The organism is Micromonospora sp. NPDC049048, assembly GCF_043197615.1.
GTDB lineage: Bacteria > Actinomycetota > Actinomycetes > Mycobacteriales > Micromonosporaceae > Micromonospora.
In genome coordinates this window covers 224043-339385 of sequence record NZ_JBICTM010000007.1, presented here as the reverse complement: position 1 = coordinate 339385, position 115343 = coordinate 224043, and the positions used below count along the sequence as shown (strand labels likewise).

The 115343-nt window shown below is 73.9% G+C and carries 99 protein-coding genes (2 of these 99 cut by a window edge); 47 read left to right on the top strand and 52 right to left on the bottom strand.

What is annotated here, in order from left to right:
- Both ACGFIG_RS23505 and ACGFIG_RS23500 read left to right on the top strand, forming a co-directional pair.
- Nucleotides 1–746, top strand: the 3' portion of a protein-coding gene (locus ACGFIG_RS23505; protein ID WP_393006159.1) for a nucleotide sugar dehydrogenase. The gene continues 538 nt to the left of window position 1, outside the view; only the last 746 of its 1284 coding nucleotides appear in the window; its start codon lies beyond the left edge, outside the window; its stop codon occupies nt 744–746.
- Nucleotides 747–943: 197 nt separating this feature from the next.
- A complete protein-coding gene (locus tag ACGFIG_RS23500) occupies nt 944–2686 on the top strand; it encodes a CDP-glycerol glycerophosphotransferase family protein (RefSeq protein ID WP_393006157.1) in 1743 nt (580 codons plus the stop codon).
- A gap of 55 nt (nt 2687–2741) precedes the next feature.
- Here the strand turns inward: ACGFIG_RS23500 and ACGFIG_RS23495 are convergent, their stop codons facing one another.
- Nucleotides 2742–3284, bottom strand: coding sequence for an acyltransferase (locus ACGFIG_RS23495; RefSeq protein ID WP_393006155.1), 543 nt, complete (start codon nt 3282–3284; stop codon nt 2742–2744).
- 57 nt (nt 3285–3341) lie between these two features.
- Nucleotides 3342–3680 (bottom strand): DUF952 domain-containing protein, encoded by a 339-nt coding sequence (locus tag ACGFIG_RS23490; RefSeq protein WP_393006153.1) that lies wholly within the window; start codon nt 3678–3680, stop codon nt 3342–3344.
- Between the two features lie 107 nt (nt 3681–3787).
- Between ACGFIG_RS23490 and ACGFIG_RS23485 the strand changes: the two genes are divergently transcribed.
- The gene (locus ACGFIG_RS23485; RefSeq protein ID WP_393006151.1) at nt 3788–4444 is read left to right on the top strand and encodes a response regulator transcription factor; all 657 of its coding nucleotides are present in this window, start codon (nt 3788–3790) and stop codon (nt 4442–4444) included.
- A gap of 10 nt (nt 4445–4454) precedes the next feature.
- Nucleotides 4455–5948, top strand: coding sequence for a sensor histidine kinase (locus tag ACGFIG_RS23480; protein ID WP_393006149.1), 1494 nt, complete (start codon nt 4455–4457; stop codon nt 5946–5948).
- Between the two features lie 42 nt (nt 5949–5990).
- Here the strand turns inward: ACGFIG_RS23480 and ACGFIG_RS23475 are convergent, their stop codons facing one another.
- From ACGFIG_RS23475 to ACGFIG_RS23460, 4 genes are all read right to left on the bottom strand, one after another.
- Nucleotides 5991–6965, bottom strand: a complete 975-nt coding sequence (locus ACGFIG_RS23475) for a TAXI family TRAP transporter solute-binding subunit (protein ID WP_393006147.1) — start codon at nt 6963–6965, stop codon at nt 5991–5993.
- Nucleotides 6966–7084: 119 nt separating this feature from the next.
- Complete coding sequence (locus ACGFIG_RS23470; RefSeq protein ID WP_393006145.1) at nt 7085–7753, bottom strand: hypothetical protein; 669 nt, start codon at nt 7751–7753, stop codon at nt 7085–7087.
- A 102-nt stretch (nt 7754–7855) separates the two neighbouring features.
- Nucleotides 7856–8653 (bottom strand): peroxide stress protein YaaA, encoded by a 798-nt coding sequence (gene yaaA / locus ACGFIG_RS23465; protein WP_393006143.1) that lies wholly within the window; start codon nt 8651–8653, stop codon nt 7856–7858.
- Nucleotides 8654–8714: 61 nt separating this feature from the next.
- A complete protein-coding gene (locus ACGFIG_RS23460; protein WP_393006141.1) occupies nt 8715–10340 on the bottom strand; it encodes a hypothetical protein in 1626 nt (541 codons plus the stop codon).
- Between the two features lie 135 nt (nt 10341–10475).
- Between ACGFIG_RS23460 and ACGFIG_RS23455 the strand changes: the two genes are divergently transcribed.
- Nucleotides 10476–11516 carry an App1 family protein gene (locus ACGFIG_RS23455; RefSeq protein ID WP_393006139.1) on the top strand — a complete coding sequence of 347 codons (1041 nt, stop codon included), beginning with the start codon at nt 10476–10478 and terminating at the stop codon, nt 11514–11516.
- Nucleotides 11517–11529: 13 nt separating this feature from the next.
- Here ACGFIG_RS23455 and ACGFIG_RS23450 read toward each other — a convergent pair whose 3' ends face one another.
- Nucleotides 11530–12027, bottom strand: a complete 498-nt coding sequence (locus ACGFIG_RS23450) for a YcxB family protein (protein ID WP_393006137.1) — start codon at nt 12025–12027, stop codon at nt 11530–11532.
- 199 nt (nt 12028–12226) lie between these two features.
- On the opposite strand from ACGFIG_RS23450, the gene ACGFIG_RS23445 reads away from it, so the two are divergent.
- Entirely contained in the window at nt 12227–12715 is a 489-nt protein-coding gene (locus tag ACGFIG_RS23445; RefSeq protein ID WP_393006135.1) for a sugar O-acetyltransferase, read from the top strand.
- Nucleotides 12716–12899: 184 nt separating this feature from the next.
- The gene (locus tag ACGFIG_RS23440; protein WP_393006133.1) at nt 12900–14924 is read left to right on the top strand and encodes a family 10 glycosylhydrolase; all 2025 of its coding nucleotides are present in this window, start codon (nt 12900–12902) and stop codon (nt 14922–14924) included.
- Nucleotides 14925–15002: 78 nt separating this feature from the next.
- On the opposite strand, the gene glgB is transcribed toward ACGFIG_RS23440, so the two are convergent.
- The 7 genes from glgB to ACGFIG_RS23405 form a co-directional block, all read right to left on the bottom strand.
- The gene (gene glgB, locus ACGFIG_RS23435) at nt 15003–17111 is read right to left on the bottom strand and encodes a 1,4-alpha-glucan branching protein GlgB (RefSeq protein ID WP_393006131.1); all 2109 of its coding nucleotides are present in this window, start codon (nt 17109–17111) and stop codon (nt 15003–15005) included.
- Complete coding sequence (locus ACGFIG_RS23430) at nt 17099–19198, bottom strand: maltotransferase domain-containing protein (protein WP_393006129.1); 2100 nt, start codon at nt 19196–19198, stop codon at nt 17099–17101. The genes glgB and ACGFIG_RS23430 overlap by 13 nt, the downstream gene beginning before the upstream one ends.
- 129 nt (nt 19199–19327) lie before the next feature.
- Entirely contained in the window at nt 19328–20173 is an 846-nt protein-coding gene (locus ACGFIG_RS23425) for an SDR family oxidoreductase (RefSeq protein ID WP_393006127.1), read from the bottom strand.
- A gap of 103 nt (nt 20174–20276) precedes the next feature.
- Complete coding sequence (locus ACGFIG_RS23420; protein ID WP_393006125.1) at nt 20277–21980, bottom strand: 3-ketosteroid-delta-1-dehydrogenase; 1704 nt, start codon at nt 21978–21980, stop codon at nt 20277–20279.
- A gap of 12 nt (nt 21981–21992) precedes the next feature.
- Nucleotides 21993–23231: an NADH:flavin oxidoreductase gene (locus ACGFIG_RS23415; RefSeq protein WP_393006123.1), complete on the bottom strand. Its 1239-nt coding sequence runs from the start codon at nt 23229–23231 to the stop codon at nt 21993–21995.
- Complete coding sequence (locus ACGFIG_RS23410) at nt 23228–23797, bottom strand: helix-turn-helix domain-containing protein (protein WP_393006121.1); 570 nt, start codon at nt 23795–23797, stop codon at nt 23228–23230. The genes ACGFIG_RS23415 and ACGFIG_RS23410 overlap by 4 nt, the downstream gene beginning before the upstream one ends.
- Nucleotides 23798–24354: 557 nt before the next feature.
- Entirely contained in the window at nt 24355–24582 is a 228-nt protein-coding gene (locus tag ACGFIG_RS23405) for a winged helix-turn-helix domain-containing protein (protein WP_393006119.1), read from the bottom strand.
- 203 nt (nt 24583–24785) lie between these two features.
- Here ACGFIG_RS23405 and ACGFIG_RS23400 point away from each other — a divergent pair, with 203 nt between their 5' ends.
- The 4 genes from ACGFIG_RS23400 (at nt 24786) to ACGFIG_RS23385 (ending at nt 27045) form a co-directional block, all read left to right on the top strand.
- Entirely contained in the window at nt 24786–24983 is a 198-nt protein-coding gene (locus ACGFIG_RS23400; RefSeq protein WP_393006117.1) for a hypothetical protein, read from the top strand.
- Between the two features lie 16 nt (nt 24984–24999).
- Nucleotides 25000–26289: a helix-turn-helix domain-containing protein gene (locus ACGFIG_RS23395; protein WP_393006115.1), complete on the top strand. Its 1290-nt coding sequence runs from the start codon at nt 25000–25002 to the stop codon at nt 26287–26289.
- A gap of 71 nt (nt 26290–26360) precedes the next feature.
- A complete protein-coding gene (locus ACGFIG_RS23390) occupies nt 26361–26600 on the top strand; it encodes an AbrB/MazE/SpoVT family DNA-binding domain-containing protein (RefSeq protein ID WP_327027552.1) in 240 nt (79 codons plus the stop codon).
- A complete protein-coding gene (locus tag ACGFIG_RS23385; RefSeq protein WP_393006113.1) occupies nt 26590–27045 on the top strand; it encodes a type II toxin-antitoxin system VapC family toxin in 456 nt (151 codons plus the stop codon). The genes ACGFIG_RS23390 and ACGFIG_RS23385 overlap by 11 nt, the downstream gene beginning before the upstream one ends.
- Before the next feature lie 68 nt (nt 27046–27113).
- Here ACGFIG_RS23385 and ACGFIG_RS23380 read toward each other — a convergent pair whose 3' ends face one another.
- Entirely contained in the window at nt 27114–27323 is a 210-nt protein-coding gene (locus ACGFIG_RS23380; RefSeq protein WP_393006111.1) for a hypothetical protein, read from the bottom strand.
- 22 nt (nt 27324–27345) lie between these two features.
- Nucleotides 27346–28548 (bottom strand): glycogen synthase, encoded by a 1203-nt coding sequence (gene glgA, locus ACGFIG_RS23375; RefSeq protein ID WP_393006109.1) that lies wholly within the window; start codon nt 28546–28548, stop codon nt 27346–27348.
- Nucleotides 28549–28619: 71 nt separating this feature from the next.
- Between glgA and glgC the strand changes: the two genes are divergently transcribed.
- Both glgC and pgm read left to right on the top strand, forming a co-directional pair.
- Nucleotides 28620–29852 (top strand): glucose-1-phosphate adenylyltransferase, encoded by a 1233-nt coding sequence (gene glgC / locus ACGFIG_RS23370; protein ID WP_393006107.1) that lies wholly within the window; start codon nt 28620–28622, stop codon nt 29850–29852.
- Nucleotides 29849–31495 (top strand): phosphoglucomutase (alpha-D-glucose-1,6-bisphosphate-dependent), encoded by a 1647-nt coding sequence (pgm, locus tag ACGFIG_RS23365; RefSeq protein ID WP_393006105.1) that lies wholly within the window; start codon nt 29849–29851, stop codon nt 31493–31495. Before glgC ends, pgm begins: the two co-directional genes overlap by 4 nt.
- Before the next feature lie 27 nt (nt 31496–31522).
- Here pgm and ACGFIG_RS23360 read toward each other — a convergent pair whose 3' ends face one another.
- A complete protein-coding gene (locus tag ACGFIG_RS23360; protein WP_393006103.1) occupies nt 31523–32452 on the bottom strand; it encodes an NAD(+)/NADH kinase in 930 nt (309 codons plus the stop codon).
- A gap of 212 nt (nt 32453–32664) precedes the next feature.
- On the opposite strand from ACGFIG_RS23360, the gene ACGFIG_RS23355 reads away from it, so the two are divergent.
- From ACGFIG_RS23355 to ACGFIG_RS23340, 4 genes are read left to right on the top strand one after another with little or no spacing between them, the layout of a single operon-like run.
- A complete protein-coding gene (locus tag ACGFIG_RS23355) occupies nt 32665–33609 on the top strand; it encodes an NAD-dependent epimerase/dehydratase family protein (RefSeq protein ID WP_393006101.1) in 945 nt (314 codons plus the stop codon).
- Nucleotides 33609–35138, top strand: coding sequence for a lipopolysaccharide biosynthesis protein (locus ACGFIG_RS23350; RefSeq protein WP_393006099.1), 1530 nt, complete (start codon nt 33609–33611; stop codon nt 35136–35138). Before ACGFIG_RS23355 ends, ACGFIG_RS23350 begins: the two co-directional genes overlap by 1 nt.
- Nucleotides 35077–35616: a DapH/DapD/GlmU-related protein gene (locus tag ACGFIG_RS23345; protein WP_393006097.1), complete on the top strand. Its 540-nt coding sequence runs from the start codon at nt 35077–35079 to the stop codon at nt 35614–35616. The genes ACGFIG_RS23350 and ACGFIG_RS23345 overlap by 62 nt, the downstream gene beginning before the upstream one ends.
- A gap of 54 nt (nt 35617–35670) precedes the next feature.
- Entirely contained in the window at nt 35671–36369 is a 699-nt protein-coding gene (locus ACGFIG_RS23340; RefSeq protein WP_393006095.1) for an acyltransferase, read from the top strand.
- Here the strand turns inward: ACGFIG_RS23340 and ACGFIG_RS23335 are convergent.
- Nucleotides 36261–37445, bottom strand: a complete 1185-nt coding sequence (locus tag ACGFIG_RS23335; protein ID WP_393006093.1) for a glycosyltransferase — start codon at nt 37443–37445, stop codon at nt 36261–36263. The genes ACGFIG_RS23340 and ACGFIG_RS23335 overlap by 109 nt on opposite strands.
- A 238-nt stretch (nt 37446–37683) precedes the next feature.
- Here ACGFIG_RS23335 and ACGFIG_RS23330 point away from each other — a divergent pair, with 238 nt between their 5' ends.
- Nucleotides 37684–38814 carry a glycosyltransferase family 4 protein gene (locus ACGFIG_RS23330; protein ID WP_393006091.1) on the top strand — a complete coding sequence of 377 codons (1131 nt, stop codon included), beginning with the start codon at nt 37684–37686 and terminating at the stop codon, nt 38812–38814.
- Nucleotides 38811–40106: a glycosyltransferase family 4 protein gene (locus tag ACGFIG_RS23325; protein ID WP_393006089.1), complete on the top strand. Its 1296-nt coding sequence runs from the start codon at nt 38811–38813 to the stop codon at nt 40104–40106. The genes ACGFIG_RS23330 and ACGFIG_RS23325 overlap by 4 nt, the downstream gene beginning before the upstream one ends.
- A gap of 76 nt (nt 40107–40182) precedes the next feature.
- Here the strand turns inward: ACGFIG_RS23325 and ACGFIG_RS23320 are convergent, their stop codons facing one another.
- The gene (locus tag ACGFIG_RS23320; protein WP_393006087.1) at nt 40183–41514 is read right to left on the bottom strand and encodes an O-antigen ligase family protein; all 1332 of its coding nucleotides are present in this window, start codon (nt 41512–41514) and stop codon (nt 40183–40185) included.
- A 293-nt stretch (nt 41515–41807) separates the two neighbouring features.
- Here ACGFIG_RS23320 and ACGFIG_RS23315 point away from each other — a divergent pair, with 293 nt between their 5' ends.
- From ACGFIG_RS23315 to ACGFIG_RS23295, 5 genes are all read left to right on the top strand, one after another.
- Nucleotides 41808–42746 carry an NAD-dependent epimerase/dehydratase family protein gene (locus tag ACGFIG_RS23315; protein WP_393006324.1) on the top strand — a complete coding sequence of 313 codons (939 nt, stop codon included), beginning with the start codon at nt 41808–41810 and terminating at the stop codon, nt 42744–42746.
- Between the two features lie 97 nt (nt 42747–42843).
- A complete protein-coding gene (locus ACGFIG_RS23310) occupies nt 42844–44202 on the top strand; it encodes a lipopolysaccharide biosynthesis protein (RefSeq protein ID WP_393006085.1) in 1359 nt (452 codons plus the stop codon).
- Nucleotides 44199–45536 carry a glycosyl transferase family 1 gene (locus tag ACGFIG_RS23305; protein ID WP_393006083.1) on the top strand — a complete coding sequence of 446 codons (1338 nt, stop codon included), beginning with the start codon at nt 44199–44201 and terminating at the stop codon, nt 45534–45536. Before ACGFIG_RS23310 ends, ACGFIG_RS23305 begins: the two co-directional genes overlap by 4 nt.
- Nucleotides 45533–46750: a glycosyltransferase gene (locus tag ACGFIG_RS23300; protein ID WP_393006081.1), complete on the top strand. Its 1218-nt coding sequence runs from the start codon at nt 45533–45535 to the stop codon at nt 46748–46750. Before ACGFIG_RS23305 ends, ACGFIG_RS23300 begins: the two co-directional genes overlap by 4 nt.
- Before the next feature lies 1 nt (nt 46751).
- A complete protein-coding gene (locus ACGFIG_RS23295) occupies nt 46752–47906 on the top strand; it encodes a glycosyltransferase family 4 protein (protein ID WP_393006079.1) in 1155 nt (384 codons plus the stop codon).
- On the opposite strand, the gene ACGFIG_RS23290 is transcribed toward ACGFIG_RS23295, so the two are convergent.
- Nucleotides 47793–49196, bottom strand: a complete 1404-nt coding sequence (locus ACGFIG_RS23290; RefSeq protein ID WP_393006077.1) for an O-antigen ligase family protein — start codon at nt 49194–49196, stop codon at nt 47793–47795. The genes ACGFIG_RS23295 and ACGFIG_RS23290 overlap by 114 nt on opposite strands.
- A 132-nt stretch (nt 49197–49328) precedes the next feature.
- Between ACGFIG_RS23290 and ACGFIG_RS23285 the strand changes: the two genes are divergently transcribed.
- The 4 genes from ACGFIG_RS23285 to wecB are packed head-to-tail and all read left to right on the top strand — an operon-like array spanning nt 49329 to nt 53846.
- Complete coding sequence (locus tag ACGFIG_RS23285) at nt 49329–50369, top strand: polysaccharide biosynthesis protein (protein WP_393006075.1); 1041 nt, start codon at nt 49329–49331, stop codon at nt 50367–50369.
- The gene (locus ACGFIG_RS23280) at nt 50363–51490 is read left to right on the top strand and encodes an NAD-dependent epimerase/dehydratase family protein (protein ID WP_393006073.1); all 1128 of its coding nucleotides are present in this window, start codon (nt 50363–50365) and stop codon (nt 51488–51490) included. Before ACGFIG_RS23285 ends, ACGFIG_RS23280 begins: the two co-directional genes overlap by 7 nt.
- Nucleotides 51487–52725 (top strand): glycosyltransferase family 4 protein, encoded by a 1239-nt coding sequence (locus ACGFIG_RS23275; protein ID WP_393006071.1) that lies wholly within the window; start codon nt 51487–51489, stop codon nt 52723–52725. The genes ACGFIG_RS23280 and ACGFIG_RS23275 overlap by 4 nt, the downstream gene beginning before the upstream one ends.
- Complete coding sequence (gene wecB, locus ACGFIG_RS23270; RefSeq protein WP_393006069.1) at nt 52722–53846, top strand: non-hydrolyzing UDP-N-acetylglucosamine 2-epimerase; 1125 nt, start codon at nt 52722–52724, stop codon at nt 53844–53846. Before ACGFIG_RS23275 ends, wecB begins: the two co-directional genes overlap by 4 nt.
- A 264-nt stretch (nt 53847–54110) precedes the next feature.
- Here wecB and ACGFIG_RS23265 read toward each other — a convergent pair whose 3' ends face one another.
- The 6 genes from ACGFIG_RS23265 to ACGFIG_RS23240 form a co-directional block, all read right to left on the bottom strand.
- Nucleotides 54111–55982, bottom strand: a complete 1872-nt coding sequence (locus ACGFIG_RS23265; RefSeq protein ID WP_393006067.1) for a polysaccharide biosynthesis protein — start codon at nt 55980–55982, stop codon at nt 54111–54113.
- Nucleotides 55983–56130: 148 nt separating this feature from the next.
- The gene (locus ACGFIG_RS23260) at nt 56131–56772 is read right to left on the bottom strand and encodes an acetyltransferase (RefSeq protein WP_393006065.1); all 642 of its coding nucleotides are present in this window, start codon (nt 56770–56772) and stop codon (nt 56131–56133) included.
- Nucleotides 56769–57917 (bottom strand): DegT/DnrJ/EryC1/StrS family aminotransferase, encoded by a 1149-nt coding sequence (locus ACGFIG_RS23255; RefSeq protein ID WP_393006064.1) that lies wholly within the window; start codon nt 57915–57917, stop codon nt 56769–56771. The genes ACGFIG_RS23260 and ACGFIG_RS23255 overlap by 4 nt, the downstream gene beginning before the upstream one ends.
- Entirely contained in the window at nt 57914–58666 is a 753-nt protein-coding gene (locus tag ACGFIG_RS23250) for a sugar transferase (protein ID WP_393006062.1), read from the bottom strand. The genes ACGFIG_RS23255 and ACGFIG_RS23250 overlap by 4 nt, the downstream gene beginning before the upstream one ends.
- 306 nt (nt 58667–58972) lie before the next feature.
- Nucleotides 58973–59407 (bottom strand): hypothetical protein, encoded by a 435-nt coding sequence (locus ACGFIG_RS23245; RefSeq protein WP_393006322.1) that lies wholly within the window; start codon nt 59405–59407, stop codon nt 58973–58975.
- 792 nt (nt 59408–60199) lie between these two features.
- On the bottom strand, nt 60200–62677 hold the full coding sequence (locus tag ACGFIG_RS23240; RefSeq protein WP_393006060.1) for a Tex family protein: 2478 nt from the start codon (nt 62675–62677) through the stop codon (nt 60200–60202).
- Nucleotides 62678–62824: 147 nt separating this feature from the next.
- On the opposite strand from ACGFIG_RS23240, the gene ACGFIG_RS23235 reads away from it, so the two are divergent.
- On the top strand, nt 62825–64336 hold the full coding sequence (locus ACGFIG_RS23235) for a deoxyguanosinetriphosphate triphosphohydrolase family protein (protein ID WP_393006058.1): 1512 nt from the start codon (nt 62825–62827) through the stop codon (nt 64334–64336).
- A gap of 6 nt (nt 64337–64342) precedes the next feature.
- On the opposite strand, the gene ACGFIG_RS23230 is transcribed toward ACGFIG_RS23235, so the two are convergent.
- From ACGFIG_RS23230 to ACGFIG_RS23200, 7 genes are all read right to left on the bottom strand, one after another.
- Nucleotides 64343–65488 (bottom strand): MBL fold metallo-hydrolase, encoded by a 1146-nt coding sequence (locus ACGFIG_RS23230; RefSeq protein WP_393006056.1) that lies wholly within the window; start codon nt 65486–65488, stop codon nt 64343–64345.
- Between the two features lie 109 nt (nt 65489–65597).
- The gene (locus ACGFIG_RS23225) at nt 65598–66611 is read right to left on the bottom strand and encodes a serine hydrolase (protein WP_393006054.1); all 1014 of its coding nucleotides are present in this window, start codon (nt 66609–66611) and stop codon (nt 65598–65600) included.
- Between the two features lie 74 nt (nt 66612–66685).
- Nucleotides 66686–67630: an SDR family NAD(P)-dependent oxidoreductase gene (locus ACGFIG_RS23220; protein WP_393006052.1), complete on the bottom strand. Its 945-nt coding sequence runs from the start codon at nt 67628–67630 to the stop codon at nt 66686–66688.
- Entirely contained in the window at nt 67627–68811 is a 1185-nt protein-coding gene (locus tag ACGFIG_RS23215) for a zinc-dependent alcohol dehydrogenase (protein ID WP_393006050.1), read from the bottom strand. Before ACGFIG_RS23215 ends, ACGFIG_RS23220 begins: the two co-directional genes overlap by 4 nt.
- Before the next feature lie 508 nt (nt 68812–69319).
- Nucleotides 69320–70084: a succinate dehydrogenase/fumarate reductase iron-sulfur subunit gene (locus ACGFIG_RS23210; RefSeq protein WP_393006048.1), complete on the bottom strand. Its 765-nt coding sequence runs from the start codon at nt 70082–70084 to the stop codon at nt 69320–69322.
- Complete coding sequence (locus ACGFIG_RS23205) at nt 70081–72018, bottom strand: fumarate reductase/succinate dehydrogenase flavoprotein subunit (RefSeq protein WP_393006046.1); 1938 nt, start codon at nt 72016–72018, stop codon at nt 70081–70083. The genes ACGFIG_RS23210 and ACGFIG_RS23205 overlap by 4 nt, the downstream gene beginning before the upstream one ends.
- Nucleotide 72019: 1 nt before the next feature.
- The gene (locus ACGFIG_RS23200) at nt 72020–72751 is read right to left on the bottom strand and encodes a succinate dehydrogenase cytochrome b subunit (protein ID WP_393006044.1); all 732 of its coding nucleotides are present in this window, start codon (nt 72749–72751) and stop codon (nt 72020–72022) included.
- Between the two features lie 35 nt (nt 72752–72786).
- Between ACGFIG_RS23200 and ACGFIG_RS23195 the strand changes: the two genes are divergently transcribed.
- Both ACGFIG_RS23195 and ACGFIG_RS23190 read left to right on the top strand, forming a co-directional pair.
- Nucleotides 72787–73716, top strand: a complete 930-nt coding sequence (locus ACGFIG_RS23195) for a LysR family transcriptional regulator (RefSeq protein WP_393006042.1) — start codon at nt 72787–72789, stop codon at nt 73714–73716.
- Between the two features lie 99 nt (nt 73717–73815).
- Complete coding sequence (locus tag ACGFIG_RS23190; protein WP_393006040.1) at nt 73816–75138, top strand: FAD-dependent oxidoreductase; 1323 nt, start codon at nt 73816–73818, stop codon at nt 75136–75138.
- Between the two features lie 46 nt (nt 75139–75184).
- Here ACGFIG_RS23190 and hrpA read toward each other — a convergent pair whose 3' ends face one another.
- Complete coding sequence (gene hrpA / locus ACGFIG_RS23185) at nt 75185–79219, bottom strand: ATP-dependent RNA helicase HrpA (RefSeq protein WP_393006038.1); 4035 nt, start codon at nt 79217–79219, stop codon at nt 75185–75187.
- Nucleotides 79220–79390: 171 nt separating this feature from the next.
- On the opposite strand from hrpA, the gene ACGFIG_RS23180 reads away from it, so the two are divergent.
- On the top strand, nt 79391–79831 hold the full coding sequence (locus ACGFIG_RS23180) for a cytidine deaminase (RefSeq protein ID WP_393006036.1): 441 nt from the start codon (nt 79391–79393) through the stop codon (nt 79829–79831).
- Between the two features lie 91 nt (nt 79832–79922).
- Here ACGFIG_RS23180 and ACGFIG_RS23175 read toward each other — a convergent pair whose 3' ends face one another.
- Nucleotides 79923–80282, bottom strand: coding sequence for a YciI family protein (locus ACGFIG_RS23175; protein WP_393006034.1), 360 nt, complete (start codon nt 80280–80282; stop codon nt 79923–79925).
- 154 nt (nt 80283–80436) lie between these two features.
- On the opposite strand from ACGFIG_RS23175, the gene ACGFIG_RS23170 reads away from it, so the two are divergent.
- The 4 genes from ACGFIG_RS23170 to ACGFIG_RS23155 are packed head-to-tail and all read left to right on the top strand — an operon-like array spanning nt 80437 to nt 84389.
- A complete protein-coding gene (locus ACGFIG_RS23170; protein ID WP_393006032.1) occupies nt 80437–81483 on the top strand; it encodes a FecCD family ABC transporter permease in 1047 nt (348 codons plus the stop codon).
- The gene (locus ACGFIG_RS23165; RefSeq protein ID WP_393006030.1) at nt 81480–82571 is read left to right on the top strand and encodes a FecCD family ABC transporter permease; all 1092 of its coding nucleotides are present in this window, start codon (nt 81480–81482) and stop codon (nt 82569–82571) included. The genes ACGFIG_RS23170 and ACGFIG_RS23165 overlap by 4 nt, the downstream gene beginning before the upstream one ends.
- Before the next feature lie 25 nt (nt 82572–82596).
- Nucleotides 82597–83445 carry an ABC transporter ATP-binding protein gene (locus tag ACGFIG_RS23160; protein WP_393006028.1) on the top strand — a complete coding sequence of 283 codons (849 nt, stop codon included), beginning with the start codon at nt 82597–82599 and terminating at the stop codon, nt 83443–83445.
- Nucleotides 83445–84389 carry an ABC transporter substrate-binding protein gene (locus tag ACGFIG_RS23155; protein WP_393006026.1) on the top strand — a complete coding sequence of 315 codons (945 nt, stop codon included), beginning with the start codon at nt 83445–83447 and terminating at the stop codon, nt 84387–84389. Before ACGFIG_RS23160 ends, ACGFIG_RS23155 begins: the two co-directional genes overlap by 1 nt.
- A gap of 21 nt (nt 84390–84410) precedes the next feature.
- Here the strand turns inward: ACGFIG_RS23155 and ACGFIG_RS23150 are convergent, their stop codons facing one another.
- The 3 genes from ACGFIG_RS23150 to ACGFIG_RS23140 all read right to left on the bottom strand — a co-directional run bounded on the left by ACGFIG_RS23150 (nt 84411) and on the right by ACGFIG_RS23140 (nt 88293).
- A complete protein-coding gene (locus ACGFIG_RS23150) occupies nt 84411–85502 on the bottom strand; it encodes a glycosyltransferase family 2 protein (protein WP_393006320.1) in 1092 nt (363 codons plus the stop codon).
- 81 nt (nt 85503–85583) lie between these two features.
- Complete coding sequence (locus ACGFIG_RS23145) at nt 85584–87374, bottom strand: hypothetical protein (RefSeq protein ID WP_393006024.1); 1791 nt, start codon at nt 87372–87374, stop codon at nt 85584–85586.
- Between the two features lie 274 nt (nt 87375–87648).
- Complete coding sequence (locus ACGFIG_RS23140; RefSeq protein WP_393006022.1) at nt 87649–88293, bottom strand: hypothetical protein; 645 nt, start codon at nt 88291–88293, stop codon at nt 87649–87651.
- Nucleotides 88294–88868: 575 nt separating this feature from the next.
- Here ACGFIG_RS23140 and helR point away from each other — a divergent pair.
- On the top strand, nt 88869–91013 hold the full coding sequence (gene helR, locus ACGFIG_RS23135; RefSeq protein WP_393006020.1) for an RNA polymerase recycling motor ATPase HelR: 2145 nt from the start codon (nt 88869–88871) through the stop codon (nt 91011–91013).
- Between the two features lie 16 nt (nt 91014–91029).
- Here helR and ACGFIG_RS23130 read toward each other — a convergent pair whose 3' ends face one another.
- Together ACGFIG_RS23130 and trmB are read right to left on the bottom strand one after the other, a co-directional pair.
- Nucleotides 91030–93534: a DEAD/DEAH box helicase gene (locus ACGFIG_RS23130; protein WP_393006018.1), complete on the bottom strand. Its 2505-nt coding sequence runs from the start codon at nt 93532–93534 to the stop codon at nt 91030–91032.
- 178 nt (nt 93535–93712) lie between these two features.
- Nucleotides 93713–94342, bottom strand: coding sequence for a tRNA (guanosine(46)-N7)-methyltransferase TrmB (gene trmB, locus ACGFIG_RS23125; protein WP_393006318.1), 630 nt, complete (start codon nt 94340–94342; stop codon nt 93713–93715).
- 217 nt (nt 94343–94559) lie between these two features.
- On the opposite strand from trmB, the gene ACGFIG_RS23120 reads away from it, so the two are divergent.
- Both ACGFIG_RS23120 and ACGFIG_RS23115 read left to right on the top strand, forming a co-directional pair.
- Nucleotides 94560–95165: a hypothetical protein gene (locus ACGFIG_RS23120; RefSeq protein ID WP_393006016.1), complete on the top strand. Its 606-nt coding sequence runs from the start codon at nt 94560–94562 to the stop codon at nt 95163–95165.
- Between the two features lie 8 nt (nt 95166–95173).
- Nucleotides 95174–95842, top strand: a complete 669-nt coding sequence (locus tag ACGFIG_RS23115; protein ID WP_393006014.1) for a class F sortase — start codon at nt 95174–95176, stop codon at nt 95840–95842.
- A gap of 113 nt (nt 95843–95955) precedes the next feature.
- Here the strand turns inward: ACGFIG_RS23115 and ACGFIG_RS23110 are convergent, their stop codons facing one another.
- The 3 genes from ACGFIG_RS23110 to ACGFIG_RS23100 are packed head-to-tail and all read right to left on the bottom strand — an operon-like array spanning nt 95956 to nt 98055.
- The gene (locus ACGFIG_RS23110; protein ID WP_393006012.1) at nt 95956–96270 is read right to left on the bottom strand and encodes an antibiotic biosynthesis monooxygenase family protein; all 315 of its coding nucleotides are present in this window, start codon (nt 96268–96270) and stop codon (nt 95956–95958) included.
- A gap of 29 nt (nt 96271–96299) precedes the next feature.
- Complete coding sequence (locus ACGFIG_RS23105; protein ID WP_393006010.1) at nt 96300–97097, bottom strand: exodeoxyribonuclease III; 798 nt, start codon at nt 97095–97097, stop codon at nt 96300–96302.
- A gap of 37 nt (nt 97098–97134) precedes the next feature.
- Nucleotides 97135–98055 (bottom strand): proteasome assembly chaperone family protein, encoded by a 921-nt coding sequence (locus ACGFIG_RS23100; RefSeq protein WP_393006008.1) that lies wholly within the window; start codon nt 98053–98055, stop codon nt 97135–97137.
- A gap of 373 nt (nt 98056–98428) precedes the next feature.
- On the opposite strand from ACGFIG_RS23100, the gene ACGFIG_RS23095 reads away from it, so the two are divergent.
- Together ACGFIG_RS23095 and ACGFIG_RS23090 are read left to right on the top strand one after the other, a co-directional pair.
- Nucleotides 98429–98572 carry a hypothetical protein gene (locus tag ACGFIG_RS23095; RefSeq protein ID WP_393006006.1) on the top strand — a complete coding sequence of 48 codons (144 nt, stop codon included), beginning with the start codon at nt 98429–98431 and terminating at the stop codon, nt 98570–98572.
- Nucleotides 98573–98611: 39 nt separating this feature from the next.
- On the top strand, nt 98612–99370 hold the full coding sequence (locus ACGFIG_RS23090) for an EcsC family protein (RefSeq protein ID WP_393006004.1): 759 nt from the start codon (nt 98612–98614) through the stop codon (nt 99368–99370).
- Between the two features lie 63 nt (nt 99371–99433).
- On the opposite strand, the gene ACGFIG_RS23085 is transcribed toward ACGFIG_RS23090, so the two are convergent.
- A complete protein-coding gene (locus ACGFIG_RS23085) occupies nt 99434–100285 on the bottom strand; it encodes a GDSL-type esterase/lipase family protein (protein WP_393006002.1) in 852 nt (283 codons plus the stop codon).
- A gap of 190 nt (nt 100286–100475) precedes the next feature.
- On the opposite strand from ACGFIG_RS23085, the gene ACGFIG_RS23080 reads away from it, so the two are divergent.
- From ACGFIG_RS23080 to ACGFIG_RS23070, 3 genes are read left to right on the top strand one after another with little or no spacing between them, the layout of a single operon-like run.
- The gene (locus ACGFIG_RS23080; protein WP_393006000.1) at nt 100476–100739 is read left to right on the top strand and encodes a DUF6343 family protein; all 264 of its coding nucleotides are present in this window, start codon (nt 100476–100478) and stop codon (nt 100737–100739) included.
- A gap of 12 nt (nt 100740–100751) precedes the next feature.
- The gene (locus tag ACGFIG_RS23075; protein ID WP_393005998.1) at nt 100752–102164 is read left to right on the top strand and encodes an NADP-dependent succinic semialdehyde dehydrogenase; all 1413 of its coding nucleotides are present in this window, start codon (nt 100752–100754) and stop codon (nt 102162–102164) included.
- 56 nt (nt 102165–102220) lie between these two features.
- The gene (locus tag ACGFIG_RS23070) at nt 102221–103186 is read left to right on the top strand and encodes a TIGR03885 family FMN-dependent LLM class oxidoreductase (protein WP_393005996.1); all 966 of its coding nucleotides are present in this window, start codon (nt 102221–102223) and stop codon (nt 103184–103186) included.
- A gap of 31 nt (nt 103187–103217) precedes the next feature.
- On the opposite strand, the gene ACGFIG_RS23065 is transcribed toward ACGFIG_RS23070, so the two are convergent.
- From ACGFIG_RS23065 to ACGFIG_RS23050, 4 genes are all read right to left on the bottom strand, one after another.
- Nucleotides 103218–103751 (bottom strand): GNAT family N-acetyltransferase, encoded by a 534-nt coding sequence (locus tag ACGFIG_RS23065; RefSeq protein ID WP_393005994.1) that lies wholly within the window; start codon nt 103749–103751, stop codon nt 103218–103220.
- A gap of 159 nt (nt 103752–103910) precedes the next feature.
- The gene (locus ACGFIG_RS23060; RefSeq protein WP_393005992.1) at nt 103911–104171 is read right to left on the bottom strand and encodes a hypothetical protein; all 261 of its coding nucleotides are present in this window, start codon (nt 104169–104171) and stop codon (nt 103911–103913) included.
- 101 nt (nt 104172–104272) lie between these two features.
- Nucleotides 104273–104803: a hypothetical protein gene (locus ACGFIG_RS23055; RefSeq protein ID WP_393005990.1), complete on the bottom strand. Its 531-nt coding sequence runs from the start codon at nt 104801–104803 to the stop codon at nt 104273–104275.
- Between the two features lie 132 nt (nt 104804–104935).
- The gene (locus ACGFIG_RS23050) at nt 104936–107548 is read right to left on the bottom strand and encodes a glycoside hydrolase family 9 protein (protein ID WP_393005988.1); all 2613 of its coding nucleotides are present in this window, start codon (nt 107546–107548) and stop codon (nt 104936–104938) included.
- Nucleotides 107549–107775: 227 nt separating this feature from the next.
- Here ACGFIG_RS23050 and ACGFIG_RS23045 point away from each other — a divergent pair, with 227 nt between their 5' ends.
- Entirely contained in the window at nt 107776–108501 is a 726-nt protein-coding gene (locus tag ACGFIG_RS23045) for a PP2C family protein-serine/threonine phosphatase (protein WP_393005986.1), read from the top strand.
- Nucleotides 108502–108558: 57 nt separating this feature from the next.
- On the opposite strand, the gene ACGFIG_RS23040 is transcribed toward ACGFIG_RS23045, so the two are convergent.
- Both ACGFIG_RS23040 and ACGFIG_RS23035 read right to left on the bottom strand, forming a co-directional pair.
- Nucleotides 108559–111234 (bottom strand): ATP-dependent RNA helicase, encoded by a 2676-nt coding sequence (locus tag ACGFIG_RS23040; protein ID WP_393006316.1) that lies wholly within the window; start codon nt 111232–111234, stop codon nt 108559–108561.
- A gap of 167 nt (nt 111235–111401) precedes the next feature.
- The gene (locus ACGFIG_RS23035) at nt 111402–112229 is read right to left on the bottom strand and encodes a SigB/SigF/SigG family RNA polymerase sigma factor (protein WP_393005984.1); all 828 of its coding nucleotides are present in this window, start codon (nt 112227–112229) and stop codon (nt 111402–111404) included.
- A 376-nt stretch (nt 112230–112605) separates the two neighbouring features.
- Between ACGFIG_RS23035 and ACGFIG_RS23030 the strand changes: the two genes are divergently transcribed.
- Nucleotides 112606–113343, top strand: a complete 738-nt coding sequence (locus ACGFIG_RS23030; protein ID WP_393005982.1) for a hypothetical protein — start codon at nt 112606–112608, stop codon at nt 113341–113343.
- 13 nt (nt 113344–113356) lie between these two features.
- Here the strand turns inward: ACGFIG_RS23030 and ACGFIG_RS23025 are convergent, their stop codons facing one another.
- Nucleotides 113357–114946 (bottom strand): phospholipase D family protein, encoded by a 1590-nt coding sequence (locus ACGFIG_RS23025; protein WP_393005980.1) that lies wholly within the window; start codon nt 114944–114946, stop codon nt 113357–113359.
- A gap of 142 nt (nt 114947–115088) precedes the next feature.
- Between ACGFIG_RS23025 and ACGFIG_RS23020 the strand changes: the two genes are divergently transcribed.
- Nucleotides 115089–115217: a hypothetical protein gene (locus tag ACGFIG_RS23020; RefSeq protein ID WP_393005978.1), complete on the top strand. Its 129-nt coding sequence runs from the start codon at nt 115089–115091 to the stop codon at nt 115215–115217.
- A 58-nt stretch (nt 115218–115275) separates the two neighbouring features.
- Here the strand turns inward: ACGFIG_RS23020 and ACGFIG_RS23015 are convergent, their stop codons facing one another.
- On the bottom strand, nt 115276–115343 hold the 3' end of the coding sequence (locus tag ACGFIG_RS23015) for a pirin family protein (RefSeq protein ID WP_393005976.1). The gene runs 919 nt beyond the window's last position; only the last 68 of its 987 coding nucleotides appear in the window; the start codon falls outside the window, past its right edge — the gene reads right to left on this strand; its stop codon occupies nt 115276–115278.

Genomic DNA, 115343 nt, shown 5'->3' with positions numbered 1-115343 from the left:
CGGCGGCGCACGGCGTGCGCTTCTACGAGGCGGTGCTGGACTTCGACGAGCGGCCCGACCTCGACCGTCCCAACGGCGTCTGGGACCTCGGCTCCGCCGAGGCGTCCGAGCTGGCCAAGCTGGCCGAGACGACCTACCGGGACGTCAACATCGGGCTGGCCAACCAGTTCGCCCGGTTCGCCGACACCGTCGGCGTGGACGTCACCAAGGTCATCGCGGCGTGCAACACCCAGCCGTACAGCCACATCCACCAGCCGGGCATCGCCGTCGGCGGGCACTGCATCCCGATCTACCCCCGGATGTACCTGTGGAACGACCCGGCGGCCACCGTCGTCCGCTCCGCCCGGGAGGCCAACGCGGCCATGCCGGAGTACGCGGTGGACCTGCTCGCCGCCGCGTACGGCGACCTGACCGACGTCGGGGTGCTGGTGCTGGGCGCCGCCTACCGGGGCGGGGTCAAGGAGACCGCCTTCTCCGGTGTCTTCCCGACGGTGGAGGCGCTGCGGCGGCGGGGCGCCCGGCCCTACGTCTCGGACCCGATGTACACGGCCGAGGAACTCGCCGCGCACGGCCTGCCGCCGTACGACGGTGAGCCGCTCGGCGCGGCCGTGGTGCAGGCGGACCACGCGGAGTACCGCACCCTCAGCCCGGCCGACCTGCCCGGCGTGACCGTCCTGGTGGACGGCCGGCGGGTCACCGACCCGGCCCGCTGGACCGGCGTGCGGCGGGTGGTCATCGGCGGCTGACCCGCCGTCGCGTGTCACGGGGCTCCGGTCGACAACGGCCGGGGCCCCGTCGCGTCGGGCGGTACGGCTCCCGTGGCTGAACGCGCCGCCCGCCGCCTGACTGTGGGCTGCGCGACACCCCGGCAATACTCGAAGGACATGCCACGTTAAGGTCGCACCTGCCCGGATTCGCCGGTGATCGATAGGGGAGTGTGTCTTTGTTCAGCAAACTGCGCAGGCAGCCGGACGTCGGACTCATCGGCGCGCTACTGCTGTCGTACGCCGTCATGGTGCTGGCCGGGGCCCTCGGCTGGACGATCCCCTTCGCGGTCGCCGGCCTGGCCGTCGCCGCCGGTGAACTCACCCTGCTGCGCCGCCCGGCCGGCGCGGAGCTGCTGGAGAAGGCCGGTGTCGGGCAGCTCTACCGGCACCTGGCCCGGGACCTGGCGGTCGTCCTGCTGATCGTCACGGTGGTCCGTCCCGGCCCGACGGGCCTGGTCCTGGTCCTGCTGCTGCCCGCGGCGCTGCTGGCGCTCGCCCTCGGCACGGGGGTGCTGGCGCGGCTCGGCGAGCGCCGCGGCGCCGTCGCCTTCGTCCGCAACATCGACCTCAAGCGGTCCTCCGGGGCGCCGCGACCGCCGGCCTGGGCCGTCGCCGTCGAGGGCGACCGGCTGCCCCTGCTCAACCTGCTGCTGGTGCCCGCGGCCGTGGTCGCCGCGCTGATCGACGAGGTGATGCCGGTGGTGCTCACCGCGGCGCTCACCCTGCTGGCGGGCGCGGTCGTCGCCGCCGTGCTCGCGCTGACCTGGCTGCGCGGGCGTGGCCGGGCCACCTCGGCGCTGCCGGTGGTGCAGAGCTGGCTGGCCCGGGAGCAGCCGGACCTCGCGCTCTACTTCGCCGGCCCGGTCAAGGACGTCTACCAGGCCAACATGTGGCTCGCCCCGGTCGAGGCGACCGGCCGCCGGGCCGTGGTGCTGATGCGCCAGGAGGAGGCGTTCCGGGCGCTCGCCGACACCCGCCTGCCGGTGATCTGCGTACCCGCCGGCACCGACTTCATGAACCTCGAACTGGGCAGCCTCCGGGCCGCCCTCTACGTGGCGAACGTGGGCGCCAACATCCACCTGCTGCGCGAGCCGGGCGTGAAGCACGTCTTCGTCGGCCACGGCGACAGCGACAAGCAGGCCAGCGTCAACCCCTACAGCAAGGTGTACGACGAGGTCTGGGTGGCCGGTCCGGCGGGGCGGGAACGCTACGCCCTGAGCGGCGTCGGCGTGCTCGACCGCGACATCGTCGAGGTCGGCCGGCCGCAGCTGGCCGGCGTGCACACCTTCGGCGCCGAGGCCACCGGCCGGCCGTTCACCGTGCTGTACGCCCCGACCTGGGAGGGCTGGCTGGAGGAGGAGGTCTACCACACCTCCGTGGTGCTGATGGGCGAGCGGATCGTCGCCGGTCTGCTGGCCACCCCCGGGGTGCGGGTGATCTACAAGCCGCACCCGCTCACCGGCAGCCGGTCGGCCAAGGCGCGGGCGGCCAACGACCGGATCGTCCGCCGGATCCGCGCCGCCGGCGGGCACACCGACGCGACCTCGCTGACCGGCGACGCGCACCTCGTGGTCACCGGCCGCGCGCCGGGGCTGTTCGACTGCTTCAACCAGACCGACCTGCTGGTCAGCGACATCTCCAGCGTGGTCTCGGACTTCATGCAGAGCCAGCGGCCGTACGTCGTGGCCAACCCGGCCGGGCTGCCCGAGGACGAGTTCCGCCACCGGTACCCGACCGCCCGGGCCGCGTACCTGCTCGGTGTCGACTGCGGCGAGCTGGCGAAGATCGTCGCGGTCACCCGGGCCGGTGGCGACCCGATGACCGAGGCACGTCGGGAGCTGAAGACGTACCTGCTGGGCCCGGACGAGCCGAACCCGATGGACCGGTTCCGGGCGGAGATCGACCGGCTCTGCGGCTGAGGCGTCGGGGCGGGGGCGGTGTCCGGTCGGTGCCGGGCGCCGCCCCCGCGTGCGTTCAGCCCCGCTGCGGCGGGTTGTCGACGTCCCGCGAGACGACCTCGCCGCGCTCGTCGACCCAGCCCTTCGGGCGCGCCGGGTTGCCGGCGACGAGCTGGTACGGCGCCACGTCCCGGGTCACCACGGAACCGGCGGCGATCATCGCGTACTCGCCGACCTCGATGCCGCAGACCAGGGTGGCGTTGGCGCCGATCGAGGCCCCCCGGCGGACCAGGGTCGGGGTGATCGTCCAGTCCGGATTCTGCGCCCGGGGCCGGAAGTCGTTGGTGAAGACCGCACACGGGCCGACGAAGACCTCGTCCTCGATGGTGACGCCCTGGTAGACCGAGACGTTGTTCTGGATCTTGACCAGGTCACCGACCGTCACGCCGGCGTCGACGTACACGTTGCGGCCGATGACGCAGCCGGCGCCGATCTGCGCCGAGGACCGGACGTGGGCCAGGTGCCAGACCTTGGTGCCGTCGCCGACGCGGGCACCCTCCTCGACGTCGGCCGTCGGGTGGACGAAGACGGAGGCGGGCGTGGAACTGCTGTCAGTCATGTGTCAACTCGTTCGGTTCGGGGAGGGATGGGCTCGGCGGGTAGCATAGCCAGCCGCTCAGTCGAGCAACGCCGCCACCGCGTCGGCGGCCGGCACGTCCGCCGGCAGCGCGTGGGCGGCCACCACGGCCGGCACCGGCAGCGGCCCGTACAGGTGCGGGAAGAGCGCCCCGTCGCGCGACGGTTCCCAGCGCAGCGCGTCGCCCAGCCGCTGCGGGTCCACAGTCAGCAGGGTCAGCCCGGTGGCGCCGGCGAAGTACCGCCGGGCCGTCTCGACCACCTGGTCGGCGCCGGAGAGGTGGACGAACCCGGACTGCCGGTCCATCGCCGTGCCGTCGAAGTGGCCGGCGGCCAGCGCGTCGTCCCACTCGACGGTGGCGAGCAGCTTGTAGATCACTCCGGCAGCCTACGCGCGGTGACGGCCGGTCGGCGCGGGACGGGCCTCCCGCTGCGGGCGTACTTCTGCCACGATTCTGGTCGACACACGACGAACGGGGGGCCAGGGTGCGCATCCTGCTGGTCGAGGACGACCGCCGGGTGGCCGCCGCGCTCTCCTCCGCCCTCACCCGGCGGGGGTACGACGTGGAGCACGCCGCGACGGTCGCCGCCGCCCTCAGCGCCGCCCCCTGCGATCTGGTGCTGCTGGACCTGACCCTGCCCGACGGGGACGGCACCGACCTGTGCCGGGAGCTGCGGCGGCGCAGCAGCCAGCTCGGCATCATCGCGGTGACCGCCCGTGGCGAGGAACGCGACCGGGTGCTCGGCCTGCGGCTCGGCGCGGACGACTACGTGGTCAAGCCCTTCTCGATGACCGAGCTCCAGGCGCGCATCGAGGCGGTGCTGCGCCGGGCGGCGCACACGGCGCCGGAGCGCAGCCTGATCGAGGTGGGGCCCGTACGCGTCGACGTGACCGCGCGGACGGTCACCGTCGACGGCCGGCCGGTGGCGCTGACCCGCAAGGAGTTCGACGTCCTGCTCTCCCTGGCCCGGCAGCCCGGCGTGGCGGTCGCCCGGGAGCGGATCCTGCTCGACGCCTGGGGTACCACCTGGGGAGACGGGCACATGGTCGAGGTGCACGTCGGATCGCTGCGTGGCAAGCTGGGCGACTCCGGTCTGGTGGAGACCGTACGCGGGGTCGGCTACCGGCTGCGCGGCGAGTGAGAGGGACGCCGTGCGACGTCGGTTGGTGATCAGTTACCTGCTGCTGATGGTGCTGGTCCTGATGGCGCTGGAGACCCCGCTGGCGATCACCCTGGCCACCCGCGAGACCGACCGGGTACGCGCCGACCGGCTCGCCGACGCCACCCGGTTCGCCTCGCTGGCCGGCCCGGCGCTGCGCGGCGGTCCCCCCGGCCCGCTCGCCAACGAGCTGCGCAGCTACGACGCCCTGTACGGCATCGGCGCGGCGGTGGTCGACCGTGAGCGGGGGACGGTGGCGGCCTCCGGGACCTGGCGCCTGGCCCCGGGCTCCCGGGAGGCGTTGGACATGGCGCTCTCCGGCCAGCAGGCCAGCGGGCCGGACTCGGTCTGGCCGTGGGTCGACGGGCCGATCGTGGTGGCGGTGCCCATCAACGACGGCGGCGAGGTGCTCGGCGCGGTGGTCATCACCACCCCCGCGGATTCGGTCCGGCGGACCGTGACCGTGTGGTGGCTGGTGCTGGCCGGCACGGGCCTGCTCGCCGTACTGGCCTGCGTGCTGACCGCGTTCGGGCTGGCCGGCTGGGTGCTGCGCCCGGTCACCGAGCTGGACGCGGTCACCCACGAGATCGCCGAGGGGGACCGTGGCGCGCGGGTGCAGCACCGCCTCGGCCCGCCGGAGCTGCGCCGCCTGGCGACGAGCTTCAACCACATGGCCGACGTCGTCTCCGACGTGATGGACCGGCAGCGGGCGTTCGTCGCGCACGCCAGCCACCAGCTGCGCAATCCGCTGACCGCGCTGCGGCTGCGGGTGGAGGAGCTGGGACCGAGCCTGACCGACGCCGACGGGCGGGCCGAGCACCAGCTGGCCCTGGAGGAGACCGACCGGCTGGCCCTCGTGCTGGACGCGTTGCTGACCCTGGCCCGCGCCGAGCGGCGGGAGAACCAGCGGGTCACCGTCGACGCGGCGGCCGTCGCCATGTCCCGGGTCGCCGCCTGGGAGCCGCTCGCCCGGCACCACCGGATCACTCTCCGGCTCGTGACCGAGGCCGCCCCGGCGTACGCGCGGACCGTGCCCACCGCCATCGACCAGGCACTCGACGCGCTGATCGACAACGCGGTGAAGTTCAGCGACGCCGGTGGGGTGGTGACGGTGACCGTCCGGCGTCACGACGACGGGATCGCGCTGGAGGTCCGCGACACCGGCCCGGGCATGACGGCGAGCCAGCTCGGGCAGGCGACCGAGCGGTTCTGGCGGGCGCCGGAGGTGCAGAACGTCGACGGGGCCGGCCTGGGCCTCACCATCGTCGCCGTGCTGGTGGACGCCTCGGACGGGCGGCTCACCATGCACGGGGGCGAGCCGCGCGGCCTCGTCGCGGGCCTCTGGTTCCCCGCTCCCGCCGACGCCGCTCCCGCCGACCCCGGTGCCGACGGCCCGGACCGCGCCGATCCGGCTCCCGGAGCCCCCGCTCCCGGCGACCCGGCTCTCGCCGACGTCGGTTCCGGCGACTCCACTTCGGCGAGTTGAGGGCCGGGCGGGACGCCGGCCGGTGACGCCGGAGACCTGCGGTCAGGGTTTGGCGGCGCGGTACCAGTCGGCGGCGCCCGGGTGCAACGGCAACGGGGCGGTGGCGATCGCCGACCGGGGACTCATCCGCCCGGCGGCCGGATGCGCGGCGGCCAACTCCTGGCGGCGCTCCATGAGCAGCCGGGTCACCTCCCGGATCAGCGGCGCCGGCAGGTCGGCCCGGACGATCAGGAAGTTCGGGTTGGCCACCGTGGTCACCGGGTCCGTGCCGTAGACGGAGCGGGGGATGTCCCGGGAGACGTAGACCTCCGGGTTGCTCTCGCGCAGCGGCCCGGTCCATTCGCCGAGGTCGACGATCCGCGTCGCGCTGACGTCGGTGAGCTGCTCCACCGCCCGGACCGGCAGCCCGCCGGAGAAGAAGAAGGCGTCGATCGTGCCGGCCCGCAGCGCCGCGACCGAGTCGTCGAGGCCGAGCCGCTCCTGGTGCACCCGGTCACCGCCCAGCCGCGCCACCTCAAGCAGCCGGACGGCGGTGATCTCGGTGCCGGACCCGGGCGCCCCCACGGACACCCGCCGGCCGCGCAGGTCGGCCAGGGTGCGGATGGAACCACCGGCGGTCGTGATCAGGTGCAGCAGGTCGTCGTAGACCCGGGCGACCGCGACCACGGACGGGTGCGCCGCGGGCGCCGCCGGCAGCACGTCGGCCTGGGTGAAGCCCAGCTCGGCCTTGCCGGCACCGACCAGCTGGACGTTCTCCGCCGACGCGGCGGTCACCACCACACTGGCCCGGACGTCCGGCAGCTCCCGGTTGAGCAGGGCGGCCAGCGACTGCCCGAAGGCGTGGTAGACGGCCGTCGGGCTGCCGGTCGCGATCCGGATCTGCACCGGTGGATCGGGGGCGTTCCGGCAGCCGACCAGGCCGGGCGACGTGACCAGCAGCAGCAGCGCCAACAGCGCCGGCGGGCGGAGCGGGCGCAGGCGGGCACGGCGGAACCTGGTGGTACTCACGCGCTGCACTCTGCGCCGTGCGGGCCGTGGCCGCAACCCTCCGTCCACCGCTCGGGCAGGCACCGGACGGTGCCCCCACGGTGGCCGTCGATGTGCCGCGTGTCGCGCGGACCGTGCCCGCCGGGCGGTCAGGACCGGGCGGAAACGGGATCCAGCGCCGTGCGGTGCAGGATCCGCTCGCGGTGCGGGCCGTCGGCGACACACACCAGGTAACACCCGGTGCCGGGGCGCAGCAGCGCCGGAACGTCCAGCAGGGCGGCCCCGCGCACCAGGACGGCGGCCAGCTCCCGGTCGGTGATGCGGACGCCGAGGATGTGCCGGCGGACGTGGCGACCCCCGGCGAGCAGGGCCGCCCGCCAGGCCGCCGCGGCCAGCCGGGGCCGCCACGCCCGCCGTACGGTCGACGCGCCCGGGACCGGCCCGCCCAGCAGTTCGCGCCGGCCCTGCCGCCAGCCGGCCTCCAGCACCCGCGCGTACGCGGGCCGGTGCTGGCGTGGCACGGAGAGCCGGTGCAGCTCGTAGCGGCGGCGCAGACCGCCGACGGTCACCTCGTGCTCGATGGGGACGTCCAGCCGGCCGAGCAGCTGCCCCATCCGGTGCGCCGCCTCCTCCCGGTTGAACTCCACGGACGGGGGGCGGTGCTCCGCCACCGGCCGACGGGTGCCGGCGACCGTCGGCGGGGGCGTGCAGCGCAGCAGGCAGGCGGCCTCGAACGCGTCGGCCAGGGTCGACCAGTCCAGCGGCGGCGGGCTCGAGGGCAGGCGCGGCCGATCGAGCACGATCTGTTCAAGAGCCAACTCAGGCACTCCTTGTCGGCGTCGGGGTCCCTCCTACCGTGGTCCCTCGACGCCGACGGGGAAACCGATCGGCCCCAGCCTTGAGGAAATCTTGCGACTGATTTACAGCTCGGTGACGATCACGTCGACCTGGCGTGACCGGTTCGGCGGGCCGGGCTGCTCCCGCACCTGGTACTTCAGGTCGCGCAACGCGGTCAGCAGCCCGTCGACCGTACGCGGCCGGGCACCCGCGGTCAGCAGGTCACGGACCAGCCGTCCCTTGGTCGCCTTGTTGAAGTGGCTCACCACCGTCTGGACGGGCACGCCGTCGACCTCCCGCTCGTGCAGCACCCGGACGGTCACCGTGCGCTCGGCCACCTCGCCGCGCGGCGCCCAGGTGGCCGCGTACGCGCCGGAGCGCAGGTCGAGCACGGGCCCGTCGCCGGCCGCCTCGGCCATCGCGGGCGCGAGCGCCCGCCGCCAGTACGCCGACAGCGCGCCGGGCCCCGGCAGCCGCGCCCCGATCGGGCACCGGTAGGGCGGGATGCGGTCGGTGAGGCGTACCGCGCCCCAGAGTCCCGAGCTGATCAGCACCGACCGGCGGGCCGCCCGCTGCGCGGTCGCCGGCAGCGTGGCGAGGTCGAGCGCCTCGTAGAGCACCCCGGTGTAGACGCGGCCGGCGGGCGCGGTGGCCGCCGCCCGCAGCCGGGCGTTGCGGCGCAGCTCGCCGCGTTGGCCCTCGCTGAGCCCCAGCGCCGCCCGGGCCGCCTCCTCGTCGCCGTCGGCGCAGAGCGCGACCAGCGCCGTCAGCACCTCCTCCCGGGCGCCGGTCAGCTCCGGCAGGGAGAGCCGGGCGAGGTCCAGCCGCCGGCCGGTGCCGGCGTCGGCCTTTCCCTCGGAGGGCGGCAACAGGATGAGCATCGGTGGACTCCTCGTCCGGCGCGGCGTGCGCGCACCGGTGCGGCCAGCGTACGGGCCGGTCCTACCGCCACGGTCGTACCGGCGTCTGCGGGTGGTACACGCGATACCCGCCCACCTCGGCCACCAGCGCGGCGTCGGCCCGGTCGCCCAACAGACCGCGCAGCCGCCGCTCCGCCGCCGATCCTGCCTCCAGCACGTACCCGGGCCGGTCGGCTCGTCCCACCTGCCGCCAGTACGGCCGGTAGCGGTTCTGCCCGGGGGTGAGCTCGCCGTCGAGCACCGCGCACACCACCCCCTCGGCCGTGTTGAAGATCAGCCGGTTGCAGGTCCAGTAGTCCCCGTACACCTCGCGGGGGCCGCTGGCGCGCAGCCGGTCGGCCAGCTCGCGGGCCTGCCGCTCCTCGACGCGGGACGCCGCGACGCCGGCGCCGGCGAACAGCACGGTGACCACCAGCATGGTCGCGGCCAGCGCGGCGAGCGCGGCGGTGGCCAGCGCCCCGGCCAGCCGGCCGAGCGCCCCGACCGTGCCCCGCCAGCAGGCGACCGCCGCCACCCAGAGCGGCCAGAGCACCGCCGGCAGGGAGAGTTGCAGCACCGACAGGTACCGGGCGTTGTCCAGCGGGCTGGTGGCGGCCAGCGGGCTGCGCACGTACGACAGCAGGGTCAGCGCCGCGCCGACGACCAGCGCGAGGTGCACCACCGGGGCGACCCGCCCGCCGCGCGACGCACCCGCGGCCCGGCGGTACGCGAGGACGGCGAACCCGGCGGCGACCGCCAGCAGCACCGGGTAGAGCAGCCCGAACCACCCCTGCCAGCGCGCGCAGCCGTCCACGGGGCAGAGGCCGGTGGCGAGCGGCACCCCTTCCAGCAGCCCGCCGTCGAGCCGCCGCGACCACGGCGGCGTCGGCCCGGCCCGGGTGCTGATCTCCCGGAACACCGACAGCGAGTCCTCGCCCGGCGGGGCGAGGAGGTTGTCCCGGATCATCGGTGCGATCCCGACGACGAACCCGGCCAGGAGCAGCACCCCGGCCACGCCGAGCAGTTCCCGGCGGGCCACCCACACCAGCGCCAGCGCGGCCACCGCCAGGTAGGGCAGGATCAGCCAGTCCGACCAGACGGAGACCCCGGCGAGCAGGCCGAAGAGCCCGACGGCCAGCCGGCGGTGCCGTACCGTCCCCCGGGCGAGTCCCACCGTGACCAGCAGCATCAGCAGCACCGCGACCTTGACCTCGGGACGGCCGCCGACCACGGTGAGCTGGTCCCGGACCACCCGTTCCCCGCCGAGCGCCAGCAGCCCGACGACCCCCGTGGCGAACCAGGGCGAGCAGATCCGCCGGGTCAGCCGGTACATCAGCCACAGGAAAAGGGCGTAGAGCAGCAGCAGCGGCAGGCGCAGCAGCGGCCAGCTCGGCCCGGCCACCGCGACCAGCGGCGCGGCCAGGTAGGACTCCAACACCCCCATGTAGCGCTGCCCGTAGAGGAAGACGGGCAGCCCGCGGCCCTGCGCGATGTGCAGCGCGGCCAGCCCGAACGTCGCCTCGTCGCTGTTGGAGACGGGCACCGTGTGCAGGGTCAGGACCAGCCGGTAGCCGACCCCGGCCAGCCCGAGCAGCAGTGCGACGAGCGCCGGCCGGTCGAGCTGCCACCGCCCCCGCCACCGCCACGGCTTGCGCACAGGTTGCGACACGACCAACGCCCCCGTCGTCGTCCCGACCGGAGTGTTTCACGCCGCCGGGGCCGGGCGGGGCGGATCGGCGCAGCCAGCGGCCGGGAAGATCGCCTCGCGTGGCCGAGGTGGCCAGGTTGTGGCAGGGTTGCTGGCGTGCCACCCACTGCCGCCGGCCAGTTGGCCGTACCCACCCTGCACCGGGCCGCGCGGATCGAGGACGCCGTCCACTCGCTGGTCGAGCGCCGGCTGCGGCGCACCGGCTGGCGGACGAACATCATCGCGTACACCGGCTACGGCGCGCCCGGCTGGGTGCGGGTGATGTGCCGGGTGCTGCTGGGCCGGCCGGACACCCGCCAGCGGGGCCGGCTGGAGAAGGTACGCGGGTGGCGCAGCTTCACCACGCTCCCGGCCAAGCACGTCACGGTCACCATCGAGGCCGGCGGGGAACGGCACGAGGCGCAGGCCGACCGCAGCGGGTTCGTCGACGCCGTGGTCGAGGCGGACCTGCCGCCCGGCTGGGGCTCGGTGCGGATCAGCATGCCGGACGCCGAGCCGGTCGAGGCGCCGGTGCGCATCCTCGACCCGGAGGTGCGCTTCGGCATCCTCTCCGACATCGACGACACGGTCATGGTCACCGCGCTGCCCCGCCCGCTGCTCGCCGCCTGGAACACGTTCGTCCTCGACGAGCACGCCCGCACCGCCGTGCCCGGCATGGCGGTGCTCTACGAGCGGCTGGTCACCGCCCACCCCGGCGCCCCGGTCTTCTACCTCTCCACCGGCGCCTGGAACGTGGCGCCGACACTGACCCGGTTCCTGTCCCGGCACCTCTACCCGGCCGGGCCGCTGCTGCTGACCGACTGGGGGCCGACGGCCGACCGCTGGTTCCGCAGCGGCCGGGAGCACAAGCGGGTCACCCTGGCCCGGCTGGCGCGGGAGTTCCCCGACGTGAAGTGGCTGCTGGTCGGCGACGACGGGCAGCACGACCAGGAGATCTACCGCGAGTTCGCCGCCGCCCACCCGCAGAACGTGGCCGGGGTGGCGATCCGCCGGCTGTCGCCGACGCAGGCGGTGCTGGCCGGTGGCCTGCCGGCTGCGCCCGGCGAGTCCTCGGCGGGGCCGGTGGGGCAGAAGTGGCTCTCCGCGCCCGACGGCGCGGGCCTGTGGAAGCTGCTGCGCGACGCCGGCCTGGTCTGACGCCAGGCGGGGTTCACCGGGGCTGGAGCAGCCCGCGTTCGGCCATGTGGGCGCGCAGCGTCTCGGCGTCCTCGGGGGACATCAGGTGGCGTGGGATCACGGTCGCCGGCATCCGGCCGACGTACACGATCCAGAACTCGGGGGTGTCCCTCACCTGGGTCACCCCGTCCCAGGCGATGCCGCCGGACTCCGAGCCGCTACGCATCATGATGTTGTCGTCGGTGATGTCGTAGGCGCCCTCGACGGCGTAGCGCCCGGAGCGGCGCCGGGCGCGTAGCCGCACCCACGGCGAGTACAGCATCGACAGCAGGCCGCCCAGGACCAGCGTCAGGGACAGCGGCGAGATCTTCTCGCCCCACGCGAACCCCCGCGAGACGGCGAAACCGATCACCCCGACCGCCACCAGCACGGCGCCGATGTAACCGAACTTGCGCAGCCGCACGCTGCTGAGTGCGGCAGCGACCCGGCCCGGGTAGGCGGAATCGGCGGGGACGTCGAAACGGATGTGCACGCCAGAACGATAGTGCCCCCACGCCGCGTCGAGTCGTCCGCCGACCAGCGCCGACGGCGTCGAGCGGTGACGCGTTCCCGGCCGGGGTCGTCACCGGGTGGCTGGCCCGCTGTGCCAGCATCGCCTCGTGCGCAACGAGCGACGCCTACGGACCAGGACGCCGGAGACACGAGCCTTCGCGGAGCGCGTACGGCTCGTCATGAACCTGACCGCGCGCCTCAACGCGCTGCCGTTCGACGACCTCGACGCGCGCCGGACGGTGCTGACCGAGATCTTCGGTGGGCCGGTCCCCGACTCGCTGTCCATCCTGCCCCCGTTCTACTGCGACTACGGGCTTGGAGCGTCGTTCGGAGAGCGGGTGTTCATCAATCAGGGATGCTTCTTCCTCGACTACGGGGGAATCACCATCGGTGACCGCGTCATGATCGGTCCCCGGGTGACCCTGAGCACGTCCGGGCACCCGGTCGAGCCCGCCGAACGGTACGACTTCATCACCCACGCGCCCATCGTCATAGAGGACGACGTGTGGATCGGCGCCGCGGCCACGATCACTCCCGGCGTGACGATCGGCCGCGGCTCGGTCGTCGGCGCGGGCGCCGTCGTCGCGAAGGACGTGCCGTCGCTGAGCGTGGTGACGGCGACGAGCGCTGTCGAGCGCAGGCGCCTGAGGGGGTCTCCGGCCTCCTGAGGCCCGCGGCGGTGGGAAGGGCGGCAGTGGGCGGCCGGTCTCAGGCACTGCCGCCCGTCGCCCCGCCCCGTCCCGGCCGGCCCGCGTCCGGTTGGCCTCTCACCGTCGGTCATCCAGTGACCCCGGTCGGTGAATCATGTGAAGAATACTTGCGAAACTGCGCGACAACGTTGAACATCTTTTCGTGCGTAGAGACTATGGTCGATTCCTTCCCGGGCTGGCGCTGGTGGCGGCGCTGGCGCTCGGCGCGGCCGTCCCCACGGCCGCCCCCGTCTCCCGTCCCGCCACGCCGGACACCGTCCCCGTCGCCGCCCAGGCGGCCTGCGTGACCGACCCGGCCACCCCGAAGCGGCAGTTCCGCGGCATGTGGATCGCCAGCGTGGCCAACATCGACTGGCCCAGCCGCACCGGGCTCACCCCGGCCGCCCAGCAGGCGGAGTACCGGGGCTGGCTCGACCTGGCCCAGCAACGGCGGATGAACGCGGTCGTCGTGCAGATCCGCCCCACCGCCGACGCGTTCTGGCCGTCGACGTACGAGCCGTGGTCGCAGTGGCTCACCGGCACCCAGGGCACCAACCCCGGCTACGACCCGCTGGCCTTCATGGTCGCCGAGGCGCACGCCCGCAACCTGGAGTTCCACGCCTGGTTCAACCCGTACCGGGTGGCCAACCACACCGACCTCACCAAGCTGGCGGCCAGCCACCCGGCCCGCAAGAACGCGGGCTGGGCCGTCGCCTACAACGGTCAGCTCTACTACAACCCCGGCATCCCGGCCGTCCGCGCCTTCGTGCAGGACGCCATGATGGACGCCGTCCGCCGCTACGACATCGACGCGGTGCACTGGGACGACTACTTCTACCCGTACCCGGGCAGCGGCGGGGGCTTCCCCGACGCCGCGACCTACGCCCAGTACGGCGCCGGGTTCAGCAACATCGGCGACTGGCGGCGCAACAACGTCAACCTGCTGGTCCAGGAGATGCACAACCGGATCCAGGCGGTCAAGCCGTGGGTGCGGCTCGGCGTCAGCCCGTTCGGCATCTGGCGCAACGCCGGCACCGACCCGCTCGGCTCGCGTACCACCGGCCTCCAGTCGTACGACGCGATCTACGCCGACACCCGCCGCTGGGTGCGGCAGGGCTGGATCGACTACATCGCCCCGCAGATCTACTGGCACATCGGCCACACGGCGGCCGACTACGCGGAGCTGGTCCGCTGGTGGTCCGAGACCGTGACCGGCACCGACGTGCAGCTGTTCGTCGGGCAGGCCACCTACCGGGCCGGGGCGTCCGGGCAGGACGCCGCCTGGCAGGACCCGGCCGAGCTGACCGACCACCTGACGCTGAACCGCACCTACCCCCGGATCCTCGGCGACATCCACTTCAGCGCCAAGGACGTCCGCGCCGACCGAATCGGCGCCGTCTCCCGGGTGGCGACCGACCACTACCGCCGGCCCGCGCTGGTGCCGGCCGGGGTGGGCGGTGCCGCGCCCGCCGCACCGAACCTCACCTCGGCGGTACGCGGCACCGGCGGCGTGACCCTCACCTGGCAGCGCGGCGCCACCGGCAGCACCGCCGCGTACGCGGTGTACCGGCTGCCCGGCGACGGCGCGGTCGACGCCTGCGACCTGGCCGACGCCCGGAACCTGCTCGGCACGGTCCGCGCCTCGGGCACGACCGGGACGTTCGTCGACGCCACCGCCGCGGCCGGCTCGACGTACCGCTACCTGGTGACCGCGCTGGACCGGCTGCACCACGAGAGCGTGGCCAGCAACGCGCGGACCGTCACCGGCACCGGCGCGACGTTCAGCGTGATCGTGGACAACGCCACCGCCGGCGGCTTCACCGCTGCCAGCACCTGGGGCACGTCGTCGTACCTCGCGACGCGCTACGGGGCCAACTACCGGTTCGCGAACCCCGAGGCGGTCAGCGACCCGGCCTGGTTCACCGCCACGCTGCCCGCCGCCGGCTCGTACCGGATCGAGGTCTGGTACCCGGCCGACCCCGGCTACAACAGCGCCACGCCGCACCTGGTGGCGACGGCGAACGGGACCGTGACGGCCAAGGTCGACCAGCGCACCGGCGGTGGGCAGTGGCAGGTGCTGGGCACCTACGACCTCGCAGCGGGGACGCGCCAGGTCGTCGGGGTCAGCCGCTGGACGAGCACGACGGGGTACGTCGTCGCCGACGCCGTCCGGATCACCCGACTCTGAGCCGCACCGACAGCGGGAGATCCTGGTAGGCGGGCGTCCCTCCGGGGGCGGACTCCCTGCCAGGATCTCCCGCGTCGGTCAGGTCTGGTCGCGGCGCAGCCAGAGGACGCCGAGCGGCGGCACCCGCATCGCCGCGGAGGCCGGCATCCCGTGCCACGGCACGTCCTCGGCGTGCACCTCGCCCAGGTTGCCCACCCCCGAGCCGCCGTAGTGGTGGGCGTCGGTGTTGAGCACCTCCGTCCAGGTGCCGCCGGCCGGCAGCCCGATCCGGTAGTCCTCCAGCGGCCGGGCGGAGAAGTTCGCCACGCAGACCAGGGTCGCGCCGTCGGGGGCGATCCGGACGAACGAGACCGTGTTGTTGGCGACGTCGTCGCCGGCGATCCAGCGGAAGCCGGCCGGCTCGGTGTCCTGCGCCCACAGCGCCGGGGTGTCCCGGTAGACGCGGTTCAGGTCGCCGACGAGGCGTTGCACGCCGGCGCGAGCCGGGTCGTGCAGCAGGTACCAGTCGAGGCCCCGCTCCTCGCTCCACTCCCGGTCGTCGGCCAGCTCGCAGCCCATGAAGAGCAACTGCTTGCCCGGGTGCGCCCACATGTACGCCAGCAGGGCGCGTACGTTGGCCAGCCGCTGCCAGGTGTCGCCGGGCATCTTCCCGGCCAGGGAGCCCTTGCCGTGCACCACCTCGTCGTGGCTGATCGGCAGCACGTAGTTCTCGCTCCAGGCGTACGCCAGGGAGAACGTGAGCTGATGGTGGTGGTGCTGCCGGTAGACCGGGTCCTTCGAGGTGTAGAGCAGGGTGTCGTGCATCCAGCCCATGTTCCACTTGAACCCGAAGCCGAGCCCGCCGTCGGCCGTGGCGCGGGTGACCCCCGGCCAGGCGGTGGACTCCTCGGCGATCAGCACCACCCCGGCGTGGTGCTTGTAGACCGTCGCGTTCACCTCCTGCGTGAACGCGATGGCCTCCAGATTCTCCCGGCCGCCGTACCGGTTGGGCAGCCACTGCCCCTCCTGCCGGGAGTAGTCCAGGTAGAGCATCGAGGCCACCGCGTCCACCCGCAGCCCGTCGACGTGGAACTGCTCGCACCAGTAGAGCGCGTTGGCGACCAGGAAGTTGCGCACCTCGGGGCGACCGAAGTCGAAGACGTACGTGCCCCAGTCGGGGTGCTCGCCCCGGCGCGGGTCGGGGTGCTCGTAGAGGGCGGTGCCGTCGAAGCGCGCCAGCGCCCACTCGTCCTTGGGGAAGTGCGCGGGCACCCAGTCCAGGATGACGCCGATCCCGGCGGCGTGCAGGGCGTCGACGAGGTGGCGGAACTCGTCGGGGTCGCCGAAGCGGGACGTCGGCGCGTAGTAGCCGGTGACCTGGTAGCCCCAGGATCCACCGAACGGGTGCTCCATGACGGGCAGGAACTCCACGTGGGTGAAGCCCAGCCCCGTCACGTACGCGGTCAGCTGCTCGGCCAGCTCCCGGTAGCTCAGGCCGGGGCGCCACGAGCCGAGGTGCACCTCGTAGACGCTCATCGGCTCCTGGTGCGGCTGCCGACGGCCGCGCCGCTCCAGCCAGTCGGCGTCGCCCCACTCGTACGTCGAGCGGTGCACCACCGACGCGGTGGCCGGCGGCACCTCCGCGTACGCCGCCATGGGGTCGGCCTTGTCCCGCCACTGCCCGTCGGCGCCCAGGACGCGGTACTTGTAGCGGACGCCGGCGCCGACGCCCGGCACGAACAGCTCCCACACCCCGCTGCCGCCGAGTGAGCGCATCGGCCAGCCGTCGTCGGGCGCCCAGCCCGCGAAGTCGCCGATTACCCGGACCCCGCGCGCGTTCGGCGCCCAGACGGTGAACGCCACGCCCTCGTCGAAGACCCGGGCGCCGAGGGCCTCCCAGAGCCGCTCGTGGCGGCCCTCGCCGATCAGGTGCAGGTCCAGCTCGCCCACGGTGGGCGGGTAGCGGTACGGGTCGTCGTGGAGGTGGCCGTCGACCTCGACGCGGTAGTCGAGCACCTCGCCCGGCACCTCCGCCTCGAACACCCCGACGTCGTGCACCCGCCGCATGGGCTGCCGTACGCCGTCCACCACGACGGCGACGTCGGCGGCGCCCCGGCGCAGCGTCCGGACGACCGTCCGCCCGTCGGCCGGATGCGCGCCGAGGATGGCGTGCGGGTCGTGCGTGGCGCCGGCGATCAGCTGGTCCATCGGGCGTCGTCCTCCTGGGCGGGAGCGGTGGGGGCGGTGCCGCCCGAGAGATCGTCGGGGACGTCGGCGACGGTCAGGTCCGGCGCCCCGGTCGCCGCTGCCGGGCCGGCGTCGGGATCGGCGGCCGGGCGGCGCACCGTCAGCACGTGCGCCGGTTGCAGGTACGGGTCGAGGCGTACGGCGTTGCGCTGGCCCCAGTCGTAGCTGGTGCCGGTCAGCTCGTCGTGCACCGTGAACCGGTCGTGCCAGTCGAGCCCGAGCGCGGGCATGTCGAGCGTGGTGTTGCCCCACTGCACGGCCTGCGGGTCGAACGAGCAGACCACGAGCACCGTGTTGCCCGTCTCCGGGTCGTGCTTGGACCAGCAGAGCAGTGCCGGGTTGTCGATGTCGTGGAAGCGCAGGTTGCGCAGGTGGTGCAGCGCCGGGTTCTCCCGGCGTACGCGGTTGAGCACGGCGATGAACGGGGCGAGGGAACGGCCCTGCGCCTGCGCGTCGGCCCAGGCGCGGGGGCGCAGCTCGTACTTCTCGTTGTCGAGGTACTCCTCCGCGCCGGGGCGGGCGGTGTGCTCGAACAGCTCGTAGCCGGCGTACATGCCCCACGAGGGGGAGAGCAGCGCGGCCAGCACCGCCCGGATCTTGAACATCGGCGGGCCGCCGTGCTGCAACGACTCATGCAGGATGTCCGGCGTGTTGGGCCAGAAGTTCGGCCGCATGTAGTCGGCCGCCGCCACCAGCTCCTCGCAGTACGCCCGCATCTCGGCGGCCGAGGTGCGCCAGGTGAAGTACGTGTACGACTGGGTGAACCCGATCTTGCCGAGCCCGTGCATGATCGCCGGCCGGGTGAACGCCTCGGCGAGGAAGAGCACGTCCGGGTCGACCTTCTTCACCTCGGCGATCAGCCAGTGCCAGAAGTCGAACGGCTTGGTGTGCGGGTTGTCCACCCGGAAGATCCGGATGCCCTCGCCGACCCAGTGCAGCACCACCCGCAGGATCTCCGCCCGGATGCCGTCGGGGTCGTTGTCGAAGTTCAGCGGGTAGATGTCCTGGTACTTCTTCGGCGGATTCTCCGCGTACGCGATGCTGCCGTCGGCCTGGGTGGTGAACCACTCCGGGTGCTCGGTCACCCACGGGTGGTCCGGCGCGCACTGCAACGCCAGGTCCATCGCCACCTCGATGCCCTGCTCGGCGGCGGCGCCGACGAAGTCCCGGAAGTCCTCCGGCGTACCCAGGTCGGGGTGGATGGCGTCGTGGCCGCCCTCGGCGGCGCCGATCGCCCACGGTGAGCCGACGTCGTCCGGCCCGGCGGCGAGCGAGTTGTTGCGGCCCTTGCGGTTGACCCGGCCGATCGGGTGGATCGGCGGCAGGTAGAGCACGTCGAAGCCCATCGCGGCGACGCCCGGCAGGCGCTCGACGGCGGTCGCGAAGTTGCCGGAGCGCGCCGGGGCGTCGACGGTGGCCGGGACGGCGCCCTCGGAGCGGGGGAAGAACTCGTACCAGGCGGAGAAGAGCGCGCGCTTGCGGTCCACCCAGATGCGGCGCTCGTCGCCGGTGGTGACCAGTTCGCGGACGGGGTGCTCCCAGAGCAGGTCGGCCAGCGCGAGCGCCGGGGCGACCCGCCGGGGCAGCTCCTTGCCGGCATCGCCCAGCGCCGCCACGGCCGCGCGGACCCGACCCGCGTCGCCGGCCGGCACCAGCTCCACGGCCGCGCTCAGCACGCGTACGCCCTCGGCGAGATCGTTGGCCAGGTCCTCCGGCCCCTGCCCGGCGGCGATCTTCTTGGTGACCGCGTTCTGCCAGGTCAGGTACGGATCCTGGAACGCCTCGACGGCGAAGACCCACTCGCCGATCGCGTCGGGGCGGATCACGGCGTGCCAACGGTCCTGCCCGGGTTCGCCGGGACGCATCCGGGTGAACGGCCGGTCCTGCCCGTCGGGACCGCGCCAGGCGACGTTGCAGCCGAGGGCGTCGTGCCCCTCCCGGTAGGCGCGGGCGGACACCGGCACCGGCTCGTCGATCACCGCCTTGGCCGGGTAGCGACCGCAGGAGACGACGGGGGAGACGTCTTCGATCGGAAACCGTCCAGTCACCGATTCAACCTACTGCGCGAGATCCTTTCGCGCGCGGCCAAGCACCCCATCGCCCTGACAGCCCGGTCCACCGCCGTCCCGGCCGGCGGTGCGTCGCCTGATTCCCACGTGAGCCGGTGGGTGGCCGGGTCAGTGCCGGTTGCGCCATTCCTTGGCCCGCCGCACGTAGCGGAGCACTCCGGCGGGGCCGGTGGAGGCGGGCCAGTCGTCGGTGCGGAACCAGGCGTCGGATCCGCCGTCGAGGAAGATCACCGAGCCGCAGAGGAAGTCGGCGGCCGGCGAGAGCATGAATGCCACCCAGTCGCCGACGTCTTTCGGGTTGCCGCGTCCGCCGATCGGCACCGCCAGCCCTTCGACGGCGTCCTTCTCGCCGCGGGCGATCTGTTCATCGAGTAGCGGGGTGGCGATGATGCCGGGGGCGAGGACGTTGACCCGGATGCCGGCACCGGCCCACTGCGATGAGATCGCGCTGCGCCGCGCCCACCGCGTCACGGCCATCTTCGAGCTGGCGTACGCGAAGGGCGCGGAGCGGCTGCGGAAGCGGCCCACCACGCGCAGCGCCTTGGCGGCGTCGCGGGCGAGCAGGGCTCGCACAGCGCTTTCGGGGACCATCGGGGTGAGGGTGGTGGAGTTCGACCCGAAGACCACGACCTTGCTGTTGCCGGCGAGGGCCAGCGCGGGCCGCCACGCCTCCAGCAGGTCCACGACGCCGAAGTAGTTGACCTGCTGCACGAGGCCGTCGCGTCCCGGGATGCCGCCGAGCCCGGCGGCGCAGACCGCGCCGTCGAGCCGGCCGCCGGCGCGCTCCAGGACGTCGGCCGCCGCCGCCGCGCGTCCCTGCGGGGTGGACAGGTCGGCGACGACCTCGACGTCGCGCAGGTCCACGCCGATGACGGTGTGGCCGTCGGCGCGCAGCCGATCGGCCGAGGCCCTGCCCATGCCCGAGGCGGCGCCCGTCACCGCGTACGTACCCATGTCGTTCCCTTCCACTTCGCCATCGGCCGGTGGGACCTGGCTGCTCCGTCTCGTCGGATGCTGACACGACGTGGTCCCCGGGCTCGACGATCGCGACGGATTGCTAGCTGGTCGGTCGAGTGTCGGCGGCGGGAAGCTTGCCTGCCGCGTGCCGCCCGGCGATGTAGCCGTAGACGAGGCCCTGGCCGATGGTGGCGCCGGCCCCGGGGTAGGTGCGGCCGAAGGCGTTGGCGGCGGCGTTGCCGATCGCGTACAGGCCGGGCACGGGGGTTCCCGCGTCGGACAGCGCCCGGCCGAAGCCGTCGGCCCGGATGCCGCCGCAGGTGCCCAGGTCGGACAGGACGACCTCGACGGCGTGGAGGGTGCCGGACAAGGGCCTCAGGTTGGGGTTGGGCGTCACCGTCGGGTCGCCGTAGTAGCGGTCGTAGGCGCTGGTCCCGCGCTGGAAGTCGTCGTCGATGCCGGCGGCTGCCAGCTGGTTGAACCGCGCCAGGGTGGCGCGCAGCGCGTCGGCGTCGACGCCCATCGACCGGGCGAGGTCACCTGGGTTGTCGGCGCGGTGCGCGACGCCCGCGTCGTACCAGGACTTCGGCAGCGGGGCCCGTGGGAAGTGCGCCCCGGCGAACACGTAGCTGTTGCGGTACCGCTGGTCGAAGAGCAGCCACATGGTCGGTAGCGACCCGCCGTCGCGCGCGATGCCGAGCACCGTCTGGCCGAAGGTCATGTAGTCGCTGGACTCGTTGACGAACCGGCGGCCAGTGCCGTCCACCATGAGCGAGCCGGGCAGGGACCGTTCGGCGAGGAGCACCTGCGGCGTGCCGTCGCCCACCGGCGCGACGGCGGGGAACCACCAGGCCTGCTCCATCAGGTCGGTGGCGGCACCCGCCTGCTGGGCGGCGCGTAGCCCGTCGCCCGTGTTGCTGTCCGCGCCGAGGCTCCAGTCCCGCAGCTCGGGGTGGTGGTGGGCGTGCCGCAGCGGCAGGTCGTGGTCGAAGCCGCCGGTGGCGAGCACGACCCCCCGACCGGCGCGCACGGTGCAGGTCGTCTCTCCGTGGCGCAGCTCGGCCCCGACGACCCGGTCCCCCTCGACCAGGAGACGCTCCAACGCCGTCTCCGTCCAGACCGGGATGCCGGCGCGGCGGACCCCGGCGAACAGGCCCGCTGCGATCGCCTGCCCACCGGCGGCGTACTCGCGTCCCAACAGCAGGCCCCCGACTCCCTGGGCGACGCGGGCCACGATGCGGGGAAGCGCGCGGCCGGGTGTCTTCGCCATCAGGTTGAGCCACTTGTAGTCCGCGCCGGTGACCGGCATGGGCACGGGCGCGGAGAGGACGGCGGGACGCAGGCGGGCGCGGTCGGCGCCGAGGATCTTCAGGTCGAGTGGGCGGCACTCGCAGCTGCGCCCGACGGCGGTGCCGCCGGGCAGTTCCGGGTGGTAGTCGGCGTAGCCCCGGGCCCAGAGGAACCGCATCGGGGTGGTGCGGGTGAGCATCTCGATCGTGGCGGTGCCATGGTCGAGAAAGCTGCGCCAGCGCTCCTCGGGCGCGGAGCCGCCCACCACGGCCTCGAGGTACGCGGCGCCGCGCTCAGGCGTGTCGCCGGAGCCTTCGGCGGCCAGCACCGGGTTGGCGGGGATCCAGAAGGCGCCGCCGGAGCGTGCGGTGGAGCCGCCGACCCAGCGCGACTTCTCCACGACCACGACGGAGAGGCCGGCCTCGTGGGCGCTGAGCGCGGCGGCCAGGCCGGTGCCGGAGCCGATCACGATGAGGTCGACGGTCGTCGACCGGGGTTGCCGGGGTACGGACATGGGGACGTCCTCCTACTGGGCGACGGGCCGAGTGCCGGCGTTGACGAGCGCCGTGCTGCCCTCGATGTCCAGGGGGCAGTGGGTGCCGGTGAAGATGCTGGCGGCGCAGAGGTTGCAGTGGGTGCATTGTGATCGGGCGGTGCCGTCGCGCTGGATCTTGTTGATCAGGTCGGGCTCCCGCAGCAGCGCGCGGGCCATCGCGACGTACTCGAAGCCGTCATCCATGGCGGTCCGCATACCGTCGAGGTCGGTCACGCCGCCAAGGAGGATCAGCGGCATCGACAGCTCACGGCGGAACTGGAGCGCGAGGTCGCGGAAGTAGAGCGGCTCGAAGGGGTAGTCGTGGAAGAGGAACCGGCCGAACAGCTTCATGCCGAGCCGCAGCAGCGGCGGCTGGGCCGCGGCCATCGCGGAGAGCGGAACGTCGCCCCGGAACAGGTACATCGGGTTGAGCAGCGAGGACCCGCCGGTGAGTTCGAGGGCGTCCAGGTGCCCGTCGGCCTGCAACATCTGGGCGAACGGGATCGACTCGTCGAGGTCGAACCCCCCGCGTACGCCGTCGGCCATGTTCATCTTCGCGATGACGGCGACGTCGTCGCCCACGGACTCCCTGACGGCGGCCAGGATCCGGCGCGGGAAGTCGGCACGGTTACGTAGCGAACCTCCGAACTCGTCGCGGCGGCGGTTGAGCTTCGGCGACAGGAAGGACCCCGCCAGGTAGGTGTGGCCCAGGTGCACCTCGACGGCGTCGAAGCCGACGTCGCGGGCGGCCGCGGCAGCCCGGCCGTGGGCGTGCACGATGCGGCGGATGTCGTCGTGGGTCGCGGCGCGGTCGAAGCCCATCGCCAGCGGGTTGAACCGTGCCGACGACGCGAGCGACGGCAGCCCGTTCGAGCGGGAGTTCGCCACCGGCCCGGCGTGCCCGATCTGGGCGCTGACCTTGGCCCCGGTGGCGTGCACGGCTTCGGTGAGCCGGCGTAGCCCGGGTAGCGCCTCGGGCCGCCAGTGGAGCTGCCCGCGTTCGGTGCGTCCCTCGGGCGCGACGGCGATGTAGGCGACCGTCGTCATGCCGACGCCGCCCCGGCCGACGGCGGTGTGGTATTCGATCAGCCGGTCGGTGACCAGGGCGTCCGGTGTCGCACCCTCGAAGGTGGCGGACTTGATGACGCGGTTACGCAGGCGCACCGGGCCGAGCGTGGCGGGGGCGAGCGGGTCAGGGGCAGGGGTAGGGGCAGGGGCCGGGATCGTCACGGGATGTCCTCGGGTGCGGTGATGTGGATGTCTAGCCATCGCAGCGCCGTGTCGACGGCGCGGGCGGGTGAACCGGCAGCGCCGTTGCGGGCCCAGTCGTACAGCGCCGCCTGGGCCGCCTCCCGGTAGGCGGTGGCGATGGCCTGGTAGATCGCCTCCGGTGCGCCCGGCCGGCGCCGGGCGATCTCGCGGGCGAGGGCCTCGGTCCAGGGCGCATAGGCTCGCACGGAAGCTTCGGCCAGCTCGGCTTCCTCCGCGACGATCCGCATCCAGTACCCGCCGGCGCTGAGCACGGGCACATCGTCGGAGACGGAGGCGACCACGGCGGTGCGCAGGGCGTCCGACAGCCCGGCGTCGAGGGGCAGCGCCCGGAACGCCTCGGTGAGTCGCCGGGTGGCGGCGGGCACACCCACCCAGGCGAGCGCGGCCTTGGAGGGGAAGTGCCGCATCAGGGTGCGGGCGCTGATGCCGGTGGCCGCGGAGATGTCGTCCCAGCCGGTGGCGTCGTAGCCGTGCTCCGCCCACAGCCGCAGGGCCGCGGTGCCGACGGCTTCGGGGTCGAGCACGGTCGGGCGGCCACGTCGGCGCGCGGGAGGGGTGGGCGAGACCATGCGACCAGTGAATCATTTATGGCGGGAAGCGTCAATAATCGCTCCCGGGTCTCTCCGCAGGTCATGACCCTCGACCGGGATCCTCGGCCGGTGGTGGCCGGACCCCGGCAACGAGGACATGGGCGATGACGCGAAGGACTGGCTCGCGCAACTCCAGGCGCGATCGAGGAGTGCGGCGCCGGCGTCGGCGAGGTGCCGCGTGCGGGTCGGGGGCGGTGGGGCGGATGTCACGGCCATCGCCGCCGCGGCGCGACTGCGGGTCGACGCGGGTGGCGACCGCGCGGGAGGCACTCAACCCCGATCCCTGCGCCGCCAACAAGGGCGGCGACTTCCTCAAGCGGGTACGGGGGGCGGCGCGCTCCCTCCACCCGAACTGCCGGTGCCCGGTGATTGGGCGTGGCGACCGCTCTGGACCTTGGTACGAAATGGCCCCTCCAAGGGCCGTTTCCTGCCAAGATCTACCACTGTCCCGAGACTCGGAACGCTATGCCCAGGGGGTGGGAGAGTGGAGTTCAGGCGGGCGGTTCGGGCGCCACGAACGAGCCCTTGCCCTGGTGCACCTCGATCCAGCCCCGCTCATCCAGGATTCGGAGGGCGAGCCTGATCGGCGTCGGGCTGGCGCGGTACTGCTCGCACAGTTCCGCGATGGACGGCAGCTTGTCTCCGGGTTGCAGGGTGCCGGATCGGATCGAGCGGATCACGTCGTCGATGACCTGCTCGTACAAGGGTTGTCGGGGCATGGCGGGCCGCCTCTCGTCAGCCCATCGAGCATGCCACCCAACATGACACTCAGTGCACTCAGAGTTGACTCTGTACTCACTGCACTCTAAGTTGACCCAGAGGTCCTCTCGTCAGCAGCGGAGCGCCTCTTCCGCAGGGCGGGGTGGTCCCCGTGCTGCCCCGCCCTGAACTGGACCCTCACTCACCAGCGAGGAGGCTCACCATGCAGGAGCGTCCGCCTGACGGGCCGCTGCCGGCGGCGCACCCCGTCCCGGGTGCCCGCCCTCGACACCCCGACGGGGATCAGGTGCCCTGTCCGCCCCGCCCGCAGCGCGCGCCGCTCACCCGTCGCCAGTACGCCTACGGCCTCACGGTCGCGTTGCTCGTACTCGTGCTCGTCGCGGTCGGGATCCTGCGGTGAGCGGGAGGGGCCGGCGGTGACCGGCCTGCCGGTGGGCCGGCGGATCGCCCAGTGGCGGGTGCGGCGCAACATGACGCAGCAGCAGTTCGCCGACCGCCTCGGCAAGTCGAAGAGCTGGGTGGACAAGGTCGAGCGCGGGGTGCGCCCGCTGGAACGGATGTCCAACCTGCGGGAGGTCGCCGAGGCGCTGCGGATCGACATGGAGGTCCTGCTCGCGGAGCGGATCGGGCAACCGGACGTCGCCGTCGCCGGTGTGGCGCGGGTCCGGGCCGCCCTGGCCCGCTACCACGTCGAGGCGTCGTCCCGGCCGCCCGACGTCGCGCAGGTGCGGGCCCGTCTCGACCATGCCGGGCAGAGCTACCGGCACGCCCGGTACCCGATGCTGCTCGGCCTGCTGCCCGGGTTGCTCGACGCCGCCCGCGAGGCGCGGGTCGCCCGCCCCGGTCGGGTCGCCGACGAGCTGCTGGTGTCCGCGTACGGGCTCGTCGCTCTGGTGCTGGTCAAGGTCGGCCAGGGGGAGTTGGCGTGGCTGGCCGCCGACCGGGGGACGGCTGTGGCGCTGGCCACGGACGATGCGCTGCTGGCCGCCGTCGCCACCGTACCGCTGAGTCAGGCGCTGCGGGCCGTCGGCCGGCGGCGCTCCGCGATGGAGACGGCGCTCGTGGCCGCCCGCCGTCTCCCGCCGCCCGAGTCGACCGAGTCGACCGAGTCGACCGAGTCGACCGAGCCGGCCCTGCCCCCGTCCGAGCCGTCCGAGCGTGCCCTGCCCTCGCCTGGGTCGGTCGATGGTGAACCGCCGCCGCGTGGGTCGGCCGAGGGTGCCCTCCCGCCGGGCGGTGACGGTGTCCCGTCGCTGCGCGTGACGTTGCTGCTCCAAGCCGCCCTCGCCGCTGCCGGCCGGGGAGACGAGCGCCGGGTGGCCGCCCTGCTGGACCAGGCCGAGGCGGCGGCAGCGGTCGGCGGCGGCTCCGGCCGGGCGTCGGTCGAGGCGGCGCGGGTGGTGGCCGAGGCCGCCGTCGGTGACGTGCGGACGGCGACGGTACGGCACGAACGCCTCGTCTCCGGTGAGCAGTGGCGGTGGCTGCCGCCCGAGCACCGGGCGGCGTACCTGCTGGACGTGGCCCGCGTACACGCGCTCGCCGGCGACATGGTCCGGGCGGGGCGGGCACTGCTGGACGCCGAACGCACCGCGCACAGCGAGGTGCACGACCGGCCGGCGGCGCGCGACCTCGTCGCCACCGTGGCCCGGTACGCCGCCGCTCCCGCCGGCCTGGCCCGTCTCGCAGCCGCCCTGCAGGTCACCTGAGCCCGTCTCGCAGCCTGCCCGAATCCACCTCCGACACGTATCGTTTGTATTACGTGGTAGAGGGGGGCGTCATGAAACTCAACAGCAAGGGCCAGGTCACGATCCCGGCCGCGTTGCGGGCCCGACACGGGCTGCACGAGGGCGACGAGGTCGACGTCGTGGAGGAGGGGGGTGCGCTGCGGATCGTCCGGGTGAGTGGCGCGGAGACCAGGGGCCAGCGCCTGGTCCGGCACATGCGCGGGCGCGGCGGTGCGAAGCAGACCAGCGGTATGTCCACCGACGAGCTGATGGAGCTGCTACGTGGGGAGTGAGCGTCTCCGCGCGCTGGCACCGCGGCCCGCCGACTCCGCCACGACGCTGGTGGACACGAACGTGTTGCTCGACATCTTCACCGACGACCCGAACTGGGCGGGCTGGTCGAGTGACGCCCTCGCCGCTGCTCGGGACACCGGCGCCCTGGTGATCAATCCGATCGTCTACGCCGAGGTCTCCGTGCGGTTCGACACCATCGAGGAGTTCGACGAGGCGCTTCCCGCAGCGGACTTCCTCCGCGAGGAACTGCCCTACCCGGCCGGGTTCCTGGCCGGGAAGGCCTACGCCAGATATCGGTCCCAGGGAGGGGCCAAGCGATCGCCGATCGCCGACTTCTACATCGGGGCGCACGCCGCGGTGTGTGGGTACCGGCTGCTCACCCGCGACGGCGCCCGCTACCGCACCTATTTCCCGAGGCTCGATCTGATCACCCCGACGGGCTGAGGCCGCGCGGCCCGCCGGCCGACGCCCTGCACGAACCACCTTCGGCGTCACCTGAGCCCGGTTGGCCGTCAGGCGAAGTGGCGTCCGGAGCGCCAGTCTTCGGCGTTCTCGCGCCACATCGACCAGGTACGCCACAGGAAGACGCCGCCGCCCACACCCCACGCCACAGCGAAGAGGACGCCGAGCCACGCCATGACGGTGTCGTCGCCGATGCGTACGTCGCGCACGATCCCGGTGGGGTCGGCGGGGTCGTAGAGCACGGTGGCCGCGTCACCCACCACGGGTCTCCGGTGGTCGGCGTTACGCCAGCAGCGAGCGGTAGAGGTCGAGGGTGCGGGCGGCGATGGCGTCCCAGGAGAAGTGGGCGACGGCGCGCTTGCGCCCGGCCCGGCCGAGGTCGGCGGTGCGGGCCGGGTCGGCCAGCACCTCGTTCATCGCCGCCGCCAGGTCGGCCACGAAGCGGTCCGGGTCCAGCGGCCGGCCGCTGCCGTCGGTGGCCTGCGCGATGGGCACCAGCAGCCCGGTCTCGCCGTCGGCGACCACCTCGGGGATGCCGCCGGTGGCGGTGGCCACCACCGCCGTCTCGCACGCCATCGCCTCCAGGTTCACGATGCCCATCGGCTCGTAGACGGAGGGGCAGACGAAGACCGTGGCGTGGGTGAGCACCTGGATCACCTCGTGCTTGGGCAGCATCTCGGCCACCCACACCACGCCCGAGCGGTTCGCCCGCAGCTCGGCGACCAGGCCCTCCACCTCGGCGGCGATGTCCGGGGTGTCGGGGGCCCCGGCGAGCAGCACCAGCTGGGTGTCCGCCGGCAGGTCGCGCGCCGCGCGCAGCAGGTAGGGCAGGCCCTTCTGCCGGGTGATCCGCCCCACGTATACCACGCTGGGGCGGGCCGGGTCGATGCCGAGCCGGTCCACCACGTCCGTGCCGTGGTCCGGGGCGTACTGGGCCGTGTCGATGCCGTTGTGCACCACCCGGACCCGGTCCGGGTCGACCGCCGGGTAGGCGGCCAGCACGTCGCGGCGCATCCCCTCGCTGACCGCGATGACCGCGTCGGCGGCCTCGAACGCCGTGCGCTCGCACCAGGAGGAGAGCGCGTAGCCGCCGCCGAGCTGCTCGGCCTTCCACGGCCGCAGCGGCTCCAGGCTGTGCGCGGTCACCACGTGCGGCACGCCGTGCAGCAGCTTCGCGGTGTGCCCGGCGAAGTTGGCGTACCAGGTGTGGCTGTGCACCACGTCGGCGCCGGCACACGCCGCCGCCATCTCCAGGTCCACACCCATCGTCCGCAGCGCGGCGTTCGCGCCGGTCAGGCCCGCCGGTTCGGCGTACGCGGTGACTCCCGGCCCGGTGCGCGGCTCGCCGAAGCAGTGCACTCGCACGTCGGCGAGTCGACGCAGTTCACGGGCCAGGTACTCCACGTGCACGCCGGCGCCGCCGTACACCTCCGGCGGGTACTCCCGGGTCAGCAGATCGACGCGAAGCGGTGCGGATGCCGTCATCCCCCGCACCCTAGTGCAGGAGTGTGCCCGTACGAGTGGTGAAGTCCCACGGGGATGGATAGCGTCTGGACATGGCTGCCAAGGTGCTCGCGATCGTCCTGGCCGGCGGAGAAGGTAAGCGCCTGATGCCGCTCACCGCGGACCGGGCCAAGCCGGCTGTCCCGTTCGGCGGGATGTACCGCATGGTCGACTTCGTCCTGTCCAACCTGGCGAACGCCGGATATCTCAAGATCGTCGTGCTGACCCAGTACAAGTCCCACTCGCTGGACCGGCACATCACCAAGACCTGGCGGATGTCGACCCTGCTCGGCAACTACGTCACCCCCGTGCCGGCACAGCAGCGTCGTGGCCCGTGGTGGTTCGCCGGCTCCGCCGACGCGATCTACCAGAGCTTCAACCTCATCCACGACGAGCAGCCCGACCACGTGATCGTCTTCGGCGCCGACCACATCTACCGGATGGACCCCCGGCAGATGGTGGAGGACCACATCGCCTCCGGCGCCAGCGTCACCGTGGCCGGCATCCGCCAGCCGCTGTCGACGGCCGACCAGTTCGGCGTCATCGAGGTCGGTGAGGACGGCCGGCGGATCCGGGCGTTCCGCGAGAAGCCCACCGACGCCGTGGGCCTGCCCGACGCGCCCGACCAGATCTACGCCTCGATGGGCAACTACGTGTTCAGCACCAAGGCCCTGTGCGAGGCGGTCGAACGCGACGCGGAGGACAAGACCAGCAAGCACGACATGGGCGGCAGCATCATCCCGATGCTGGTCGAGCGCGGCGAGGCCAACGTCTACGACTTCCGCGACAACGAGGTGCCCGGCAGCACCGACCGGGACCGCGGCTACTGGCGCGACGTGGGGACGCTCGACTCCTTCTACGACGCCCACATGGACCTGATCAACGTGCACCCGGTGTTCAACCTCTACAACTTCGACTGGCCCATCTACACCGGGCAGCTGACCTACCCACCCGCCAAGTTCGTGCACCAGTGGGGCGAGCGGGTCGGCCGGGCGGTCGCCTCGATGGTCTCGCCCGGCGCGGTGATCTCCGGCTCGCTGGTGGAGAACTCGATCGTCTCGCCCAAGGTGAAGGTGCACTCCTGGGCGCACGTGGACGGCGCGGTGCTCATGGAGGGGGTCGACATCGGCCGGCACGCCGTCGTCCGTCGGGCCATCCTCGACAAGAACGTGATCGTGCCCGAGGGCGCCGAGATCGGCGTCGACCTGGAGAAGGACCGGCAGCGCTACACCGTCTCCGACAACGGCATCGTGGTGATCGGCAAGGGACAGAAGGTGGAACCGTGAGCAGTCACCCCCGGGCCGGTAAGCCCGCCCAGCCCGCCGACCTGGTCGACGTGCCGCGACTGGTGACCGCCTACTACGCCGAACACCCGGACCCGCAGGACCCGGCGCAGCAGGTCTCCTTCGGCACGTCCGGGCACCGGGGGTCGAGCCTGCGCCACGCGTTCAACTCCGACCACATCCTCGCGGTCACCCAGGCGCTCTGCGACTACCGGCGGGAGCGGGGCCTGGACGGGCCCCTCTTCCTCGGCCGCGACACCCACGCGCTCTCCGCCCCGGCCGCCGTGGACGCGCTCGAGGTGCTCGCCGCCAACGAGGTCAGCGTGCTGCTGGACAGCCGGGACGGCTACACGCCCACCCCGGCGGTGTCGCACGCCATCCTCGCCCACAACCGGGGGCGCACCAGCGGGCTCGCCGACGGCATCGTCATCACCCCGTCGCACAACCCGCCCGACGACGGCGGCTTCAAGTACAACCCCACCCACGGCGGTCCGGCCGACACCGACGTCACGAAGTGGATCCAGGACCGCGCCAACGCCATCCTCGCCGACGGCCTGAAGGAGGTCCGGCGCATCCCGTACGCCCGGGCCCGCGCCGCCGACACCACCGGGTCGTACGACTTCCTGGCCCGCTACGTCGACGACCTGCCGGCGGCGATCGACATCGACGCGATCCGCGACGCCGGGGTGCGCATCGGCGCCGACCCGCTCGGCGGGGCGAGCGTGGCCTACTGGGGCGAGATCGCCGAGCGGCACCGGCTGGACCTGACCGTGGTCAACCCGACGGTCGACCCGACCTGGCGGTTCATGACGCTGGACGGCGACGGCAAGATCCGGATGGACTGCTCCTCGCCGAACGCGATGGCCTCCCTGATCGCCGCCCGCGCCGACTACCAGGTCTCCACCGGCAACGACGCCGACGCCGACCGGCACGGCATCGTCACCCCCGACGGCGGCCTGATGAACCCCAACCACTACCTCGCGGTGGCGATCGCCCACCTGTTCCGCACCCGGACGCAGTGGGGCCCCGCCGCGGCGGTCGGCAAGACGCTGGTCTCCTCCTCGATGATCGACCGGGTCGCCGCCGACCTGGGCCGCCCGCTGCTGGAGGTGCCGGTCGGCTTCAAGTGGTTCGTGCCGGGGCTGCTCGACGGCGCGGTGGGCTTCGGCGGCGAGGAGAGCGCCGGGGCGTCCTTCCTGCGCCGCGACGGGAGCACCTGGACCACCGACAAGGACGGCATCCTGCTCTGCCTGCTCGCCGCCGAGATCATCGCCACCACCGGCCGCACCCCCAGCCAGCACTGGACGGAGCTGGCCGAGCGCTTCGGCGCGCCCGCGTACGCCCGCATCGACGCGCCCGCGACCCGGGAGGAGAAGGCCGTGCTCGGCAAGCTCTCGCCCGAGCAGGTGACCGCCACCGAACTGGCCGGCGAACCGATCACCGCGACCCTCACCACCGCCCCGGGCAACGACGCGCCCATCGGCGGGCTCAAGGTGACCACGGAGTCCGGCTGGTTCGCCGCCCGGCCGTCGGGCACCGAGGACGTCTACAAGATCTACGCCGAGTCGTTCCAGGGCCCGGAGCACCTGGCCCGGATCCAGCAGGAGGCGAAGGACCTCGTCACCGAGGTGCTCGAGCGCAGCTGAGCCCGGTCGCGCCCCCACCCCGCCCGGTCAGCGGGGTGGGGGCAGCTCGCGGCGGTTCAGTCGCTCCCGCAGGCTCTCCGGTAGCAGTTCGCGGAGCTGCTCGGGAAGCAGCGGCAGGTCCAGCAGGCTCAGCTTCAGCTGGTTGCGTTCCTGGTAGCGGCGCGGGTCCAGGCGGACCACCAGGCCGGCGTCGGGCCGGTAGCGGATCTGCACCACGCCGTCGGTCGCGGCGTCGCGGATGACGATGCCGTCCACCTCCACCGCCACCGGCCCGGACCCCTCGCGCAGTTGCAGGCGGACCGTCTCGTGGGGGGAGAGCACCAGTGCACGGGAGATCCCGGCCATCGGGGCGGACGGCGTCACCACCACCGCCTCGGTGGCCGGCGAGACGAGCGGGCCGCCCGCGGCGTAGCTGTAGGCGGTCGAGCCGGTCGGGGTGCTGACCACCAGCGCGTCGCAGCGGTAGTAGCCGTACTGCTGCCCGTCGACCGCGAGGGAGGCGCTGACGAAGCCCGCACCGGGTTGGCGGATCAGCGCGACGTCGTTGAACGCGACGAGGTCGTCGCCGCAGACGTCGCAGGCCAGGCAGCTGTGGCTCTCCACCGTGAAGTCCTGCGCGACCAGCCGGTCCAGCGCCGTGGAGAGGTCCTGCGGCTCCACCTCGACCAGGAAACCGAGCTTGCCGACGTGCACGCCGAGCACCGGCTTCGGATCCCGGACCGCCGAACGCAGCGCCCCGAGCATCGTGCCGTCCCCGCCGATGGCGATCAGCGCGTCGGAACCGGCCGCCACCTCGTCCGCCGGCAGCGGCTCGACCGTGGCCGGCACCCGGTCCCGGTCCTCCGTGCGTACGGCCAGGTCGATGTGGTGCCGGGCGGCCCAGGTCACGATGGTGCCGACCACCGCGGAGACGTCCCGGGTGGGATGCAGCACCAGCCCGAGCCGGCTCCGGTCCATGCCTACAGCTCACCACATCCGGGGGCCTCCGCACGGGCGTACCGCGGGGCGGGGAGTGGGCGCGTGAGACACCACCGCGTCACGCCCGTGCCACCGTGCGTGACGCGCCGGTGCGCCGGTCGTTGGTTGAGGCGGGCGCGGGCCGAAGGGGCCGACGTGCCGTGCCCGCGCGCAGGTGGCGCACCGGGCGGGACCTACGAGGAGGACCGATCTTGAAGATCGTCGTTACCGGTGGTGCCGGGTTCATCGGCGCCAACCTGGTACGCGCCCTGGCCGACGCGCCGACCGTCACCGACATCGTCGCGGTGGACGACCTCTCCACCGGGTCGCTGGACAACCTGATCGACCTGCCGGTCCGGCTGTTCACCGGGACGATCCTCGACCCCGACCTGCTTGACGAGGCGGTGCGCGGGGCGGCCAGCGTCGTCCACCTCGGCGCCCTCGGGTCGGTGCCCCGCTCCATCGACGATCCGCTGCGCAGCCACCACGCCAACGCCACCGGCACCCTCAGCGTGCTGGAGGCCGTACGTCGCCACCGGGTCCCCCACGTCGTGGTCGCCTCGTCGTCCTCCGTCTACGGCGCCAACCCCGTCCTGCCCCGGCAGGAGTCGCTGCGACCGATGCCGGTCAGCCCGTACGCGGTCTCCAAGCTCGCCACGGAGGCCTACACGCTCGCGTACGCCTCCTGTTACGGCATCGGGGTGCTGCCGTTCCGCTTCTTCAACGTCTACGGGCCCCGCCAGGCCGCCAACCACGCGTACGCCGCCGTGGTGCCGAGGTTCGTCTCGGCGGCGCTGGCGGGCCGGCCGCTCCAGGTGCACGGCGACGGCACCCAGACCCGCGACTTCACCTACGTCGGCAGCGTCACGGACGTCATCGTCGACGCGGTCCTGCGCCGCGTCTGCGCGCCGGACGTGGTGAATCTCGCCTTCGGCGCGCGGATCTCGCTGCTGGAGCTGATCGCGGAACTGGAGGAGGTGCTCGGCCGCCGCCTCGAGGTGGTGCACGGCCCGCCCCGCGCCGGCGACGTCCGCCACTCCGACGCCGACAACGAGGTGCTGCGCGGGCTCTTCCCCGACGTGACGCCGGCGCCGCGTGCCGAGGCGCTGCGGGAGACGGTGCGCTGGTACGAGGCGCACGCGGAGCAGCCGGTCTGATGGCCGACCGGCCACCGGTCGCCAGCCGGGCTCCGGCGGCCCTGGTCGACGCCGCCACGGGTGCGGCACCGCGACAGGACGCCGCACCGGCGGAGCCGCGCCACGCCGACCCGCACCGGGAAGCCGGCCGGTCCCGCAGCCGCGCACTGGTGACGGGCATCGCGTCGTCGCTCGGGGGCAAGGCGGTGGGTCTCGTGGCGCCGCTGCTGATCACGCCGGTCGCCTTCAACGATCTCGGCGCGCAGCGGTACGGCCTGTGGATGGCGGTCACCTCGCTGACCGGCATGGCGCTCTTCGCCGACTTCGGGCTGGGCAACGGGCTGCTCACCCGGCTCGCCCGGCTGCACGCCACCGGCGACCGGCAGGCGGCGGCCCGCGAGATCGCCAGCGCCTACGCGATGCTCGGCGCGCTGGCCGTCGGCCTGCTGGCGGTCCTGGTGGCCACCGTACGGGCGGTGCCGTGGCCCACGCTGTTGAACGTCACCGATCCGGCGGTCGCCCGGGACACCCGGGCGGTGGTGCTGCTCTGCTTCGGCGCGTTCCTGGCCAACATCCCGCTGGGTCTGATCCAGCGCGTCCAGTACGCGCACCAGCAGGTCGCGCAGAGCAACCTGTGGCAGGCGGGGGGCAGTGTCGTCTCGGTCGGGCTGGTCTTCGCGGCCGTGGCCGCCGACGCCGCTCCCGTGCTGGTGGTCGGTGCCGCCGTGCTCGCCGTGCCGCTGGTGAACCTGGGCAACTCGATCTGCTACTTCGGGTGGCAGAACCGCCCCCTGCGGCCCCGCCCACGGCACGTACGCCGGGCGGCGGCACACGGCCTGCTGCGGCTCGGGGTCAGGTTCTTCGCGCTCTCCGTGCTGAGTTCCGTGGTGCTCAACATCGACGGTTTCCTCGTCGGGCGGGTGATCGGCCTGGAGGCGGCGGCGAACTACGCGGTCGTCCTGCGGATGTTCGGCCTGCTCGCGCTCTTCGTCACCCTGGTGAACCTGCCGCTCTGGCCGGCCAACGGCGACGCGCTGGCCCGTGGCGACGTGAGCTGGGTGCGGCGCAGTACGCGGCGGATGGTGTTGCTTTCGGCGGGTGTCGTGCTGCTGCCCGGGCTGGGTCTCGTCCTCCTCGGCGACGAGGTGCTCCGCCTCTGGGTGCGCTCCGCCGAACTCGCACCGGTGCCGGGGGCGCTGCTCGTCGCTCTCGCCGTCTGGTCGGTGCTGGTCGCCGTGGCGGCTCCGCTGTTCATGGTGCAGAACAGCATCGGTCTGCTCCGGCCGCAGTTCCTCGGCTGGGCGGCGTGTCTGGCGGTCACCGTACCGCTCAAGGTCGTGCTGGCCGACCGGGTGGGGCTGACCGGTGTGGCCGTCGCCGCTGCCGTGGCCTACGCGGCCACCGTCCTGCCGGCGGCCCTCGTCGGCTACCGCCGGGCCCTGACCGTCGTTTCCGATCCCATTCCGCACGATCCCGAGGTGGAACAGAGTGTTCAGTACAGTGCGCGGCATCGTCACCGCCCTGCGGGACCGGCGAGCGGCGGCCCGTGACCCGGAGGGGTTCGCCCGTTCGCTCGGGGTCGACCTGCGCGGGCGGGTGCGCTTCTACGGCATCGACCGGGGCATGTTTGGCTCGGAGCCCTGGCTGGTGACCCTGGGCGACAACGTCTACGTCACGGCCGGGGTCCAGTTCGTCACCCACGACGGGGGGACGCTGATCCTGCGCAAGGAGGACCCCGATCTGGAGTGGACCGCGCCGATCAGCGTCGGCGACGACGTCTACATCGGCGTCCGGACCATCGTCATGCCGGGGGTACGGATCGGCGACCGCTGCATCATCGGTGCCGGCTCCGTGGTCACCCGCGACATACCCGACAACAGCGTCGCCGCAGGGGTGCCGGCCCGGGTCATCCGCACCACCGACGAGTACCTGGCGGCGATGCGGGCGAAGTCGCTGCGCGTGGGGCATCTGCCGGCCCAGGAGAAGGCAGCCGCGATCCGGGAGATCTACGGTGTCGGAACCCGCTGACCAGGGCGTTCCGACCGTGAACAGCGCTGCGGCGCGTAAGGAGGGGTGAGGCGGATGCGTGTCGACACCCGTCGACCGGGCCCGCTCGCCGGGCGCCTCGCGGGGATGGCGGACGGCCTGCTCACGGCCGGCACCCGGCTGCGCCGCGCGGTGCGTGGGTGGGCCACGGCCCGACGCTTCGCCGCTCGGGGGGACCGGGTGACGTTCGACCCGGACGGCGTCTACACCTACGGGACGATCGAGCTCGGCTCGGACGTGGACCTGGGTTACCGGCCCGTGCTGATGGCCGCCCGCAGCCGCATCCGGATCGGCAGCAACGTCATGTTCGGGCCGGAGGTCACCATCCGGGGTGGCAACCACCGCATCGACCGGGTGGGCGTGCCGATGATCGCGGTGCGTAAGCAGCCGGGGGACGAGGACCTCGACCGGGGCGTCACGATCGGCGACGACGTCTGGGTGGGTACGCGGGCGATCATCCTGCACGGTGTCACCGTGGGTCGTGGCGCGGTGATCGGCGCGGGAGCCGTGGTCACCCGTTCGGTGCCGCCGTACGCGATCGTCGCCGGGAACCCGGCGCGGGTGATCCGACTCCGCTGGCCGGTCGAGACGATCATCTCGCACGAGCGGGAGTTGTATCCGCCGGATCAGCGCCTGCGGGCTGCCGACCTGGCCGGGTTGGCGGAGTTCACGGCCCCGGCCCCACGTCCGGCGTCGGTGACGAATCCACTCACCGCCGGCCGCCACGACCGGTAGTCGAAGGACCGGGCCCGCTCCCGGGCGTGCCGGCTCATCCGCCACCACCGGGTCTCGTCGAGGGCGAGTGCCCGGGCCAGCCCGTCCCGGACGTCCTCGGCGTGGGGGCCGGCCAGGACGATGCCCTCCCGGCCGTCGACGATGTGCCGGGCCAGGTCGCTGGTGTGGTTGAGCAGGACGGGACAGCCGGCCGCCAGGCTCTCCGGCACCTTCGAGGGGAACCCGGCCCGGGCGTATCCGGCGGTCGGTCGTACCAGCACCGAGAAGTGCGCGCGGGCCAGCTCCTCGAGCACCCGCTGGCGTGGCAGCCGGCCCAGGAACGTGACCTGGTCACCGAGTTCGGCCAGGGCGGGTTCGTCCAGGTCGGAGGCGACGGTGGCCTGGTCGCGGCTGATGCCGGCGATCACCAGCCGGACCCGGGCGCGATCGGCGGGGGGCAGCAGGCGGATCCCCGCGAGTACGACACCCAGCAGGTCCTTGGGGCCGGCGGAGCCGGCGTAGAGCAGTCGCAGGCCGTCGCGCGGCGGCGGGGGCGCGGGGTTGCCGTAGCCGGCGCAGTCGACCTGCGGCGGGACCACCATGGTCTGCCGGCCGTGCCGGAGGAAGTGTCGCTCCAGCGTCTCGGAGATGACGATGACCCGGTCGGCCGTGCGGCCGGCGACGAGGGCGGACCACCGGTGCCGGATGAAGTACGGAGCCAGCCGGCCGTGCGGAAACTGCTCCGGGTCGTGCCGCTCCACCACGTCGACGGTCAGGGGACAGCGCAGCGCCATCCGCAGGACGGCCCAGGTGGTGAGGGTCCACAGCCCCAGTGGCAGGTAACACCCGACGAGTTGGTCGGTGCGTATCCCCGCCCGCCGCAGCGCGGCCAGTACCCGCAGCGGGCGGGTGCGCTGACGCAGCCAGCGACCGAGCCGGCCACCGCCGCCGCCGACCAGCGTGACGAGTCGTACGTCGGGGGGCAGGTCCGGTGCGGGATCGGGACGGCTGCCGTCGGCCGGCCAGTCGTTGACGACCACCGTGGTGGCGCCGTCGGGAGTGGCGGAGCGCGCCAGGTGCAGCAGCCGGTTCGACATGGCGTCCCCGTGCGGGAACCGGTACGCCCCGACCACCAGCAGCTTCGGTGTGCCGTCGCTCCGATCTCCCCGTGGCCGCACTGAGGGGTGAGGCGGTTCCTGTGTTCCCATACCATCCATCCGCTTTTGTGGAGTGTCATCCGTATTGTAATCACTTGTCCGTGTTACTTTACGTGCTCCCACTGTCACCAACGATCACGCAGTCAGACGGTGCCGCCCAGGTCGAAGTGGAGTGCCCGTGGAGTTGTCCGCCCCGCCGCCCGGTCCGGACCGGGCGCCCCCACCGGGCGGCCGGTCCCGACCGGTCGTCGTGCAGCACTCGGCCGGTCGCCCCGGAGCCAACGGGCCGCTGACCGCCGTCCAGCGGGTGCTCGCCTCGCCGCTCGCCGAGCGGTACGAGTTCGTCCGCATGCACCAGGACGCCGGCAACGGGGGCGTCGACGCGTCCCTGCTGCGCGAGTGGGTGCGGCTGCTGCGCCGGACGCGTCCGGACCTGGTGCACGTACGCGGACTCCAGAACGAGGGGTTCCACGGCGTACTCGCCGCCCGGCTGGCCGGCTGTCCCCGGATCCTGGTCACCGTGCACGGCACCGTGCGCGACCTGCGACAGGACGGGCGGAGTTGGCGACGGCGACTGCTGACGCACGGCGCGGAGCCGGCCACGCTGCGGATGGCCAGCCACGTCGCCACCGTCTGCGAGTACGCCGCCGGGCGGGACTTCCTCCGCCCGTACGCCCGGAAGTTCGTGGGTGTGATCCCCAACGGTGTCCCGGTGCCGCGCGACCCGACGGCGGCCCGGGAGCGGATGCGCGCCCAGCTCGACCTGCGCCCCGGTGACGTCGCGATGATCGCGGTGGCCCGGCTCACCTGGGACAAGGGGTACGGCGTCCTCGCCGACGCCCTGCGCCGGCTGCCGGTCGGCGGCGCCCGGCGGGTGCTGCTCGTCGCCGGCGACGGTCCGGAACGGGCCGGGATCGCCGCGGCGCTCTCCGGCGCGGACGGCACCGAGGTGCGGCTGCTGGGCAACCGGCTGGACGTGCCGGACCTGCTCGCCGCGGCCGACGTCTTCGTCTTCCCGACGCTGCACGAGAACATGTCCAACGCGTTGCTGGAGGCGATGGCGCACGGCCTGCCGGTGGTCGCGTCGGCGGTGGGCGGCAACGTCGAGGTGCTGCGCTCCGGCGGCGGCCGGCTGGTGCCGGCGGGCGACCCGGACGCCCTGGCGGCGGCCCTGGCGGGGCTGCTCGACGAGCCGGGGGAGCGGCGCCACCTGGGGCAGCTGGGCCACAAGGTGGTCGTCGAGAGCTACAGCCTCGACGTGATGCTCCGGGCTCTCGACGGCATCTACCAGCGGATGCTGCGCCGGTGACCGCGCCGGAGAGCGGCCCCGTCCGGGTGGTCCTGCTCGGCTTCACCGTGCCGGACGACCTGTTCGCCGAGGTCATGGCCCGGGACACGATCATGGCGGTGCAGACCCACACCTTCGCCTGGGGGCTGGTCCGCAGTCTGCGCGCCGCAGGCTGTCCCGTGTCGCTGCTCTCGGCGGCTCCGGTCTCCAACTGGCCGGGCAACCGCCAGCTCCGGTTCCGCTCCGGCACGTTCCGGCAGGAGGGCGTCGACGGGCGGCTGCTCGGCTTCGTCAACCTGCTCGGACTGAAGCACCTGACCCGGTTCCTGTCCGTGTGGCGGACCGGACGGCGGATGCTGCGGGGCGGGAAGGCGGACGTCCTGCTGGTGCACGGGGTGCACTCGCCCTTCCTCTGGTTCGCCGCGCTGTGCGGGCGTCGCCTGGGCGTACGGGTGGTGCCGGTGCTGACCGACCCGCCGAGCGTCGACCTGCCCACGGACGGCTGGCTGGTCCGGCGGCTGCGCCGGCTGGACCGGGCGCTGGTCCGCGCCGCGCTGGCCCGCTGCTCCGGGGCCGTCACGCTGACCGACGCGCTGGGCGAGGACTTCGCTCCCGACCTGCCCCGGCTCGTCATGGAGGGCATCTTCAACCCGGCGGACCCCGCCGTCGCGGCGACGGGACGGCCGACCGCGACCGGCACCCGGGAGGTGGTCTACGCCGGTGGGCTGAGCCGGGCGTACGGCGTCGACCGGCTGGTCGAGGCGTTCCGGGCGCTGCCCGGCACCGACCTGCGGTTGCGGGTGTACGGCCGGGGCGAACTCGACGGTTGGCTCCGCGACCAGGCGGCGGCCGACCCGCGCGTGGCACCGCCCGAGCTGCTGCCCCGGGAGGCGTTGCTGCCCCGGCTGGCCAGGGCCGCCGTGCTGGTCAACCCGCGCCCGGTCGACCAGGACTTCGTCCGCTGGTCCTTCCCGTCGAAACTCATCGAGTACCTGTCCGCCGGCGTGCCGGTGGTGACGACCGCCCTGCCGGGCATACCCGACGAGTACCGGCCGTGGTTGCTGTTCGCCGAGACTGACACGGCCGACGGGCTGCGCGAGGCGGTCGACCGGGCGCTGCGACTCGGCCCGGCGGAACACGCCCGGATCGCCCACGGCGGCGCCGCCTTCGTACGCGAGACCCGCGGGCCGTCGGCGCAGGGCCGGCGCATGCGCGACTTCCTCGCCGGGCTGTCCGCCGCCGTGCAGGTCGACCTGCCGGTCCAGACGAGGCGGACGCCGCCGCGCCGCCGCACGCTGACCCGTCGGCGCTGACGCCACCCGGCCCCCTGCCGGCGGTGATCCTCTCGGTGGCCGCGGTGGTCGAACCGATGCCCAAGTCACTCGACGGTCAGCTCCGTCGGGTCGTCGCGTGCCCCGTCCGGTACGTCGGGAGCCGCCCCGGCAGGAAGGCGTCGGACCGCCGACGTCGGCGGCGGCCACGGCGCGGCGTCGCCAGTGCCACGGGCAGCCGGGACCAGAGGCCGAGCACCAGCCAGGCGACCGGCGAGATCTCCCAGTGCCCGCTGAGCCAGATGGGGGTCCACCCGACGATCAGGGCCCCGGCCAGCATCGCGTTGCGGCGCCCGGACCCTGGCGCGGCGCCCGCGAGCACACCCGCGATCAGCGCGACGAAGATGACGATCCCCACCAGGCCGACGTCGTTGCCGAGCGTGAGCAGCAACGAATGCGCACCGATGCCGAAGTAGGGGTTCACGCTCGGGAAGGCGCCGACGCCGATGCCCACGAGCGGCGACTCCCAGAAGGTGGCCTCGGCGATCGGCCAGACGAGCAGCCGCCCGGAGAGGTCGTCCAACGGTCTGCTGAAGAGGGCGTCCAGCAACTCGGGACGGTGGCGGCCAAGGTGGCCGAAGGGCACGACCGCCAGCAGGAGGGCCGACACCGCCGCCGACCAGGCCCAGGCGTCGCGGTGGAAGAGGGCCAGGAGCAGGTAGCCGGCGACGGCGGCGAGCGCGACGAGGCTGGCCCGGGTGCCGGTCAGCGCGATCGCGTGCACGAGCAACGGAAGGAGCGCCCAGAGCACGGCGCGGACGAGCCGGTTTCCGGCGCGGGCCACCAGCAGCATGACGCAGACGAGAGCGCCGCTGGTCAACGCGTAGGCGGTGTAGTTGACCCCCACGTTGTCGAGACCGACGCGCAGCACCGGTTCTTCGCTCTCGCCCGCGAGAATGACCTGGACCGCCGTCCAGGTCGTACCGCTGAGCAGGGCGGCGGCCACGGCCAGCAGCCGTCCCCGGGTCGTCAGCACGTGCCGGGCGGCGATCAGCAGGAGCGTGACCGTCCACCAGGACCGCACCGCCGTCTGACTGGCGGTCGGGTCGCGGGTCCAGATCAGGGTCGCGGTGATCCAGCCGCAGAGCAACAGCCCCAGGTAGTCCACCGGCCCGAGCCGGGGAACCCGTCCACTGCCGAGCAGCGCGAGCCCGGCCAGCCACAGCCCTGACGCGTACACCGGGGCGGGGTCGGCGGGCGCGAGCGCGGCGGCGAGGCCGATCGGCAGCACGCCGAGCCAGGTCAACCCCCAGCGCGGCGGCGCGGGCGCGGCGTGTGCGGGGCCGGCCGTGCGTTGTGCGGGCACGCGGCTGCGGGGCATCCGGCTGCCGGGCGCCCGCGTCGCCGACCGGTCCCGCACGGCCGTGTCCGCGCCGTACCGTCGGCTCACGGATCTCCTCCTTCGCGGGGCCGCGTCCGGTCGTCGCCCGCCGTCCGACCGATCGCCGCCCGGCGGTACGACGCGGCGTCGGCCGACCGGAGTGGGCGTGTCCGTCTCGGGAGGGTCAACGAGGAAGTTGATCCGAGGTGGTGTCCACGCGCGACCCACCTGCCCTGACATGCGGCCGTGACCTTCGCGGGCTGCCCGTCGTTGACCGGTTTGCGAGCGCAAAACGGGCATTTCACCCTGCCGGCGCCGGTACGGCGGGCAGCACGCGACATCGGGGGAGACAGTTGAAGATCGTGGTCACCGGCGGAGCCGGCTTCATCGGCTCGAACCTGGTCCGCGTGCTCGCCGAGCAGCCGCGGATCAGCGAGATCGTGGTGGTCGACGACCTGTCGACCGGTTCGCTGGACAACCTGCTGGACGCGCCCGCCCGCGTCCTCACCGGCTCGGTCTGCGACCCGGACGTGCTCGACGACGCGCTGCCGGGCGCCGCCAGCGTCGTGCACCTCGGCGGCCTCGGGTCGGTGCCCACCTCGATCGAGGATCCGCTGCGCAGCCACCACGCCAACGCCACGGGGACGGTGAGCGTGCTGGAGGCGGTACGCCGCCACGGCGTGCCACACGTGGTGGTTGCCTCCTCCTCCTCGGTGTACGGGTCGGCTCCGGGCCTGCCCCGGCACGAAGCGCTGCGGCCCATGCCGGTGAGCCCCTACGCGGTGTCCAAGCTCGCCACCGAGACCTACACCCTCGCCTACGCTGCCTGCTTCGGCATCCAGGTGCTCCCGTTCCGCTTCTTCAACGTGTACGGGCCCCGGCAGGATCCCGGGCACGCCTACGCCGCCGTGGTGCCGAGGTTCATCGCCGCCGCACTCGACGGCCGGCCCCTGACGCTGCACGGCGACGGCCGGCAGACCCGCGACTTCACCTACGTCGCCGACGTCACCGACGTCATCGCCGACGCCGTGGTGCGCCGGGTCGGCGCGGCCGACGTGGTCAACCTGGCGTTCGGCACCCGCACGTCGCTGCTCGAACTGGCCGCCGAGCTGGAGGTCGTGTTCGGCCGGCCGCTCGAGCTGGAGCACGGCCCGCCGCAGCCGGGCGACGTCCGTGACTCGCAGGCCGACTGCGCCCGGCTGCGGGAACTGTTCCCCGCCGTCCGGCCGCGCTCGCTGCGCACCGGTCTGCGGGCCACCGTCGAGTGGCAGGCGGCTGCTCGCGCGCTGAGTCGCGTCTAGGGCGGCCGGAACGATGCACCGCGCCGTCACGGAGCCGGCCGACGCTCGTCCCGCGCCGGTCGATCCCGGGGCGGCTGATCCCGCGTCAGCCGATCCCGTGGCGGTCGACCCCGCGTCGGCCGACCGGGGCCGCGACCGGAGGCTGGTCGCCGGCATCGCGACGTCGGTCGGCAGCCGGGCGGTCGGCGCCGCCGTACCGCTGCTGCTGCTTCCGCTCACCCAGCGGTACCTCGGCACGGAGCTGTTCGGCCTGTGGCAGGCGGTGACGGCACTCACCGCGATGGCGGCCTTCGCCGATCTCGGCCTCGGGAACGGGCTGATGACCAAGCTGGCGGACGCCCACGCCCGGGGCGACGTCACGCAGGCCAGACGCTACGTCTCCACCGCCTACCTGACCCTGGCCGGCGCGGCGGGTGCGGCCTGCGCCGCCCTCTGGATCGGAGCGCTCGCCGTTCCGTGGGCCGCCGTGTTCAACCTGCCCGACGCGGAGCTGGTACCGACGGCCCGCGCCATGACGCTGGTCTGCCTGACCGTCTTCATCCTCAACGTGCCGATGTCGCTGGTCGTGCGGGTGCAGTACGGCGTCCAGCAGGTCGCCCGGGCCAACTCGTGGCAGCTGGCCGGTTCCCTGCTCTGCCTGCCGCTGACCCTGGTCGCCGTGGCGCTCGACGCCGGGCCGGTGCCCCTGGTGGCCGCCGCGGTGAGCGGCCCGCTGCTGGGCAACCTGGTGAACAGCCTGTGGCTCTACACCCGACGGATGCCGGAGCTGGCCCCGTCGCCGCGGTGCGTGGAGGCCTCCGCAGCCCGGGCGCTGCTCCGGCTGGGCGGGATGTTCCTGCTGCTCACGGCGGTGCTGACGGTCGCGACCAACACCGACCCGCTGATCGTCGCCCAGACCCACGGACTGGCCGACGTGGCCGTGTTCGCCGTGGCCGCCCGCCTGTTCACCCAGCTCGGGCTGTTCATGTCGATGGCGACCACGGCGTTGTGGCCGGCGCACGCCGAGGCGCTGACCCACGGGCGGGTGGCCTGGGTCCGCCGCCTCACCGGTCGGATGACCCTCGCCGCCGTGGCAGCCGTCGGGCTGCCCAGCGTCGTGGTGGTGCTCGTCGGCGGGCAACCGCTGGCCGCGCTGATGGGGATGGCACACGCGCCGGACCGGTGGCTGCTCGCCGGCCTCGGCGCCTGGTGGACGGTGCTCGCGGTGGCCTCGCCCTGGTTCATGGTGCAGAACGCCGCCGGGGTGGTCCGCCCGCAGCTCGCCGGCTGGACGGCGTACCTCGTCATGGCGGTGCCGCTGAAGTGGTGGGGCGCCGGGGCGCTGGGGCTGGCCGCGGTGCCGTGGCTGGGCGCGGCCGTCGGGCTGGTGACGGTGGTCCCGGCGGCGCTGCTGGGTTACCGCCAGGCCGTGGGCCGGGCCCGACCGGCGGCGTACGGGCAGCGGGTCACGGTATGAGCGGGCAGCCGGACCTGCCCCGCGTCCTCGTCGTCGGGGCGGAGCCCTTCCAGGCCACCACGGGCAGCGGCGTCACGCTGGCCAACCTCTTCGAGGGGTGGCCCCGGGACCGGCTCGCGCAGGTCTACACCGCCGCCGTGGAGCCCTCCACCGAGGTCTGTTCCCGGTTCCATCGGGTCGACCCGCGCAGCAGCCCCGTCGACCACTACGGACGGCGCCTGCTCGGCCGCGGTGGCGGGCTGTGGGAGCGGGACGATCCGGCGATCGGGGCGATACCGGTGTCGGCGGGGGCGCCCTCGTCGGCCCGGCTGCACGCCGAACTGCGGGCCCTGGCCGATCTGAGCCCGCTGCGGGTGGCCGGCCGGTTGGCCGGGTGGGTCCGGGCGTTCCGACCCGACGTGATCTATTCGATGCTGGGCAGCGTCCGGATCATGCGGCTGGCCGACCGGCTGGCCCGGTGCGGTGGCGCACCCCTGGTGCCCCACTTCATGGACGACTGGCCGGCGACCCTCTACGCCTCCGGCGAGCTGCTCGGCTACGGGCAGCGCTCGGTCCGGCGCCACCTGGACCGGGTCATGGACCGCTGCGTCGGCGGCCTGTGCATCAGCGACGCGATGGCCAGCGAGTACGAGCGGCGGTACGACCGGTCGTTCGCGGCGTTCGCCAACTGCGTCGACGAGAGCGCCTTCGTCGAACCGGTGGACGGCTCGGCGCAGCCCGGGGCGCTGCGCCTGAGCTACGTGGGGGGCCTGCACCTCGACCGCTGGGCGGCGCTGCGTCAGGTCGGCCTCGCCCTCGCCGACCTGCCCGGCGACCTGCCTCCACCGCGGTTGACGGTGCACGCGCCCGAGGCGGACCTGGCCCGCTACCGGGACCGGTTCGCCGACTGCCCGCAGGTCCAGCTCGGCGCGCCCCTGCGTGGCGCGGAGGTCACCCGCGCGTTGGCCGGGGCGGACGTCCTGGTGCATGTGGAGTCGTTCCGGCCGGAGCTGCGGCGCTACACCCGTTTCTCGCTCTCGACCAAGATCCCCCAGTACCTGGCCGCGGGGCGACCCGTCCTGGCGTACGGGCCGGGAGAGCTCGCCTCCATGCGGCACCTCAATGCCGCCGGGGCCGCCGTGGGGGTGGGCGTCGAGGACCGGAGACAGCTGCGGCAGGCCCTCGAACGGCTGTGCCGCGACGGTGCCCTGCGCGGCCGACTGGCCCGTGCCGGGCACGACTGGGCGTGGCGCCACCACAGCAGGGGTCAGGTGGCCCGGGCCTTCGCCGCCCGCCTGACGGAGGTCTCCGCCGTGGCCGTACCCGGCCCGGTGTCGGAAAGGACGGCGCGGTGACTGATTCATCCGACTGGGTGGCCTACGTGGGGCCGTTCCGCTACCCGTGGGGCGAGGCCTGCTCCCGGCGGGTCGACGGGATCGCCCGGTCGCTGGCCCTGGCCGGCCGACACGTGGTGGTGGTCGGCGGTGAGCACACCCCGGCCGAGCCTCGACCCGTCGAGGTCGCGGCGGGGCCGGGCACGATAACCCACGTGGGGGTGGGCGAGCTGCCGCCCGTCGGGGCGAGCCCAGCGGCCAAGGCGACCCAGGTGCTGCTCCGCTGGGGGGCGAGGACGGTCGCGTGGCTGGCGGCGCAACCGACCCGGCCCTCGCACGTCGTGGTCTACGGGGGCGGGACGCCGTACATGGTCCACCTGCGCCGGTGGTGCCGGCGCCACGGCGTGCCGCTGGTGGTCGACGTGGTCGAGTGGTACAGCCCCCGGCAGCTCGCCGGCGGAGCGCTGGGTCCCCTGCACCTGTCGGCGAAGCTCGCCCTGCGCCACCACTATCCGCGCTGCTCCGGCGTCATCGCCATCAGCACCCTGCTCGAGGAGCACTTCCGGCGGCGGGGCTGCCCGGTGGTGCGGGTGCCGCCGACCCTCGACGTGCGGCAGTTGGCGGTCGCACCACAGCTCCCGCCCACCGAGCGCGACGAGCTCACCCTGGTCTACGCCGGCACCCCCGGGCGCAAGGATCTGCTCGGCACCGTCGTCCAGGCGGTCGAGGCGGTGGTGCGCTCCGGTGCGCGGCTGCGACTGCGGGTGGTGGGGCCGTCCCGCCGACAGCTGCGGGACCTGCTCGGCACCGAGCCGCCGGAGATGGTGGAGGTGGTCGGCCGGGTACCGCAGTGGACGGTGCCGCAACTGCTGCGCGAGGCCGACTTCAGCGTCCTGCTCCGGCCGCCGGCACGGTACGCCAACGCCGGATTCCCCACGAAGGTCTGCGAGTCGATGGCGAACGGCACCCCGGTGATCTGCAACCTGACCAGCGATCTGGGCCGCTACCTGGAGGACGGCGTCAACGCCCTGGTCTGCGCCGACCACTCCGTGAACGCGCTGGCGGCGACGCTGCACCGGGCGGTGCGGCTGACCGCCGAGGAACGGCTGCTGATCCGTAAGGCCGCCCGGGAGCAGGCGCTGGACTCCTTCGACGTCCGGGTGTACGCACAGCCGCTGGCGCGCCTGCTCGACACCGTACGGGAGACGTCGGGCACCGGACACGGGGGACGCTGAGATGCCGGAGCGGATGCGGGTGTGCGTGGTCGGGCCGCTGCCGCCACCGATGGGGGGCATCGCCCGTGGGGTGGCGTTGCTGGCCAGCCGGTTCCGTGACGATCCGCTGTTCCGGATCGAGGTGATCGACATCGCCCAGCGGTGGCGTGGCGTGCACGAGTTGACGCCGGGCCGGCGCCTGGTCGCGGGGATGCGCCAGGTCACGGCCGGTGCCGTGGCGCTGCGCCGCACCCTGGCCGCCGGCCGGGCCGACGTCGTGCACCTCAACTCGGCCGGTGGCCCCGGCGTGCTCCGGGACCTGGCGCTGCTGTCCATCGCCCGGGCGTACCGGCGACCGGCGATCTACCACCTGCACTTCGGGCGGATTCCCGAGATCGCCGGGCGCGACAGCCGGGAGTGGCGGTTGCTGGCCACGGCGATGCGGCTGGCGACGGCCGTCGTGGTGCTCGACGGGGCGTCCGAGGCCATCGTCCGCAGCCGGGTCCCCACGGCGTGGGCGCAGCGGTTGCCGAACGGTGTGGACCTCGACCGGCTACCGGCACCACACCGGGACCCCGCGCCGGCGGAACGCACGGTGCTGTTCGTCGGATGGGTCCTGCCCGCCAAGGGCGTCGAGGATCTGCTGGCCGCGTGGCGGACGGCGGCGCAACCGCGCTGGCGGCTGCTCTTCGTGGGCCCCGTCGACCCGGCCTACCTGCGATCGGTGACCGAACGGCACCGGCCGCCGGCGTCGGTGTCCTTCCTGGGCGAGCTGCCGCACGCGGACGTCCTCGCCATGATGGGCCGCTGCGACCTGTTCGTCCTGCCCAGCCACACCGAGGGGTTCCCCAACGTCGTGGTCGAGGCGATGGCGCTCGGCTGCCCGGTCGTCGCCACCGACGTGGGAGCGATCGCCGAGATCCTCGGCGACGGTAGCGGGGTGGTCGTCGCGCCCTCGGATCCCGCCGGCCTCGCCGCGGCGCTGCGGAGGCTGATGACCGATCCGGTGCGCCGTGCCGAGCTGACCGACCGGGCCCGGGCCCGGGTGCACCGGCTCTACCGGCTACAGAGCGTGCTGCGCCAGTACGCCGACCTGTGGCGCCGGGTGGGCGGGACCCGCCAGCGGAACCTCCGACCGCCGGCCGCCGAGCCGGGGAGGCACCGCGTCCGGTCCTGACCGGTCGGCCCGGCGGTGCCGGCCACCGGCGCCCGTCGGGTTGGCCGTGAGGGCGGGCACGAGCGAGACCAACGCCAGCGGCAGCCAGGCGGCCATGGCGGACTCCCAGTGGCCGGTGAGCCAGATCGGCAGGAACGTCACCAGGAACAGCCCGGCCAGCCGCGCGCCGGGCCGGGAGGCGTTCCCGACGGGCCGTACGGCGGCGGTCAGGACGGCCGCGTAACACAGCACGCCGATGAGCCCGAGGTCGGCGCCGAGGGTGAGCAGCAGGCTGTGGGCGCCGATTCCCCAGGAACTGACCGCCGTGAACGCGCCCGCCCCGATCCCGGCGAGCGGGGACTGCCACCAGACGGCGACGGCCTCGGGCCAGACCAGCATCCGGCCGGCGAGGTCACCGGTCGCCCGGTCGGCGACGAGGCCGTCGAGGCGCAGCAGCGTCGCCTCGCCCATGCCGAGCGGTATCAGGATCAGGGCCGCCGGGACGACGAACGCGGCCACCCGCCAGCACGTCCGCGGCGCCGCCCGGCTGCACAGCAGGTACGCGGCCCCGAGCACCAGCGCGGCCAGCGCGCCTCGCGTGCCGCTGAGCAGCACCGCGTAGCCCAGCAGCGGCACGCTCGCGTAGAGCACGACGCGGGCCGCGCGGGGCAGCCCGCCGACGGCTCCCATCAACAGCGCCAGCAGGATCCCGGCGACCATCGTGTAGGCGGTCAGGTTGATGTTGAATCCCTCGATGCCGTACCGGATGGTGAGGTCGAAGGCGCCCGCCCGGCCGGTAGGACCGGTGAGCGAGGGCTCCCGGATCAGCTCGACCGCGCGGAGGAGACACCCGGCGAGGAACGCGCCGCCGACCGCGAGCAGGTCCCGGGTGGTCGTCACGACGTGCCGTACGGCGATCAGCAGCAGTACGCAGGTGCCGTACAGGTAGACGGCGCTGCGGGTCGCCGACGTGTCGACCGTCCAACCGAGGCTGGCGACCACCCACGCGCCGAACAGCACGGCGAGCACGTCGACCAGTCCCGGGCGGGGCATCCGCCCACTGAGGACGACGGCGAGCAGCAGGGCGGGACCCAGATAGGTCTGGTCCACCGACCAGCACGCCAGGAAGGCGACGCCGCTGACGAGCGCGACGCTGGCCAGGGTGGCGTAGCGCCGGGGTGCCCGCCGCCGGTGCGTACCGAGCGGACGGGCGGATCCGGACAGGAGGCCTGGAGGTACGTCGCCCACGCTGAAGCCCTTCGGGTCGGTGACCAGGCGGGATATTGACTGCTCCGTCAGTATCTCACCCATATCTAAACTAAACGGGCATTCGTAGTGATTGTCAGGTGAAAGGCGTTTCTCTGGGACGGGAGTGGTCGTTCCTCACAACGAACCCGCCAGGTGGACGGGGGCGGGCACGGCGGATCCGACATGGGAGCGGGAGTGACCAGAAATTTCAACGGCCAGCGGGTGCTCATCACCGGCGGCACGGGTTCCTTCGGCAAGACGATGGTGCGCCGGCTCCTCGACCACGGCATCGGCGAGGTCCGGGTGCTCAGCCGGGACGAGGCCAAACAGGACGACATGCGCCGCATGCTCGGCGACGACCGGGTCCGCTACCACGTCGGGGACGTGCGCGACTACGACTCGGTGCTGCGGGCCAGCCGGGGCATCGACTACGTCTTCCACGCGGCGGCCCTCAAGCAGGTGCCCTCGTGCGAGTTCTTCCCGCTGGAGGCGGTGCGGACCAACGTCCTGGGCAGCGCCAACGTCGTCGAGGCGGCGGAGCGTAACGGGGTCGCCTCCGTGGTCGTACTGAGCACCGACAAGGCCGTGCATCCCGTCAACGCGATGGGGATGAGCAAAGCCATGATGGAGAAGGTCGCCCAGGCGCACGCCCGGAACAACCCGCACAGCGCGACCACGGTCTCCTGCGTCCGGTACGGCAACGTCATGTACTCGCGCGGCTCGGTGATCCCGCTGTTCATCGAGCAGATCAAGGCGGGCCGGGCGCCCACGGTGACGGACCCGGGGATGACCCGCTTCCTGATGTCGCTGGCCGACTCGGTCGAGCTGGTCGAGCACGCCTTCCAGCACGCCCGGCCCGGCGACATCTTCATCCGCAAGGCCGCCGCCTGCACCATCGGCGACCTGGCCGAGGCGGTCTGCCAACTCTTCGACGCGCCCGCGAAGCTCGACGTGATCGGCGTACGGCACGGCGAGAAGCAGGACGAGACGCTGGCCAGCCGTGAGGAACTGGCCCAGGCGGACGACTTCGGCGACTTCCTCCGGGTGCCGCTGGACGCCCGCGACCTCAACTACGCGCTCTACGTCTCCGAGGGAGAGGTCGACCAGGGGCCGCCGGAGGACTTCAACTCCGCCAACGCGCCCCGGCTGGGCGTACCGGAGATCGTCGAGCTGCTGAGGACGCTGCCGGAGATCCGTGCGGAGCTGGCCCTGCGGGACCCGGTGCTGGCGTGCTGAGGCTGGCCGTCACCGGCGCCGGCGGCTTCCTCGGCTGGCACGCGCGGGTGCTGCTGCGCGTCCTCGGCTGGCCGGAGCCGGTCGTCGTCACCCGGGCCGACCTGACCGACCCGGAACGGGTCGCGACGAAGCTCGACGGCGTCGACCGGGTGCTGCACCTGGCCGGGGTGAACCGGGGCGAGCCGGCCGACGTGGCCGCCGGCAACGTGCAGCTCGCCGCCCAGCTCGCGCAGGGCCTCAAGCACTGCCCGACGCCACCCGGCGCGGTGGTCTACGCCAACTCGGTGCAGGCCGGCAACGGCACCCCGTACGGCGACGCCAAGGCCGCCGCCGCCGGCATCCTGGCCGACACGGGCCTGCCCGTCGACGACGTCCTGCTGCCCAACCTGTACGGCGAACACGGCCAACCGTTCTACAACTCCGCGGTCGCGACGTTCTGCCGGCTGCTCGCCGAGGGCGGGCAGCCGGAGGTGCACGGCGACCGCGAGCTGAGCCTCGTGCACGTCACCGACGCGGCGGCCCGGCTCGTCGGCGTCCCGGCCGGTGGCTCGTGGGACCCCGCCATGCCGGCGCTGCGGACCGGCGTACGGGCGCTGGCCGACCGGCTCGCCCACGTCGCCGCCACCTACCGGACGGGCGAGCTCCCGGCCCTGCTGGACCGGCACGACGTACGGCTGTTCAACACCTACCGCTCGCACTGCTTCCCGGCGCACTACCCGCTGGCGCTGCCGCGCCGGGCGGACGCCCGGGGCGAACTGGTCGAGACGGTGAAGGTGTACGGGGGCGGCGGCCAGACGTTCTGCTCCACGACCCGTCCCGGCATCACCCGGGGGGAACACTTCCACCTGGCGAAGGTGGAGCGCTTCGTCGTGCTGCGAGGTTCGGCGGAGATCAGCCTGCGCCGGGTCGGCCACACCGACGTGGTGCGCTTCGGAGTCTCCGGCGACGAGCCGGTGCTCGTCGACATGCCCACGATGTGGGCGCACAAGCTGGTCAACACCGGCCCGGACGAACTGGTCACCATGTTCTGGACCAACGAGCTGTTCGACCCGGGCCGGCCGGACACCTGGCCCGAGCCGGTGGAGCCGGCCCGACCGGAGCGCGCGGTGACCGCCGCGTGAGGATCGGCCTGGTCAGCCAGTGGTACCCGCCCGAAGGGGTGTTCGTCCCCGGCAACCTGGCGCGTCAACTGGCCGGACGCGGCCACGACGTGCGGGTGCTCACCACCTTCCCGAGCTATCCGCACGGCCGGATCTTCCCCGGCTGGCGGCAGCGCTGGCGACACACCGAGACGGACGGGCCGGTCGCCGTGCGGCGGGTGCCCGCCTACCCGAGCCACGACACGTCCGCCGCCCGGCGCGCGCTGAGCCACCTGTCCTTCGGGGCCAGCAGCGCACTGGGCGGCGTCGGCTGGTTGGCGGGCGTCGACGTCACCTACGTCTACCACCCGCCACCCACCTCCGTCGCCGCGGCGGCACTCGCCCGCCTGGCCCGGCGTACGCCGATCGTCCTGCACGTGCAGGACCTGTGGCCGGAGTCGGTGCTCGGTTCGGGCATGGCGCCCGTCGGCCGGGCTGGTCGGGCCCTGGGACGCGGCGTCGGCGCGCTGATGCGCGCGACGTACCGCCTGGCCGGTGCCGTCGTGGTGATCTCGCCGGCGATGGCCGAGCTGGTCGTGGCCCGGGGCGCGGACCCGGACCGGGTCCGGGTGGTGTGGAACTGGACCGACGACGCGCTGTTCCGGCCGGTGCCGGCCACCGACGAGGCCCGCGCGGTCCTCGGCCACCGGGGGCGCTGCACCGTGATGTTCGCCGGCAACATCGGCCTGTTGCAGGGGATCGGGACCGCGATCCGGGCGGCGGCCGCCGTGCGCGACCGGATCGACCTGGTGATCGTGGGCTCGGGGGCCGGCGAGGAGGCCGCCCGCCGGCTCGCCGCCGACCTCGGCGCCGACAACGTGCGGTTCGTCGGCCGGCAGCCCGCCGACCGGATGGCCGTGCTGTACGCGGCCGCCGACTGGCAGCTGATCTGCCTGCGCGACCTGCCGGCGCTGCGCGGCAGCGTCCCGTCGAAGTTGCAGGCCGCGCTGGCCTGCGGCAGCCCGGTGATCGCGTCCCTGGGCGGCGACGCCGCGGCGCTGGTCCGCTCGGCCGGGGTCGGCCTGGTCTGCCCGCCGGGGGACTGGCGCGCGCTCGCCGCGCGCTTCTCCGTCGCGGCGGCCGAGTCCGCGGACGTACGGGCGGAACTCGGCCGGCGGGCCCGGCGGGTCTACCAGGAGCGCATGTCGCTGCGGGTGGGCGTGGACCAGTTCGAGGACATCATGACCAAGCTGGCAGCAGAGAGAGGACGGGCATGACCCGGATCATGACGGTGGTCGGCACCCGACCGGAGATCATCCGACTGTCCCGGGTGATCGCCCGGCTCGACGACACGGTGGACCACCTGCTGGTGCACACCGGACAGAACTGGGACAGCACGCTCTCCGACGTCTTCTTCAAGGAGCTGCGGCTGCGCGATCCGGACCGGTTCCTCCGGGTGGACACGTCGTCGCTCGGCCGGGTGCTGGGCGGGGTGCTGGTCGGCATGGAGGCGGCGATCGCCGAGACGCGACCCGACGCGCTGCTCGTGCTCGGCGACACCAACAGCTGCATCGCCGCACTGATGGCGCGACGGATGCGGGTGCCGGTCTACCACATGGAGGCCGGCAACCGCTGTTTCGACCTCAACGTGCCCGAGGAGACCAACCGGCGGCTGGTCGACCACGTCGCCGACTTCAACCTGGTCTACACCGAGCACGCCCGGCGCAACCTGCTGGCCGAGGGGCTGCACCCGCGCCGGATCCTGCACACCGGCTCGCCCATGCGGGAGGTGCTGGAGCACTACCGGTCCGACATTACGGCGTCGGGCGTCCTGCGCCAGCTCGACCTGACGCCCGGCCGGTACTTCGTGGTCAGCGCGCACCGCGAGGAGAACGTGGACCAGCCGGCCCGCCTCCAGCGTCTGCTGGACTGCCTCACGGCCGTCCGGAACCGGTGGGGGCACCCGGTGCTGGTCTCCACGCACCCGCGTACCCGCAAGCGGCTGGAGGCGCTGGCGCCGGACGCGAGCGCCCTCGACGGCATCGCGTTCCACGAGCCGTTCGGCCTCTTCGACTACGTGCACCTGCAGACCCGGGCCTTCTGCACGCTCTCCGACAGCGGCACGATCAGCGAGGAGGCCGCGATCCTCGGCTTCCCCGCCGTGACGTTGCGCGAGTCGATCGAGCGGCCCGAGGCGCTGGACGCCGGCGGGATCATCATGACCGGGCTCGACCCGCAGGGCGTCGTCGAGGCGGTCGAGGTCACGGTGGCCCAGGTCGCCGCCCAGGGTGTGCCCTGCCCCGTCGACTACCAGGTCCCGGACACCTCCCGCCGCGTGGTCGACTTCATCCTCTCCACCGTCCGCCGGCACCACGACTGGGCGGGCATCCGCCGCTGAGCCGGACCGACCGGCCCGTCATCCCGCGCGCCGCAGGTCACGCCGACCACCAGGGGGCCGGCGACCGGAGCTTCCGGTCGCCGGCCCTCGCCGCGTGCGGCCGTCCGGCCCGGGCCGACGACCGGAAGCTGGTCGTGACCAAGGCCCCACGGCCAGGGCGGTCGGCCGCGCCCAGCAGCCCGATGCCGGTCTCCGCAGAATCCACCACCGACACGGACGCCGCCGACTCGACGGGTCGGCGGCGTACCGAGAGCAGCGGCAGGGTCAGCGCGACAGCGGCACCTGCACCGAGGGGCGGGGGACCGGCCCGACCGGGTGGGCGCAGAGTTGGGCGAGCTGCGCGATGATCTTCGCCGGCTCGTCGTACGGGTCGAGGCCGCTGACCTCCATCGGGTCCAGGGCGGGCACCGCGACGTGCGAGACCAGCGGGTGCAGCGGCCGGGCGTCGGTCTCGCCCGTGCCGAACAGGTCCTCGTGCAGCTTCTCGCCCGGGCGTAGTCCGGTGTAGACGATCGGCACGTTGCTGTCGGCCTGTTCGGCCATCTGCCGGGCCAGGTCGGCGATGCGTACCGGCTCACCCATGTCCAGCACCAGCGCCTCGCCGTCGCGGCCGATCTCGGCGGCCTGCAACACCAGGTGCACCGCCTCCTGCACCGTCATCAGGTAGCGCGTCACCTCCGGGTGGGTGACGGTGAGCGGGTGGCCCAGCTCGATCTGCCGCTGGAACGCCGTCAGCACCGACCCGCGGCTGCTCAGCACGTTGCCGAAGCGGACGCTGAGGAAGGTGCCCGGGAACCGGGAGGCGGCGTGCGCGGTCAGCCGTTCGGTGATCCGCTTCGAGTAGCCGAGGACGCTGATCGGGTCGGCCGCCTTGTCCGTGCTGATGTTGACGAACCGGGCCACGTCGCGGCAGGCGTCGAGCACGGCGAGGGTGCCCCAGACGTTCGTCTTCACCGCCTCGCCGGGGTGCCGCTCCAGCAGCGTGAGGTGCTTGAGGGCGGCGGCGTGGAAGATGACGTCCGGCCGGCGCTCTCGGATGATGCGCCGGACACCCTCGTCGTCGCGGAGATCGGCGAGGATCAGCTCGGGACCGTCCAGCATGGCCCGGCCGGTCAGCGACATCTGCAGGCTGTGCAGGGCCGACTCGTCGCGGTCGAGCATCATCAACTCGCCCGGGTCCGTCTTCATCAGCTGCCGGCACAGCTCGGAGCCGATGGAGCCGCCGGCGCCGGTGACCAGGATCCGTCGGCCGCTGAGCCCGTCGCCGCTCAGCGCCATGTCGGCCACGACCTGCCGGCGGCCGAGCAGGTCGTCGATCTGCACGTCGCGTACGTCGGTGACCGTGATCCGGTGGTCGACGAGGTCCCGGACAGGCGGCAGCACCTTGAACGCCGCCCCGGTCTGGAGGGTGGCCTCGCGGATCTGCCGGATCAGCGCGGCGTCGGCGTTGGCGACGGAGAAGATCACCGTCGTCGCCCCGGTACGTCGTACGGCCGCCGCCACATCCTGCCGGCCGCCGAGCACGCGTACCCCGCCGATGCGCAGGTCCCGCTTGTCGGGGTCGTCGTCGAGGGCGCCCACGGGCCGGTAACGCCCCCGTGGATCGCTGAGCATCGCGCGCAGCAGCCCCTGCCCGGCGTCGCCGAGCCCGAAGAGCAACACGGGGTTGGAGGAGCGGGCGTCCGGCCGCATCGCGAGGTCGCGACGGTGCCGGTAGGTGAACCGGGCGGTCAGCATGAACAGCAGCGCCAGGGCGCCGCCCACCAGCGGCGTGCTCGCCGGCACCGGCCGTACGCCGGCGGGCAGCAGACCGATCAGCATGATCCCGGCCGTGGTGGCCGCCGTGCCGGCGACTCCCTGCACCTCCTGGAGGCTGCCCAGGGGGTGGCGTCCGGAGTAGATCCGGCGGACCGCCGCGACGGCCACGTGCACGACGGCGGCGAGGGCGCCGCAGGCGGCGGCGCGCGCGAGCTGGTCCGATGCCAGGTCGAGTTCGTAGCGGAACCAGACCGCGGCGACGAATCCGCCGACCCAGGCGGTGCTGTCGGTGGCGAGGAATCCGATGGTGCGGCGACGCGCCCTGGCCCGGTGTGAACTCTGTTCACCGAGTCGGGTGGCCTCTGTTTCGGGCGGCATCTGTGCTCCCTGTCCGTCTCCGAGGGCTTTCGCGCAGGGCGAAAGGAGCTTTAGGGCTCTTTAGGTTGATACATGCCCGAACATGATTTTTGGCGTCTTTCGGGTTCGATGACCGAATTTTCGCCCATGGGGCCGAGGGCTCGTCGGGTCAACGGGCGGGTACGCCCTTGACCACGGCACCGTCCGGCACGTCCCGTACGACGCAGGCGCCCGCCCCGACGGTGGCGTCGCGGCCGACCCGCAGGCCCTGCAACACCGCCGCCGTCGTCCCGACGAGCACCCCCTCCGCCAGGCGGCAGTCGCCGGACACGGCGGCCAGCGGGTTCACCGACACGAAGTCGGCGAGGGCGCAGTCGTGCCCGACCGTGGCGTTCTGGTTGAGGTGCACGTGCCGGCCGAGCGTGACGTTGGTGGTGACCCGGGCCCCCGCGAAGGCGACGAAGCCCGGCCCGTGCACCGTGTCCGGCCCGATCGTCGCCGCCGGATGCACGAGGCTCGCCGCCGGCGTGCCGTACGCGTCGACCCGGGCGGCGACGGCCCGCCGGACGCGCGGATCGCCGATGCCGATGACGTGGTGCGTCTCCGGCGGGGCGTCGCGCAGCCAGGCGACCCCGCCGAGGTAGGGCACCTCCAGTCGCTGCACCCGCTTCAGGTTCTCCTCGGCGGGCCGGTCGTCGACGAACCCGAGCAGGTGCCAGCGGGGCCTGCCGGCGGCGTCCATCGCCCGGGCGATCGTGAGCACCTCCCGGCCGTGCCCGCCGCAGCCGACGACCACCAGGGGGACCGTCACGCCGTCGACGCTCCCGTACGGGCCGTCAGGAACTCGTCGACGGCGGTGAGGACGTGGCCGACCTGGCGCTCGTTCAGGGCGCTGCCGCTGGGCAGGGCCAGCCCGTCGGCGAAGAGCCGCTCGGCCACCCCGGTGACGAGGTGCTCGGCGTCGGCGTACGCCGGTTGCAGGTGCATCGGCTTCCAGACCGGACGGGTCTCGATCTCCCGCGCGGCCAGGTGGGCGCCCAGGTCGGCGGCCCGCCAGCCGGCCCGCTCCGGGTCGACCGCGATGGTGGTCAGCCAGCAGTTGGAGCCCGGATCGTCCATGCCGAGCAGTCGCACACCCGGGATCGGGGCGAAGAGCTTGGCGTACTGGTCGCGCAGGCGCCGGCGCCGGGCGATCATCCCGTCCAACCGGACGAGCTGGGCGCGGCCCAGCGCGGCGAGCAGGTTGCTCAGCCGGTAGTTGTAGCCCGTCTCGCGGTGCTCGTAGTGCGGCGTCGGCTCGCGGGCCTGCGTCGACAGGAACCGGGCCCGGGCGAGCAGCGCCGTGTCGTCGGAGACCAGCATCCCGCCGCCCGACGTGGTCATGATCTTGTTGCCGTTGAAGGAGAGGATGCCGACCTGCCCGAACGAGCCGGCCGGCCGGCCGTGATGGGTCGCGCCGAGGGCCTCCGCGGCGTCCTCGACGACCGGTACGCCCGCCGCCGCGCAGACCGGGGCCAGCGCGGTGTGGTCGGCGCAGCTGCCGAAGAGGTCGACGGGCACCACCGCCCCGACGCGCTGCCCCCGCAGGGTCAGGATCCGGATCAGCTCGTCCACGAGGCCCACGTCCACGTTTCCGGAGTGCGGGTCGCAGTCGACGAAGACCGGGCGGGCGCCGACGTAGCGGACCGCGTTCGCGGTCGCCACGAACGTCAGCGTCGGCACGACGACCACGTCCCCCGGCCCGACCCCCACCCCGAGCAGGGCCAGGTGCAGCGCGGCCGTGCCGGAACTCACGGCGACGGCCCCCCGGGTGCCCACCCGCGCGGCGACCTCGCGCTCGAAGGCGTCGAGATCCGGCCCGACAGGCGCGACCCATCCGGACCGCAGGGCCGCGACGACGTACGACTCCTCCAGCGGGCCGACGTCGGGCGGGGACAGGTGGATAGTTCCACTCACCGGCCACCCCCGGCGGAGACGGTCAGGGCGGCGTCCGGTCCCGGCGCGGCGGGCACGAGTCCCGGTGTGGCGGGCACGAGTCCGGGGGCGGCGGGCGCGGGTCCCGGTGTGGCGGGCACACGCGCGGGTGTGCCGAGGAACTCGGGCGCCGTGGCCGAGCCCGCCGCGGAGATCCCCTCGCGGCGCAGCACGGTGCGGACGGTCGCGGCGAGGATCGACAGGTCCAGCCGCAGGCTGCGGTGGTCGACGTACCAGACGTCCAGGTCCAGCTTCTCCTCCCAGCCCAGGCTGTTGCGGCCACGCACCTGGGCCAGCCCGGTGACGCCCGGCCGGACCTCGTGACGGCGGGCCTGGGTGGGGGAGTAGCGCGGCAGGTACTCGGTGAGCAGGGGTCGGGGGCCGACCAGGCTCATGTCGCCGCGCAGCACGTTCCACAGGGTCGGCAGCTCGTCCAGGCTGGTGGAGCGCAGGAACCGCCCCAGCGGCGTCAGCCGGTCCCCGTCGTGCACCCGTCCCCGTCGGGGGTCGGGCGGAAGCATGGTGCGGAACTTGACCAGCTCGAACACCCGGCCGTGCCGTCCCGCGCGCGGCTGCCGGAACAGCACCGGCCGGCCGAGTCCCGCCGCGACCAGCACGGCCACGACGAGGAGAAGCGGTGCGGCCAGTACGAGCAGCACCGCCGCCGCCAGGACGTCGATCGCCCGCTTGAGCGCCTCCGGCCGTTGCGCGAGGCTCTCCGGTGTCTTCACGGAACCAGGCAAGGTCTCGACCTCCAGGCAGAGTCAGGCGCCACCGAACAAACCCGTTCTAACAGGGATGAACGTGCTGTCGCCGTGAAATCGCGACACTCGACGCTGATCCCGACAGGTCAACCGCCCAACGGCCCGTCAGGACGCGGCCCGCTGCCGAAGAGGTGCCTCCCGACCTGCGCGATGGCGGTCCGGATGGTGGCATGAGGGCGGCGCTGGCCGCCGACTGGCGCAGCAGCGGCACCCGGTCGACGGGCGCCGGCTCGCCGCTCAGCGGGCCTCGGGGTTCACGGCGCCGCCGCCCGCTCAGGGCGTCTCGTCGCCCGCCTCGAGGCGGCGGGCCAGCAGCGTGCGCAGGGGGATCGACTCACCGTCGCGGCCACCCGCGCCGACCACGAGCGGCGGCGGGCTGGGCTGCGGCTCGGCCCCGAACAGCAGGGCGCGCGGGCCGCCGGCCACGGTCAACAGGTGGAACCGCCCGTCGACGTCGACGGCCCGGGTGCGGGCCCGGTCGACGTACCAGCCGCGCAGACCCGTCCGGTAGCTGCCGCGCCCGTCCAGGCCCCGGGCCGTGAGCCGTTCCGTGGGCAGCCCGCGCCGGAGCGCCTCGGCGACGAACCAGGCGACGAGCTGCGCCGCCTCGGCACCCTCCGCCGCCCGACGGCGCTCGTCGGCCGCCGCGTGCGCCCGCACCGCCCGCCGCTGCCGCTCCCGCCACTCCAGGCCGTCGCCCCCATCCACGACAGCGACGGTACGCCCCGCCGCCCCGCCGCCCGCCGCGCCCGCCGTGCCCGCCGTGCCCGCCGTGCCCGCCGTGCCCGCCGCCCCGCCGCCCGCCGCGCCCGCCGTGCCCGCCGTGCCCGCCGTGCCCGCCGTGCCCGCCGTGCCCGCCGTGCCCGCCGTGCCCGCCGTGCCCGCCGTGCCCGCCGTGCCCGCCGTCCCCCGCCGCCCGCCGCCCACCGCGATCCGTCGTCCCCCGTCCGCACCGGTCAGCGCCCGACCCCCGTCGCCACCCGCAGGCACGGCCGGTCACTTGCCGGGTCCACGCGTGCGGGGCGAGCTGCGGGCGACCGACGCCCTCGCCCGCGACGCCGTCGCCACTCGCGCCCGGCGCACGTCCTGGTCGTGGCGGGCGGCGTCAGCGGCGCCGATGGCCTAGCTGGTCGCTGTCGAGCTGAGTCGTCTGCGACATCAGGCGTCGCCCGGATCGTCGTCGCCTGAATCGGCTACGACATCAGCTCGACAGCGTCCCGCGGGTGTCTTCCGGGCCCGGCGGAGGCTCGCTTCCGGCCGCTCAGGCGCGAGCATCCGCGAACGTGCGGCTGCGCCCCGGCGCCCGAGCGTGCGCCCGCCGGCGCGACCCCGGAACGGGTGCCCGTCGGTGCCCAGCCTGGGCGGTCTCCACGGCGCTGCGCCCGGCCCCGGACGTGCGTCAGCGCCGGGCGCCGTCGACCGCCCCGCGCTCCGGGAGCTGGCCCGCGAGGCGGCCCACCGCCCCGCGGACCCGTCGTGACGGCGCTCCTGCGCCGCCGGTCAGGCCAGCCCGGCCCGGCGCAGCGCCTCCGCCATGGCGTCGTTCGTCGGCGCGGGCCCCGAGCCGCCGCGGCCCGGCCGCTGCGCGCCGCCGCGCCCGCCGCCCTGGCCGCCGCCCTGGCCGCCGCGCCCGCCGCCGCCCTGACCGCCCCGGTCACCGCGTGCACCGCCGCCCTGGCCCGACTGGCCGCCCGGAGCGCCCCGCGAGGCGCCCCGGTCGCCGCGCGGGCCGCCCTGTGCGCCGCGCTCGCGGCGCCCGCCGTCCGGGCCGCCGCGCCCGGCGCCCGCCTCCGCGTCGTCCTCCAACCGGAGGGTGAGCGAGATCCGCTTGCGGGGCACGTCGACGTCGAGCACCTTCACCCGTACCACGTCGCCGGACTTGACCACCTCGCGCGGGTCCTTGACGAACGTCCGGGACATGGCCGAGACGTGCACGAGCCCGTCCTGGTGCACGCCGACGTCCACGAAGGCGCCGAACGCGGCCACGTTGGTCACCACGCCCTCCAGCACCATGCCCGGGACCAGGTCGCTGATCTTCTCGACCCCCTCGACGAAGGTCGCGGTGCGGAACTCCGGCCGCGGGTCGCGACCCGGCTTCTCCAGCTCGGCGAGGATGTCGGTGACGGTGGGCAGGCCGAAGGTGTCGTCGACGAAGTCGGTGGCCCGCAGCCCCCGCAGGATCGCGCTCCTGCCGATCAGCGACCGCAGGTCCTGCCCCGTGGTGGACAGGATCCGACGCACCACCGGGTACGCCTCGGGGTGCACGCTGGAGGAGTCCAGCGGGTCGTCGCCGCCGGGGATACGCAGGAAGCCGGCGCACTGCTCGAAGGCCTTCGGCCCGAGCCGGGGCACCTTCTTCAGCTCCGCGCGGGTGCGGAACGGCCCGTTGGCGTCGCGGTGCAGCACGATGTTCTCCGCCAGCCCGGCGCCGATGCCCGAGACCCGGGTCAGCAGCGGCGCGGACGCGGTGTTGACGTCGACGCCCACCGCGTTGACGCAGTCCTCGACCACCGCGTCCAGCGACCGGGAGAGCTTCACCTCCGACAGGTCGTGCTGGTACTGGCCGACCCCGATCGAGCGGGGGTCGATCTTGACCAGCTCGGCGAGCGGGTCCTGGAGCCGCCGGGCGATGGAGACCGCCCCGCGCAACGAGACGTCCAGCCCGGGCAGCTCCTGGGAGGCGTACGCGGAGGCGGAGTAGACCGACGCCCCGGCCTCGGAGACCACCACCTTGGTCAGGTTGAGCTGCGGGTAACGCTTGATCAGCTCGCCCGCGAGCTTGTCGGTCTCGCGGCTGGCGGTGCCGTTGCCGATGGCGACCAGCTCGACGCCGTGCGCCCCGGCCAGCCGGGCGAGGGTCTCGATCGAGGCGTCCCACTGCCGGCGCGGCTCGTGCGGGTAGATCGTGTCGGTGGCGACCACCTTGCCGGTGGCGTCGACGACGGCGACCTTCACCCCCGTACGCAGGCCCGGGTCCAGCCCCATGGTGGGCCGGGTGCCGGCCGGCGCGGCGAGCAGCAGGTCGCGCAGGTTCGTGGCGAAGACCCGCACCGCCTCCTCCTCGGCCGCCTGCCACAGGCGCATCCGCAGGTCCGCCCCCAGGTGGATGAGGATCCGCGTACGCCAGGCCCAGCGCACCGTGTCGGCCAGCCAGCGGTCCGCGGGCCGGCCCTTGTCGGTGACGCCGAAGCGCCCGGCGATCGCCGCCTCGTAGCGGCTCGGCCCGGTGACCACCGCGTCGGCGTCGCCGGCCTCCTCGGGCTCCATGGTCAGGTCGAGCACGCCCTCCTTCTCGCCCCGGAACATGGCCAGGATCCGGTGCGAGGGCAGCTTCGGGTACGGCTCGGCGAAGTCGAAGTAGTCGGCGAACTTCGCGCCGGCCGACTCCTGCCCGTCGCGTACGCGGGAGACCAGCCGGCCCCGCGACCACATCTGCTCGCGCAGCGTGCCGATCAGGTCGGCGTCCTCGGCGAAGCGCTCGATGAGGATGGCGCGGGCGCCCTCCAGCGCGGCGGCAGCACCGGCCACGCCCTTGTCCGCGTCGACGTAGCCGGCGGCGACCTGGCGCGGATCCTGGCCCGGGTCGGTCAGCAGCGACTCGGCGAGCGGCTCCAGCCCCGCCTCGCGGGCGATCTGCGCCCGGGTCCGACGCTTGGGCTTGTAGGGCAGGTAGATGTCCTCCAGGCGGGACTTCGAGTCGGCCGCCATGATCTGCGCTTCCAGGGCCTCGTCGAGCTTGCCCTGGCCACGGATCGACTCCAGCACCGCCGCGCGCCGCTCGTCCAGCTCGCGCAGGTAGCGCAGCCGCTCCTCCAGGGTGCGCAGCTGGGTGTCGTCGAGCAGGCCGGTGGCCTCCTTGCGGTAGCGGGCGATGAACGGCACGGTCGCGCCGCCGTCGAGCAGCTCCACGGCCGCACTTACCTGACGCTCGGCGACGCCGAGCTCCTCGGCGATCCGCTGATGAACAGAGAGGGTCACGATCTCGATCCGCCTTCGGTGTGGGTTCCGCCGTGCATTCTGCCGGCCCCCACCGACGGCCGTCGCGACCCCCGCCCCGGTGTGCCGCCGCCTACCGGACCGGCGTGCGTACGCCGTCGCGGCCCGCGCTGCGCTAGCGTGGCGATCATGGAAACTCCCGTGGACCCGCGCGCCCGGCGGCTCTTCGGCGGCAGCGCCCGGGCACTCGGCGACCTCGCCGCCAGCCCGTTCCGGGCCGACCGGGACCGCATCGTCGCCTCGCCGTTCTTCGCCCGGCTCAACGGCGTGACCCAGGTGGTCAGCCCCGGCGGGTCCGGCCTGCTCGTGCACAACCGGCTGACCCACAGCCTCAAGGTGGCGCAGGTGGCGCGCGCCATCGCCGAGCGGCTCACCGCCGACGAGGCGTACCGCGACCTGCTGGAGAAGCTGGGCGGCTGCGACCCGGACGTGGTGGAGGCCGCCGCGCTCGCGCACGACCTCGGCCACCCGCCGTTCGGGCACCTGGGGGAGCGGGTGCTGGACCGGCTGGCCCGGCAGCGGCTCGGGCTGACCGACGGCTTCGAGGGCAACGCCCAGTCGTACCGGATCGTCACCAGCACCGAGATCCGCGGCGCGGCGACCACCGGCCTGGACCTCACGGCGGCGGTGCGGGCGGCCCTGCTGAAGTACCCGTGGACGCGGCTGGACCACCCCGACCCGCACCCCCGGCTGCTGGACCCGCCGCCGCGCGGCGCCACCCCGCCACCCGACGACCCGGGCAGCGGCTCGTCGAAGTTCGGGGCGTACCGGACCGAGGTCGACGACCTGCGGCAGGCCCGGGAACCGTTCGCGGGCCGCATCCCGGACTGGCAGCAGACCGCCGAGGCGTCGATCATGGACACGGCCGACGACATCGCGTACGCGATCCACGACGTGGAGGACTTCTACCGGGTCGGGGTGCTCCAGCAGGGCGCGGTGGCCGCCGAGCTGATGGCCTGGCAGCGCGAGAGCGGGCACTTCCGGGCCATCACCGACGCGGCCCTGGCCGCCGCCGCCCGCCGACCCGGCTCGGCGATCGAGCGGCTGCGCCGGCAACTGCACCGCAAGGACGCCTGGGTCGCCGACGACGACGCGTTCGCCGCCGCCGTCGAGCACGTCCGCGAGGAACTGGTGGAGGGGCTGCTGGCCATGCCCTTCGACGGCTCCATCGAGGCGGAGCAGTACGTGGCCCGGTTCTCCGCCCGCTGGACGACCCGCTTTGTCGACGCGATCACCGTGGTCGCGCGCCCGGCGGTGCGCTCCGGGCACGTGCTGCTTCCGCCGGCGCAGTGGCACGAGGTGCAGGTGCTCAAGTTCGTCCACCACCGGTTCGTGCTGGCCCGGCCGGACCTGGCCCTGCACCAGCGCGGGCAGGCCCGGCTGCTGGGCACCCTGGTGGAGGCGCTGCTGGAGTGGCTGCTCGACCCCGAGGAGGAGTCCCGGCTGCCGCGCCGCCTGCACGACCTGGTGGAGCTGGCCGAGGCGGAGCTGCACCCGCGTACGCCGGACCGGATCGGCAAGGCCCGCGGCCGGGCGATCATCGACTTCGTCGCCCAGCTCACCGACGGCCAGGCGGTCGCCATGCTGGACGCCCTGTCGGGCCGCTCCGGGGCGCTCTGGACCGACGCCTTCGTCCTCTGAGGCCGTTCAGGCGACGGCCTGCCACCAGCCGTCGACGGCCGGCGGATCGTCCACCACCACCCGCTCCCCGGGGCGGGGCACCGCCAGCCGCACGTCCCGGGCCTTCGTCTCGGCCCAGATCCGGTCCACCGGCTCGGACCAGTCGTGCAGGGCGAGGTTGAACGTCGCCCAGTGCACGGGTACGAGCAGCCCGCCGCGCAGGTCGAGGTGGGCGGCGACGGCCTCCTCGGGGAACATGTGGATGCTCGGCCAGGCCCGGTCGTACGCCCCGATCTGCATCAGCGTCACGTCGAACGGCCCGTGCCGCTCGCCGATCTCGGCGTAGCCGTCGAAGTAGCCGGAGTCGCCGGTGTAGAAGACCTTCCGGTGCGCGCCGGCGACCACCCAGGAACTCCAGAGCGTCCCGTCGCGGCGCAACCCCCGGCCGGAGAAGTGCTGGGCGGCGGTGGCGGTGATCTCCAGCCCCGCCACCCGGTGGCTCTCCTCCCAGTCCAGCTCGACGATGCGCTGCGCCGGTACGCCCCAGCGGTCGAGGTGCGCGCCCACCCCCAGCGGCACCAGGAACGGCGCCGACTGGCTGCCCAGCAGCGCCTGCACGGTCGCCATGTCGAGGTGGTCGTAGTGGTCGTGCGAGATCAGGATCGCGTCCACCGGGGGCAGTTCGTCGAGGCGTACCGGCGGGGCGTGCAGGCGGCGCGGACCGACCAGAGTCGACGGCGAGCAACGGTCGCTCCACACCGGGTCGAGCAGCACCCGGTGGCCCTCGATCTCGATCAGCGCGGAGGCGTGGCCGTACCAGACGACGTTGAGCTCACGCCCGGCGTCGGCGGCCGGGGCGGCGTCCGGGCGCAGCAGCGGCACGGCGGCGCTCGGCCGGCGCTTCTGCTTGCCGAAGATCAGCTCACGGACGAGGTGCCGGTCGGGAACGCCGGGCATCGATCGGGAGCCGCCCGGGTTGTGGAAGGTGCCGTCGCGGAACCGGGGGGAGCGGGCGGCCCGCTCCGCGCGGGCGCCGGTCAGCCGGCCGCCGAGCGCCGCCGGCACGTCCCGGGCCACCCACGCGAGCCCGGCCAGCGCGGCCAGCCCGGCCGCCCCGCGTAGCCGCCGCCCGAGCGTGCCGTCGAGTCCCGCACGTTGCGCTGGTGCGCCCATCGTCGTCCCTCCGCCGTGTCCCGCGTCCCACGGTAGCCCGGCGGCCGGGGGACCGCCGGAAGGTCGGCGGGGCCCGCCGCGCCGGCGGGCCCCGTGCGTGGAGAGGCGCTCAGCCGCCGTTGCTGGGCCGCTGCGCGCTCGGCCGGTGGGTGATGCCGGTGCCGGTCAGACGGTCGACGGCGGCGAGGAAGCGCCGGCCCATCCGGGCCCGCGCCTCGACGGCGGGGTGCGTCGCGCCGTAGTCGTCCGCCCCGGCCTGCCCGTCGGCGAAGAGGGCGTACGTCAGCACGGGCGCGCCGGCCGCGTCGAAGATGACCCCCGCCTCGTGCCGGGCGTCGGCGAACCAGCCGGCCTTCGTGGCGACCCGGGCCCGCTCGGTCGAGGACATGACCCGGCGGATCCCGTCGGTGTACGCCACGGGGGCGCGCAGCTGCCGCAGCACGAACGCCGTGCTGGCCGGCGAGAGCAGCGTGCCGGCCACCAGCGCGCGCAGCAGGTCGTGGGTCTCGCGCGGGGTGCTGGTGCCGAGGAAGAACCGGTTGGGGTTGGCCACCGGCTGCACCTGCGTGTTGGGGAAGCCCTTGCCGCGCAGGATCTCGTTGAGCTCGGCGGCCGGGCAGACCAGGCCGCACAGCCGTACCGCCGTGTCGTCGGAGACGGTCAGCAGGTTGGCCAGCGCGTGTCCCAGCGTCACGAAGCTCGGGTACGCGCCGTCGAGGCTGAACATGCCGTCCCCGCCGGGCACCACGATCGCCGCCGTCACCTCGACCCGCTGGTCGAGCGTCAGCAGCCCCCGGTCGACCTTGTCGAGCACCGCCACGGCCACCGCGACCTTGTTGACGCTGTACGCCTCGATGCGCCGGTCCGGTTCGGCCGACACCGCCACCACGGGCGCGCCCGCCGGGTCGGCGACGCTGACGTACGCCTGCCAGTTGCCGCCCGCCGCCACCGTCTGCCGCTCGTAGCTCGCGGCCACCCGGCGGGCGGCCTGCTGCGGCGTCGCCGGGGCCGGTTCGGTGACCTCGGGGGCGGCGGATGCCGGCACGGCGGTGCCGAGCACCGTCCCGGCCGTGGCCACCGTGCCCAGACCCAGCGCGGTCCTGCGGTTCAGCCGGATAGTCAATCGTCTCTCCCGTCGTGGTCGGTCGACCCACCACCCTAGGCGAAACGATCGATGCCGGTGACCCCGCGAGGCGCTCACCGCAGCCGGCGCCGGACGGCCGCGACGACCGGGCCGGGCAGTTCGCCCACGGCCCGCGCCACCCGCCCGAGGTCGGGCAGCCAGCCGCCGCGCACCGACGCGGCGGCCGGATCCGGCGCGAACAACACGCCGTCGTGCGGCGCGACTGGGCGGTCGGTCAGCCCGGCCAGCCGCATCAACGGCCCGACCAGGGCGTCGTAGACGCCCGGCAGCACGGTGAAGCCGACCCGCATGACCACGTTGGCCCGGCCCACCGACACCTCCCGGCGGGGCCGGTCGGCGCACTCCACGATGGCCCGCGCCACCCGCTCCGGCGTGGTGACGGGCGGCGGGGGCCGGCCGATCAGACCGAGATGGTTCGCGGCCCGCTGGTAGACCGGGGTGTCGACGCTGCCGGGGTTGACGATGCAGACGTGCACACCCGGGGTCTCCCGGGCCTCCTGCTGCAACGTGCGGGCCAGCCCCTGCAACCCCCACTTGCTCGCCACGTATCCGCTCATGTAGGGCGCCGTGATGTGCCCGAGCACCGACCCGGTGAGGATCAGCGTCCCCGCGCCGTCGACCCGGAAGCGGCGCAGCGCCACCCGGGCCACCGCGGCGGCGGCCAGCAGGTCGGTGCGGACCACCTGCTCGAAGACCCGCTCCGGGGTCTCGTCGAACCGGCCGTACGCCATCACCGCCGCCGTGTGCACCCAGACGTCGAGGCCGCCGAAGCGGTCCAGGGCCGCCTCGGCGAGCGCCGCGGGCGCGCCGGCGGCGGTGACGTCGGTGGGCACCTCCAGCGCCTGCGCGCCCGCGGCCCGACACTCGTCACCGACGGCGGCGAGGGTGACGGGGGAACGGGCGGCGAGCACGAGGTGGTCGCCCCGATCCGCGAAGGACCGGGCCGCCGCGCGGCCGATCCCGCTGGTCGCGCCGGTCACGACCACCGTACGGGTCATGGCGCCAGCACGACCTTGACGCAGCCGTCCTCCTTCTTCTGGAACATCTCGTACGCCTGCGGCGCCCGCGCCAGCGGCACCCGGTGGGTACGCAGGTCCTCCACGCCCAGCGGGTCGTCGTCGCCCGAGAGCAGCGGGATGATCTCGTCGGTCCACCGTCGTACGTGGCACTGCCCCATCCGCAGCTGGACGCCCCGGTCGAACATCTCCATCAGGGGCAGCGGGTCGACCTCGCCGCCGTAGACGCCCGAGATGGAGACGGTGCCGCCCCGCCGGACGGCCTTGAGCGCGGCCTTGAGTACGACCAGCCGGTCCACCCCCGCCTTGTCGGTCATGGTCTGCGCGAGCTTGTCGGGCAGCAGCCCGGCGGCGGTCTGGGCGAGCTTGCCGAGGGGCGCGCCGTGCGCCTCCATGCCCACGGCGTCGATGACCGCGTCGGGGCCACGCCCGTCGACGAGGTCGATCAGCGCGTCGGGCACGTCGTCCAGCTGGCTGACGTCGAGCACCTCGATGCCGTGCCGGCGGGCCATCGCCAACCGCTCCGGCACCAGGTCCAGCCCGATGACCCGTTCCGCGCCGAGGTGCCGGCCGATGCGGGCGCAGAGCTGGCCCACCGGCCCGAGCCCGAAGACGGCGAGGGTGCCGCCGCGCGGGGTGTCGGCGTACTTCACGGCCTGCCAGGCGGTCGGCAGGATGTCGGACAGGTAGAGCCAGCGCTCGTCGGGCCCGGTGTCGGGCACCTTGACCGGGCCGAACTGGGCGTGCGGCACCCGCAGGTACTCCGCCTGCCCGCCGGGCACCGAGCCGTACAGCGAGGTGTAGCCGAAGAGCGCCGCCCCCTTGCCCTCGGCGGTGACCTGGGTGGTCTCGCACTGCGCGTACAGCTGCCGGTCGCACATCCAGCAGGAGCCGCAGGAGATGTTGAAGGGGATCACCACCCGGTCGCCCGGCCGGAGCCGGGTCACCCCCGGGCCGACCTCCTCGACGATGCCCATCGGCTCGTGGCCGAGGACGTCGCCGGGCTTCAGGTACGGCCCGAGCACCTCGTACAGGTGCAGGTCGGAGCCGCAGATGGCGGTCGAGGTGATCCGGACGACGGCGTCGGTCGGCTCCTCGATCCGCGGATCGGGCACCTCCTCCACCCGTACGTCCCGCTTACCCTGCCAGGTCAGTGCCTTCATGTTCCGCCGTCCCTCCTCGTGCCGTCCCCGGGGTTGCTACCCGCCCCCGACGACTTGAACCGGCACCGGAGCGGCTCCGGTCCGGCGGTCCCCGGCCCGGCGGTCCCGTCTGGCAGTCCCGGTCCGGCGGTCCGGGTCTGGCGGTCCCGGTCCGGCGGTCCCGGTCCGGCGGTCCGGTCAGTGCCGCTCGCTGCCTGTCGAGCTGATGGCACAGACGACTCAGCTGATGTCGCAGACGATTCAGCTCGACAGGGCGCGAGCAGGCGCATCCGGCCGGCGCGGGGAGCGGGCCGAATCCCGGCGGGGGCGACTCTGGTCGGAGTCGGGCGCGGACCAGCGGCTCCTCCCCGGCGGGGCCGGCCCTGTTGCGGTCGGAGTCGGGGCGCGCGCGTCGCGGCAGGGAGTGGGACGGCGGTCCGGCGGCCGGGCAGGTGGTACGGCAAGGGCCGCCGCGTTCGAAGGATCGCGGCGGCCCTGCACCGGCGTCGCCGGCGGGACGTGCGGAGGATCAGGAGCCGGGGGTGTTGTCGCCCCGCTTCGAGGTGGCCACCAGGTAGTCGCGGTTGAGCCGGCCGATGGTGTTCAGCGGGATGCCCTTGGGGCACACCACGGTGCACTCGCCGGCGTTGGTGCAGCCGCCGAAGCCGGCCTCGTCATGTGCGTCGACCATGCCGATCACCCGGGTGAAGCGCTCCGGCTGGCCCTGCGGCAGCAGCGAGAGCTGGGTGACCTTCGCCGCCGTGAAGAGCATGCCGGAGCCGTTCGGGCAGGCCGCGACGCACGCGCCGCAGCCGATGCACTCGGCGGCCTCGAAGGCGGCGTCGGCGTTGGCCTTGGCGACGGGGGTCGAGTGGGCCTCGGGGGCGCTGCCGGTCGGCGCGGTGATGTAGCCGCCGGCCGCGATGATCCGGTCGAAGGCGCCCCGGTTGACCACCAGGTCCTTGATGACCGGGAAGGCCCGGGCCCGCCACGGCTCGATGTCGATCGTGTCGCCGTCGGAGAACTGCCGCATGTGCAGCTGGCAGGCGGTGGTGCCGCGCTGCGGCCCGTGCGCGTCGCCGTTGATCATCAGGCCGCACATGCCGCAGATGCCCTCGCGGCAGTCGTGGTCGAACGCCACCGGCTCCTCGCCGGCGAGGATCAGCCGCTCGTTGAGGACGTCGAGCATCTCCAGGAAGGACATGTCCGGGGAGACGTCGTCGACCTTGTAGGTCACCATCCGACCCTTGTCCTCGGGGCCGGACTGGCGCCAGATGCGCAGGGTCAGGTTCACTTGTAGCTCCGCTGCGTGGGGTGGACGTATTCGAAGTTCAGGTCTTCCTTGTGCAGCACCGAGGGCTCGCCGGTGGCGGTGAACTCCCACGCCGCCACGTACGCGAAGCGGTCGTCGTCGCGCTCCGCCTCACCGTCGGGCGTCTGGTGCTCGGCCCGGAAGTGACCGCCGCAGGACTCCTCGCGGTGCAGGGCGTCGATGCACATCAACTCCGCCAGCTCGAAGAAGTCGGCCACCCGGCCGGCCTTCTCCAGCGACTGGTTGAGCCCCTCGCCGGTGCCCGGCACCCGGACCCGCTGCCAGAACTGCTCGCGCAGGGCGCGGATCTCGTCGATCGCCTTGCGCAGCCCGGCCTCGCTGCGCTCCATGCCGCAGTGCTCCCACATGATCTGGCCCAGCTCGCGGTGGAACGAGTCCACTGTCCGGTCGCCGTCGACGGCCAGCAGCCGCTGGATCCGGTCCTCGACGTCGGCGCGCGCCTGCACGGCCGCCGGGTGCGTGGCGTCGACCTTCTCGAACGGGCCGGACGCCAGGTAGTGGGCGACGGTGTTCGGCAGCACGAAGTAGCCGTCGGCCAGACCCTGCATCAGCGCCGAGGCGCCGAGGCGGTTCGCGCCGTGGTCGGAGAAGTTCGCCTCGCCGATCACGAACAGGCCCGGGATGGACGACTGGAGGTCGTAGTCGACCCAGAGGCCGCCCATCGTGTAGTGCACGGCGGGGTAGATCCGCATCGGCACCTCGTACGGGTCCTCGCCGGTGATCCGCTCGTACATCTCGAAGAGGTTGCCGTACTTGGCCTCGATGGCCTTGCGGCCGAGCCGGTCGATCGCGTCGGAGAAGTCGAGGTAGACACCGAGCCCGGTCTGGCCGACGCCGCGTCCCTCGTCGCAGACGTTTTTCGCGGCCCGGGAGGCGATGTCGCGGGGGACCAGGTTGCCGAAGGAGGGGTAGATCCGCTCCAGGTAGTAGTCCCGCTCGTCCTCGGGGATGTCCCGCGGGCTGCGGGTGTCGCCCTTGGCCTTGGGCACCCAGACCCGGCCGTCGTTGCGCAGCGACTCGCTCATCAGCGTCAGCTTCGACTGGTGGTCGCCGGAGACGGGGATGCAGGTCGGGTGGATCTGCGTGTAGCAGGGGTTGGCGAAGTACGCGCCCTTGCGGTGCGCCCGCCAGGTGGCGGTGACGTTGCAGCCCTTGGCGTTGGTGGAGAGGTAGAAGACGTTGCCGTAGCCGCCGGAGGCGAGCACGACGGCGTCGGCGAACTCCGTGGTGATCTCGCCGGTGACCATGTCCCGCACCACGATGCCCCGGGCCCTGCCGTCGACGACGATCAGCTCCAGCATCTCGTGGCGGGTGTTCATCTCCACGTTGCCGAGGCCGATCTGCCGCTCCAGCGCCTGGTACGCGCCGAGCAGCAGCTGCTGGCCCGTCTGGCCCCGGGCGTAGAAGGTGCGCTGCACCTGCGCGCCGCCGAAGGAGCGGGTGTCCAGCAGGCCGCCGTACTCGCGGGCGAACGGGACGCCCTGGGCTACGCACTGGTCGATGATGTTGACCGAGACCTCGGCCAGCCGGTGCACGTTCGACTCCCGGGAGCGGAAGTCGCCGCCCTTGACGGTGTCGTAGAAGAGGCGGTGCACCGAGTCGCCGTCGTTGCGGTAGTTCTTGGCGGCGTTGATGCCGCCCTGCGCCGCGATGGAGTGTGCCCGGCGCGGGCTGTCCTGGTAGCAGTAGGTCTTGACCCGGTAGCCCTGCTCGCCGAGCGTGGCGGCGGCCGAGCCGCCGGCCAGGCCGGTGCCGACCACGATCACGGTCAGCTTGCGGCGGTTGGCCGGGTTGACCAGCTTGGCCTCGAAGCGGCGGCGTTCCCAGCGGGTCTCGATCGGGCCGTCGGGAGCCTTGGTGTCGGCGATCGGGTCGCCCTCGCGGTAGAGATCCATGTCAGGACACCAATCCGGTGAGTACGGCGAACGGGACCGCCAGGTAGCCGGCGCAGAGCGCCACGGAGAAGCCGAGGGCCACCGCCCGGGCCCGCCGCTCGCCGCTCGGGGTCTGCTGGCCGAGGCTGCGCAGCGCGCTGAACAGGCCGTGGCGCAGGTGGAAGCCGAGGGTGACCACCGCCAGGGTGTAGAAGAGCGTCACGTACCAGCGTTCCGGGGCGAAGTCGGCCACCACGTTGGCGGAGGGCCGGTTCGGGTCGCCGACCGGGTTCAGCGTGCCGGTGGTGAGGTCCAGGATGTGGTAGACCACGAAGAGCAGGATGATCACCCCGCCCCAGCGCATCGTGCGGGCCGCGTAGCTGCCCTGCACCTTCTTGCGGTGCGCGTACCGCACCGGGCGGGCGGCGCGGGCGCGTACGGCGAGGGCGGTCGCGGCCCAGATGTGGCCGACCGCCGCCACCACCAGGCCGATCCGCATGATCCACAGGAACCACACGCCCGGCAGCAGCGGGGTGCCGATCTCGCGCAGCCAGTGCGCGTAGTGGTCGAACGAGGCCGCCCCCGTGAAGATCTTCAGGTTGCCGAGCATGTGCGCGATCAGGAATGACACCAGGATGATGCCCGTCACCGCCATGACGGCCTTCAGGCCGACGCTGGAGCGGATGGGCGACCGGGTTCTCGTGACTACCACGCGATCGACGCTAGGAGTACTTGATTCAGTCGTCCAATGCATCGAACTCGCAGTCTTGATAGCTATAAGCTATGTAGATGCAGCTCCATCAGCTGAAGTACTTCGTGGCGGTGGCGGAAGTGCGACATTTCACCCAAGCCGCCGACATCGTCGGCATCACCCAGCCCTCCTTGAGTAAGCAAATTCACGCCCTGGAGGAGGGCCTCGGCGCCCCCCTGTTCGAGCGGGTAAGGGGCAACATCGCGCTCACCGCGGCCGGTGAGGTGCTGCTGCCGCTGGCCAAGCGGATCCTGGCCGACGTGGACACCGCGACCCGCGAGGTGCAGGAACTCGTCGGCCTACGCCGCGGCCGGGTCCGGCTCGGAGCCACCCCCAGCCTCGTCACCTCGCTCGCCCCGCCGGTGCTGCGCCGCTTCCGCGACGCCCACCCCACCATCGACCTGCGGGTCGAGGAGAGCGGCTCGCAGGACCTCGTCCGCGGCCTGCTCCGCGGCGACCTCGACCTCGCACTGATCATCATGCCGGCGCAGGGCATCGACCCCGGCCTGCGCGCCGACCCCATCCTGCGGGAGAGCCTGGTGGTCGCCTCCGTCGAGGAACTGCCGGTGGCGCCGGGCAGCGACCAGCTGCGCGTCACCGACCTGCGTGACCAGCCGATGGTGATGTTCCGGGAGGGCTACGACCTGCGCGACGCCACCCTCCAGGCCTGCCGGGAGGCCGGCTTCGACCCGACCATCGCCGTCGACGGCGGCGAGATGGACGCGGTGCTGAGCTTCGTCGAGGCCGGGCTGGGCGTCGCGCTGGTCCCCGGCATCGTGGTGGTCCGCCGGCCGGGCGTACGCGTCACCCGGCTGGCCCCGCCCGGCGTCCGGCGGACCATCGCGGTCGCCCGGCGCCGCGACGTCGTGCCCACCCACGCCGGCCGGGAGCTGCGCCGGATACTGCTGGAGTACGTGCGCGACGCCACCGCCGACGGGGACCTGCCGCCGGGCTTCGAGCCGCTCTGAGGCCGCCGGCGCGGGCCCGGTCGGCGTCCCCGCCCGCCCGCGCCAGGGTGCGCACGACGGAAGACGACCGGCCCCCGTCCGCCTGCCTACGCTGCCCGCATGGCAACGGGCAGCGCCGTGGTGATCGGCGCCAGCATGGGCGGACTGCTGACCGCCCGCGCACTCACCGAGGCGTACGAGCGGGTCACCCTCGTGGACCGGGACGTGCTGCCCGAGGGCGCGGACAGCCGCCGGGGCGTACCGCAGGGGCGGCAGTTGCACGTCCTGCTGACCCGGGGCCGGCAGGCGCTCGAGGAACTGCTGCCCGGGATCTCGGCGGAGCTGACGGCGCGCGGCGTACCCACTGTCGATCTGCACGAGCAGGTCCACTGGTACAACAACGGCCACCGGATGCGGCGGGCGCCGTCCCCGCTGTTCGCCATCGGGGTCAGCCGGCCGCTGCTGGAACAGGTCGTGCGGGAGCGGGTGGCCGCCCTGCCCGGGGTGCGGATCGTGCCGGGCTGCGAGGTGGCGGGGCTCACCACCAGCGCCGACCGGGGGCGGGTCACCGGCGTACGGCTGCGCCCCCGCGACGGGCAGCCGAGCACCCTCGCGGCCGACCTCGTCGTCGACGCCGGCGGCCGGGGCACCCGCAGCCCCGTGTGGCTGGCCGAGCTGGGCTACCGGCCGGCGCCGGAGGAACGCGTCAAGGTCGGCGTCACCTACCTCACCCGCACCTACCGACGGGAGCCGCACCACCTGGAGGGGCTGCTCGGCGCGCTCACCAACGCCGTGCCCGGCCAGCCCCGGGGCGGCATCGTCGCCGTGCAGGAGCACGGCCGGTTCGCCGTGGCGCTCAGCGGCATGCTCGGCGAGGAACCGCCGGCCGACGACGAGGGCATGACCGCCTTCGCCGAGACCCTCGCCGCCCCGCAGATCGCCGACCTGCTGCGTACGGCGCAGCCGGAGAGCCCGCCGGCGACGATGAAGTTCCCGGCCAGCGTGCGGCGGCGCTACGAGCGGCTGCGCCGCTTCCCGGCCGGCTACCTGGTGGTGGCCGACGCCGTGTGCAGCTTCAACCCGGTCTACGGGCAGGGCATGACGGTGGCGGCGCTGGAGGCCCTGCTGCTGCGCCGGCTGCTGCGCCGCTCGCCCGAACGGCTCGCCCGGCGGTTCTTCCGGGGCGCGGCCCGGCTGATCGACGGGCCCTGGTCCATCGCGGTCGGCACCGACCTGCGCTTCCCCGAGGTGCCCGGCCGGCGCTCGCCGCGGGTACGCCTGGTCAACGCGTACGTGGGCCGGCTGCACGCGGCGGCGACCCGGGACCCGGCGCTGGGCGCGGCGTTCCTGCGGGTGGTGAACCTCGTCGACCCGCCGACGCGGCTGCTCTCGCCACCGGTGCTGCTGCGGGTGCTGCGCGGGGCACCGGCGTCCGCGCCCTGACCGTGCCGACGCCGACGCGCCGCCCGACGGGGGCGGGCGTGCCGCCCTACCTGCCCTCGGCCTCGTCCATCGCCCGGTAGATCCGCTGCTCCGACACCGGGTACGGGGTGCCCAGCGCCTGGGCGAACACGTTCACCCGCAGCTCCTCGATCATCCAGCGGATCTGCCGGACCGCCGTCGACTGCCGGCGGCTCGGCGGCAGCGCGGCGAGCATGTCCTGGTACTCCTTCTGCACCACCGCGATCCGGTCCTGCTGCTGCTTGTCGCGCTGCGGGTTGCCCGGCAGCCGGTCCAGCCGCCGCTCGATCGCGGTCAGGTAGCGCAGCAGGTCGGGCAGGCGCGCGTACCCGGTCTCGGTGACGAACCCCTTGTGCACCAGGCCGTTCAGCTGGGCCCGGATGTCGGCCAGCGCGGCCACCACCGCCAGGTTCCTCGTGGCGCCGAGGCGCTGCTCGACCGCGTACGCGGCGGCGAGCACCCGGCGTACCCGGTCCATGATCTCGACCACGGTGTCCACCAGGTCGGCCCGGACCCTCTCCCGCAGGGCGGCGAAGCCCTCGGTGTCCCAGGCCGGGCCGCCGGCGTCGCCGATCAGCTTGTCGATCGCCGCCCCGGCCGCGTCGGAGATCAGCTCCTGCACGCCGCCGTGCGGGTTGCGGCTCAGGGCGAGCTTCGCCTCGTTGCTCAGCCGCCCCTGGAGGAACTTCGCCGGCGACGGCACGGTCAGCCGCAGCAGCCGCCGCGTGCCCGCCCAGTGCGCGGCCTCCTGCTCGGCCGGCGAGTCGAAGACCTTCACGCCGACCGTGTCGCCCTCGTCGACCAGGGCCGGGTACGCGGTCACGGCGTACCCGGCGCGCACCTGTTCGATGGTGCGCGGCAGCGCGCCGACGCTCCACTCGCGCAGCCCGGTGCGGGCCACGTCCGGGGCGGCGGCGGCCACCACCTGGCGTACCTCCGCCTTGAGCTGGCGTTGCAGGGCCGGCAGGTCCTTGCCCTCGGCGACCGGCTTGTTCTCCTCGTCGAGCACCCGGAAGCTGACCCGCAGGTGCGCGGGGAGCCGCTCGGTGTCCCAGGCGTCGCGGGGCACGGTGACGCCGGTCATCCGGCGCAGTTGCCGGGTCAGCGCGTCCAGCAGCGGCTCCTCCCCGGCGGGCATCGCGGCCAGCGCCGCGCGCGCGTAGTCCGGCACCGGGACGAAGTTGCGGCGCACGGCCTTGGGCAGCGAGCGGATCAGCGCGATCACCAGCTCCTCGCGCAGCCCGGGGACCTGCCAGTCGAAGCTCTCCGCCGGCACCTGGTTGAGCAGGGGCAGCGGGATGTCGACGGTCACGCCGTCGGTGGGGGTGCCCGGCTCGAACCGGTAGGTCAGCGGCAGGCTCACCCCGTCGGCGGACCACTCGTCGGGGTAGTCGGTCTCGTCCACGCCGGTGCGACCGGCGTTGACCAGCAGTTCCCGGGTGAAGGTGAGCAGGTCGGGCTGCTCCCGGCGGGTCTTCTTCCACCAGGCGTCGAAGTGCCGCCCGGAGACCACGTCGGCGGGGATCCGCGCGTCGTAGAACTCGAAGACGCTCTGGTCGTCGACGAGGATGTCGCGGCGGCGGGCCCGGTTCTCCAACTCCTCGATCTCCGCCAGCAGCCGCTGGTTGTCCCGCCAGAAGTGGTGGTGGGTCTGCCAGTCGCCCTCGACGAGGGCGTGCCGGATGAACAGCTCCCGGGACAGCGCCGGGTCGATCCGGCCGAAGTTGACCTTCCGGGAGGTGACCAGCGGGATGCCGTAGAGGGTCACCTTCTCGTACGCCATCACGGCCGCCTGCTTCTTCTCCCAGTGCGGCTCGCTGTAGCTGCGCTTGACCAGGTGCTGCGCGAGCGGCTCGACCCACTCGGGCTCGACCCGGCCGGCCACCCGGCCCCAGAGGCGGGAGGTCTCCACCAGCTCGGCGGCCATCACCCAGCGCGGCGGCTTCTTGAACAGCGCCGAGCCGGGGAAGAGGGCGAACTTCGCGCCCCGGGCGCCCAGGTACTCGTGTTTTTGCGCGTCCTTCAGCCCGACGTGCGACAGCAGGCCGGCCAGCAGCGACTGGTGCACCTTCGGGGTGTCGATCTCCTCCGGCAGGTCCGCGCCGCCCCGGCGTCCGCCGTCGGCGTTGCGCGCCGGTCGCCCGCCACCCTGCTCGGAGGTACGCAGTACCTGACGCAGCTGGCTGACGATGTCCTGCCACTCGCGCACCCGCAGGTAGTTGAGGAATTCGGCCCTGCACATCCGGCGGAAGGCGCTGGAGGAGAGTTCGCGCTGCTGCTCGCGCAGGTGCCGCCACAGGTTGAGCAGCGACACGAAGTCCGACTCCCGGTCGGTGAACCGGGCGTGCGCCTGGTCGGCCTGGGCCTGCCTGTCGGCGGGCCGCTCGCGCGGGTCCTGGATGGACAGCGCGGCGGCGATCACCATCACCTCGGTGGCGCAGCCGTTGCGCTCGCCCTCGACGACCATCCGGGCCAGCCGTGGGTCGACGGGGAGCTGGGCCAACCGCCGGCCCAGCGCGGTGAGCCGCTTCGCCGGGTCGGTCTCGGCCGGGTCCAGCGCGCCCAGCTCGTGCAGCAGGTTGACGCCGTCGGCGATGTTGCGCCGGTCCGGCGGGTCGATGAACGGGAACGCGGCGACGTCGCCCAGCCCGATGGAGGTCATCTGGAGGATGACCGAGGCGAGGTTGGTACGCAGGATCTCCGGGTCGGTGAACTCGGGCCGGGACAGGAAGTCCTGCTCGTCGTAGAGGCGGACGCAGATGCCGTCCGAGGTGCGCCCGCAGCGGCCCTTGCGCTGGTTGGCCGACGCCTGGGAGACCGGCTCGATCGGCAGCCGCTGCACCTTGAGCCGGCTGCTGTAGCGGGAGATGCGGGCCGTGCCCGGGTCCACCACGTACTTGATGCCGGGCACGGTGAGCGAGGTCTCCGCGACGTTGGTCGCCAGCACCACCCGGCGCCCGGCGTGCGGGGCGAAGACCCGGTGCTGCTCGGCGGTGGAGAGCCGGGCGTACAGCGGCAGGATCTCGGTGCCGCGCAGCGCCGGCTTCTTCTCCACCAGCTTGCCCAGCGCGTCCGCGGTGTCGCGGATCTCCCGCTCGCCGCTGAGGAAGACCAGGATGTCGCCGGGCCCCTCGGCGGCCAGTTCCTCGACGGCGTCGCCGATGGCCTGGATCTGGTCGCGGACGTTCTCCTCGTCCTCCCCGTCGTCGTTGCCCTCGGCCACCTCGACCAGCGGCCGGTAGCGCACCTCGACCGGGTACGTGCGCCCGGAGACCTCGACCACCGGCGCCGGTACGCCGTCCGGCTCGTCGGCGGTGGGCGGCCCCGCGAAGTGCCGGGCGAAGCGCTCGGTCTCGATGGTCGCCGAGGTGATGATGACCTTCAGGTCGGGTCGGCGGGGCAGCAGCTGCCGGAGGTAGCCGAGGATGAAGTCGATGTTGAGGCTGCGCTCGTGCGCCTCGTCGATGATCAGCGTGTCGTACTGGCGCAGCATCCGGTCGGTCTGCAACTCGGCGAGCAGGATGCCGTCGGTCATCAGCTTCACCAGGCTGCGGTCGCTCACCTGGTCGGCAAAGCGCACCTTGTAGCCGACCACGTCGCCCAGCTCGGTGCCGAGCTCCTCGGCGATCCGGTCCGCCACCGTACGCGCGGCCAGCCGGCGCGGCTGGGTGTGCCCGATCAGGCCGGTGACGCCGCGCCCCAGCTCCAGGCAGATCTTCGGCAGCTGGGTGGTCTTGCCGGAGCCGGTCTCACCGGCCACGATCACCACCTGGTGGTCGCGGATCGCGGCGGCGATGTCGTCCCTGCGCTCGCTGACCGGCAGCTGGGCCGGATAGGTGATCACCGGTACGGCGGCCCGCCGGTGCTCGAGCACCGCCTCGGCCCGCGCCACGTCGGCGGCGATCTCGTCGAGTGCCGACTCCCGGCGCTGCGGGTCGCGCAGCCGGCGTACCCCGTCCAGGCGCCGTTGCAGGCGGCGCTGGTCGCGGAACATCAGCGGACGGAGGCGGCGGTGCAGCTCGCGGACGGGGTCGGTCGCGGCGGGTGCGGCTGGATTCTGCATGTCGTCGCCAAGGATAGGCAGCCGCCGGCCGGACCGCCCCCGGGTTACCGCCGCACCGCCGCACCGCCCGCCCGTGGTCACGCCCGTCGGCGGCGTCCGGCGAGGGGCGCGCGGGGGCGCTCCGCCGGTCTAGAGTGGGGCGCCGACCGACCTTGGCCACGGGGGATGGGGATGACGATGCGCGACACCGACCGGGCCCTGGTGCAGGCCGCCACGGCGGTCGCCAAGCTGCGCTGCCGCAGCGACAACCACACGGTCGCCGCCGCCGCGCGGACCACCGACGGCCGGGTCTTCACCGGGGTCAACGTCTACCACTTCACCGGTGGGCCCTGCGCCGAGGTGGTGGCGGTCGGCGCCGCCGCCACCCAGGGCGTCACCGAGCTGGAGACGATCGTCGCGGTGGGCGACCGGGGGCGCGGGGTGATCCCGCCCTGCGGGCGCTGCCGGCAGGTGTTGCGCGACTACTTCCCGACCGTCCGCGTCATCGTCGGGCCGATGGACGCGCTGCGCGTGGTGCACGTCGCCGAGCTGCTGCCCGAGACGTACGTCTGGGCCGACCAGCAGCTCGACGGGCCGACCGGCCCGCTCCCCGCGCCCCGCCCGGCCGACTGACGCGTCTCGGGCACCGCTACGGCCAGCGCGCCGTCGGCGGGCGGCGCCCGACCCGCCGACGGCGGCCCGACCGATGCCCGCCGCCGCGCCGTCAGTCGCCGGCGGCGGCCTCCAGGATCGACCGGGGCAACGGCACGCTCTCGAAGCGCAGGATGCCCTCCGGCACCATCCAGCTCATCACCCGTACGCGCAGTCGCCCCGCCCGTACGGCCGGGTCGTTGTGGTACAGCTCACGGGCCTCCTCCGGCGAGATGGACAGCACTACGAACCCGCGCAGGCGCTCGTCGTCGGTGTCGACGAACGGGCCCGCGGCCAGGACGAGCCCCTGCTCCACCAACCCCGCGTGGTGGGCCAGGTGGGCGTCCCGCAACCGGTCGGCCGCGTCCAGCGGCAGCTGCGGCGCGTCCGACGGCCGGCTCAGGAGCACCACGGTGTGCTGGTCGAATCGCATGCCCCACACCCTAGGGCGGCCAGGGCCGCCGTCCGCCCGGATCCGCAGCTGTCCGCCCTGGTCAGCGCCGCCCGGATCGACGACGGCCAGTTAGGTGCGGCCAGGGTGCTCCGCTAAGGTAAGGCGACCCTAAGCTCAAACGTGCAGGAGTTTCGTGACCACCCTCGCCACCCGGCCGGCGCCGGCCCGCACCCGGCCCCGGGCGCGTGGCGGTCGCCGCCTCGCGGTCGTCGCCGCCGCCGCGTCGGTGCTGCTGCTGGCTGTGCTGGCGAGCTTCGCGCTCGGCAGCCGGGCGCTGGCCGTCGACGAGGTGTGGCGGGCGCTGATCGCCCCCGACGGCGGCGAGGCCAGCACCATCGTGCGGGAGCTGCGGATGCCGCGTACCGCGCTGGGCCTCGTCGTCGGGCTGGCGCTCGCCGTCGCCGGGGTCCTCTTCCAGGCCCTCACCCGCAACCCGTTGGCCGAACCCCGCATCCTCGGCATCAGCGCCGGCGCCTCGTTCGGCGTGGTGCTGGCCATCTCCGTCTTCGGGGTGGGCACGCTGGCCGGATACGTCTGGTTCGGCATCGGCGGCGCGCTCGGCGCCGGCGTGCTGGTCTTCGCCGTCGCCGCGAAGGCCCGCGACGGCGCCAGCCCGGTCACCCTCGCGCTGGTCGGCGCGGCCCTCGACGCCAGCCTCGCCTCCGTGGTGTACGCGCTGCTCAGCATGGACGCCCGCACCTTCGAGGAGTACCGCTTCTGGGTGGTCGGCGGGCTGACCGGCCGGGACGTCACGGTGGCCGCCCAGGTGCTGCCGTTCGTGCTCGCCGGGCTGTTCCTGGCCGCGCTGGTCGCCCGGGGCCTGGACGCGCTGGCCCTCGGCGACGACGTGGCCCGGGGCCTCGGGCACCGCATCGGGCTGGTCCGCGTCGGCGGCGGCGTCGCCGCCGTCCTGCTCACCGGGGCAGCCGTCGCCGCCGCCGGGCCGATCGCCTTCGTCGGGCTCGCGGTGCCGCACCTGGCCCGCGCCCTGGTCGGTGCCGACCACCGCTGGACCCTCGCGGTCTCCGCCCTGCTCGGGCCCGCGCTGCTGCTGGGCGCCGACGTCGTCGGCCGGCTCGTCGCGCCGCCCGGGGAGGTGCCCGCGGGCATCGTCACCGCACTTGTCGGCGCCCCGCTGCTGGCCTTCCTGGTACGCCGCGCGAAGGTCGTGACGGCGTGAGCGCCCCCACCGCCCCGGCGGCAGGGCGGCCGGTGGGCCGTCGGCGGGTGGGCGTCACCGCGCTGCCCGGGCGTTCGCTGGTGCGGATCGGTCCGCTCAACGTGCAGGTCCGCCGCCGCTCGGTGCTGGTCGCCGCCGTGCTGGTCGTGCTGCTGCTCGCCGCAGGAGTGCTCAGCCTCTCGCTGGGCACCCCGTACGTCGCCCCGGCCGACGTGCTGCGCGCCCTCTCCGGCGCCGGTACCCCGTACGACCTGGTGGTCCTCGACCTGCGGCTGCCCCGGCTGGTGCTGGCCGCGGTGGCCGGCGCGGCCTTCGGGGTGGCCGGCACGCTGATCCAGAGCGTGGCGCGCAACCCGCTCGCCAGCCCCGACGTCGTCGGCATCACCCAGGGCGCCGGTCTCGCCGCGACGGTTGCCCTGACCGGCGGCGTCGCCGCCGTGCTCGTGGCGCCGGCCGCGCTGGTCGGCGGGCTGGTCGCCGCCGCACTGCTGTTCGCCCTCGGCGCCCGGCACGGCCTGGCCGCCCAGCGGTTCGTGCTCGCCGGCGTGGCGGTCGCCTTCGCGCTGCGGGCCCTGACCGAGGTGGTCATGCTCACCGCCGACCCGATCGACGGGCTGCGCGCGCAGATCTGGCTGATCGGCACGCTCGCCGGCAAGGGCTGGACCGAGAGCCTGTGGATCGCCCTCACCCTGGCCGCGCTGCTGCCGGTGCTGGCCTGGGCCGGCTGGGCGCTGAACAGCACCGCCCTGGACGACGACACCGCCCGGGGGATCGGCCTGCGCCCGGTGGCCCGCCGGGTCGGCCTCGCCGGCACCGGCGTGCTGGCCGCCGCGATGGTCACCGCCCAGGTGGGCGCGGTGGATTTCGTCGCCCTGGTCGCCCCGCAGCTGGCCCGCCGGCTGGTCCGCGCCGAGCGACCGCCCCTGGTCGGCGCCGCGTTGCTCGGCGCGCTGCTGCTGGTCCTGGCCGACCTGGGTGGCCGGCGGTTGTTCGCCCCCACCCAGCTGCCCGCCGGGGTGCTGACCGCCGCCATCGGCGGCCCGTACCTGATCTTCCTGCTGCTCCGCGGCCGGCGACGGTCCTCGTGATGTCCCACCCTGGCAAGGAGGCGTGATGCTCTCCACCCGCGACCTGGTCGCCGGCTACGACGAGCGGACCGTGCTGGACGGGCTCGACCTGGAGCTGCCCGGCGACGCGTTCACGGTGATCGTCGGCCCGAACGCCTGCGGCAAGTCGACGCTGCTGCGCACCATGGCCCGCCTGCTCACGCCCCGGCGCGGCGCCGTGCTGCTGGACGGCACCGCCATCCGTGACCTGCCGACCCGCGAGGTCGCCCGCCGCCTCGGCGTGCTGCCGCAGAGCCCGCTGGTGCCGGAGGGCGTCACCGTGGCCGACCTGGTCGGCCGGGGCCGGCAGCCGTACCAGCGGTGGTGGCGGCAGTGGTCGGAGTCCGACGGCCTCGCCGTCGACCGGGCCATGGCGCTCGCCGACGTGACCGGGCTGGCCGACCGGCCGGTGGACACCCTCTCCGGCGGTCAGCGCCAGCGCGTCTGGATCGCCATGGCCCTCGCCCAGGACACCGAGGCGCTGCTGCTGGACGAGCCCACCACCTTCCTCGACCTCGCCCACCAGGTGGAGGTGCTGGACCTGCTGCACCGGCTGCGCGTCGAGCGTGGCCGCACCGTCGTCGCCGTGCTGCACGACCTCAACCAGGCCGCCCGGTACGCCGACCACCTGATCGCGATGCGCGCCGGGGCCGTGGTGGCCGCCGGGCCGCCCCGGGAGATCCTCACCGCCGACCTGGTCCGCGACGTCTTCGGGCTCGACTGCGTGGTCGTGCCCTGCCCGGTGACCGGGGCGCCCCTGGTGGTGCCCGCGCTCACCAGCCCCACCCTGACTCGCCCCTCGGCCAGGGACGCGGCGACGCCGCCGACCGGCTCGTACCCCTCGAAAGGAATCTGATGCGTCGTCTCGCCGCCACCCTCACCGCGGCCCTGGCCCTCGGCGTCGGCCTCACCGCCTGCGGTGAGAGCGACCCGGTCGCCGACACCACCACCGGACAGACCCGGGAGATCACCCACGCCATGGGCACCACCAAGGTGCCGGTGGAGCCCAAGCGGGTCGTCGTGCTCGACACAGACAAGATCGACACAGCCCTGACACTCGGCGTCACACCGGTCGGGGCCGCCACCGCCGGCGAGGCGCGGAGCTGGCCGACCTACTTCGGCGAGGAGAAGCTCGCCGGCATCAAGGAGGTCGGGGTGCTCACCGAGCCCGACCTGGAGGCCATCAACGCCCTCAAGCCGGACCTGATCCTGGGCAGCAAGTTCCGCCAGGAGAAGTTCTACGACGAGCTGGCCGCGATCGCGCCGACCGTCTTCACCGAGAAGGTCGGCATCACCTGGAAGGAGAACTTCCTCTTCGACGGCGCGGCGCTCGGCAAGGAGCAGCAGGCCAAGGACCTGCTGGCCGCGTACGAGAAGCGGGCCGGGGAGTTCGGCGACAAGCTCGGCGACGCCGCCACCCGCGAGGTCTCCATCGTCCGCTTCATGCCGACCGAGATCCGGGTGTACGGGCCGGACTCCTTCTCCGGCATCGTCATCGGCGACACCGGGCTGGGCCGCCCCGAGCGGCAGCAGCTCACCGGCAAGGAGGACCGGCGGATGGACCGGGTCAGCCCGGAGCGCATCGGCGAGGCCGACGGCGACGTCATCTTCGTGACCGCGTACGGCGAGAAGGCCGCCGCCGAGCAGGCCAAGGTCACCGGCGGGACGCTCTGGAAGGGGCTGTCGGCGGTCAAGGCGGGCAAGGCGCACGTCGTCTCCGACGAGATCTGGATGACCGGCATCGGCATCGGCGCCGCCAACAAGATCCTCGACGACCTGGAGAAGTACCTCACCGCCTGACCGGCACGCGCGCGGCAGCCGCTACGGCTGCCGCGCGTCGCCCGTCACGGAGTCGCCGGCGGCGCGCCGCAGCGAGCGGTACCGGGGGAGATCCTCGCGGGCCGGCCCGCCCCGCCGGGCCCGCTCACCCGGCCGCGCCGCCGGCTGGTCCGGCACCCGGGGCGCCTCCCCGCGCTCCGTGACCAGGTGCTCGGTCTCCTGGACCAGGTAGTGCGGCCGGCGCTTGGTCTCGTAGTAGATCCGGCCGATGTACTCCCCGATGACGCCCAGGATCGTCATCTGGATGCCGCCGAGCCCGATCACGCTGACGATGATGGTGGTGTAACCGGGAACGTCGATGCCCTTGCTGACGGCGTCCGCGACCACCCAGGCCATGTAGACCACCGCGATCAGGGTGAGGAACAGGCCGCCGTAGATCGCCAGCCGCAGCGGCCGGTTGTTGAACGACAGCAGCCCGTCGAACGCGTAGTTGAACAGCTTGCCGAACGTCCACCTGCTCCGGCCCGCCTGCCGGGTCTGGTTGCCGTGCGCGACCACCACCGTCCGGAACCCGATCCACGAGAACAGCCCCTTCGAGAAGCGGTTGTACTCGGGCATCGCCAGCACCGCGTCCACCGCCAGCCGCGACAGCAGCCGGAAGTCGCCCGCCCCGTCCAGCAGCCGCACGTCGATCCACCAGTTCACGATCCGGTAGAAGGACCGCGAGGCCAGCATCCGTACGAACCGGTCACCGCGCCGGTCCCGGCGGGCGATCACCTGGTCGAAACCCTGCTGGTACAGCGCCACCATCTCGGGCAGCAACCTGGGCGGGTGCTGGAGGTCGGCGTCCATGATCACCACGGCGTCCCCGGTGGCCCGCTCCAGCCCGGCCAGCATCGCCGCCTCCTTGCCGAAGTTGCGGCTCAGCGACGTGTACCGCACGCGGGGATCGGCGGCGGCGAGCCGGCGCAGCGCCACGAGGGTGTTGTCGGAGCTGCCGTCGTCGACGTACACCACCTCGATCTCGACGTCGGACAGCTCCGCGACCGCGGCGGTCACCGCCGTGTGCAGCCGCTCCACCGAGGCTTCCTCGTTGAAGCAGGGCACCACCACCGACAGGAGCACGTCCGTCACCCCGCCCGGCCCGTGCCCGAGCACGCCCGGCCCGTGCCCGAGGGTGCCCGGCCCGCGCCGCGCCGCCGCGCGCCGGCCCTCTCAGAGGCGGTAGACCAGCACACCGTCGATCTCCTCCCGCGTGATGCCCAGCCCGTCGATCGGCCGGTCCGCGATGCCCTCCCACGGCGTGCCGCCGGCCCAGCCCGGCAGGGCCACCACGGAACGCACCCCGATGCCCCGCAGGTACGCCACACTGCCCGCGTCGGGGAAGGCGGCCGTCGCGGCCTTGGTCTGCGCCTGGGTGACCGGCTCGAACCCGGCGAGCCCGTTGGTCACCCGGGGGAACCCGTCCGTCGTCCATGACATGAAGATCAGGTCGAGCGCGCCACCGGCGGGCAGCACCAGCGTCGGCTCCGCCGCCGTACGCATCGCGGCCGGTGGCGGCGGCACCTCCGGATGCGCCGTCCGGTTGACCCCCTCCAGCCCGACGAGGGCCAGCGGCACCAGCAGCAGCACCGGCGCCAGGAACCTCGCCCGGCCCCGGGACGACCACCGTCGTACCGCGGCGGCGAACACCGTCACCGTGCCCGCCGCCAGCACCGCCAGCAGCAGGCTGGTCCAGTGCATCATCCGGCCCGGCGTGCGCAACGCGTCCCAGCCCGGCAGGTGCTTCGACAGCGTCAGGTAGCCCGGATCGCCGTCGCCGCCGAGGGTGGCGCCCAGACCCAGCAGCACGGTGGCGAGCACCCCGAGCCCCAGGGCGACCCGGTGCCGGGCCGGGTACACCGAGAGGAACAACCCCGCGCCGGCCAACGCGAGCAGGACCATCCCGGGCAGCAACGCCATCTCCGGCGGCCAGGACAGCTGTTCGCGGGCCGCCGCGTGCCGCTCGCCCCACCACCACGAGTCCGCCGGGGCGGTGACCAGGCCGATCAGCGGCGGCGAGAACATCTCCGTCCAGGCCAGCGACCGTTCGGCCTGCGGGTTGAGGTCGACGACCCGCAGGTAGACCAGGCCCAGCAGCAGCGTCACCGTGCCGAAGACGGCCCCGCCGGCCAGGTCGGCCACCAGCAGCCGCCGGCCGAACGTGGGCCGTCGGCCGCGCCGCCACCACGACCAGCCGTAGCCGCCGGCCCCGACCAGCACCGCGGCCAGCAGGAAGTACACCAGCGGCAGCCCGATGCCGAAGCCCAGGCTGATCTGCCAGGCGGCGACGAGCCACCCCGCCAGGGCCCAGCCCGGTCGCCGTCGTTCCGGCCGGTACCCGTGCCGCAGCGACCAGCCGTGGCCGCGCGCCAGCATCGCCAGGCACAGCGCGATCCCGCCGCTGGACAGGATGTTCAGGTGCCCGGCGTGCGCCAGCCGCCAGGGCGCGTACGCCCACGCGACCCCGGCGACCGCCCCGCCCAGGCGGCCCGCCCCGAGCTGCCGCACCAGCGCGTACGCCCCGACGAAGGCCAGCGCGTGCACCAGCACGTACGTCACGTTGTAGCGGATCAGGGCGGCCTCGAAGCCCGAGCCGAGCATCCCGAGCGGGGCGTAGCCGAGCAGCGTGTCGCTGTAGGCGTACGTGTAGGTCTCGGGGAAGAACGTGTTCGAGTGCCACAGGCCGGCGGGGTTGGTCAGCAGGGCGTGCCCGGCCCAGGCCATCTGCCACGTCTGCAGGGTGGGGTCGCCGATGTCGCCGGGGATCGTGCTCGCCGGGTGCCGCAACGTGGGCCAGGTCAGCACCACCGCCAGCAGCAGCCCGCCGAGCACCGCCAGCGTCCATTCGTGCCACAGCCACCGCCACCGGTTGGCGGTGCCAGGGCTGCGGACGACCGATGCCTGGTCGTCCTCGTGGTCGACGGTCTGGGCGGACGGTTGAGCGTCCATGGACCCGGTGGTCATGAAGATAGAGGATTCACGATGTCAATCATCGTGTCGATCCACCGTACGGCTACGGACTGTGCCGACCCCCTGACTTGCGCCCGGAGGACGGGGCGCGGGCGCGTCGTGTCGACGGGGACCGCCCGCTCACCGTGCCGCTGCCGGCACGCACCCCGAGAGCGCGGTCGTGACGGGGCCCGGCCCGGCCGAATGTCGGCCGGGCCGGGATGGCTGCCGGTGGGCGGGTCGTGAGCGGGTCTCGGGTGCGGGATCGGTCGGTGGGTCTGTGGCGGGATCAGGCGGCGCTGGACCAGATGGCCCGGAAGGCCGCCGCCTCGCCGGCCAGCCAGCGTTCGATCTGCTCCGGGCGGGCGTCGGCGGGCATGCGGTGGGCCACGCCCCGACGGACGTCGACCAGGACCGGCTCGGCGTGCGGCAGCACCGCGTCCATGTGTCGGGCCATCAGGTGCAGGGTGGCGAGCGTCGCCTCCTCGCTGGGCGGTGCCTCGTCGAAGTGCAGCCGCACTGCCTCGACGCGGCCGTCGGCGTGGCGTACGCCGAACTGGGGGTTGACCTTGACGGGCAGGTCGCCGAGCATCGCGAGCGCGTCGCGGGTTTGGGCGAGGTCGAGCGTCCTCGGCTCGCCGAGGGAGCACAGCCAGGTCTTCGCGCCCGGGACGAGGGCCTCGTAGAGCGGACGCCAGCGCGGCTTGACCACGTCGGCCACCTGGTCGAGGTGGGTGCCGCCGGTGTGGAAGGCGATGTCGGCCTTGAGCGCCTTGACGAACTGGCCGTGCGGGTTGAAGCCGGAGCGGCTGGCCCGCTGCTTGCGCAGGCCCCCGACGAAGGTGGCCTTCGTTGGGCCGGTGCGGTCGACGTAGCGGGTGAAGCCGAGCAGGGTGGCGTAGGGGGTGGGCGGGGCGGAGGCGGGCGTGGTCACGGGCGTCCTCCCAGGTCAGGACCTCGATTAGTACATACATTCTAATCGACCGGTGTGACATCTCCCAGGGATTCGGGGCACCCGTTCACGCGGGGTGCGGGCACCCCGTGCACGCGGGATGCGGCGGGGAACCTCCGGTCGGCAGGGCTCCGACTGAGGCGGCGCCAGTGGCCGGCTCGGCTGGTCCCGCGCAGCCTCGGCCACGCTGCCCGGCGTCGCGCACGGGCGGCGGGCGACGGCCCCGGCGGGACGTCCGGGCCGGGGTGCCTCGTCCGGGCCGGCGTTGTCGAGGAAAAGCGGAGAACGCGATTCCGCCCGGGAAAGAATGAAGGGAAAGGAGCCAACTCCTTCCCCTTCTCAACATATAGCGCACCCGGGGGCTTGCGGCAAGACCCGGTGTATGCCGCAGAATCACCGGCCGAGGCCGTGACCCGCGAAAACAAGACTCACGAAATGCCGTGTGTCGTCGACGCGCGGGTCACATCGTCGGCCGGAAAAGGGCGGCCAGGATCCGCGCGCGCCGCGGTATCGCGAGCCGGGCCCTGAACGAGAGCGGAGCTGATTCTGTGAACCCTGTGGGCACGAGTGCGTTCGACCTTCCCGGGCACCTCGCCGCCAAGGCCGACCCGGCGCTGATCGCCGGCGACGAACGGCACTTCGCGGCCATCGCCGAGAGCATCGCGCAGTCGACCGCCGAACTCTCCGAGCGCCTCGACACCGAACGCCGGGCGCCCGGTGGCAAGGGCCGGCAGGCGGTGGACCGCGACGAGGAGGTCCGCCGGCTGACCGCCCGCCTGCGTAAGCTGCACCGCTACGGGGTGGACCTGTGCCTGGGGCGCATGGTGGGCGCGGACGGCTCCGAGCCCGTGTACGTCGGACGACGCGGCCTCACGGCCGGCGCGGGTGGCCGGCTGCTGGTCGACTGGCGCTCGCCCGCGGCCGAACCGTTCTTCGCGGCGACCCATGCCAATCCGATGGGGCTGGCGAGCCGCCGCAGGTACCGCTGGACCCGCGGCCGGGTCACCGACTACTGGGACGAGGTGTTCACCCCCGACGGGTTCGAGGGGCACGCCGCCGCGCTCGACGACCAGTCCGCCTTCATCGCCAGCCTGGGCGCCAGCAGGTCGGCGCGGATGCGCGACGTGCTCGGCACGATCCAGGCCGACCAGGACGCCATCATCCGCGCGGGATCGAGCGGCGCGCTCGTCGTCGACGGCGGCCCCGGCACGGGCAAGACCGTCGTCGCGCTGCACCACACCGCGTACCTCCTCTACGCCGACCCGCGCCTCGGTCACCGCCGGGGCGGCGTGCTGTTCGTCGGCCCGCACCAGCCCTACCTCGCGTACGTGGCCGACGTCCTGCCCAGCCTCGGGGAGGACGACGTGCAGACCTGCACCCTGCGCGACCTCGTGCCCGAGGGCGCCACGGCGGGCGTCGAGACCGACCCGGAGGTGGCCCGGCTCAAGTCGTCCGCCGACCTGGTGAAGGCGATCGAGGCGGCCGTCAGGTTCTACGAGGAGCCGCCGACCACACCGATGACGGTCACGACCGACGAGGCCGACATCCGGGTGAGCGCCGACGACTGGGCCGAGGCGTTCGAGGCGGCGGGCCCCGGCACGCCGCACAACGAGGCGCGCGACGAGGTCTGGGAGGAACTGCTCACGATCCTGACGGAGAAGTACGACGGCGACGAGCCGGACGACCTGGTACGCGCGGCGCTGCTGCGCAACCGGGAGCTGCGTACGGCGTTCAGCCGGGCCTGGCCGCTGCTCGAGGCGACCGACCTCGTCGGCGACCTGTGGTCGGTGCCCGCCTACCTGCGCAGGTGCGCCCCGTGGCTCAGCCCCGACGAGGTCCGCAAGCTCCAGCGCCCCGACGCCCGGGCCTGGACGGTGTCCGACCTGCCCTTCCTCGACGCGGCGCGGCAGCGCCTCGGCGACCGGGAGGCGTCCGGGCGCAGGCGTCGGAACGAGGCCGTCGTCGCCGTCGAACGCGCGCGCATGGCGACCGTCGTGGACGACCTCATCGCGGCCCACGTCTACGACGACGGCGAGGGTGTGCTGTCGAGCCTGCGCCAACTGGACCTCCAGGACGCCCTGGTCGACGAGGCCGTCCTGCCCGACGTCGAGCCGGACCTGCTCGCCGGCCCGTTCGCCCACATCGTCGTGGACGAGGCGCAGGAACTGACCGACGCCGAGTGGCAGATGCTGCTGCTGCGCTGCCCGTCCGGGAGCTTCACCATCGTCGGAGACCGCGCCCAGGCCCGGCACGGCTTCACGGAGTCGTGGCGCGAACGGCTCGCCCGCATCGGGCTCGACCGGGTCACCCTGGCCTCGCTGACCGTCAACTACCGGACGCCGAAGGAGATCATGGCGGAGGCCGAGCCGGTCATCCGGGCGGTGCTCCCGGACGCCAACGTGCCGACCTCCATCCGCACCGGCGGCGTACCCGTCGTCCGCGGCTGCGCCGCCGAGCTGGACGCGATCCTCGACGCCTGGCTCGCCGCGCACGCCGAGGGGACCGCCTGCGTCATCGGCGATCCCACCTTCGCGGCGACGTCCCGGGTCCGGTCGCTGACCCCGGAGCTGGCGAAAGGGCTCGAGTTCGACCTGGTCGTCCTCGTCGACCCGGAGGCGTTCGGCGAGGGCGTCGAGGGAGCCGTCGACCGCTACGTCGCGATGACCCGGGCGACCCAGCAGCTCGTCGTGCTCACCACGTGACCGCCGCCGGGCGCGCTCAGAGCTGGCCGACCGAGGTGACCCGGACGACCGCCGCGCCCGCCTCGTCGGAGGCCGCGAGGTCGACCTCCGCGCTGATCCCCCAGTCGTGGTCGCCCTCGGGGTCGTCGAGGATCTGCCGGACCGTCCACCGTTCCCGGCCCTGCTCGATCATGAGCAGCGCCGGGCCGCGGGCGTCCGGGCCCACCCCGATCGAGTCGTACGCCTCGAAGTACGGCTCCAGCGCGTCGGCCCAGGCGTCCGCGTCCCAGCCCGACGCGGCGTCCAGCTCGCCGAGGTCGTACCAGCGGCGCAGGGCGGCCAGCTCGACCCGGCGGAACAGGGCGTTGCGCACCAGCACCCGGAAGGCCCGGGCGTTGCGGGTGACCGCCGGCACACGGTCGTCCAGCGCCTCGGCGGCCTCGGCGGCGTCGGTGGGGTTGCGCAGCCGCTCCCACTCGTCGATGAGGCTGGAGTCGACCTGGCGGACCAGCTCGCCGAGCCACTCGATGAGGTCGACCAGCTCCTCGGTCTTGGCGTCCTCGGGCACCGTCTGCCGCAGCGTCTTGTACGCGTCGGCGAGGTAGCGCAGGACCAGGCCCTCCGACCGGGTCAGACCGTAGAACTGCACGTACTCGGCGAAGGTCATCGCCCGCTCGTACATGTCCCGCACGACGGACTTGGGGGAGAGCTGGTGGTCGGCCACCCACGGGTGCCCCTGCCGGTACATCTCGTACGCCGAGTCCAGCAGCTCCGCCAGGGGCTTCGGCCAGGTCACCCCGTCGAGCAGTTCGAGGCGGGCCTCGTACTCGATGCCCTCGGCCTTCATCGCGGCGACCGCCTCGCCGCGGGCCTTGAACTGCTGCGCGGAGAGCACCTGGCGCGGGTCGTCCAGGATCGACTCGATCACCGAGAGCACGTCGAGGGCGTACGCGGGGGACTCGACGTCGAGCAGCTCGATCGTGGCCAGCGCCAGCGGGGAGAGCGGCTGGTTGAGGGCGAAGTCGAGCTGGAGGTCGACGGTGAGGCGGACCCGTCGCCCGGTCTCGTCGGGCTCGTCGAGCTGCTCGACGACCCCGCCCGCGCGCAGCGCCCGGTAGATGGCGATGGCGCGGCGGATGTGCCGGCGCTGGGCGGCGCGGTCCTCGTGGTTGTCGGTGAGCAGGTGCCGCATCGCGGCGAACGCGTCGCCGGGGCGGCCGATGACGTTGAGCAGCATCGAGTGGCTGACGTGGAAGCTGGAGGTGAGCGGCTCCGGCTCCGCCTCGACCAGGCGGTCGAAGGTGGGCCGGCCCCAGCCGATGGACCCCTCCGGCGGCTTCTTGCGCACCACCTTGCGCCGCTTCTTCGGGTCGTCGCCGGCCTTGGCCAGCGCCTTCTCGTTGTCGATCACGTGCTCGGGGGCCTGCACGACGACCCGGCCGACGGTGTCGAACCCGGCCCGCCCGGCCCGGCCGGCGATCTGGTGGAACTCGCGCGCCTTGAGCAGCCGGGTGCGCACCCCGTCGTACTTGGACAGGCCGGTGAACAGCACGGTGCGGATCGGCACGTTGATGCCGACGCCGAGGGTGTCGGTGCCGCAGATGACCTTGAGCAGACCGGCCTGGGCCAGGGTCTCGACGAGCCGGCGGTACTTGGGCAGCATCCCGGCGTGGTGCACGCCGATGCCGTGCCGGACCAGCCGGGACAGCGTCTTGCCGAACCCGGAGGTGAACCGGAAGTTCCCGATCGCGGTGGCGATCATGTCCTTCTCGGCGCGGGTGCAGACGTTGACGCTCATCAGGGCCTGGGCGCGCTCCAGGGCGGCGGCCTGGGTGAAGTGCACGACGTAGACGGGCGCCTGCTTCGTCTCCAGCAGCTCTTCGAGGGTCTCGTGCAGCGGCGTCATCGCGTACGAGAAGATCAGCGGGACCGGCCGCTCGGCCGAGCGGACGACGGCGGTGGGCCGGCCGGTGCGCCGGGTGAGGTCGTCGACGAAGCGGGTGGTGTCGCCCAGCGTGGCGGACATCAGGACGAACTGCGCCTGCGGCAGCTCGATGAGCGGCACCTGCCACGCCCAGCCCCGGTCGGGCTCGGCGTAGAAGTGGAACTCGTCCATGATCACTTGGCCGACGTCGGCGCGGTCGCCCTCGCGCAGCGCCAGGTTGGCCAGGATCTCGGCGGTGCAGCAGATGATCGGCGCGTCGGCGTTGACGCTGGCGTCGCCGGTCAGCATGCCGACGTTGTCGGCGCCGAAGACCTCGCAGAGGGCGAAGAACTTCTCCGACACCAGCGCCTTGATCGGGGCGGTGTAGAACGTCGTCCGGTCGTCGGCCAGGGCCGCGAAGTGCGCCGCGATGGCGACCAGGCTCTTGCCGGAGCCGGTCGGCGTATTCATGATCACGTTGGCGCCGGAGACGATCTCGATGACCGCCTCCTCCTGGTGGGGGTAGAGGTCGAGGCCGCGCTCCTTCGCCCAGCCGGCGAACGCGTCGAAGAGGGTGTCGGGGTCGGCGCTTGTCGGCAGCGCGGCGGTGAGCGTCATAGCGCCTCCATGGTGCCTGGATCATGCCCTCCAGCGCCAACCGGCCCGGCGGGCGAGGGCCGCTCCGGCGGCGGAACCCGTCGCCGGAGGATCCCGACCCTCACGACCGCCGGTGCGGTGGGGCCCTCATTCCCGGCGGGGGATCAGCGCCCGCACGGCCGCCCGTGGAGCAGCACCTTCACGACCGGCGGTGGATCAGGTCGAAGATCGGGCGACCCGCCCGCAGGGCCCGGCGTTCGAACTTGGTGACCGGGCGGTGGGCCGGGCGGGGAGCGAAGCCGTCGAAGGCGTCGGCCAGCCCCGGGTCGGCGTCCAGCGTCTGGCGCATCGCCTCGGCGTACTCGGCCCAGTCGGTGGCGCAGTGCAGGGTTCCGCCCGGCGCCAGCCGGGAGCGCAGCAGCGCGACGTGGGCCGGCTGGATGATCCGCCGCTTGTGGTGCCGGGACTTGGGCCAGGGATCGGGGAAGAAGACGTGCACGGCGTCCAGCGAGGCCTCCGGCAGGCCCGCGACCAGGTCCAGGGCGTCGCCCTGCGCCACCCGTACGTTGCGCAGGCCGTGCCGGTCCACCAGGTCCAGCAGGTTGGCGATGCCGGGCGTGTGCACCTCGACCGCCAGGTAGTCCCGGTCGGGGTCGGCGGCGGCCATCGCGGCCGTGGTGTCGCCCATCCCGGAACCGATCTCCAGCACCAGCGGGGCCCGGCGGCCGAACAGGGCGGCCAGGTCCACCGGCGTGCCGGGCCGCTGCGGCACGTCCAGGCCGAGGACCGGCCAGAGCCGCTCCAGGGCCTCCGTCTGGCGGCTGCTCATCCGGCCTCGGCGCGGATGGAAGGTCCGGATCGGTCGGGCGGCGGGCGGCGCGACGGCGGCGGGGGAGTCGATGTGGGTCACAGCGACCCGAGCGTACGCGACGACCGCGCCGAATCGGATGTGATGTTCGCCCGGGGATGAGAGGATCCATCCCGTACGGCAAACCGGGCGTCTGGTGGTGCCCGGCACTACCCCGAACAGGCCGGGAGGGGGCGTCATGTCGGTGCACCGCGGCGGTGTGGCGCTGGCGGTCGCGACCGTGCTGGTCGGCCCTCTGCTCGCGGCCACGCCGGCTTTGGCCGCCCCGCGAGCCGCCGCCGCTGTGCCGCCCAGCGTGGCCCTGCCGCCCGGCGTCGCCCCGCTGGCCCTGGCCGGGGCGCCCCAGCCGGGGCCGCCGGGGCCGAACGTCTTCGTCGAGGTCAGCCCGAGCACGGTCGAGCCGGGGTTCCTGGTGGGGATCCGGGCCAGCTGCCGGGACAACTTCGTCCCCGCCACCGTGGTCTCGGATGCCTTCGGCCGGGTGCAGGTGCAGCCACAGGGCGGCACGTTGACGGCCGCCCCGATGGTGCGCGAGCGCACCCGCCCCGGCAACTACCGGATCAAGCTGGAGTGCCGCGACGGCGAGACCGCCTCGACCATGCTCCAGGTCGTCAAGACCGTGAAGCCCAGCCGTGGCCCGGCGACCGGGTTCGGTGGCGGTGGCGGTGGCTTCACCGGCGGGCTGCTGCTTCCGGGCGGCCTCGCCCTGACCGTGACCGGCATCGTGCTCGCGGTGCGGGCGGCCCGCCGGCCGCGTACCGCCCGTGGCGTCGCCCGACGCTGAGCCCGGTCATGGCCCCCACGCCCGCCCCGAAGCCGGCCGCCGCAGCGGCCCGGGATCCCGGCCGCCGTCCCTGGTCGATCCCGCTGGCAGTGGTGCTGGTGCTGGCCGGGGTCTTCGCCACCGGCGCGGGGCTGGGGCGTACGGCCGGGCCGTTCGACTGGGCCGCCGGCGGCGGGCAGGACCGACCGGCACGCATCGAGAGCGGGGCACTGTCGGCCAGCCGGCCGGTGCGACTGTCGGTCCCCGCCATCGAGGTGTCCGCCCCGGTCGCTCCCGTGGGCCAGGCCCGGGACGGGTCGATCGCGGTCCCGCCGCTGGAGCGCGCGGACGAGACCGGCTGGTACGACCGCGGCCCCACCCCGGGCGAGCCCGGTCCGTCGGTCATCGTCGGGCACGTGGACACCAAGCGGGGCCCGGCGGTCTTCTACGACCTACACAAACTGCGCCCGGGCGACACTGTCGACGTCACCCGGGCCGACGGCTCGGTCGTGGTGTTCCGGGTCGACTCCGTGGAGCACTTCCCCAAGGAGCGGTTGCCGGCGGAGCGCGTCTACGGCGACGAGGGGCCGCCGGGCCTGCGCCTGATCACCTGCGGCGGCGACTGGCTGGGCGGCCGGACGGGCTACGCCGACAACATCATCGCCTTCGCCACGATGCTCTCCTCCCGCCCCGCCTGAGCGCGGACCCACGCGGCGAGCGACCGGTATGGCTCGGACAGTTCACGCGACGTCGTTCGCGTGGCCGAGCAGGACGGCGGTGGCCGAAGCCTCCGCCCAGGAATCGCGACGGATCAGGAGGCGCCCGGGACCTGCTGGACGACCTCGAACTCCAGCAGGCTCGCGCCGGAGGCGACCGGGGGACGCTTCTCGCCCGTGTCCGCGTGCGCGGCCCGGGACGGGCCGGCGGCCCAGTTCTGGTACGCCTCCTCGCTCTCCCACTTCGTGTACACGAAGTAACGGCTCTCCCCGGCGACCGGGCGCAGCAGCTCGAAGCCGAGGAAGCCGGGGGAGTTCTCCACCGCCCCGGCCCGGGCGGCGAACCGCTTCTCCAACTCCTCGCCGGCGCCGGGCGGGACGTCGATCGCGTTGATCTTCACGACTGCCATGGCTCCAGCCTAGCCACGACGCCGGGGTCTCAGAAGGACTCGACCGCCGGAACCAGGTCGACGTCGACCACGATCGGCGCGTGGTCGGAGGGGCCCTTGCCCTTGCGCGCCTCCCGGTCCACGTACGCGGAGCGCACCGCCCGGACGAACGGCGCCGAGGCGTACACGAGGTCGATCCGCATGCCCTTGTTCTGATGGAACATGCCCGCCCGGTAGTCCCAGTACGTGAACGGGTGCGGGCCCTTCATGGGCGTGGGCACCACGTCGGAGAGCCCGAGGTCGCGCAGCGCCGCGAGGGCCGCGCGCTCCGCCGGGGTGACGTGCGTGGAGTAGGCGAACACCGCCGGGTCCCAGACGTCGGCGTCGGTGGGCGCCACGTTGAAGTCACCGCAGACCGCCAGCGGCAGGCCGCCGGTCAGCTCCGTCTCCAGTGCGTCGCGCAGCGCCGCGAACCAGTCCAGCTTGTACGTGTAGTGCGGATCGTCGGGGGCCCGGCCGTTCGGCACGTACACCGACCAGACCCGGACCCCGTCGCAGGTCGCCGAGATGGCGCGGGCCTCGGGCTCGGGGAAGCCCGGCTCGCCGGTGAACCCGACCGTCACGTCGGCCAGGCCGACCCGGGACAGGATGGCCACCCCGTTCCACCGGCCGTCGCTGTGGCTGGCGACCGTGTAGCCCAACTCGCCCACCTCGGCCACGGGAAAGGCGCCGTCGGGGCACTTCGTCTCCTGGAGGCAGACGACGTCCGGCCCGGTGCGGGCCAACCAGTCCAGCAGCCGGGGCAGGCGGGCCTTCACCGAGTTCACGTTCCAGGTCGCCAGACGCATGTGACCAGCCTGCCCCATCCCCCCGCGCGTCGCCGGGTCAGCTGCCCGGGGTGTCGCCCGGGCGGGTCTGCTCGGCCAGGAACCGCTCCAGCTCGGCGCCCAGTTCGTCGGCGGTGGGCAGCGGCCCGGCCTCGGCGGCGAGCAGGTTCTTCTCGCCCCGGCCGCGCGCGAACGCGTCGTACTGCTCCTCCAGGGCCTGCACCAGCTGGGCCGCGTCGTCGGTCTGGGCGACCTGCCGGTCGATCTCCACCCGGACCACCTCGGCCGCCGAGCGCAGGCCGTCGCGGGGCAGCAGCAGCCCGGTGCTGCGCGACACGGAGGCGAGCAGTACCTCGGCGGCGGCCGGATACTCCGTCTGCGCCACGTAGTGCGGCACGTGGGCGGCGAAGCCGAGGGCGTCGCGGCCCAGCTCGCCGAGGCGGTACTCCAGCAGGTGCCCGACGCTGCCCGGCACCTGCACCCGCTGCAACCACGGCTCGTAGCCGGCGATCAGGTCGCGGCGGGTGGCGTGCGCGGTCACCCCGGCGGGCCGGGTGTGCGGCACGGCCATCGGGATCGAGTTGAGCCCGACGGTGAGCCGGACGTCCAGCCGCGTCGAGATCCCGGCGACCGCGGCCACGAAGCGCTCCCACTGCAGGTCCGGCTCCGGGCCGGTGAGCAGCAGGAAGGGCGTCTCGTCGTCGTCGCGGAGCAGGTGCAGCTCCAGCGCCGGGGCGTCGTACGACTCCCAGTGGTCCTCGACGAAGGTCATCACCGGGCGGCGGGAGCGGTAGTCGAACAGCTGGTCGACGTCGAACCGGGCGATCGGGCGGGCGTCGAGGGAGGTGAGCAGCTGCTCCCTGGCCAGACGGGTGGCGCTTCCGGCGTCGACGAAGCCGGTGAGGGTCTGGATCAGGACCGGCTGACCGAGGTCGGGCAGATCGTCGGTGAGCTCGTAGAGCTCGTGTGGGTCGAGCACCGGTGCGGACCTCCCTGGTCGTGCGTACGGGTCGCCGCGCGGAAGCGGCACCCGGTTCGAGGAACGTACCCGCCATCCTCGTGCATTCCTCGCCGCACCCCGCCGCGGGTCGGCACATGACCGGTAATCGGGCGTATGCCCGCAAGCCCACCGTCGGACCACGGAAGATGGCAATCAGCGAGGGGCCCTCGGCCCCCCGTGGCAGCGAGCGCGCCTGCGCGGGTGGGACCACGACTCGGGTCGTCGTGGGGTCCCGGAGGCCGGGCAGTAGGCTGCCTCCGGCCACAATGGACGGTTGCGGTCCGGGCAACAGGGGTACAGGTGTTGTCACTTCCAGGTACACATGGAACAGGCACACCGACTGGAGGACGACATGTCTCTGATGCAGCGGATCAGCACCTTCCTGCGTTCGCCCAAGGGTCAGCAGCTGATCGACCGCGGCCGGCGCGAGCTGGCCAAGCCCGGCACCCAGCAGAAGCTGCGCGGCCTCGCCGCCAAGCTCCAGAACCGCCGCTGACCCGTCACCGACGATCCTCTCCGACCCCCAGGAGACCCAGTGACCGATCCCGCGCCCGCCGACGACCAGTCCGTCGCCGGAGGACCGCAGCCGCCGGCCGTGGTTCCGGCACCCACGCAGGACGCCCCCGAGGCGCCGCCGCTGAAGCTCTGGGACCGGATGCGGGAGGACCCGCAGTACGCCCCGGAGCACCTCGCCCTGGAGGCCGTACGCCGGCTGGGGCCGGAGGCGGCGCAGTGGGCGGCGCGGGTCCGGGCCGAGCAGCCCGGGGCCTCCGCCGACGCACTGGCGGAACAGGCCGTACGCAAGTTCGTCAACCACGCCCGGCTCTCCGGGGCGGTCTCGGGCGCCGCCGGGCTGCCCGGAGCCGTGATCGACGTCGGCGTGCTGGCCTGGACCCAGGCCCGGATGGTGCTGCACATCGCCGCCGCGTACGGCGTCGACCCGCTGCACGGCGACCGGGCCACCGACCTGCTGGTGTTGCAGAAGGTGCACAAGGTCGCCGAGAGCGCGCGGCTCGCGCTCGGGGTGGCCGCCGGCCGGGAGCGCGCCGGGGCCCTCTTCGGCAGCGGCGGGCAGAACCCGCTGGGCAGGGTGATGCTGCGCCTCGGCGTACGACTGGCCCAGATGGCCGGGGTGCGCGCGGCCAAGCGGATCTTCGCCAAGGTGGTGCCCGGCGCGGCGATCGTCCTCGGCACCTGGGCCAACTCGTCGGCCACCAAGGACCTCGCCGTGCGTTCCCGCGCCCTCTACCGCCAGCAGGCCGGGCCCGCCCTCCCCGCACCCCGCCGGCCCTGACCCGGGCCACCGGACGCCGACCCCGCCGCCCGGTCCGTCAAGGGCCGGTGCGGCCGGCCGCGGTCAGGAACCGAGGCCCGAGGCGCGCCACGCCACCTCGGCCAGGCGGTCCTGCCCCGCGGCGTTGGGATGGAACCAGTCCAGCGGGTTGACCAGCTCCAGGTCGAACCGCACCCGGTGCACCGCCCCGCCGTCGTACCGGCAGCGTGAGCCGTACGCCCTGCACGCGGCGGCGAGTTGGGCGTTGTAGTCGGCGATCCGCTCCCGTACGGCCGCCCGGCGGGCCCGGTCCAGCGGATCCGTCGAGGTGGGGTTGGCCAGCAGCGCCGGGCAGACACCGCGCCGCCAGGCCCGTACGGCCCGCGCGTCGGTGTGCCCGACCTCCCAGAGCCGGTGCAGGTTCGGCACGCTCACCACCAGCACCCGGGCCTTCGGCCGGCCCTGCCGCAGCACCCGCAGTCCGCGGTCCACCTCGGCGCGGAACTGCTTGACCGGGGTCATCGCCTCGATGCCGCCCCGGCACACGTCGTTGGCGCCGATCAGCACGGTGACGTGGTCGACGCGGTCGCGTACCGCCCGCTGGGCCTGCCCCTCCAGCGCCGCCGCGCGGGCCCCGGGGCTGGCGTGGTTGTACGCCCGGCCCCGGATCGCCGGCTTCCGATCCAGCAGCCGCCGGTAGAAGCTGTCGACGCGCAGCCCGTCGCCGGTGGACCACGAGTTGCGCTCGCACGAGACGAGCGCCAGGCAGGAGCCGAAGCCGGTGCTGATCGAGTCGCCGAGAGCCGCGATGCCGCCGGGCGCGCCGGGCGACGGCGTCTCCCGGGGCGGGCGGGAACCGGTCTCCCCGCTGCCCTCGCAGGCGAGTGCGACCAGCGCCAGCAGGCAGGCGGCCACGGTGACCCAGCGTCGAGGCATATCATCCCCAGTCCCGCAGCGGAGAGCGACAGCGCGGTAACTCTAGGCGCGGTCGCGGCTGGGCCGCGTGCCGCTGTCGGCTATGCGGCAGAGCACTTCTGCGACGCGAGTCGGCGTGCTAGCGGGTCAGCGGCCCGCGCGCCCCGGACCGGGGCGGGTTAAGCGGGACGATCGGGGGTAGGTCGGTGCAATGACGAGATCGCAGCCCCGGCGTGCCCGTGGCACGGTCGGCCACGCGTACAGCGCGCTCAACCTGCGGCTCCTGCTCGCCGGGTTCGGCCTGGTGACCATGACCGTCTTCGCCGTGCTGGCGTTCAACGCCGACCTGGTGTGGCTGGGTGTCCTCTGCGTGGTCTTCGCGGTGATCGCCGTGGTCGACCTGATCATCATCCAGCGCCGCCGCGCCGCCCGCCGCCGGGAGGAGCCGGGAGCCCGCCACTCACTCTTCGAGTGACAGGAGTACGAGATGCCCATCGCGACCACCAATCCCGCCACGGGACAGACGCTCAAGACCTACGATCCGATGTCGTCGGAGCAGATCGACGCCGCGATCGAGCGGGCCGACCTGGCGTACCGCCAGCTGCGCGGCACCACCGTCGAGCAGCGCGGACGCTGGCTGAACGCGGTGGCGGACCTGCTGGAGGCCGAGCGCGACGACACCGCCCGGCTGATGACCACCGAGATGGGCAAGACGTACGCCTCGGCCAGAGCGGAGGTCACCAAGTGCGCCGCCGCCTGCCGCTTCTACGCGGCGAAGGCGGCCGACTTCCTCGCCGACGAGCCCGCCGACGCGCAGGCGGTCAACGCCACCCGGGCCTTCATCCGCTACCAGCCGATCGGGCCCGTGCTCGCCGTGATGCCGTGGAACTTCCCCCTGTGGCAGGTGCTGCGCTTCGCCGCGCCGGCCCTGATGGCCGGCAACACCGGTCTGCTCAAGCACGCCTCCAACGTGCCGCAGACCGCGCTGCTGCTGGAGGACCTGTTCCGGCGCGCCGGCTTCCCGGAGGGGGCGTTCACCACCCTGCTCGTCGGCTCCGCCGAGGTCGACCGGGTGCTCAGCGACCCCCGGGTACGCGCGGCGACGCTGACCGGCAGCGAGCGCGCCGGCCGCTCGATCGCCCAGATCGCCGGCCGGGAGCTGAAGAAGACCGTGCTGGAACTCGGCGGCAGCGACCCGTTCGTGGTGATGCCGTCGGCGGACCTGGACCGGGCCGCCGAGGTCGCCACCACGGCCCGCTGCCAGAACAACGGCCAGTCCTGCATCGCCGCCAAGCGGTTCATCGTGCACGCCGACGCCTTCGACGCCTTCGCCGAGAAGTTCGCCGCGCGGATGTCGGCCCTGCGGGTCGGCGACCCGATGGACCCCGACACCGACGTCGGCCCGCTGGCCAGCGAGGGCGGGCGCGACGAGATCCACGCCCAGGTACGCGACGCCGTCGACCGGGGCGCCACCGTGCTCTGCGGCGGCGAGCCGCCCGCCGGCCCCGGCTGGTTCTACCCACCGACCGTGGTGACCGACCTGAGGCCGGAGATGCGGATGTGGTCCGAGGAGGTCTTCGGGCCCGTCGCGGGCCTCTACCGGGTGTCGTCGTACGAGGAGGCGGTCGAGGTGGCCAACGGCACCTCCTTCGGCCTGGGCTCCAACGCCTGGACCCGTGACCCGCAGGAGCAGGAGCGCTTCGCCACCGACCTGGACGCCGGGAACGTCTTCGTCAACGGAATGACCACGTCGTACCCCGAACTGCCCTTCGGCGGGGTGAAGAACTCCGGCTACGGCCGCGAACTGTCCGCGCTCGGCATGCGGGAGTTCTGCAACACCAAGACCGTCTGGGTGGGCGACGGGGCCGCGTCGGCCGGGGCCGGGGCGCACGCCGAGTAGCCCCGCGTCCGGGCCGTCGGCGTAGCCGGAGCCCGCGCTGGGTACGGAGTGACGCCATGACGGTGTTCGGCTTCCACGCGTCCCACGAGCAGATCCATCCCCGCGCCCTGCTGGAGGCGGTGATCCACGCCGAGCGGGCCGGCTTCGACGCCGCCATGTCCTCGGACCACTTCGCGCCCTGGAGCGAGCGGCAGGGCCAGTCCGGTTTCGCCTGGTCCTGGCTGGGGGCCGCGCTCCAGGCGACCAACCTGCCCTTCGGGGTGGTCAACGCCCCCGGGCAGCGCTACCACCCGGCGATCATCGCTCAGGCGATCGGCACCCTGGGGGCGATGTACCCCGGCCGGTTCTGGGCCGCGCTGGGCACCGGCGAGGCGAGCAACGAGCACATCACCGGCGATGCCTGGCCGCGCAAGGACGTCCGCGCCGCCCGGCTGCGCGAGTGCGTGGACGTCATCCGCGCGCTGCTGGCCGGCGAGGAGGTCAGCCACGACGGCCTGGTGCGGGTGGACCGGGCGAAGCTGTGGACCCGGCCGGAGCAGCCGCCGGCGCTCATCGGGGCGGCGGTCAGCGTGGCGACCGCCCGCTGGTGCGCCGAGTGGGCGGACGGTCTGATCACCGTGAACGCCCCGACCGCGCACCTGCGGCAGATGATCGACGCGTACCGGGACGCCGGCGGGCGCGGGCCGCTGCACCTCCAGGTGCACGTGAGCTGGGCGCCGGAGCAGGCCGAGGCCGAGCGGCTCGCGTACGAACAGTGGCGCAGCAACGTCTTCGCCCCGCCGGTCTGCTGGGACCTGGAGACCCCGGAGCACTTCGACGTCGTCTCGCAGGACGTGCCGATGGAGAAGGTCCACGAGGTCGTCAACGTCTCCGCCGATCTCGGCCGGCACGTCGGCTGGCTGGAGGAGTACCTGGAGCTGGGCTTCGACCAGATCGCCCTGCACCACGTCGGGCAGGAGCAGCGGGACTTCATCGACACGTTCGGCGCCGAGGTGCTGCCGAAGCTGCGCAGCGCCGGCTGAGCGGTCCCGGCCCGGATCGGAGCGACCCGGCTCAGGGCAGGCGGCGCACGAGCACCTGCCCGGGCCACGGGTCGCGCCCCGGGCGTTCGACCGTGAACGGGTCGGTGGCCGTGAACCCCTGCCGCTCGTACCACCGGACCAGCGCGCCGTCGCCGCCCGCGTAGCAGTCCACCCGCAGCAGACCGAGCCCGCGCTCCCGGGCCAGCTCCGCCGCGTGTGCCAGCAGCCGGCCACCGATGCCCGTGCCGGCGTGCGCCCGGTCGGTGACCAGCAGGTTCACGTACAGCTCGGGTTCGGTGGCGGGCGGCACGTACTCGGTGGCCGCCCCCACCACCAGCGCGCCGACGGGACGCTCGGCGAGCGTCGCCAACCACAGCCCGCCGCCGGTCGCCCAGGCCTCCGCCTGCGCGATCCGTCGCGGGTCGGTCGAGGCCGGTCCGGTGCCCCACTGGCCGGTGCGCCCCCGCGCCACCAGCCAGGCGGTGGCGTCGTCGAGCAGCCGCAGCACGGCGGGCGCGTCGGTGGGGTCCCCGGGACGCAGACCCCGGCTTCGCTGGTCGGTCATGACGGACATGCTGCTACAGCGACGCACGCCTGCGCGAGCAGGCCGGACCGGACGTCGGCCCCTCGACGCCGCCCAGCCGGAGGGCGCTCCTCCGTGCTCGTGCTGTCGAGCCGATGTCGTGGAGGACTCACCGCTCCGGGCGCCAGCCGCGCCAGGACGTCACGGCCCCCCGCCCGAGTCGCCGGAGCTGGCGGTGCCCATCGTGCTGGGATCCCCGCCGTACCCCTCGCCGCGGATGCTGCCCCGCCCACGGCGCCGGCCGTCCCGGCGGGACTCCCGGATGGCCTTGCGCGCCGCCCTCAACGCCGCGTCCCGCCCGTCGGGCGGCGACGCCCGCCGCCTCCGCAGCGGCAGTACGACTAGGGTGACGGCGACGGCCGCCACCACGATCCCGACCGGGATCCACCCCGTCGCATCCATGGTGGTGATGGTAGGCAGGCTCCGCCAGGCAGCCAGCCGGTCCAGGCGTGCTCAGGGCAGCGCCCGGCTCCGGGGCTGCGCCAGCGGCATCGACGGCGGTGTCACGCCGGGGCAGCGGCGAAGGACTCGATCAGATCGAGGTCGGCCGGCTGGAGGCCCTGCCGGGAGCGCGGTGCGATCAGCAGCGCGCGCCCCTCCCGGCACAGCCCGTCGCGTACCGTCCCGGGACCCGGGATCGCCTCGTCATCGGTCCAGACCAACCGCCGCCCCTCGGCGAGCACCCGGGCCGCGGCGGCGCGCTTCAGCGGCCAACAGTCCGCGCCGCGCGGCATCGGGTCGGCGTCGAGCGCGGACGCCAGCGGCGGCAGCCGCCACAGCCGTTCCAGCCGGTGCGCGTCCGGGCACCAGGTGCTGCACCAGCGCACCTCGACCGCACCGCCCACGTGCAGGCACCGGATCCGGTCGAGCAGCGCGGGCGCCCAGCGGATCCGGTACGACACCTGGTCGGTGTCCGACCACACCGTGCTGCGGCGTGGCGGTGCGCTCCAGCCGGGCCGGTCGGCGTTGACGACGCCGTCGACGTCCAGCAGCCACACCGGCCGGTGCGCGTGGGACAGGGGATGGCTGGGCATGCGCCGTACCGTAGGGCAGTCCACGGCCTCCGGCGAGTTCTTAACCCAGGTCGCGCGCCCGGCCGTCCGGCGTGGTGGCCTCCCTGGTGCGGAGGCCACCACGTCCCGGCGTATCCCGGCTGGGCGTCGCGGTCAGGAGAGCGTGCAGGCCGCGCCGTTGACGGTGATCAGACCGGGTGCCGGGTTGGCGCCGCCACCGGTCAGCGCGTTGAGGCCGAACGTGACCGTGCCGCCGGGGGCGATCCGGGCGTTGTACGACTCGTTCTTCGCGGTGACCGTGGCCCCCGCCTGGGTCACCTTGGCCAGCCACGCCTCGCGTACCTGCTGGTCGCCGGTGAAGGCGAAGCGGGCCGTCCAGCCGTCGACGGCGCTGGCGCCGGTGTTGCGGATGGTCACCTGGGCGGTGAACCCGGCGCCGCCCTGCCAGGCGCCGTAGTTGGTGTACGTGGCCGCGCAGGTCGGCGCCGGTACGGCCGCCGAGTCACCCTGGTCGGCCAGGAACGAGGCGAGCCAGGCCAGCGCCGAGTTCCAGTTGATGGCCACCTCGTTGGTCGCGTACGAGTTGATGTCGTCGACGTAGCAGAACATCGGCTTGCAGCCGGCGAGCAGCTTGGCGGCGAACGGGTCCTGGAGGGCGGCGTTGGGGCCGCCGGCCAGCGAGCCGGCGGGCGGCTTCGGCAGGTCCGGGTCGAGTTGGTGGCCGAAGATCCGGCTGTGCTGGTTCTCGGCGGCGTGCTCGCCCCACCCGGTCACGTACGAGATGTTCAGCGCGTTGCGCCCGAGGATGTAGTCCATCGCCCGCACCGCGCCGTCGCGGTACTTCGCGTCCCGGGTCAGGTCGAAGGCGGTGGCCAGTACGACCGCGTTGTTGATGATGTTGCTGTTGCCGCCCCAGAAGTAGCTGTCCGGGTCGCCGGGCATCGGCAGCCCGTACGCCTGCCGGGCCGCCTCGGCGAGGTGGGCGTCGGCGGCGGCGGTGACCGAGGCGCGGACGCGGGCCAGGTCGGCGGCCGGCAGCCCGTTCGGCACGGTGGCCAGGTCGAGCCGGCCCAGGGCGGCGACGCCCTGCCAGCCGAAGCCGCGCGGGTCGAACACGTTGCCGGTGTGGTGCGGCGAGGCGGTCAGGTCCGCCAGGTACGGCTGCTCCCCGGTGCTCAGGTAGAGCTCGGCGGCGGCCCAGTAGAACTCGTCGGTGACGTTCGTGTCGTCGTACGCGCCGCCGCCGGTGCTGTCGGCGGGGCTGGCGTACCGCGTCGGGTTGGCCTTCGCGGCGGCGTAGGCCGTCTTCGCCGCCGTGCCGCAGCGCTTCGCGAAGGCCGCGTCGTAGGGGGCGAACAGCCGCGCGCACTGGGCGGCGACGGCGGCCAGGTTGAGCGTGGCGGCGGTGGACGGCGGGTGCAGCTCGCGCAGCTCGGGGTCGTCGTGCGGGGCGAGCGGCAGCCCGGTCCAGTTCCGGTCGTGGATCTTGTGGTGGGCCATCCCGGCGAGCGGCTTGCCGGCCGGCACCTGCATGCGCAGCAGGAACTCCAGCTCCCAGCGGGCCTCGTCGAGGACGTCCGGCACGCCGTTGCCGCGCTCGGGCACCCGCAGCGTGCTGTCGCCGAGGGCCGCGCCGTGCCCGGCCGTGGCGGCGGTCCTGGTGCGCTCGAAGGTGTTCAGCAGCTGGTAGGTGGCGATGCCGCCGTTGACGACGTACTTGCCGTGGTCGCCGGCGTCGTACCAGCCGCCGCGCACGTCGAGGGAGTAGTCGCAGACCCCCGGCTGGCAGGGCACGGAGGTGTCGCCCTGGTTGGGCGCCACGTCGAGGTGCCCGGCCGGGCGGGCGTACTCCGCGCCGATCAGGTCGCCGTCGATGGCGATGCCGCTGCGCTGGGCGTAGAAGAACTGGAGGGCGTCGGCGCGCAGCCGGTCGTAGAGGGTGCCCGAGATGTCGAACGGGTGGCTGGTCTCCCCGTCGACGGTCAGGGTGAGCCCCGCTCCCGGCGTCCGGTACGTCGAGAAGTCAAGGGTCTGCACGTTCTGCCCGGAGGCGGCGTCGACGCCGCGCGGGGTGGTGGTGCCGCTGGCCAGGACCGCGCCGGCGGCCGACTTGAGCTGCCAGGGCAGGGCCTCGGTCGCCGTCGTCACCACGGTGGCGTTCTTCGGCCCGCCGGGCAGGTAGCCGACCTGGTTGACCCGCACCCGTGGCCCGGTGTCGGGCACGTACGGCTCGGGCGGGTCGCCGCCGCGCAGCGAGACGTCGTCGAGGCAGACGGTCTGCTCGGCCGCGCTGCCGCCCACCTGGAAGATCAGTTGGGCGGCCGGGTTGCCCTCGGCGACCGTGAACGTCTTCTCGAAGCGCTGGGCGGTGCCGCCGGCGCTGGCGTCGACGCTGGCGTACGTGGTGTAGGGGGCGGTGCCGAGTTGCAGGACGGCCTTGACGGCGGTGCCGGGGGTGGCGGAGACGTCGAAGCCGAGGGTGTACTCGGCCCCGGCGACCAGCGGCACGCCGTCCTGGCCGATGCCGGCGTCCCACGGGTTGGCCAGGCCGCCGGGCACGGTGGTGCAGAGCCGGCCGTCGGTGACCCCGAGCGGGCCGGTGCCGTAGGAGAACCAGGGGGACACGCCGGCGCTGAAGTCGCCGTTGTCGATCTGTTCCGGGGCGTCGGGGGGCGGTTCGGCGTGGGCCGCGCCGGCGGCGGTGGCGGTCAGGGCGAGGGTGGTCGCGGTCGCGAGCAGCGCGAGGCGACGGCGGGATGGCGTCACGGGTGTTCCTTCCGGACGACGTGCGGGGGACGGGAAGGTCGACACATCTGGGAGCGCTCCCAGACCGTGTCGATGGTTCCAGTGCCCCCGGCACCGTGTCAATCGATCCGGCTGGATGGTTTCGCGCCGCCGTACGGACCCGGGGGACAGTGAGATTCACCGCGCGACTCGCCGAGGTGTCGATCAACTAGAGACAACCGAGCCCTTCGCCTGGCAGGCTGCCACCCATGACCCTGAAGCTGCGTTCCGTGGGAACGAGCGACCGTGGGCTGATCCGCAGTGGCAACCAGGACGCCGTGCACGCCGGCACCTGGCTCGTCGCCGTCGCCGACGGCATGGGCGGGATGGCGGCCGGCGACCTGGCCAGCGCGATCGCCATCGAGGCGGTCGCTCCGCTGGACGTGGAGACACCGGAGCACGCGCTGGTGGCCGCACTGCAGAGCGGCATCGAGCTGGCCACCGCGCGGATCCGCCAGGCGGTCACCGAGGATCCGGAGCGGCAGGGCATGGGCACCACCCTGACCGCCCTGCTCTTCGCCCGTACGGGCAGCTGCCTGGCCCTCGCCCACGTCGGCGATTCCCGCGCCTACCTGTTCCGCGAAGGCGTGCTCAAGCAGATCACCCGCGACGACACGTTCGTGCAGCTGCTCGTCGACCAGGGGGTGATCACCCCCGACCAGGCCAGCAGCCACCCCCGCCGGGCGGTGGTGACACAGGCGTTGCAGGGCGAGGAGGTCTCCCCGGCGTACGCGACGATGGTGCCGTGGCCCGGCGACCGCTGGCTGCTGTGCAGCGACGGGCTGTCCAACGTGGTCCGCCCGGACACCCTCGCCGAGGTGCTCGCCGAGCACCCCGACCGCGCCGACTGCGCCCGCCGGCTGATCGACCTGGCGCTGCGCGCCGGCGGGCCGGACAACGTCACGGTGGTCGTCGCCGACGTCCTGGAGGAGTGAGCGGGGCGTCCCAGGGGCGGCCGTCGGTCGCCGTCGGGAGCGACGCAGCGGGCCCGCTCAGCGGCGGCGTGGCGTGGCGTGCCGGGTCGGCGGGGCCGTGGTCGGGTCCTCCGGCCAGGGGTGGCGCGGGTAGCGACCGCGCAGCTCCCCCCGTACCTGCGGATAGCCGGTCCGCCAGAACGACGCCAGGTCGGCGGTGACGGCCACCGGCCGCCCGGCCGGCGAGAGCAGGTGTAGCAGCACCGGCACCCGGCCGTCGGCGATGCGCGGCGCGTCGCGCCAGCCGAAGGTCTCCTGGAGCTTCACGGCGAGCACCGGCGCCGCCGGGTCGGCGTAGTCGAGCCGGATCCGCGACCCGCTCGGCACCGTGATCCGCTCCGGCGCCACCTCGTCCAGCCGGGCCGCCAGCGCCCACGGCAGCAGCCGGCGCAGCGCCCCGGCCACGTCGACCCTGGCCAGGTCGGCGCGGCGGCGCGCGCGGGCCAGCTCCGGGCCCAACCAGCCGGGCGCGTCGGCGAGCAGCGCCTCGTCGCCCACGTCGGGCCAGCCGCCGCCGAGCGCGTGCCGGCAGAACGCCAGCCGTTCGCGCAGGGCCCGCGCCGCCGGGGTCCAGGGCAGCAACCCGAGGCCGGTACGCCGCAGGCCGGTCAGCAGGGCCTGCGCCACCAACTCCGGGTCGGGCCGGACCAACGGCCGCTCGACGAGTTCGATCGCGCCCAGCCGTACCACCTCCCTGGCCACCACGTCCTCGCCGGCCCAGCCGACCTCCTGCCCGGTACGCAGCAGCGGCCCGCCCGCCTCCCGGGCGGTCGCCTCGTCGAGCGGGGTGGCCAGCCGCACCCGGGCGGTCGGCGCGCCGGGGGAGCGGTCCGCCACCGCGACCGCCAGCCAGTCGGCTCCGGCCAGCCCCGACCCGGGCGCCAGCTCCGCCGCGGTCCCGCCACTCATCAGGTACGCCGAGCCGCCCGCCCGCCGCACCCGGGCCAGCCGCTCGGGGTGGGCCAGCCCGACCAGCAGCCCGGCGGCCAGGTCGTCGGTCAACCGGCCCCGGCCCGCGTCGCCGGCCCGCGCGGGGTCGCCGGCCGATCGCGCCCGGCCGGTGCCTCCCGCCGCCGCGTCGGAACCGAGGGGCGGGCGGCCCTGGTCAGGCCGTGCCGCCGGGCCGGTGCCCTGCGCCGCGTCGGACGTGAGGGGCGGGCGGGCGCGGTCAGGCCCTCCCGTCGGCACGTCGGGCAGGGCGGCGCGCAGCCGGCGTACCTCCGCACGCCAGCGGGCGGTGGCACCCGGGTCCGCGCCCGCGCGTAGCCGGCGCCAGGCGGCGGTCAGGTCGTCGCCCGGCCCGGCGACGGTGTCCTCGGCGAGCAGCGCCACGACCTCCGCCGCCCGGTCCGCGCCCACCCGTGCGGCCCCGTCGAGCAGTGCCCGGGCCAGCCGGGGGTGTGCCCCGACGGCGGCGATCGCCCGCCCCCGGTCGGTGATCCGGCCGTCGGTGTCGAGCGCGCCGAGGGTGGTGAGGGTGTCGCGGGCGACGGCCATCGACGCCGCCGGGGGCGGGTCGGGCAGGGCCAGCCCGGTGCCGTCCGGTGACCCCCAGGCGGCCAGCTCCAGGGCGAAGCCGGTCAGGTCGGCGGTGGCGATCTCCGGCTCCGGTTGCGCGGCCAGCCGTTCGTGGGTGGCCGCCGACCAGCAGCGGTAGACGTGTCCGGGCGCCTCCCGGCCGGCGCGGCCGGCCCGCTGCGTGGCCGCCGCCCGGGACACCGTGACGGTGACCAACGCGCCCAGGCCGCGGGCCAGGTCCATCCGGGCGACCCGGGACAGCCCGGCGTCCACCACCACGCGGACGCCCGGCACCGTCAGGCTGCTCTCCGCCACCGCCGTGGCCAGCACCACCCGTCGCCGGTCGGCCGGGCGCAGCGCCGCGTCCTGGTCGGCGCCGCGCTGCCGGCCGTGCAGAGGCAGCACGGCGACCGTGTCGCGCAGCTCGGCCAGCCGGCGGGCGACGGCGGCGATCTCGCCGGCCCCGGGCAGGAAGACCAGCACGTCGCCGTCGCGCTCGCGCAGCGCCCGGCGCACCGTGGCCGCCACGTGGTCGAGCAGGCCCCGGTCGACCGGGCCGGCCCCGGGGGCGGGTACCGGCCGGGACGGCGGCGTCCAGATCCGGGTCACCGGGTGCAGTGCCGCCGACGCCCGCACGATCGGCGCGGGAGCGCCCCCGCCGCCGAGCAGCGCGGCGAACCGGTCCGCCTCCGGGGTGGCCGACATCGCCAGCAGCCACAGGTCGGGACGCAGCGCGGCCCGGGCCTCCACGGTGAACGCCAGCGCCAGGTCGGCGTCGAGCTGCCGCTCGTGGCACTCGTCGAGCAGCACGGCGCCGGTGCCGGCCAGCTCGGGATCGCGGTGCAGCCGCCGTACCAGGAGCCCGGTGGTGACCACCTCGACGCGGGTCCGGGGCCCGCTGCGGCGCTCGCCGCGTACGGCGTAGCCGATCCGTTCGCCGAGCGGCTCGCCGAGCAGCGCGGCCATCCGGCGCGCCGCCGCACGGGCGGCCACCCGGCGTGGCTGGGCGACCAGCACGCGTCCGGAGACCTCGTCGGCGACGGCCAGTGGGGCGAGGGTCGTCTTGCCGGTCCCCGGCGGGGCGACCAGCACCCCGGCGCCGGTCCCGCGCAGCGCCGCGACCAGCTCCGGCAGCACCGGCCGTACGGGCAGGTCGAGGGGCACGTCCGAGAGCACGGCCCAGTCTCGCACCGCCCCGGGCGTCACCCGGCCGGGGCGTACCCCGTCGATGTCGGTGCCGACGGCGTGTCAGGCGGACGCCGGGAGGCGGCCCGGGCGGCGTCCGGTGCGCGCCGGACACGGTGATGGCCGGGTCCGCCGACCCGGCCATCACCCACCCACCGTCAGTACGTGCCGTCGAGCTGCCCCCGCAGCTTGGTCAGCGCGCGGGCCAGCAGCCGGGAGACGTGCATCTGCGAGACGCCGATCTGCTCGGCGATCTGCGACTGCGTCAGGTTGCCATAGAAGCGCAGCGTGAGGATCTTCTGCTCGCGCTCGTCGAGCGTGGCGAGCGCCGGGCCGAGGGCGACGCGCAGCTCGGCCAGCTCGAACTCGCTGTCCTCGCCGCCGAGCATGTCGCCCAGCTCCGTCGCGCGGTCGCCGTCGCCGGTGGGGGTGGAGAGCGAGACCGCGTTGTAGGCGCGGGCGCCCTCCAGGCCCTCCAGCACCTCTTCCTCGGTGAGCTTGAGGTGGGCGGCGATGTCGGCGACCGTCGGCGAACGGCCGAGGGTCTGCAGCAGCGAGCTGTTGGCGTCGGAGATGGCCAGCCGCAGCTCCTGGAGACGGCGGGGGACCCGGATGTCCCAGGTGCGGTCGCGGAAGTGCCGCTTGAGCTCGCCGATGATGGTGGGGATCGCGTAGCCGGCGAAGTCGACGCCACGGGACGGGTCGAACTTGTCGATCGCCTTGATCAGACCGACCGCCGCCGTCTGGGCCAGGTCGTCGGTGGGCTCGCCCCGGCCGCTGTAGCGGTGGGCGAGGTGGTTGGCGAGCGGCAGCCAGGCCTCGATCGCCTTGTCGCGCAGTGCGGCGCGGGACGGGTGGTTGGCCGGCAGCGCGGCCATCGCGTTGAGCAGATCGGCGGCGCTGTCGGTGAGCGCACGCGGATCGAGCTTCGGGGTGGTGCTCGGCGCTGTTGTCGTCGCCTGTTCGGTGATCGTTGGCGCGGTCATGGGTGGTCCTCCCTGCACCTCGTCCGCGGATGAAAGCCGTGACGCTTAGGTTTAACTTCAGATGTCCGTTCGGAAGTCACCTTAGCCCGATCGGTCCGAGGAAATCTAGCCGAAAGTACGATGTACTTAGGTGATGTATCACCAGGATCCGGGTCAATCGGGCGAAGTTGATGCCGGCGGTGAGCCTGTCAACCTCGGGCATACGGCCGACGGGTCCGGCCGGACATCGACGGTTTCTTATCCGGGTGGCCCCGGCCGCCCGGCCGAGCGGTCACCGTCGCCCCGGATGACCGGCGTCGAATGTCGGCTTTCCGTCGTTGTCCCGTCGACAGGACGGGCCGTAGCGTGCGGTTACCAGCCCGCTGCCGGAGGTGCCGTGCTCGACCCCGCCGCTCCCCAACTCGTCGTCAACAGCCGCACGCTCTACTTCGGCTGGCTGCCGGCGGACCCGGACGCGGTCGCGGCGCTGGTCCCGCTCGGGCTGCGGCCGTCCCCCGACCGGTTGGTCTTCCTCAACCAGTACGTGGTCGACGACGCCTGCCAGACCTCCGGCTTCGGCGCGTACTCGCTGGCCTACCTCGGCGTGTCGCTGGCCGGGGTGGACGCGCCGGGCGGGATGCACGCCGGTGGCTGGTGGACGCATTACGTGACCTGTAGCGAACGGGTCCGCACCTACGCGGCGGCGCGGGGCGCGCCCGCAGTCGCCGGCCGCACCCGCATCGAGCGCCACGGCGGGGAGATCATCGCCGAGACGGAGATCGACGGGGTGCCGGTGATCCGGGCCCGCTGCCAGGTCGGCGAGACGGGCGGGACGGTCAGCAGCGGCCACCACCGCTACTTCACGGCTCGCGACGGGCAGTTGCTCAGCTCCGTGTACCCGTTCGTCGCCGAACCGGTCGACCTGTTCGTGGTCGAGTCCGTGGAGTTCCTGGAGCCGACGCACCCGATCTACGCGCTGCGCCCGGAGAACCCGCTGACGATCGGGTTCGGCTTCTACTCCCCGCGCGCCTCGTTCGCCTACCCGGGCGGACTGACGACCCACGTGGGGGACACCGGCACCGTCGAGTCCGGGCCCGCCCACGGCCGGGTCGACGCGCTCTCCGTACCCGCCTGAGGCCGCACCCGGCTCACCACGTGCCGGCCCACCGGGCCCGCAGCGGCCGGCCGTCGGGGTCGTAGACGAGCCGGTACGCCGGCAGCGCCCACATCCGCGTGTACCAGGGCAGCCGTTCGGCCCGGTGGGGCAGCAGCCGGCCGGGCGGCCGGGGCCCGGCCCGCCCGGCGTCGTACCACCGTCGCAGCGCGTCGGCGGAGGCGGTGATCGCCGCCACGGCGTCGGCGGGGTCGACCAGGTCGGCGTCCTCGCCGCCGTCGGGGTCGCGGTCCAGGTGCTCGCGCCACAGCCGCAGCCGCAGTTCCCGGGCGAAGACCCGGGCGCCGTCGCCGAGGCCGGCCGGGTCGGTCGGCGCCCGTTCGTCGCGGGTCCCGTCCAGCACCGCACAGGACAACTCGCTGTCGTGCGTCCAGGACCGGCGGTTGAAGTTGTCGCTGCCCACGCTGGCCCACACGTCGTCGACCACGCAGACCTTCGCGTGCACGTACACGGGGGTGCCGGCGTGGTTCTCCACGTCGAAGACGTGCACCCGGTCCGGGGCCGCCCGTGCGCAGAGCGACAGCGCCTGCTCGCGGCCGACCGTGTTCGGCGGCAGCGCCAGCCGGCCGTCCACGTCCGGAAAGCGGGGGACCACGGCCACCAGGTGCAGGTCCGGGTTGTCCCGCAGCGCCCGGGCGAACAGGTCGGCGACCTCCGTGGACCACAGGTACTGGTCCTCCAGGTAGATCAGTCGCCGGGCCCGCCGGACCGCCTTGGTGTAGCCGCGGGCCACCGTGCGCTCGCCGTCCGGGGCGAAGGAGTAGCGGGGCCGGACCGCCGGGTAGGTGCGCAGCACCTGGACGTGGTGCGGGCCGCAGGGCGGCGGATCGGGCGGCTGCGGCGGCAGCGGATCGGGCCGCAGGTCCGCCCCGCGCAGCCGGTCGCGCAGGAAGGCGAGGGGGTTCTCCGAGTCCAGCGGCATCGGGTCGGTCCACCGCTGCCGGAAGGTGGTGTCCAGCGCGCCCACCACCGGCCCCCGCACCGCGAGCTGCACGTCGTGCCACGGCGGATGCTCGCCGTAGCGGGCGGACATCAGCACCGCCTGCGGGTCGCCCCGGTGCGCGGCGTCGTCGCGTCGGCTGTGGCACAGGTCGATCCCGCCGGCGAAGGCGATGTCCCGCTCCGGCGCCCGGAGATGCCGCAGCACCACCAGCTTCTGGTGGTGCGAGCCGCCCCGGCGTACGCGCTGGTCGAGCAGCACCTCACCGCCGGCGGCGGAGACCGTCTCGCTCAGGTTGCGGTTCTCCGCCTCGCTGTAGGCCAGGACGTCGAGGTGGGAACGCCAGATCAGGCCCTTGACCAGCACGCCCCGCTGGGCGGCGCCCGCGAACAGTTGCGCCACGGTCGGTCCGTCCGGGCGCAACCGCTGGTCCGGGTCGCCCCGCCAGTCGGTGAAGAAGAGGTGGTCGCCGGGCTCCAGGGCCGTGACCTCGTCGACCAGCCGGTCGAAGTACGCGGCACCGTGAATCAGCGGCTCGGCGAGGTTTCCATCGCTCCAAACGGGTAACTCCGAGACCGGGTTGGCGCGTTCGGCTGCGCTCAGGAACCAGTTGCGTGGTGCCACCGTTCCAGCCCTCCGAGGTCGACAACGTCCTCACGGTAGGACCCGTGTCGCGGGTGCGCATCCCGACCGGCGCCCCGGTGATCCGGTCTGACATCCCCGACACCCGCCCCGATCACGACGCGAACACCGAGGAGGCCACACCATGCCCGGCGAGACGACGAACCCCGTGACCGAGTACCGCGAGCAGGCGGTCGAGTGCGAGCGGGGGGCGCTGGTCACCGTGTTGCTCATGGTGATCCTCGGCGTGGCGGGCATCTTCGCCGTCTCCTGACGCCGCGTCCCGCCGGTGGGCGCCCCCGGAACGGGGCGCCCACCGGCTGCGGTGTGGCTCAGGACCTGGGGGCCGGGCCGTCGGCGTGCGGCAGCCGCTCGGCGGGCACGACACCGAGCCGGCCGG

Coding starts and splice junctions, on each gene's coding strand:
- ACGFIG_RS23055 (WP_393005990.1), bottom strand. CDS start 104,803: ATGCCCAGCCATCCCCTGTCCCACGCGCACCGGCCGGTGTGGCTGCTG.
- ACGFIG_RS23105 (WP_393006010.1), bottom strand. CDS start 97,097: ATGCGTCTGGCGACCTGGAACGTGAACTCGGTGAAGGCCCGCCTGCCC.
- ACGFIG_RS23195 (WP_393006042.1), top strand. CDS start 72,787: ATGCAGCTCCATCAGCTGAAGTACTTCGTGGCGGTGGCGGAAGTGCGA.
- ACGFIG_RS23350 (WP_393006099.1), top strand. CDS start 33,609: ATGGCCGACCGGCCACCGGTCGCCAGCCGGGCTCCGGCGGCCCTGGTC.
- ACGFIG_RS23335 (WP_393006093.1), bottom strand. CDS start 37,445: ATGTCGAACCGGCTGCTGCACCTGGCGCGCTCCGCCACTCCCGACGGC.
- trmB (WP_393006318.1), bottom strand. CDS start 94,342: ATGAGCAGCCGCCAGACGGAGGCCCTGGAGCGGCTCTGGCCGGTCCTC.
- ACGFIG_RS23235 (WP_393006058.1), top strand. CDS start 62,825: ATGGAAACTCCCGTGGACCCGCGCGCCCGGCGGCTCTTCGGCGGCAGC.
- ACGFIG_RS23095 (WP_393006006.1), top strand. CDS start 98,429: ATGTCTCTGATGCAGCGGATCAGCACCTTCCTGCGTTCGCCCAAGGGT.
- ACGFIG_RS23085 (WP_393006002.1), bottom strand. CDS start 100,285: ATGCCTCGACGCTGGGTCACCGTGGCCGCCTGCCTGCTGGCGCTGGTC.
- ACGFIG_RS23160 (WP_393006028.1), top strand. CDS start 82,597: ATGCTCTCCACCCGCGACCTGGTCGCCGGCTACGACGAGCGGACCGTG.
- ACGFIG_RS23045 (WP_393005986.1), top strand. CDS start 107,776: ATGACCCTGAAGCTGCGTTCCGTGGGAACGAGCGACCGTGGGCTGATC.
- ACGFIG_RS23445 (WP_393006135.1), top strand. CDS start 12,227: ATGAACCTGACCGCGCGCCTCAACGCGCTGCCGTTCGACGACCTCGAC.
- ACGFIG_RS23130 (WP_393006018.1), bottom strand. CDS start 93,534: ATGACGCTCACCGCCGCGCTGCCGACAAGCGCCGACCCCGACACCCTC.
- ACGFIG_RS23075 (WP_393005998.1), top strand. CDS start 100,752: ATGCCCATCGCGACCACCAATCCCGCCACGGGACAGACGCTCAAGACC.
- ACGFIG_RS23495 (WP_393006155.1), bottom strand. CDS start 3,284: ATGACTGACAGCAGTTCCACGCCCGCCTCCGTCTTCGTCCACCCGACG.
- ACGFIG_RS23060 (WP_393005992.1), bottom strand. CDS start 104,171: ATGGATGCGACGGGGTGGATCCCGGTCGGGATCGTGGTGGCGGCCGTC.
- ACGFIG_RS23115 (WP_393006014.1), top strand. CDS start 95,174: ATGGCCCCCACGCCCGCCCCGAAGCCGGCCGCCGCAGCGGCCCGGGAT.
- ACGFIG_RS23215 (WP_393006050.1), bottom strand. CDS start 68,811: ATGAAGGCACTGACCTGGCAGGGTAAGCGGGACGTACGGGTGGAGGAG.
- ACGFIG_RS23190 (WP_393006040.1), top strand. CDS start 73,816: ATGGCAACGGGCAGCGCCGTGGTGATCGGCGCCAGCATGGGCGGACTG.
- glgA (WP_393006109.1), bottom strand. CDS start 28,548: ATGACGGCATCCGCACCGCTTCGCGTCGATCTGCTGACCCGGGAGTAC.
- ACGFIG_RS23065 (WP_393005994.1), bottom strand. CDS start 103,751: ATGACCGACCAGCGAAGCCGGGGTCTGCGTCCCGGGGACCCCACCGAC.
- ACGFIG_RS23070 (WP_393005996.1), top strand. CDS start 102,221: ATGACGGTGTTCGGCTTCCACGCGTCCCACGAGCAGATCCATCCCCGC.
- ACGFIG_RS23110 (WP_393006012.1), bottom strand. CDS start 96,270: ATGGCAGTCGTGAAGATCAACGCGATCGACGTCCCGCCCGGCGCCGGC.
- ACGFIG_RS23020 (WP_393005978.1), top strand. CDS start 115,089: ATGCCCGGCGAGACGACGAACCCCGTGACCGAGTACCGCGAGCAGGCG.
- ACGFIG_RS23265 (WP_393006067.1), bottom strand. CDS start 55,982: ATGCCGCCCGAAACAGAGGCCACCCGACTCGGTGAACAGAGTTCACAC.
- ACGFIG_RS23220 (WP_393006052.1), bottom strand. CDS start 67,630: ATGACCCGTACGGTGGTCGTGACCGGCGCGACCAGCGGGATCGGCCGC.
- ACGFIG_RS23155 (WP_393006026.1), top strand. CDS start 83,445: ATGCGTCGTCTCGCCGCCACCCTCACCGCGGCCCTGGCCCTCGGCGTC.
- ACGFIG_RS23120 (WP_393006016.1), top strand. CDS start 94,560: ATGTCGGTGCACCGCGGCGGTGTGGCGCTGGCGGTCGCGACCGTGCTG.
- ACGFIG_RS23340 (WP_393006095.1), top strand. CDS start 35,671: ATGCGTGTCGACACCCGTCGACCGGGCCCGCTCGCCGGGCGCCTCGCG.
- ACGFIG_RS23405 (WP_393006119.1), bottom strand. CDS start 24,582: ATGCCCCGACAACCCTTGTACGAGCAGGTCATCGACGACGTGATCCGC.
- ACGFIG_RS23295 (WP_393006079.1), top strand. CDS start 46,752: ATGCCGGAGCGGATGCGGGTGTGCGTGGTCGGGCCGCTGCCGCCACCG.
- ACGFIG_RS23420 (WP_393006125.1), bottom strand. CDS start 21,980: ATGTCCGTACCCCGGCAACCCCGGTCGACGACCGTCGACCTCATCGTG.
- wecB (WP_393006069.1), top strand. CDS start 52,722: ATGACCCGGATCATGACGGTGGTCGGCACCCGACCGGAGATCATCCGA.
- ACGFIG_RS23145 (WP_393006024.1), bottom strand. CDS start 87,374: ATGACCACCGGGTCCATGGACGCTCAACCGTCCGCCCAGACCGTCGAC.
- ACGFIG_RS23200 (WP_393006044.1), bottom strand. CDS start 72,751: ATGCATTGGACGACTGAATCAAGTACTCCTAGCGTCGATCGCGTGGTA.
- ACGFIG_RS23230 (WP_393006056.1), bottom strand. CDS start 65,488: ATGGGCGCACCAGCGCAACGTGCGGGACTCGACGGCACGCTCGGGCGG.
- ACGFIG_RS23290 (WP_393006077.1), bottom strand. CDS start 49,196: ATGGGTGAGATACTGACGGAGCAGTCAATATCCCGCCTGGTCACCGAC.
- ACGFIG_RS23205 (WP_393006046.1), bottom strand. CDS start 72,018: ATGGATCTCTACCGCGAGGGCGACCCGATCGCCGACACCAAGGCTCCC.
- ACGFIG_RS23175 (WP_393006034.1), bottom strand. CDS start 80,282: ATGCGATTCGACCAGCACACCGTGGTGCTCCTGAGCCGGCCGTCGGAC.
- ACGFIG_RS23360 (WP_393006103.1), bottom strand. CDS start 32,452: ATGGACCGGAGCCGGCTCGGGCTGGTGCTGCATCCCACCCGGGACGTC.
- ACGFIG_RS23390 (WP_327027552.1), top strand. CDS start 26,361: ATGAAACTCAACAGCAAGGGCCAGGTCACGATCCCGGCCGCGTTGCGG.
- glgB (WP_393006131.1), bottom strand. CDS start 17,111: ATGGACCAGCTGATCGCCGGCGCCACGCACGACCCGCACGCCATCCTC.
- ACGFIG_RS23425 (WP_393006127.1), bottom strand. CDS start 20,173: ATGGGTACGTACGCGGTGACGGGCGCCGCCTCGGGCATGGGCAGGGCC.
- ACGFIG_RS23035 (WP_393005984.1), bottom strand. CDS start 112,229: ATGACCGCGCCAACGATCACCGAACAGGCGACGACAACAGCGCCGAGC.
- ACGFIG_RS23080 (WP_393006000.1), top strand. CDS start 100,476: ATGACGAGATCGCAGCCCCGGCGTGCCCGTGGCACGGTCGGCCACGCG.
- ACGFIG_RS23305 (WP_393006083.1), top strand. CDS start 44,199: ATGAGCGGGCAGCCGGACCTGCCCCGCGTCCTCGTCGTCGGGGCGGAG.
- ACGFIG_RS23400 (WP_393006117.1), top strand. CDS start 24,786: ATGCAGGAGCGTCCGCCTGACGGGCCGCTGCCGGCGGCGCACCCCGTC.
- ACGFIG_RS23180 (WP_393006036.1), top strand. CDS start 79,391: ATGACGATGCGCGACACCGACCGGGCCCTGGTGCAGGCCGCCACGGCG.
- glgC (WP_393006107.1), top strand. CDS start 28,620: ATGGCTGCCAAGGTGCTCGCGATCGTCCTGGCCGGCGGAGAAGGTAAG.
- yaaA (WP_393006143.1), bottom strand. CDS start 8,653: ATGCTCATCCTGTTGCCGCCCTCCGAGGGAAAGGCCGACGCCGGCACC.
- hrpA (WP_393006038.1), bottom strand. CDS start 79,219: ATGCAGAATCCAGCCGCACCCGCCGCGACCGACCCCGTCCGCGAGCTG.